Origin of the sequence: Hymenobacter sp. 5516J-16 (assembly GCF_022919335.1) — a bacterium.
GTDB classification, from domain to species: Bacteria; Bacteroidota; Bacteroidia; order Cytophagales; family Hymenobacteraceae; genus Hymenobacter; species Hymenobacter sublimis.
This window is the reverse complement of record NZ_CP095058.1, coordinates 111919-226709: the sequence shown is the minus strand read 5'-3', so window position 1 is coordinate 226709 and position 114791 is coordinate 111919. Positions and strand designations below refer to the sequence as shown.

General features: G+C 60.6%; 103 protein-coding genes, 10 pseudogenes and 1 riboswitch (2 of these 114 only partly in view). Of the genes and pseudogenes, 62 read left to right on the top strand and 51 right to left on the bottom strand.

Annotated elements, in window-relative coordinates:
* From MUN84_RS23375 to MUN84_RS01020, 25 genes and pseudogenes are all read left to right on the top strand, one after another.
* Positions 1 to 632, top strand: partial view of a hypothetical protein gene (locus MUN84_RS23375; protein WP_244696280.1) — the 3' portion only. Its footprint begins 196 nt before the window's first position; 632 of the gene's 828 nt are visible here — the last part of the coding sequence; its start codon lies beyond the left edge, outside the window; its stop codon occupies positions 630 to 632.
* A 39-nt stretch (positions 633 to 671) separates the two neighbouring features.
* Positions 672 to 1484: an SDR family NAD(P)-dependent oxidoreductase gene (locus tag MUN84_RS01135; protein WP_244696279.1), complete on the top strand. Its 813-nt coding sequence runs from the start codon at positions 672 to 674 to the stop codon at positions 1482 to 1484.
* Positions 1485 to 1541: 57 nt separating this feature from the next.
* Positions 1542 to 2264 carry a carboxypeptidase-like regulatory domain-containing protein gene (locus MUN84_RS01130; RefSeq protein ID WP_244696278.1) on the top strand — a complete coding sequence of 241 codons (723 nt, stop codon included), beginning with the start codon at positions 1542 to 1544 and terminating at the stop codon, positions 2262 to 2264.
* Positions 2258 to 4036, top strand: a complete 1779-nt coding sequence (locus MUN84_RS01125; protein WP_317239183.1) for a SusC/RagA family TonB-linked outer membrane protein — start codon at positions 2258 to 2260, stop codon at positions 4034 to 4036. The genes MUN84_RS01130 and MUN84_RS01125 overlap by 7 nt, the downstream gene beginning before the upstream one ends.
* A 35-nt stretch (positions 4037 to 4071) precedes the next feature.
* Positions 4072 to 4668, top strand: a complete 597-nt coding sequence (locus MUN84_RS01120; RefSeq protein WP_244696277.1) for a hypothetical protein — start codon at positions 4072 to 4074, stop codon at positions 4666 to 4668.
* A 39-nt stretch (positions 4669 to 4707) separates the two neighbouring features.
* Entirely contained in the window at positions 4708 to 6351 is a 1644-nt protein-coding gene (locus MUN84_RS01115; RefSeq protein WP_244696276.1) for a RagB/SusD family nutrient uptake outer membrane protein, read from the top strand.
* Between the two features lie 335 nt (positions 6352 to 6686).
* Positions 6687 to 8372 (top strand): glycoside hydrolase family 43 protein, encoded by a 1686-nt coding sequence (locus MUN84_RS01110; RefSeq protein WP_244696275.1) that lies wholly within the window; start codon positions 6687 to 6689, stop codon positions 8370 to 8372.
* Positions 8373 to 8408: 36 nt separating this feature from the next.
* Positions 8409 to 10337: a glycoside hydrolase family 97 protein gene (locus MUN84_RS01105; protein ID WP_244696274.1), complete on the top strand. Its 1929-nt coding sequence runs from the start codon at positions 8409 to 8411 to the stop codon at positions 10335 to 10337.
* Between the two features lie 147 nt (positions 10338 to 10484).
* Entirely contained in the window at positions 10485 to 11735 is a 1251-nt protein-coding gene (locus tag MUN84_RS01100) for a glycosyl hydrolase family 8 (protein WP_244696273.1), read from the top strand.
* A 25-nt stretch (positions 11736 to 11760) separates the two neighbouring features.
* The gene (locus tag MUN84_RS01095) at positions 11761 to 13353 is read left to right on the top strand and encodes a glycoside hydrolase 43 family protein (protein ID WP_244696272.1); all 1593 of its coding nucleotides are present in this window, start codon (positions 11761 to 11763) and stop codon (positions 13351 to 13353) included.
* Positions 13354 to 13365: 12 nt separating this feature from the next.
* On the top strand, positions 13366 to 13770 hold the full coding sequence (locus tag MUN84_RS22680) for a family 43 glycosylhydrolase (RefSeq protein ID WP_262920608.1): 405 nt from the start codon (positions 13366 to 13368) through the stop codon (positions 13768 to 13770).
* Positions 13771 to 13778: 8 nt separating this feature from the next.
* Positions 13779 to 14714 carry a family 43 glycosylhydrolase gene (locus tag MUN84_RS22675; protein ID WP_262920607.1) on the top strand — a complete coding sequence of 312 codons (936 nt, stop codon included), beginning with the start codon at positions 13779 to 13781 and terminating at the stop codon, positions 14712 to 14714.
* A 79-nt stretch (positions 14715 to 14793) separates the two neighbouring features.
* On the top strand, positions 14794 to 16722 hold the full coding sequence (locus tag MUN84_RS01080; RefSeq protein ID WP_244696271.1) for an alpha/beta hydrolase-fold protein: 1929 nt from the start codon (positions 14794 to 14796) through the stop codon (positions 16720 to 16722).
* A 157-nt stretch (positions 16723 to 16879) separates the two neighbouring features.
* Entirely contained in the window at positions 16880 to 17158 is a 279-nt protein-coding gene (locus tag MUN84_RS01075; protein WP_244696270.1) for a hypothetical protein, read from the top strand.
* A complete protein-coding gene (locus tag MUN84_RS01070) occupies positions 17125 to 18213 on the top strand; it encodes a sialate O-acetylesterase (protein WP_244696269.1) in 1089 nt (362 codons plus the stop codon). The genes MUN84_RS01075 and MUN84_RS01070 overlap by 34 nt, the downstream gene beginning before the upstream one ends.
* Entirely contained in the window at positions 18213 to 18476 is a 264-nt protein-coding gene (locus tag MUN84_RS01065; RefSeq protein ID WP_244696268.1) for a sialate O-acetylesterase, read from the top strand. The genes MUN84_RS01070 and MUN84_RS01065 overlap by 1 nt, the downstream gene beginning before the upstream one ends.
* Positions 18440 to 18817 carry a hypothetical protein gene (locus MUN84_RS01060; RefSeq protein ID WP_244696267.1) on the top strand — a complete coding sequence of 126 codons (378 nt, stop codon included), beginning with the start codon at positions 18440 to 18442 and terminating at the stop codon, positions 18815 to 18817. Before MUN84_RS01065 ends, MUN84_RS01060 begins: the two co-directional genes overlap by 37 nt.
* A 439-nt stretch (positions 18818 to 19256) precedes the next feature.
* Positions 19257 to 20378, top strand: a pseudogene (locus MUN84_RS01055) (glycoside hydrolase family 3 protein).
* 112 nt (positions 20379 to 20490) lie between these two features.
* A complete protein-coding gene (locus MUN84_RS01050) occupies positions 20491 to 21306 on the top strand; it encodes a glycoside hydrolase family 3 C-terminal domain-containing protein (RefSeq protein WP_244696266.1) in 816 nt (271 codons plus the stop codon).
* Positions 21297 to 21440: a hypothetical protein gene (locus MUN84_RS01045; RefSeq protein ID WP_244696265.1), complete on the top strand. Its 144-nt coding sequence runs from the start codon at positions 21297 to 21299 to the stop codon at positions 21438 to 21440. The genes MUN84_RS01050 and MUN84_RS01045 overlap by 10 nt, the downstream gene beginning before the upstream one ends.
* A gap of 631 nt (positions 21441 to 22071) precedes the next feature.
* Entirely contained in the window at positions 22072 to 23598 is a 1527-nt protein-coding gene (locus MUN84_RS01040; protein ID WP_244696264.1) for a xylulokinase, read from the top strand.
* Positions 23576 to 24907 (top strand): xylose isomerase, encoded by a 1332-nt coding sequence (gene xylA / locus MUN84_RS01035; RefSeq protein WP_244696263.1) that lies wholly within the window; start codon positions 23576 to 23578, stop codon positions 24905 to 24907. Before MUN84_RS01040 ends, xylA begins: the two co-directional genes overlap by 23 nt.
* A 301-nt stretch (positions 24908 to 25208) precedes the next feature.
* A complete protein-coding gene (locus MUN84_RS01030; protein WP_244696262.1) occupies positions 25209 to 26897 on the top strand; it encodes a sodium/sugar symporter in 1689 nt (562 codons plus the stop codon).
* 278 nt (positions 26898 to 27175) lie between these two features.
* The gene (locus MUN84_RS01025; protein WP_317239060.1) at positions 27176 to 28261 is read left to right on the top strand and encodes an endo-1,4-beta-xylanase; all 1086 of its coding nucleotides are present in this window, start codon (positions 27176 to 27178) and stop codon (positions 28259 to 28261) included.
* Positions 28262 to 28350: 89 nt separating this feature from the next.
* Entirely contained in the window at positions 28351 to 30999 is a 2649-nt protein-coding gene (locus MUN84_RS01020) for a glycosyl hydrolase 115 family protein (protein ID WP_244696261.1), read from the top strand.
* A 301-nt stretch (positions 31000 to 31300) separates the two neighbouring features.
* Here MUN84_RS01020 and MUN84_RS01015 read toward each other — a convergent pair whose 3' ends face one another.
* The 5 genes and pseudogenes from MUN84_RS01015 to pxpB all read right to left on the bottom strand — a co-directional run bounded on the left by MUN84_RS01015 (position 31301) and on the right by pxpB (position 36822).
* Positions 31301 to 32731: an amidohydrolase family protein gene (locus MUN84_RS01015; protein ID WP_244696260.1), complete on the bottom strand. Its 1431-nt coding sequence runs from the start codon at positions 32729 to 32731 to the stop codon at positions 31301 to 31303.
* A 385-nt stretch (positions 32732 to 33116) separates the two neighbouring features.
* Entirely contained in the window at positions 33117 to 34307 is a 1191-nt protein-coding gene (locus tag MUN84_RS01010) for an NRAMP family divalent metal transporter (protein WP_244696259.1), read from the bottom strand.
* Positions 34304 to 35086 carry a LamB/YcsF family protein gene (locus tag MUN84_RS01005; protein WP_244696258.1) on the bottom strand — a complete coding sequence of 261 codons (783 nt, stop codon included), beginning with the start codon at positions 35084 to 35086 and terminating at the stop codon, positions 34304 to 34306. Before MUN84_RS01005 ends, MUN84_RS01010 begins: the two co-directional genes overlap by 4 nt.
* Positions 35083 to 36090, bottom strand: a complete 1008-nt coding sequence (locus MUN84_RS01000; protein ID WP_244696257.1) for a biotin-dependent carboxyltransferase family protein — start codon at positions 36088 to 36090, stop codon at positions 35083 to 35085. Before MUN84_RS01000 ends, MUN84_RS01005 begins: the two co-directional genes overlap by 4 nt.
* Positions 36080 to 36822: pseudogene (pxpB, locus tag MUN84_RS00995) on the bottom strand (5-oxoprolinase subunit PxpB). Before pxpB ends, MUN84_RS01000 begins: the two are co-directional and overlap by 11 nt.
* A 131-nt stretch (positions 36823 to 36953) precedes the next feature.
* Between pxpB and MUN84_RS00990 the strand changes: the two are divergent.
* The gene (locus MUN84_RS00990) at positions 36954 to 39578 is read left to right on the top strand and encodes a M1 family aminopeptidase (protein WP_317239059.1); all 2625 of its coding nucleotides are present in this window, start codon (positions 36954 to 36956) and stop codon (positions 39576 to 39578) included.
* 79 nt (positions 39579 to 39657) lie between these two features.
* On the opposite strand, the gene MUN84_RS00985 is transcribed toward MUN84_RS00990, so the two are convergent.
* The 8 genes from MUN84_RS00985 to MUN84_RS00950 all read right to left on the bottom strand — a co-directional run bounded on the left by MUN84_RS00985 (position 39658) and on the right by MUN84_RS00950 (position 51090).
* Entirely contained in the window at positions 39658 to 41979 is a 2322-nt protein-coding gene (locus MUN84_RS00985; RefSeq protein WP_244696256.1) for a DUF5682 family protein, read from the bottom strand.
* A gap of 2 nt (positions 41980 to 41981) precedes the next feature.
* A complete protein-coding gene (locus MUN84_RS00980) occupies positions 41982 to 42986 on the bottom strand; it encodes a hypothetical protein (protein ID WP_244696255.1) in 1005 nt (334 codons plus the stop codon).
* A gap of 59 nt (positions 42987 to 43045) precedes the next feature.
* Positions 43046 to 44146, bottom strand: coding sequence for an ATP-binding protein (locus MUN84_RS00975; RefSeq protein WP_244696254.1), 1101 nt, complete (start codon positions 44144 to 44146; stop codon positions 43046 to 43048).
* 57 nt (positions 44147 to 44203) lie between these two features.
* Positions 44204 to 45799 carry a DUF5691 domain-containing protein gene (locus MUN84_RS00970; RefSeq protein ID WP_244696253.1) on the bottom strand — a complete coding sequence of 532 codons (1596 nt, stop codon included), beginning with the start codon at positions 45797 to 45799 and terminating at the stop codon, positions 44204 to 44206.
* Entirely contained in the window at positions 45799 to 47262 is a 1464-nt protein-coding gene (locus MUN84_RS00965; RefSeq protein ID WP_244696252.1) for an SWIM zinc finger domain-containing protein, read from the bottom strand. Before MUN84_RS00965 ends, MUN84_RS00970 begins: the two co-directional genes overlap by 1 nt.
* Before the next feature lie 58 nt (positions 47263 to 47320).
* Positions 47321 to 47671, bottom strand: a complete 351-nt coding sequence (locus MUN84_RS00960; RefSeq protein ID WP_244696251.1) for a hypothetical protein — start codon at positions 47669 to 47671, stop codon at positions 47321 to 47323.
* A 403-nt stretch (positions 47672 to 48074) separates the two neighbouring features.
* Entirely contained in the window at positions 48075 to 48662 is a 588-nt protein-coding gene (locus tag MUN84_RS00955; protein WP_244696250.1) for a hypothetical protein, read from the bottom strand.
* 127 nt (positions 48663 to 48789) lie between these two features.
* Positions 48790 to 51090: an efflux RND transporter permease subunit gene (locus MUN84_RS00950; RefSeq protein ID WP_244696249.1), complete on the bottom strand. Its 2301-nt coding sequence runs from the start codon at positions 51088 to 51090 to the stop codon at positions 48790 to 48792.
* Positions 51091 to 51351: 261 nt separating this feature from the next.
* Between MUN84_RS00950 and MUN84_RS00945 the strand changes: the two genes are divergently transcribed.
* The 6 genes from MUN84_RS00945 to MUN84_RS00920 all read left to right on the top strand — a co-directional run bounded on the left by MUN84_RS00945 (position 51352) and on the right by MUN84_RS00920 (position 55098).
* Positions 51352 to 51555 (top strand): hypothetical protein, encoded by a 204-nt coding sequence (locus MUN84_RS00945; protein WP_244696248.1) that lies wholly within the window; start codon positions 51352 to 51354, stop codon positions 51553 to 51555.
* Between the two features lie 81 nt (positions 51556 to 51636).
* Positions 51637 to 52806 (top strand): alpha/beta hydrolase-fold protein, encoded by a 1170-nt coding sequence (locus MUN84_RS00940; protein WP_244696247.1) that lies wholly within the window; start codon positions 51637 to 51639, stop codon positions 52804 to 52806.
* A gap of 86 nt (positions 52807 to 52892) precedes the next feature.
* Complete coding sequence (locus MUN84_RS00935) at positions 52893 to 53261, top strand: hypothetical protein (RefSeq protein ID WP_244696246.1); 369 nt, start codon at positions 52893 to 52895, stop codon at positions 53259 to 53261.
* Between the two features lie 93 nt (positions 53262 to 53354).
* The gene (locus MUN84_RS00930) at positions 53355 to 54149 is read left to right on the top strand and encodes a thymidylate synthase (RefSeq protein WP_244696245.1); all 795 of its coding nucleotides are present in this window, start codon (positions 53355 to 53357) and stop codon (positions 54147 to 54149) included.
* A gap of 427 nt (positions 54150 to 54576) precedes the next feature.
* On the top strand, positions 54577 to 54789 hold the full coding sequence (locus MUN84_RS00925) for a hypothetical protein (protein ID WP_244696244.1): 213 nt from the start codon (positions 54577 to 54579) through the stop codon (positions 54787 to 54789).
* Positions 54790 to 54879: 90 nt separating this feature from the next.
* The gene (locus MUN84_RS00920; protein ID WP_244696243.1) at positions 54880 to 55098 is read left to right on the top strand and encodes a hypothetical protein; all 219 of its coding nucleotides are present in this window, start codon (positions 54880 to 54882) and stop codon (positions 55096 to 55098) included.
* 10 nt (positions 55099 to 55108) lie between these two features.
* On the opposite strand, the gene MUN84_RS00915 is transcribed toward MUN84_RS00920, so the two are convergent.
* The 3 genes from MUN84_RS00915 to MUN84_RS00905 form a co-directional block, all read right to left on the bottom strand.
* The gene (locus tag MUN84_RS00915; RefSeq protein ID WP_244696242.1) at positions 55109 to 55930 is read right to left on the bottom strand and encodes an aminotransferase class IV; all 822 of its coding nucleotides are present in this window, start codon (positions 55928 to 55930) and stop codon (positions 55109 to 55111) included.
* Between the two features lie 41 nt (positions 55931 to 55971).
* A complete protein-coding gene (dprA, locus tag MUN84_RS00910; RefSeq protein WP_244696241.1) occupies positions 55972 to 57114 on the bottom strand; it encodes a DNA-processing protein DprA in 1143 nt (380 codons plus the stop codon).
* A 414-nt stretch (positions 57115 to 57528) separates the two neighbouring features.
* Entirely contained in the window at positions 57529 to 57891 is a 363-nt protein-coding gene (locus tag MUN84_RS00905) for a MerR family transcriptional regulator (protein WP_244696240.1), read from the bottom strand.
* A 224-nt stretch (positions 57892 to 58115) separates the two neighbouring features.
* Here MUN84_RS00905 and alaS point away from each other — a divergent pair.
* The 7 genes and pseudogenes from alaS (at position 58116) to MUN84_RS00870 (ending at position 67078) form a co-directional block, all read left to right on the top strand.
* Positions 58116 to 60799: pseudogene (gene alaS, locus MUN84_RS00900) on the top strand (alanine--tRNA ligase).
* 140 nt (positions 60800 to 60939) lie between these two features.
* A complete protein-coding gene (locus MUN84_RS00895; protein ID WP_244696239.1) occupies positions 60940 to 61698 on the top strand; it encodes an energy transducer TonB in 759 nt (252 codons plus the stop codon).
* Between the two features lie 86 nt (positions 61699 to 61784).
* A complete protein-coding gene (locus MUN84_RS00890) occupies positions 61785 to 62522 on the top strand; it encodes an energy transducer TonB (protein ID WP_244696238.1) in 738 nt (245 codons plus the stop codon).
* Positions 62523 to 62544: 22 nt separating this feature from the next.
* A complete protein-coding gene (locus MUN84_RS00885) occupies positions 62545 to 63513 on the top strand; it encodes a hypothetical protein (protein WP_244696237.1) in 969 nt (322 codons plus the stop codon).
* A gap of 189 nt (positions 63514 to 63702) precedes the next feature.
* Positions 63703 to 65159 (top strand): annotated as a pseudogene (gene gatB / locus MUN84_RS00880) (Asp-tRNA(Asn)/Glu-tRNA(Gln) amidotransferase subunit GatB).
* A gap of 100 nt (positions 65160 to 65259) precedes the next feature.
* Positions 65260 to 65769 carry a peroxiredoxin family protein gene (locus MUN84_RS00875; protein WP_244696236.1) on the top strand — a complete coding sequence of 170 codons (510 nt, stop codon included), beginning with the start codon at positions 65260 to 65262 and terminating at the stop codon, positions 65767 to 65769.
* A 160-nt stretch (positions 65770 to 65929) separates the two neighbouring features.
* Positions 65930 to 67078, top strand: a complete 1149-nt coding sequence (locus MUN84_RS00870; RefSeq protein WP_244696235.1) for a TlpA disulfide reductase family protein — start codon at positions 65930 to 65932, stop codon at positions 67076 to 67078.
* A 94-nt stretch (positions 67079 to 67172) separates the two neighbouring features.
* Here MUN84_RS00870 and MUN84_RS00865 read toward each other — a convergent pair whose 3' ends face one another.
* Entirely contained in the window at positions 67173 to 67604 is a 432-nt protein-coding gene (locus MUN84_RS00865; protein WP_244696234.1) for a hypothetical protein, read from the bottom strand.
* A gap of 84 nt (positions 67605 to 67688) precedes the next feature.
* Between MUN84_RS00865 and MUN84_RS00860 the strand changes: the two genes are divergently transcribed.
* Positions 67689 to 68039 carry a hypothetical protein gene (locus MUN84_RS00860; RefSeq protein WP_244696233.1) on the top strand — a complete coding sequence of 117 codons (351 nt, stop codon included), beginning with the start codon at positions 67689 to 67691 and terminating at the stop codon, positions 68037 to 68039.
* 134 nt (positions 68040 to 68173) lie between these two features.
* Here the strand turns inward: MUN84_RS00860 and MUN84_RS00855 are convergent.
* Both MUN84_RS00855 and MUN84_RS00850 read right to left on the bottom strand, forming a co-directional pair.
* A pseudogene (locus tag MUN84_RS00855) lies at positions 68174 to 68694 on the bottom strand (acyl-CoA thioesterase).
* Positions 68630 to 69460 (bottom strand): protein-L-isoaspartate(D-aspartate) O-methyltransferase, encoded by an 831-nt coding sequence (locus MUN84_RS00850; protein WP_410780064.1) that lies wholly within the window; start codon positions 69458 to 69460, stop codon positions 68630 to 68632. Before MUN84_RS00850 ends, MUN84_RS00855 begins: the two are co-directional and overlap by 65 nt.
* A gap of 249 nt (positions 69461 to 69709) precedes the next feature.
* On the opposite strand from MUN84_RS00850, the gene MUN84_RS00845 reads away from it, so the two are divergent.
* The 3 genes from MUN84_RS00845 to MUN84_RS00835 all read left to right on the top strand — a co-directional run bounded on the left by MUN84_RS00845 (position 69710) and on the right by MUN84_RS00835 (position 72088).
* Entirely contained in the window at positions 69710 to 71125 is a 1416-nt protein-coding gene (locus tag MUN84_RS00845) for a sugar transferase (RefSeq protein ID WP_244696232.1), read from the top strand.
* A 111-nt stretch (positions 71126 to 71236) separates the two neighbouring features.
* Positions 71237 to 71827, top strand: a complete 591-nt coding sequence (locus MUN84_RS00840) for a riboflavin synthase (RefSeq protein WP_244696231.1) — start codon at positions 71237 to 71239, stop codon at positions 71825 to 71827.
* 54 nt (positions 71828 to 71881) lie between these two features.
* Positions 71882 to 72088, top strand: coding sequence for a hypothetical protein (locus MUN84_RS00835; protein WP_244696230.1), 207 nt, complete (start codon positions 71882 to 71884; stop codon positions 72086 to 72088).
* A 60-nt stretch (positions 72089 to 72148) separates the two neighbouring features.
* Here the strand turns inward: MUN84_RS00835 and MUN84_RS00830 are convergent, their stop codons facing one another.
* The 5 genes and pseudogenes from MUN84_RS00830 to MUN84_RS23365 all read right to left on the bottom strand — a co-directional run bounded on the left by MUN84_RS00830 (position 72149) and on the right by MUN84_RS23365 (position 74874).
* On the bottom strand, positions 72149 to 72748 hold the full coding sequence (locus MUN84_RS00830) for a phosphatase PAP2 family protein (RefSeq protein WP_244696229.1): 600 nt from the start codon (positions 72746 to 72748) through the stop codon (positions 72149 to 72151).
* Positions 72745 to 73627 (bottom strand): annotated as a pseudogene (gene hemF, locus MUN84_RS00825) (oxygen-dependent coproporphyrinogen oxidase). The gene MUN84_RS00830 and the pseudogene hemF overlap by 4 nt, the downstream one beginning before the upstream one ends.
* Before the next feature lie 218 nt (positions 73628 to 73845).
* A complete protein-coding gene (locus tag MUN84_RS00820) occupies positions 73846 to 74286 on the bottom strand; it encodes a DUF4279 domain-containing protein (protein ID WP_244696228.1) in 441 nt (146 codons plus the stop codon).
* Between the two features lie 58 nt (positions 74287 to 74344).
* Positions 74345 to 74629: a GNAT family N-acetyltransferase gene (locus MUN84_RS23370; protein ID WP_317239058.1), complete on the bottom strand. Its 285-nt coding sequence runs from the start codon at positions 74627 to 74629 to the stop codon at positions 74345 to 74347.
* A gap of 8 nt (positions 74630 to 74637) precedes the next feature.
* Positions 74638 to 74874, bottom strand: coding sequence for a hypothetical protein (locus MUN84_RS23365; RefSeq protein WP_317239057.1), 237 nt, complete (start codon positions 74872 to 74874; stop codon positions 74638 to 74640).
* A 118-nt stretch (positions 74875 to 74992) separates the two neighbouring features.
* Here MUN84_RS23365 and MUN84_RS22670 point away from each other — a divergent pair, with 118 nt between their 5' ends.
* The 3 genes and pseudogenes from MUN84_RS22670 to MUN84_RS00800 all read left to right on the top strand — a co-directional run bounded on the left by MUN84_RS22670 (position 74993) and on the right by MUN84_RS00800 (position 77117).
* Positions 74993 to 75541 carry a thiamine pyrophosphate-dependent enzyme gene (locus tag MUN84_RS22670; protein ID WP_262920606.1) on the top strand — a complete coding sequence of 183 codons (549 nt, stop codon included), beginning with the start codon at positions 74993 to 74995 and terminating at the stop codon, positions 75539 to 75541.
* Positions 75517 to 76568, top strand: a pseudogene (locus tag MUN84_RS22665) (thiamine pyrophosphate-dependent enzyme); the annotation flags it as partial. The gene MUN84_RS22670 and the pseudogene MUN84_RS22665, both read left to right, overlap by 25 nt.
* The gene (locus MUN84_RS00800) at positions 76557 to 77117 is read left to right on the top strand and encodes a transketolase C-terminal domain-containing protein (protein ID WP_410780088.1); all 561 of its coding nucleotides are present in this window, start codon (positions 76557 to 76559) and stop codon (positions 77115 to 77117) included. The pseudogene MUN84_RS22665 and the gene MUN84_RS00800, both read left to right, overlap by 12 nt.
* Before the next feature lie 120 nt (positions 77118 to 77237).
* On the opposite strand, the gene MUN84_RS00795 is transcribed toward MUN84_RS00800, so the two are convergent.
* Positions 77238 to 79925, bottom strand: a complete 2688-nt coding sequence (locus tag MUN84_RS00795) for a BamA/TamA family outer membrane protein (RefSeq protein WP_244696227.1) — start codon at positions 79923 to 79925, stop codon at positions 77238 to 77240.
* Between MUN84_RS00795 and MUN84_RS00790 the strand changes: the two genes are divergently transcribed.
* The gene (locus tag MUN84_RS00790; RefSeq protein ID WP_244696226.1) at positions 79916 to 80671 is read left to right on the top strand and encodes a TrmH family RNA methyltransferase; all 756 of its coding nucleotides are present in this window, start codon (positions 79916 to 79918) and stop codon (positions 80669 to 80671) included. The genes MUN84_RS00795 and MUN84_RS00790 overlap by 10 nt on opposite strands.
* 185 nt (positions 80672 to 80856) lie before the next feature.
* Here the strand turns inward: MUN84_RS00790 and MUN84_RS00785 are convergent, their stop codons facing one another.
* From MUN84_RS00785 to MUN84_RS00755, 7 genes are all read right to left on the bottom strand, one after another.
* Entirely contained in the window at positions 80857 to 82002 is a 1146-nt protein-coding gene (locus MUN84_RS00785; protein WP_244696225.1) for an outer membrane beta-barrel protein, read from the bottom strand.
* Between the two features lie 26 nt (positions 82003 to 82028).
* Complete coding sequence (locus tag MUN84_RS00780) at positions 82029 to 82835, bottom strand: hypothetical protein (RefSeq protein ID WP_244696224.1); 807 nt, start codon at positions 82833 to 82835, stop codon at positions 82029 to 82031.
* The gene (locus MUN84_RS00775) at positions 82816 to 83403 is read right to left on the bottom strand and encodes an RNA polymerase sigma factor (RefSeq protein WP_244696223.1); all 588 of its coding nucleotides are present in this window, start codon (positions 83401 to 83403) and stop codon (positions 82816 to 82818) included. The genes MUN84_RS00780 and MUN84_RS00775 overlap by 20 nt, the downstream gene beginning before the upstream one ends.
* Positions 83404 to 83670: 267 nt before the next feature.
* The gene (locus MUN84_RS00770) at positions 83671 to 84030 is read right to left on the bottom strand and encodes a CoA-binding protein (protein ID WP_244696222.1); all 360 of its coding nucleotides are present in this window, start codon (positions 84028 to 84030) and stop codon (positions 83671 to 83673) included.
* Between the two features lie 134 nt (positions 84031 to 84164).
* Positions 84165 to 85739 (bottom strand): NAD(P)/FAD-dependent oxidoreductase, encoded by a 1575-nt coding sequence (locus tag MUN84_RS00765; RefSeq protein WP_244696221.1) that lies wholly within the window; start codon positions 85737 to 85739, stop codon positions 84165 to 84167.
* 99 nt (positions 85740 to 85838) lie between these two features.
* A complete protein-coding gene (locus MUN84_RS00760; RefSeq protein ID WP_244696220.1) occupies positions 85839 to 86171 on the bottom strand; it encodes a hypothetical protein in 333 nt (110 codons plus the stop codon).
* Between the two features lie 166 nt (positions 86172 to 86337).
* Positions 86338 to 86742: an acyl-CoA thioesterase gene (locus MUN84_RS00755; protein ID WP_244696219.1), complete on the bottom strand. Its 405-nt coding sequence runs from the start codon at positions 86740 to 86742 to the stop codon at positions 86338 to 86340.
* Positions 86743 to 86925: 183 nt separating this feature from the next.
* Positions 86926 to 87143, bottom strand: a riboswitch (cobalamin riboswitch).
* Positions 87144 to 87243: 100 nt separating this feature from the next.
* Here MUN84_RS00755 and MUN84_RS00750 point away from each other — a divergent pair.
* The 3 genes from MUN84_RS00750 to MUN84_RS00740 all read left to right on the top strand — a co-directional run bounded on the left by MUN84_RS00750 (position 87244) and on the right by MUN84_RS00740 (position 89997).
* Positions 87244 to 88554 carry an MFS transporter gene (locus MUN84_RS00750; protein ID WP_244696218.1) on the top strand — a complete coding sequence of 437 codons (1311 nt, stop codon included), beginning with the start codon at positions 87244 to 87246 and terminating at the stop codon, positions 88552 to 88554.
* 241 nt (positions 88555 to 88795) lie between these two features.
* On the top strand, positions 88796 to 89347 hold the full coding sequence (locus tag MUN84_RS00745) for a DUF2911 domain-containing protein (RefSeq protein ID WP_244696217.1): 552 nt from the start codon (positions 88796 to 88798) through the stop codon (positions 89345 to 89347).
* Between the two features lie 119 nt (positions 89348 to 89466).
* Complete coding sequence (locus MUN84_RS00740) at positions 89467 to 89997, top strand: DUF2911 domain-containing protein (RefSeq protein WP_244696216.1); 531 nt, start codon at positions 89467 to 89469, stop codon at positions 89995 to 89997.
* A 188-nt stretch (positions 89998 to 90185) separates the two neighbouring features.
* Here MUN84_RS00740 and MUN84_RS00735 read toward each other — a convergent pair whose 3' ends face one another.
* Positions 90186 to 91115: a tryptophan 2,3-dioxygenase family protein gene (locus MUN84_RS00735; protein ID WP_317239056.1), complete on the bottom strand. Its 930-nt coding sequence runs from the start codon at positions 91113 to 91115 to the stop codon at positions 90186 to 90188.
* Between the two features lie 286 nt (positions 91116 to 91401).
* Here MUN84_RS00735 and sdaAB point away from each other — a divergent pair, with 286 nt between their 5' ends.
* The 7 genes and pseudogenes from sdaAB to MUN84_RS00700 all read left to right on the top strand — a co-directional run bounded on the left by sdaAB (position 91402) and on the right by MUN84_RS00700 (position 97671).
* The gene (gene sdaAB / locus MUN84_RS00730) at positions 91402 to 92082 is read left to right on the top strand and encodes an L-serine ammonia-lyase, iron-sulfur-dependent subunit beta (RefSeq protein ID WP_244696215.1); all 681 of its coding nucleotides are present in this window, start codon (positions 91402 to 91404) and stop codon (positions 92080 to 92082) included.
* A gap of 155 nt (positions 92083 to 92237) precedes the next feature.
* The gene (locus tag MUN84_RS00725) at positions 92238 to 93746 is read left to right on the top strand and encodes a TolC family protein (RefSeq protein ID WP_244696214.1); all 1509 of its coding nucleotides are present in this window, start codon (positions 92238 to 92240) and stop codon (positions 93744 to 93746) included.
* Positions 93747 to 93842: 96 nt separating this feature from the next.
* Positions 93843 to 94958 (top strand): efflux RND transporter periplasmic adaptor subunit, encoded by a 1116-nt coding sequence (locus MUN84_RS00720; RefSeq protein WP_244696213.1) that lies wholly within the window; start codon positions 93843 to 93845, stop codon positions 94956 to 94958.
* Complete coding sequence (locus tag MUN84_RS00715; RefSeq protein WP_244696212.1) at positions 94949 to 95260, top strand: hypothetical protein; 312 nt, start codon at positions 94949 to 94951, stop codon at positions 95258 to 95260. Before MUN84_RS00720 ends, MUN84_RS00715 begins: the two co-directional genes overlap by 10 nt.
* Positions 95261 to 95522: 262 nt before the next feature.
* Positions 95523 to 96496, top strand: a pseudogene (locus MUN84_RS00710) (NAD(P)H-dependent glycerol-3-phosphate dehydrogenase).
* 348 nt (positions 96497 to 96844) lie between these two features.
* The gene (locus MUN84_RS00705) at positions 96845 to 97240 is read left to right on the top strand and encodes a DUF4259 domain-containing protein (protein ID WP_244696211.1); all 396 of its coding nucleotides are present in this window, start codon (positions 96845 to 96847) and stop codon (positions 97238 to 97240) included.
* Between the two features lie 2 nt (positions 97241 to 97242).
* Positions 97243 to 97671: an EamA family transporter gene (locus tag MUN84_RS00700; protein WP_244696210.1), complete on the top strand. Its 429-nt coding sequence runs from the start codon at positions 97243 to 97245 to the stop codon at positions 97669 to 97671.
* Positions 97672 to 97744: 73 nt separating this feature from the next.
* Here the strand turns inward: MUN84_RS00700 and MUN84_RS00695 are convergent, their stop codons facing one another.
* The 16 genes and pseudogenes from MUN84_RS00695 to MUN84_RS00620 all read right to left on the bottom strand — a co-directional run bounded on the left by MUN84_RS00695 (position 97745) and on the right by MUN84_RS00620 (position 111114).
* Complete coding sequence (locus MUN84_RS00695; RefSeq protein ID WP_244696209.1) at positions 97745 to 98176, bottom strand: Fur family transcriptional regulator; 432 nt, start codon at positions 98174 to 98176, stop codon at positions 97745 to 97747.
* Between the two features lie 434 nt (positions 98177 to 98610).
* The gene (locus MUN84_RS00690) at positions 98611 to 99837 is read right to left on the bottom strand and encodes an ATP-binding protein (RefSeq protein ID WP_244696208.1); all 1227 of its coding nucleotides are present in this window, start codon (positions 99835 to 99837) and stop codon (positions 98611 to 98613) included.
* Positions 99774 to 100400, bottom strand: a complete 627-nt coding sequence (locus MUN84_RS00685) for a hypothetical protein (protein WP_244696207.1) — start codon at positions 100398 to 100400, stop codon at positions 99774 to 99776. The genes MUN84_RS00690 and MUN84_RS00685 overlap by 64 nt, the downstream gene beginning before the upstream one ends.
* A gap of 225 nt (positions 100401 to 100625) precedes the next feature.
* Positions 100626 to 100724 carry a helix-turn-helix domain-containing protein gene (locus MUN84_RS00680; protein WP_244699104.1) on the bottom strand — a complete coding sequence of 33 codons (99 nt, stop codon included), beginning with the start codon at positions 100722 to 100724 and terminating at the stop codon, positions 100626 to 100628.
* Positions 100725 to 101092: 368 nt separating this feature from the next.
* Positions 101093 to 101425, bottom strand: a pseudogene (locus tag MUN84_RS00675) (sigma-54 factor interaction domain-containing protein); the annotation flags it as partial.
* On the bottom strand, positions 101380 to 101982 hold the full coding sequence (locus MUN84_RS00670; RefSeq protein WP_244696206.1) for a sigma-54-dependent transcriptional regulator: 603 nt from the start codon (positions 101980 to 101982) through the stop codon (positions 101380 to 101382). The pseudogene MUN84_RS00675 and the gene MUN84_RS00670, both read right to left, overlap by 46 nt.
* A gap of 148 nt (positions 101983 to 102130) precedes the next feature.
* On the bottom strand, positions 102131 to 102694 hold the full coding sequence (locus tag MUN84_RS00665) for a transposase (protein ID WP_244696205.1): 564 nt from the start codon (positions 102692 to 102694) through the stop codon (positions 102131 to 102133).
* A gap of 139 nt (positions 102695 to 102833) precedes the next feature.
* A complete protein-coding gene (locus tag MUN84_RS00660) occupies positions 102834 to 103685 on the bottom strand; it encodes an ATP-binding cassette domain-containing protein (protein ID WP_244696204.1) in 852 nt (283 codons plus the stop codon).
* A 238-nt stretch (positions 103686 to 103923) separates the two neighbouring features.
* Entirely contained in the window at positions 103924 to 104700 is a 777-nt protein-coding gene (locus tag MUN84_RS00655) for an ABC transporter permease (RefSeq protein ID WP_244696203.1), read from the bottom strand.
* Positions 104701 to 104936: 236 nt separating this feature from the next.
* Complete coding sequence (locus MUN84_RS00650; protein WP_244696202.1) at positions 104937 to 105407, bottom strand: OmpA family protein; 471 nt, start codon at positions 105405 to 105407, stop codon at positions 104937 to 104939.
* Positions 105398 to 106714 carry an ABC transporter substrate-binding protein gene (locus MUN84_RS00645; protein ID WP_244696201.1) on the bottom strand — a complete coding sequence of 439 codons (1317 nt, stop codon included), beginning with the start codon at positions 106712 to 106714 and terminating at the stop codon, positions 105398 to 105400. Before MUN84_RS00645 ends, MUN84_RS00650 begins: the two co-directional genes overlap by 10 nt.
* Positions 106715 to 106890: 176 nt before the next feature.
* Positions 106891 to 107889, bottom strand: a complete 999-nt coding sequence (locus tag MUN84_RS00640; protein WP_244696200.1) for a PspA/IM30 family protein — start codon at positions 107887 to 107889, stop codon at positions 106891 to 106893.
* 228 nt (positions 107890 to 108117) lie between these two features.
* Positions 108118 to 108726, bottom strand: a complete 609-nt coding sequence (locus tag MUN84_RS00635; protein WP_244696199.1) for a hypothetical protein — start codon at positions 108724 to 108726, stop codon at positions 108118 to 108120.
* A gap of 320 nt (positions 108727 to 109046) precedes the next feature.
* Positions 109047 to 109580: an ATP-binding protein gene (locus MUN84_RS00630; protein ID WP_410780112.1), complete on the bottom strand. Its 534-nt coding sequence runs from the start codon at positions 109578 to 109580 to the stop codon at positions 109047 to 109049.
* A 338-nt stretch (positions 109581 to 109918) separates the two neighbouring features.
* Complete coding sequence (locus tag MUN84_RS00625; protein WP_244696198.1) at positions 109919 to 110476, bottom strand: tetratricopeptide repeat protein; 558 nt, start codon at positions 110474 to 110476, stop codon at positions 109919 to 109921.
* Entirely contained in the window at positions 110461 to 111114 is a 654-nt protein-coding gene (locus MUN84_RS00620; RefSeq protein ID WP_244696197.1) for a tetratricopeptide repeat protein, read from the bottom strand. Before MUN84_RS00620 ends, MUN84_RS00625 begins: the two co-directional genes overlap by 16 nt.
* 304 nt (positions 111115 to 111418) lie before the next feature.
* Here MUN84_RS00620 and MUN84_RS00615 point away from each other — a divergent pair.
* The 4 genes and pseudogenes from MUN84_RS00615 to MUN84_RS00600 all read left to right on the top strand — a co-directional run.
* Positions 111419 to 111928, top strand: a pseudogene (locus tag MUN84_RS00615) (DNA/RNA non-specific endonuclease); the annotation flags it as partial.
* Positions 111929 to 112029: 101 nt separating this feature from the next.
* Positions 112030 to 112278 carry a DNA/RNA non-specific endonuclease gene (locus MUN84_RS24325; RefSeq protein ID WP_410780063.1) on the top strand — a complete coding sequence of 83 codons (249 nt, stop codon included), beginning with the start codon at positions 112030 to 112032 and terminating at the stop codon, positions 112276 to 112278.
* Positions 112279 to 112395: 117 nt separating this feature from the next.
* Positions 112396 to 112782 carry a 4-fold beta flower protein gene (locus MUN84_RS00605; RefSeq protein WP_244696196.1) on the top strand — a complete coding sequence of 129 codons (387 nt, stop codon included), beginning with the start codon at positions 112396 to 112398 and terminating at the stop codon, positions 112780 to 112782.
* A 153-nt stretch (positions 112783 to 112935) separates the two neighbouring features.
* Positions 112936 to 113223 carry a hypothetical protein gene (locus MUN84_RS00600; RefSeq protein WP_244696195.1) on the top strand — a complete coding sequence of 96 codons (288 nt, stop codon included), beginning with the start codon at positions 112936 to 112938 and terminating at the stop codon, positions 113221 to 113223.
* A gap of 86 nt (positions 113224 to 113309) precedes the next feature.
* Here the strand turns inward: MUN84_RS00600 and MUN84_RS00595 are convergent, their stop codons facing one another.
* Complete coding sequence (locus MUN84_RS00595) at positions 113310 to 113537, bottom strand: hypothetical protein (RefSeq protein WP_244696194.1); 228 nt, start codon at positions 113535 to 113537, stop codon at positions 113310 to 113312.
* Positions 113538 to 113940: 403 nt separating this feature from the next.
* Positions 113941 to 114162, bottom strand: coding sequence for a hypothetical protein (locus MUN84_RS00590; RefSeq protein WP_244696193.1), 222 nt, complete (start codon positions 114160 to 114162; stop codon positions 113941 to 113943).
* A 460-nt stretch (positions 114163 to 114622) separates the two neighbouring features.
* On the opposite strand from MUN84_RS00590, the gene MUN84_RS00585 reads away from it, so the two are divergent.
* Positions 114623 to 114791, top strand: partial view of a hypothetical protein gene (locus tag MUN84_RS00585; protein ID WP_244696192.1) — the 5' end (the start) only. Its footprint extends 275 nt past the window's final position; the window shows 169 of its 444 coding nt (coding positions 1–169); the start codon lies at positions 114623 to 114625; the stop codon falls past the right edge of the window.

The following is a 114791-nucleotide window of genomic DNA, read 5'->3' as shown; positions in this document are numbered from 1 at the left end:
CGCGGGAGCCCCAGGCTTTGGCCAGCATTCTGCCGGTACTCAATCAGTCGCGCGACGTGTACGTGCGCTACACCACGCCGCTGGGCCTGCACCACATCATGGGCCAGAGCATTCACTACGGCCCCGAGCCCTGGCTGGAAAAAAGCGCCCGCCCCGACTGGACCTCCGTGTACTACCACAAGGCCGACGCCGAAGGCCTGGGCTTCGACCGCACTGCCCGCGGCTCTAACGCCCTGAGCCTGTACGCCCCCGGCGCCCGCCAGGTGTGGAGCAACCCCGCCACCTGCCCGCCCGACTACCTGCTCTGGTTCCACCACGTGGGCTGGGGGCAGCAGCTGAGCACCGGCCGCACCCTCTGGGACGAGCTGACGACCCGCTACTACACCGGCGCCGACTCGGTGCTCTGGATGCAGCGGCAGTGGGAGCAGGCCCGCCCCGCCCTGGACGCTGAGTTGCACGCCGATGTGGCCGCTCGCCTGCGCATTCAGCACCGCGAGGCCCTGTGGTGGCGCGACGCCTGCGTGCTCTACTTCCAGACCTACGCCAAGCGGCCCATTCCGCCCACGCTTACGCCACCCACCCGGCCCCTGGCCGAGGTCAAGGAACTGGTCGACCTCTATCAACTGCGCTAATGCGCTACCTCTTCTTCGCACCGCCTCATCTTCTCTGGCATGGCACACATTGAGTCCTTCGTTTCCCCGCACCCCCAGCCTAATGGGCAGCACCAGTCGAACCCGTTTTCCCTGGAAGGCAAGCTGGCCCTCATAACCGGTGGCGGCACTGGCATTGGGCTGGAAATGGCCCGCTGCATGGCCACGGCCGGCGCCACCGTCATCATCACCGGCCGCCGCGAGGCCGTGCTCCAGGAGGCCGTGGCCGACCTGGGCCCCTCGGTGCACTATCTCACCAACGACGTCTGCGAGCTGGACACCCTGGAAGACTTGGTGGAGCAAATCGAGGCTACCCACGGTCCGCTGGATGTACTCGTGAACAACGCCGGCATCAACATGAAAAAGCCGGCTCTAGACGTCACTGACGAGGAATTCAGCCGCATCATCCACACCAACCTGAACGCCGTGTTTGCCCTGACCCGGGTGTGCGCCCGGCGCATGGTAGAGCGCCAAAGCGGCGTGATTCTGATGATTTCCTCGATGGCCGCCTACTACGGTATTGATCGGGTAGTGGCTTACGCCGCCTCGAAGTCGGCGGTGGAGGGCATGGTTAAGGTGCTGGCCTCGGAGTTTTCCAAGCACAATGTGCGCGTGAATGCCATTGCCCCAGGCTTTATCGAAACCGAAATGAGCCGTACGGCCATGAACTCCGACCCCGACCGCCGCGACCGGGCCATGCGCCGCACGCCCATGGGCAAGTTCGGGCAGCCTTCTGACATCGGCCACGCGGCCGTGTTCCTGGCCTCCGAGGCCGCCCGCTACATCACCGGGGCTTCGCTGCCCGTGGATGGGGGCAATTCCATTGGCTTTTAGCGCCCGCCCTCGGCCGGGTTACCTGCAATATCCCACACTTTAAAGTTCCCACACTCCATGCACTCAACTATACGAAAATCGGCTTTTGGGCTGGGTTGGCCGCTGCTCCTGGCTACTGGTCTGCCCGTGGCGGGCGCGTTGTTGGCCCCCGCACAGGCGCAGGCGCAAGCCGCCCGCACCATCTCGGGTAAGGTAACGGACCAGGCCACCGGCGAAGGCATTCCGGGCGTCACGGTGTTGGTGCGGGGCACCTCCGCCGGCGCTTCAACCGGCACCGATGGGTCCTTTACCCTGCAGGCCCCGGCCGGAGGAACCACGCTAGTTTTCTCGGCCATCGGCTACACCTCCGTCGAGCGGCCCATTGGCAACAATACCACCTTCAACGTGCCTCTGAGCACCGATACCAAAGCCCTGAGCGAGGTAGTGGTGGTGGGCTACGGCGTGCAGAAGAAAAGCCAGGTAACGGGCGCCATTTCTTCCGTGGATGAGCAGTCCCTGCGCGACGTGCCGGTGGCCAACATCGGCCAGGCCCTGCAAGGTCGGGCGGCGGGCGTGAACATCTCCAGCACCAGCACCGCTCCGGGGCAGGCGCCGGTTATCCGTATCCGCGGCAACCGCTCGTTTGCGGGCAGCAACGACCCGCTGCTGGTGGTAGATGGGGTACCGTTTGATGGTAACCTGAATGACCTGAACCCCGACGATATTACTTCCCTGGAAGTACTAAAAGATGCCTCCTCGACGGCCATCTACGGGCCCGCGGCGCTAACGGCGTCATCCTGATTACTACCAAGCGTGGTAAGGCGGGCGCCCCGCGCGCAACCTACAGCGCCTATTACGGCGTGAAAAAACCGTACGGCCTCTATGATTTGCAGAACGGCCAGGAATACTACAACTACCGGGCAGAAGCATTTCGCGCGGCCGGCCAGGACCCGAACAGCGCCGCGGGTTTCCTAACCGATGACGAGAAGGCCAACTTCGCCGCTGGTAGAAGCTTCGACTACCAGGACCTGCTGTTCCAGAACGGTCGGATTCAAAACCACGCCCTGGGCGTGAGTGGTGGCAGTGAACAAACCCAATACTCAGCCTCGTTGGGCTACTACGATGAAACGGGCATTGTACCCGTGCAAGGCATCAAGCGCTACTCCTTGCGGGGCACCCTGGATCAGCAGATTGGCAAGCGGATAAAAGTCGGGTTGAACACGCTCAACTCCTTTACCAGCCAGAATGATCCGGGCCTGAATATCTCGTACAACATTCTCACGAGCAGCCCGCTGGCCTCGCCCTATGATGCCAACGGCCTTCCCATCCTCTTTCCGAACGCCGACAACGCCCAGGCAAACCCGCTCAGTTATTACACGCAGGACGCGCACTTTGAGCAGCGCCGGCGTCTGCGCACGTTCAACAGCCTCTACGGGCAGGTAAACATTCTGAAAGGTCTGGACTACCGGCTGAACCTCGGCCTCGACGGTCGTACGGAAAACAACGAATCGTTTTTTGCGTCGAACACGCCAGCGCGTGCGGGGGGCCAGAATGCGGCCACGCGCAACAACAGCATCGCCTTCAACCTGCTGGTTGAAAACCTGCTGACCTACAACCGCACGTTTGCGGAGAAGCACGACGTGAACTTCACCGGATTGTATAGCTGGCAGCAGTTCCGTACGGATGGGTTTGAAACCGGCGCCCAGAACCTGCCTACCAACTACCAGCAAGCCTTTAACTTAGGTGCCGGTACGCCTTCGTTTTCGCGTAGCAACCAGAGCCAGTGGGATATTATTTCCTACATGGGCCGCCTAAACTACGCCTTCGACAACCGCTACTCCGCCACCCTAACCATGCGGGTGGATGGCTCGTCGCGCCTGGCTCCCGGCAACAAGTACAAGCCTTTTCCCTCGGCTGCCGTGGCCTGGAACATTGCCAATGAGTCGTTTCTGCAGGACAATGCGTGGGTAAACAACCTAAAGCTGCGCGCCAGCTACGGCCGTACCGGTAGCACGGCTGTAAACCCCTACCAGACCCTGGGTTCTCTGCAGTCTAGCTTAGGCAATGGCTATTATAACTTCGGGGGAACCGGGGTAGCTGGTGCTATTCCGGCCACTATTCCGAACCCCAACTTGGGCTGGGAGTACACGGCTACCACCAACTTCGGCCTTGATTTTGGCTTGTTTAACAACCGCCTTACCGGTGCCGTAGAAGTGTATCAGCAGCGCACCAGCGACTTGCTCTTGCCCGATGCCCTGCCCACTACGAGTGGCTACGGCTCCTTTACGCGCAACATCGGCCAAACCCAAAACCGTGGCTTGGAGATTAGCTTAACTACGGTTAACCTACGTTCTGCGAGTGGCTTTGAGTGGAGCACTGACTGGAACTTCACCATCAACCGGGAGAAAGTGCTTGATCTGGGCTTGGGTGATGACGAAAACGGCAACCCCGGAGCGACATCAGCAACCAGCGCTTCATTGGCCAGCCCCTCTTCGTTTTCTACGACTATAAGTACGCCGGCATCTATCAGCAGAACGAAGCAGCGGCGGCGGCCAAAGCGGGTACTCGGGTAGGCCAAGTCAAAATAGAAGACCTGAACGGTAACGGCGTGGTCGATGGGGCTGATCGGCAAATCATCGGTACGCGCCAGCCAAAATTTGAGGCCGGCATGACCCAGCGCTTCCGTTTCAAAGGCTTCGACCTGACGGCGGTGGGCCTTACCCGCGTGGGGGCTACCGTGGTGGATCCGCTGCTGTTTCCCTCCAACTACATCACCACCTTTAGTGGGCGCCGCAATCAGCTCAACTTACCGTACTGGACGCCCGCCACGCCGGAGAACCGCTACCCGCAGCCTAACCAGAACTACTTCAACGATTTCGTGCTTAACTCGCAAACGTTGTCGTACCTGAGTGGCACCTTTATCAAGGTACGTAGCATTGATCTGGGCTACACGTTACCAGCCGGCATCATCCAAAAAGTGAAAATGAGCAACGCGCGCATCTATGTGCAAGTGCAAAACCCACTTATTTGGTCACCGGTGGAGTACTATAAGAAAAACAAGGCTATTGACCCGGACGCCCTGTCCTATTCGACCCGATTCAGCGGCAATACCTCTGTTAACGGCGGGGTTTCTTTTGATGGCTTAGCGGGTACCAACTACCCTACCACCCGTGCCTTCATTGTGGGGCTAAACGTAGGTTTCTAATCGTAAACTTTTCTCGACGCCGCGTGCGTACTCGACTATATGAAAAAGATTCTGCTTACTGGTTCGGCACTGGCGCTCCTGTTAGCCGCCAGCAGCTGCAGCAAAGACACCTTGGACGAAACCCCACGCTCCATTTTGGTGCCGGGCTTCCTCGGTACGCCTGAAGGCATTCAGGCCGGCTTGGCGGGCGTGTACTCCGGCCTGCGGAATGCTACCGCCGACCAAGGTGGCTCCATTTTTATCTCCCAGGGCACCGATGAGTTCATGCGTGGTTTTGCCGCCACGGAAGGATTCGAGGATTACAACGCCGGCCAGCTTAACGGTACCAACGGCAACATAGCCAATACGTGGAGTAGCTACTACCGCTCCATCAATACGGCTAATGGCGTTATCCAATATGCGTCCCAGGCCCAGGGAGTTTCACCGGCTGTTGTTGCGCAGGCGGAAGCCGAAGCCAAAGTGCTCCGCGCCTGGTACTACTTCCGCCTCGTACGCTCCTTCGGTGATGTACCCTTGACGCTCTCTTTCGTGGATCAGCCTACCAAGGACTACACCCGCGCTCCGATAGCCGATGTGTACAGTGCTATTGTGGCGGATCTGAACGACGCATTAACCAAAATTGCGAACACGGCCGCGCAGCCCGGGCGCGTAACGCGGGCTACGGCCCTGCACATGCTGGCGCAGGTGCACCTCACGCGGGCTACTTCCACGGCCAAGCAAGCCGACGATTATGCTAAAGCGGCGCAGTTTGCGGAAGAACTCATCCGGGACGCGGCCACTAAGTATGGAAAAGGATTGGAGGCTGACCCCGCTGATGTATTCAGAGAAGGCAACGAAAACGGCCGGGAGATTCTGCTGAACGTACAGTTCAACTCCGACCCTACTTTTACCGGTATATCTGATAACGGAGCCGGTGGGGCCGGGCAGAACCAAACCAACTACTTGTTTCGCGGCCGCTACGACTTGCTGCCCAACGTGGAGCGGAGTATTATCTACGGTCGCCCCTTCGGGCGTCTTACCTCCACCCCGTACTTGCTAGAGTCGTATATTCTGCCTTCGGAAACTACCCCCCGGCAGTGGCGCACGACCGACACCCGCTACAGTAAGTGGTTCACTACCTTGTGGTTGGTTAATAATACGACTTTCATAAACGGTGGCCGGAACTTCAATCCGAACAGAGTAGTAGGGGATACCGCTGCCTGGTATGCGGGCCGTGAGCTGACGGCCGCCGAGCGTGCGCGCATCGCGGCCCGTCCCAATGGCCCATACGTAGTAGGTACTCCTAGCACCTATACCACCAACTTCTCGCCGTACATCAACAAGTTTGATGACGCCACCCGCCCGGCTACCAACACAAGCTCCGACCGGCCACTGATTCTGATGCGTCTGTCGGAAACCTACCTGATTGCCGCCGAGGCTAACATGTACCTGGGTGATCTGACCAAAGCCCGCGACTTTATCAACGTGGTGCGCCGCCGGGCTGCCGCTCCGGGTAGAGCTGCTCAGATGGAAATCACTGCAAGCCAGCTCAACATTGATTTCATCCTGGATGAGCGCAGCCGGGAGTTGGCCGGTGAGCAGCTGCGGTGGTACGACCTGGTGCGCACGGGCAAGCTAGTGGAGCGCGTGAAGAAATACGTGCCTGCTTTGATCAACTCCAAGCCTTCCCCATCCCCGGGGTAACGGATAACTACGGCTCTAACGCTGCCGCTAACATCCAGCCCTACCACGTATTGCGCCCCATTCCGCGGCAGGAAATTGACCGCACGGGGGTAAAATCACGCAGAACCCTGGCTATCCACAATAGTCTGGTTAGTAGCTAGTACGCTAACGTAATGTATTGCCGGCAGTAGTACCGAATCCGAACTCATGCGGCTCAGGGGTACTGTCGGCAATATGTTTATCCTGCCTAGCAAGGCCCAAGAAAGTAGTAGTTTTACTGCAGCCTGCTTGTAGCCCCAGTACTGTCAAAGTGGCTTAGGCGTCCAACTCGTTGCCCTTACTTCCCACCAGATGTTATGAGACGAACCAACACGAAAGCGCTGCTGGGTATTACTGCTGCCTTACTGCTGCAAAGCTTCGGTCTAGTTGCACAATCGATTGAGTTGGTCAATCCCATCCTAACGGGTTTTTACCCAGACCCGAGCATTACTAAGGTCGGTAAGGATTATTACCTGGTGAACTCCACGTTTTCCTACTTTCCAGGCATCCCGGTCATGCACAGCAGAGACCTGAAAAACTGGAAGCAGGTAGGCAATGTGATTGACCGGCCCTCGCAAATGACCTTTCTGGGCGACCGAATGACCCGGGGGTTATTCGCGCCGGCCATTGAGTTTCACAACGGCACCTACTACGTCACCTGCACGCTCATCGACCACAAGGGCAACTTTGTGGTGACGGCCAAGAACCCCGCTGGGCCGTGGAGCAACCCAATTTTCCTACCCGAGGTCAAGGGCATAGACCCCTCGCTGTACTTTGAGGGCGACAAGGCGTACGTCATCTACAACAGCGACCCGCCCGACAACAAGCCGCTCTACGACGGTCACCGCTCTATCAAGATGATGGAGCTAAACCCGCAAACACTGCAAACGGTGGGCGAGGCCAAAATTGTGGTAAACGGTGGGGTAGACCTGAGCAAGAAGCCCGTCTGGATTGAGGGCCCGCACCTGATGAAGCGCAATGACTGGTACTACCTCTACGCGGCGGAAGGGGGCACGTCGGTCAACCATACGGAGGTGGTATTCCGCAGTAAGGCACCGCTAGGGCCGTTTGTGCCCTACGAGAAAAACCCCATCCTCTCGCAGCGCGAGTTGCCCAAAGACCGCAAAGATCCCATCACCTCGGCGGGGCACGCGCAATTCGTGGAAGGACCGGATGGTAAGACCTACGCCATTTTCCTGGCCGTACGGCCCTACGAGGGGAATTTCTACAATACCGGGCGCGAGACCTTTATTGTGCCCGTGGTGTGGAAAGACGAGTGGCCGGTCATGGACCCGGGGCCTAACGGCGTGCAATACAGCTACAAAGCCAACTTCCCCGAGGTGAAGCAGCCCGGCGCCCGGCCGCAAAGCGGCAACTTTGCCTACACGCTCACCTTCGAGAAGCAGCTAGACCCGGCGCTGCTGTTCCTGCGCACCGTGGATAGCACCAGTTTCTCCCTGAGCAAGGCCAAAGGCCTCACCCTGAAGCTGAAACCCGAAACGTGCGCCGAACTCGGCAACCCGGCTTTCATCGGCAAGCGCCAGCAGCACATGGTGGGCAGCGCCGAAACCGAGCTGACCTTTGCGGCCAAGGTGCCGAATGAAACGGCCGGTCTGGTGGCTTTCCAAGATGAGAAGCACTTCTACTACCTCTGCAAATCGGTAGAGAATGGCAAGCCCGTCGTGCAGCTGTTCAAGAGCACGACCGACGCAAAGAACCCGGAATTGCTGGCGAAAGCGCCCCTAAAGGCGGCGGCCGGCAAGGTGCAACTGCGCATCAATGCCGACGGCGACACGTACAGCTTCCGCTTTTCGGAGGATGGCAAGAACTATACGGTGCTGAAAGACAAGGTGGATGCGCGCTTCCTGAGCACGCAGGTAGCCGGAGGCTTTATCGGCTGCCTGTACGGCATGTACGGCACCTCGGCCGGACAGCCTACCACCAACACCGCCTCCTTTACGTGGCTGAAGTACGAGGGGAATGACCCCGTGTACAAGAAATAATCCCCGGCCCGCTGGCTACGCCTCCATCTTCCTTTTATGCGCTACTACCCACTCATTTGCCTGCTCGTGCTACCCCTCGCCGCGGCTCAGGCCGCCAAGCCCATCCGCATTACTAGTCCCGACGGGGCGGTGCAGGTGACCGTGGACGTAACCCCCCAGGGCCAGCCAACCTACGCCGTGCGCTACCGGCAGGCGGAGCTGCTGCGCCCCTCGGGGCTGGGGCTGCAACTCGCCAGCGCCGACCTCACGCAGGGCCTCAAGCTGAGGAAAGCCGATAAGCAAACTACCGTAACCGACGACTACCAGCTCGCCACCGACAAGCGAGCCAACTGCCGCTACCGCGCCAACCGGCGCGTGGTGCACTTCCAGAGCCCGGCCAAAGGGCCGCAGTTGAGCGTGGTGTTTCAGGTATCCGACGATGGGGTGGCGTTTCAGTACGTGGTGGAAGGCAACAGCCAGGAAGTGCAGCGCATCACAGCGGAAGCCACCTCTTTTCACTTGCCGGCCACTGCCAAAGGCTGGCTGCACCCGCACGCCAAAGCCCAGACTGGTTTTGCCAACACCCAGCCCTCGTATGAGGAGTACTACCAGCGGGGTATTGCGGCCGGCACGCCTTCTACACTAGGGCAGGGGTGGTCATTTCCGGCGCTGTTTGAGGTGGGCGGGCACTGGGTACTGCTCACGGAGGCCGGCATGGGGCGTACCTATAGCGGCACCCACCTAGGCCACTCCGCACCCGATGCGGAGTACAGTGTAGCCTTCCCGCAGGCCCCGGAGCGCACTACCCCCGAGGCCGCGCTGCTGCCCGAAAGCCGGTTGCCGTGGCGCACGCCCTGGCGGGTGCTGGTGGTAGGCAACTCGCTGCGGCCCATCGTGGAATCGACGCTGACTACCGACGTGAGTGCGCCTGCCCAATCGGCGGCTTTGCCCACTGCCCCGGGTAAGTCGTCGTGGTCGTGGGTACTGCTTGGCGACGATAAGACTACCTACGATGTGCAGCGCCGCTTCATCGACTATTCGGCTAGCATGGGCTGGGGGTACTGCCTGGTCGATGCCCTCTGGGACAAGCAAATCGGCTACGATAAAACGCAGGAGCTGGCCCAGTATGCCCGCAGCAAAAACGTCGGCCTGTTGGTGTGGTATAACTCCAATGGCCATTGGAACGAGGCGCCGCAAACGCCCACCAAGGTGCTATTCGAGGCCGAAAGCCGCCGCCAGGAATTTGCCCGCATCAAGCAAATGGGCATTGCAGGTATCAAGGTTGACTTTTTCGGTGGGGATGGGCAGTCGTTTATGAACTACTACCAAGACCTGCTCACCGATGCTGCCCAGGCCGGACTGCTGGTGAACTTCCACGGCACCACCATTCCCAGGGGCTGGAACCGCACCTACCCCAACCTGGTGACGATGGAGGCCGTGCGCGGCTTCGAGTTCCTGACCTTCGACCAGGCCAACACCGACCAGGAGCCCACGCACTGCGCCGTGCTGCCCTTCACCCGCAACGCGGTGGGGCCCATGGACTTCACGCCCATGGCGTTTTCGGAAATCAGAGGCAAGGAGCGCCGCACCTCCAATGCGTTTGAATTGGCCCTGTCGGTGCTGTTTCAGTCGGGCATTCAGCACTACGCGGAGGTGCCCGAGGGCATGGCTGCGCAGCCGGCCTACGTGCGGGAGTTTGTGCAAAAGCTGCCGCCAAGCTGGGCCGATGTCAAGTTTCTGGATGGCTACCCTGGTCAGTACGCCGTGCTGGCCCGCCAAGCACCCGGCGGCGCCTGGTACGTGGCCGGCATCAACGGCACCGACGCCCCCAAAACCATCCAGCTCGACCTCAGCCAACTAGGCCTGCAAAAAGGCACCCTCATCACTGATGGCGATACCAACCGCAGCTTCAGCACCCAGGCCGTGGCGGGCTCCACCCTCAGCGTGACGCTGCCGGCGCGGGGCGGCTTTGTCGTTCAGCCCTAGGCCTGTACCGGCGGCTGGCTCCCTGGCCTACTTGCCGCCAGTAGGTTACTCACGGAACAGCACACGCAGTCACATCCAGAAGCTTGGTCGATGAACCTATATCTCACATTTCTTCAACGGGCTAAGAGTATTTGTCTGCTGCTGTGTGTGCTGTATATAGGCCTAGGCAGCAGCACGGCGCAGCGCCTACCTAAACCGACGAAGCCAACCCGGAAAGGAGCGTTTTACACGGGGCAGTACCCCAACCTGCTGCGGGAAGCGGGCTATAGCCAGGCCGACATCGACCAGAAGGTGACGCAGGCCTACCACGACGTGTTCGAGGGACCCAACCGGGTGTACTTCGAAGTGGGCGACTCCATGGCCTACGTCTCGGATTTGAAGAACCACGACGTCCGGACCGAAGGAGTTTCGTATGGCTTGATGGTGGCGGTGCAGCTGAACAAGAAGGAGGTGTTTGACCGCATCTGGCGCTGGTCGAAGAGATACTTGCAGCACCAGGAGGGACCCTTGAAGGGCTATTTCGCCTGGAGCATCAACCCGGCCACCATGAAGCGCAACTCCGAAGGGCCGGCCTCCGATGGGGAGCTGTACTTCGTGACCAGTTTGTTGTTCGCCGCCAACCGCTGGGGAAATACGACCGGCATCAACTACTACCAAGAGGCGCGCAATATCCTGGATGCCATGTGGCAAAAGGATGGCACCGGCAACGTGTATAACCTCATCAACACCCAGCACAAGCAGATATCCTTTGTGCCGGTGGGCGAGATGTATAATTGGACGGACCCCTCGTACCACTTGCCGGCTTTTCTGGAGGTGTGGGCTGAGTATGCCAAGGATGGGCACGAGCAGTTTTACCGGGCCTGCGCCGATACGTCGCGGGCGTTTCTGCACCGCGCCTGTAATGCCGTAACCAGCCTCAACTACGACTATACTGAGTTTAGCGGCAAGCCTCACGCTACCAAGTGGGCCCCGCCGGCCTTCCGCTACGACTCCTGGCGGGTACCCATGAACATTGCCATGGACTACGTGTGGTTTGGCAAGGATAAGGCCTGGCAGGAGCAGTACGCCCAGCGTTTCCAGGGTTTTCTGCGCAGCAAGGGCCTCACCACCTTCGAAGACCAGTTCAACGTGGATGGCTCCCGGCCCGATTTCATTCTGCAAGCCGGCGACGTCAAGAAACTCCGGCATTCGCTGGGCCTGGTAGCTACCTCCGCCGTGGCCTCCCTGGCCAGTCAGGACAAGCAGAAGCTGGACTTCGTGCACGCGCTCTGGAACGCCAAGCTGGCGCCCTACGAAGACGGCTACTTCGACCCGTACTACGACGGCCTGCTGTACCTGTTCAGCTTGCTGCACCTGAGCGGTAACTACCAGGCTATCAAGCCTGCGCCTCACTACTAAACCACTTGCTCCGGTATCTCCTGCCATGTCTTACTCCATCAAGCGAAGTGCTTTCGTATTCGGGTTAGTCCTTGCCTCAGCTGCGGTTTCGCCGCTCGCGGCACAAGTGCAGCAGGCGCAAAACCCGGTCATCTTCGCCGATGTGCCGGACATGGCCATGATTCGGGTGGGCACGACCTACTACATGAGCAGCACCACCATGCACATGAGTCCGGGCGTGCCCATTATGAAGTCGACGGACTTGGTGAACTGGCACCTGGTCAGCTATGCCTCCGACACGCTGGGTAGCCTGGATGAGCTGACGCTCCGCAATGGCAAGAGCACCTACGGTCGGGGCTCCTGGGCGAGCAGCCTGCGGTTTCACCAGGGCACCTACTACGTCTCGACCTTTGCCCAAACGACCGGCAAAACCTACGTGTATTCCACCAAGAATATCGAGCAAGGTCCCTGGAAAGTCGCGTCGTTTAAACCCAGCTACCACGACCACTCCTTGTTTTTTGACGATGATGGCCGCGTGTACCTGGTATATGGCGCCGGCAAGCTGCGGCTGATTGAGCTGACGGCCGACGCCTCCGGCGTGAAGCCCGGCGCCACGGAGCAGGTGCTTATTGAAAACGCCAGTGCCCCGGCCGGCCCCAACCTAGGCCTGCCCGCCGAAGGCTCCCAGCTGTTCAAAATCAAAGGGAAGTACTACCTCTTCAACATCACCTGGCCCAAAGGCGGCATGCGCACCGTGGTGGTGCACCGGGCCGACAAGCTCACCGGCCCCTACGAAGGGCGGGTGGCGCTGCAAGACCTGGGCGTGGCGCAGGGCGGCCTTATCGACACGCCCGATGGCCGGTGGTTTTCCTACCTGTTCCGGGATTTCGGAGCTGTAGGCCGCATTCCGTACCTGGTGCCCGTTACGTGGACTGAGGGCTGGCCGGTGCTGGGAAGTCCGGCCGGCAAAGTACCCCAGACGCTACCCTTGCCTGCCAGTAAAGGCCTGATTCCGGGCATCGTAGCGCCGGATGAGTTTAACCGGCGCAAGGGTGAGCCCGCTCTGCCGCTGGTGTGGCAGTGGAACCACAATCCCGAAAACTCCCTCTGGTCGCTTACTGACCGGGCGGGCTACCTGCGCCTGAAAACCGGCCGCCTAGACACTACCTTCCTGCTGGCCCGCAACACCCTCACCCAGCGCACGTTCGGGCCGGCCTGCGCCGGCACCACCGCCCTGGATGTGTCGCACCTGAAAGAGGGGGATGTTGCTGGCCTAGCCTTGCTGCAAAAACGGTACGGCTTGGTGGGGGTGGACTACCGTAACGGTGCCAAATCCATCGTCATGATTAGCGCCGAAACGGAGAAACCTGTGGAACTGCAACGCCTGCCGCTCACGCAGAATACCGTCTATTTCAAAGCGGAATGTGACTTCACGGAGCGCAAGGACGTGGCCACTTTTTATTATAGCCTTGATGGGAAAGCCTGGAAAGCCATTGGGGCGCCGCTCAAGATGGCCTACACGCTGCCACATTTTATGGGCTACCGGTTTGGGCTATTTACCTACGCCACCAAGACGGCTGGCGGCTACGCCGACTTCGACTACTTCCGCATTGCGGACACCACTACCGGAATCAAGTAACCCCCTGGCCCCATGCTACCCAGTAAACTGCCGTATCTGTTGAGCGGGCTGGCCCTGCTGCTGCTGGGAGGCGCAGCGCAGGCCCAGAACCCATTTATTACCAACCAGTTTACCGCCGACCCCACGGCGCGGGTGTTCAACGGGCGGGTGTACGTGTATCCCTCCCACGACATTCTGGCCACCCCGGAGCGCGGGAAGGTCGGCTGGTTTTGCATGGAGGACTACCACGTGTTTTCGTCGGCTAACCTTACTGACTGGACCGACCACGGCGTCATCGTAACCCAAAACAAGGTGCCCTGGGTGAAGCCCGACAGCTATAGCATGTGGGCACCCGACTGCATTGCTCGCAACGGCAAGTACTACTTCTACTTTCCCACTACCCCCAGGATACTACTATCAACAAGGGCTTTACGGTAGGGGTGGCCGTGGCCGATAAACCTACCGGCCCCTTCGTACCGGAGCCGCAACCCATCAAGGGGGTGCGCGGCATCGACCCCAACGTGCTGATTGATAAGGACGGGCAGGCCTACCTCTACTGGTCGCAGGGCAACATTTACGCCGCCAAGCTCAAGCCCAACATGCTGGAGCTGGCCTCGGAGCCCGTTACGCTGGGCGAGCTACCCACCAAAGGCCTGAAAGAAGGACCGTTTGTATTTGAGCGCAAGGGCATTTACTACCTCACGTACCCGCACGTGGAGAATAAGACGGAGCGCCTCGAATACGCCACCAGCACCAGCCCGCTGGGCCCGTTCACGGTGAAGGGCGTCATCATGGACGAGTCGCCGACCGGCTGCTGGACCAATCACCACTCCCTACTGCCGTTCAACAACCAGTGGTACCTGTTCTACCACCACAACGACTTGTCGCCGGCCTTCGACAAGAGCCGGTCGGTTCGGCTGGATAGCCTGTTTTTCGAGCCTAACGGAGCCATCCGCAAAGTGGTGCCCACCCTGCGCGGCGTGGGCCTGACGGATGCCCGCCAGAAAATTCAGCTGGACCGCTACAGCCGCCTGAGCAGCCGCGGCGCTTCCATTGCCTTTCTGGACCCGGCCGACACCTTCCAAGGCTGGAAAACCGTGTTGGCTGATAACCAGGGCTGGGTGCAGTACAACGGCGTGGCTTTCGGCAAACAGGCCCTTAAAACGGTGACGCTGCGCGTGCAGGCCGCTGCCGGCGCCACGGTGCAGCTGCGTACCGACGGGGCCACCGGCCCGCTGCTAGCCCAGGTAACTGTGCCCAAGGGCAGCCAGTGGCAGGAGGTAAAAGCCTCGGTAGCAGCCTTAAAGCCCGGCACGCATACGCTAATCGTTTCCGCCAAAACCAACACGCCCGTTGAAATTGACTGGGTAAAATTCGAGTAGGAAGCGAAAAGCTCCCACTGGCCATCCGTCTGACATTCCACCCGCTCGCTACCTACGCCTGCAGGTCCTTTTTCAAGCCATGAGAAACGTATTGCTTATCATGTTGGGCGTGGTTCTGCTGAGCGGAAGCAGCACGTTTGCCCAACCGACAGTAAAGGAAGCGCCCAAGGGCTTCGACCAACCTACCGCGGGCATTGCGACTGGTAAGCTGGATAGCATCAGCTACCCCTCGAAAACGGTGGGGACGGTGCGTAAGGCCCTGGTGTACACGCCGCCGGGGTATTCCAAACGGAAGAAGTACCCCGTGCTTTACCTGCTGCACGGCATCGGGGGCGACGAAAAGGAGTGGCTCCGGGGCGGGCGCCCGCAGGTGATTCTGGATAACCTGTACGCGGCGGGCAAGCTCAAGCCCATGCTGGTGGTGATGCCCAACGGCCGGGCCATGCAAGACGACCGGCCCGTTGGCAATATCTACGGGCCGGACAAGGTAGCCGCGTTTGCCCACTTCGAGAAAGACCTGCTAACCGACCTTATTCCCTATATCGAAAAGACGTATCCTGCGCTTAAGAACCGTGAGAACCGGGCCGTGGCGGGCCTGTCGATGGGAGGGGGGCAGTCGCTGAATTTCGGGCTGGGCAACCTGGATACGTTTGCCTGGGTAGGCGGCTTTTCGTCGGCTCCCAACACCAAACTTCCTGAGCAACTGGTGCCCGACCCTGCCAAAGCCACCAAGCAGCTCAAGCTCCTCTGGATTTCCTGCGGCGACCAGGATGGCCTGCTCCCCATCAGCCAGCGCACCCACGACTACCTCTACGAGCACCAGGTGCCGCACGTGTACTATCTGGAGGCTGGCGGGCACGACTTTAAGGTTTGGAAAAACGGGCTGTACATGTTCTCTCAGTTCCTGTTCAAGCCCGTCGAGGTGGCGGCGCTGCCCACCTACACGGTGCTGGGCGCACCTGCCGCCACCAACGTGCGCAACGCCAAATATCCCCAGATTCTGCCCGATAACCGCGCCGTGTTTCGCCTGAAAGCGCCCGGCGTGCAGCAGGCCCAACTGGACCTGGGCCGCAAGTACGACATGGTGAAGGACAGCAGCGGCACCTGGACCGTGACCACCGATACGCTGAGCCGGGGCCTACACTACTACTCCCTGGTGCTCGACGGCCTGCCCGTAGCCGACCCCGCCAGCGCCACCTTCTACGGCATGGGCCGCATGGCCAGCGGCATCGAAATTCCGGGCCGCGGCACCAGCTTCTACGCCCTGCGCGACGTGCCTCACGGCGAGGTGCGGATGAGGCGGTATTATTCGAAAGTCACCAATTCGTGGCGGCAGTTCTACGTGTACACGCCCGCGGGCTACGACGCCAATACGGCCACCAAGTACCCGGTGCTGTACCTGCTGCACGGCGGAGGCGAGGACGAAACCGGTTGGGCCCGCCAAGGCAAAGCCGATTTGATTCTGGACAACCTGCTTGCCGAGAAAAAAGCCAAACCCATGCTCGTGGTGATGCTGGACGGCAACTTGGGCGGCCCCGGTGGCCTGGCGGGTTTCAACGAAAGTACCCTAAAGCGGTTTGAAGACGAGCTGAAGCAAACCGTGCTGCCGGTGGTGGAAAGCAACTATCGGGTGGCGGCGGGGGCCACTAACCGGGCGCTGGCAGGCCTATCGATGGGTGGCCTGCAAACGCTCTACGCCGGCATCAGGAATACGGAGTTGTTTGCGCACCTGGGCGTGTTCAGCTCGGGCTTCTTTGCTAATAATACGGCCTTGTCGGACCCGCAGTACGCGTTTATGAAAGCCAATGTCGGCACCATCAATACCAACCTGAAGCAGCTCTGGCTCTCGATGGGCGGGCCGGCCGATATCGCCTACACCAACAACAAGCTGATGCGGGCCAAAATGGATGAGCTAGGCATCCGGTATGTGTACAGCGAGTACCCCGGCGGCCACACCTGGCCCGTGTGGCGCCACGATCTATACCTGTTTGCCCAGGGGCTGTTTTAGGCCGGTAAAGGAGCAAGGGTCGCCCAAGGGCTGAGCACGCAAGCCCCACGCGCGGCAAATCGAACGGTACATGTAGTAATAAACCACTCATATGATGCATTTCCTCTTTTCTAGCCCGTTGCTTTCTAGGCCAGTTACCTTGGGCCGGCAAGGCCTGGTGCTTGCCGTACTCGGTAGCTACTTGCTGGCACCCACCGACACCAAGGCGCAGGTGCGCCTGCCGAAGCTGGTCAGCGACGGGATGGTGCTGCAGCGCGACACCAACGTGAACATCTGGGGCTGGGCCGCGCCCGGTGAGAAGGTGGCCCTGAAGTTCAACGGCCAGACCTACCAAACCGCCACGGGCAAGGATGGCAAATGGCAGATCAGTCTGCCGGCCCTGAAAGCCGGGGGCCTTACCAGTTGGATATTACCGCCAGCAACCGCATTACGCTGAAGGATGTGCTAGTGGGCGACGTGTGGCTGCTGTCGGGGCAGTCGAACATGGAGACGCCCATGTCGCGCCTGCGCGACAAGTTTCCGGAAGTTATTGCCCAGGCTGCCAACCCGCGCATCCGGCAGTACGAGGTGCCGATGGCTTATACCCTGCAAAAGCCGCACACCGACGTAGCCGGGGGCAAATGGATAGCGGCCGACCCGCAAACCGTGCTGCAGTTTTCGGCGGTCGGCTATTTCTTCGCCAAGGAAATCAACGCCAAATACCAGGTTCCGGTGGGCCTGATTAAGGACGCCGTGGGCGGTTCGCCGGCCGAAGCCTGGCTGAGCGCCGACGCGCTACGCCAGTTTCCGAAGTATGTGCAGCAGGCCGATAAGTACCGGGACAGCGCCCAGGTGGCCGGGCTGCGGCAGCGGGAAGGCGCGGCCGTAACCAGCTGGTACCAGCGCCTCTACCAGGCCGATCAGGGCGAGGCCCGCGGCCAGCAAAAGTGGTCGGCTGCGGAGTATGATGCTAGCGGCTGGGCCACGATGAACGTGCCCGGCTACTGGGCCGACCAAACCCCGTTGGGCCCGGTAAATGGGGTAGTGTGGTATCGGAAAGAGGTAGAAGTGCCCGCCGCCATGGTGGGTCAGCCGGCCCGCCTGGAACTGGGTACCCTGGTCGATGCCGATTCTACCTACATCAATGGCCAACTGGTGGGCACCACGGGCTACCAGTACCCACCCCGCAAGTACGAGGTGAAGCCCGGCGTGCTGAAGGCCGGTAAAAACGTAGTGGTCGTGCGCCTGATCAGCAACGGCGGGCGCGGGGGCTTCACCCTCGACAAGAACTACCAGCTGCGGGCGGGCGGCCAGACGCTGGATCTGCGCGGGCCGTGGCAGTACAAGCTGGGCGCTACCCTGCCGCCCACACCCGGTACCACGCCGTTTCAGTTTCAGCCTGGGGCCCTGTTTAACGGCATGATTGCGCCCGTGCTGCCCTACGCCCTCAAGGGCGTGCTCTGGTACCAGGGCGAGTCGAACGCCGGCCGCCCCAGGATTACCAGGCCCTGATGACCAGCCTGATCAATGACTGGCGTACCCACTTCCAGCGGCCCGATTTGCCGTTTCTCTACGTGCAGCTGGCGAATTTTATGGCCGTGAAGTCGGAGCCCAGCGAGAGTGGCTGGGCCGAAGTGCGCGAGGCCCAGCGCCGGACGCTGGCCGTGCCGCGCACCGGTATGGCCGTGGCCCTGGACGCGGGCGAGTGGAACGACATTCACCCCTGGACAAGCAAACCGTGGGGCATCGGCTGGCGCTGGCAGCCCAGCAGGTAGCCTACGGCGAGAAAAAGGTAGTGGCCTCCGGGCCGCTCTACCAGTCCATGCAGGTCAGTGGTAACAAGGTCACGCTGCGCTTTTCTAACGCGGGTAGCGGCCTGCAGGTCAAAGGGGGCGGACCGCTCAAGCAGTTTGCCGTGGCCGGCCCCGACAAGAAATTCGTCTGGGCCCAAGCCCGGATTGACGGCAACACCGTGGTGGTTTGGAGTGATGCCGTGCCGTCGCCCGTGGCCGTGCGCTACGCCTGGGCCGACAATCCGGAAGGGGCGAATCTTTACAACAAAGAAGGGCTACCCGCTTCCTCCTTTCAAGCCAATGTGCCGGCGACCTTGCCTTAAGGTAGGTGGATAGAAAGTAAAAAGAACGTCATGCAGAGCCGGAGGCGATGCATCTCGCGTGCTGATGTTAGGTAGTAACTCAACGATTCGAGCGAGATGCTTCGGCTCCGGCTCGGCATGACGGGCTTAATTTGAATAGAAACCCAAACCTGCTCCACAGTAAAGTATAGCAGACCAGCTGTAGAGACGCGACACTTCGCGTCTCGGCGCCAGAACGACTAGCCGGGAACAACCACTACCACCTGTCCTTCCGACGCAGGAGGAATCTGGGTTTACCATCCAACGGCTTGACCCAGATTCCTCCTGCGTCGGAAGGACAAAACAAACAACGTCAACAACGATTGAGACGCGAAGTGTCGCGTCTCTACAGCCTAGCGGCCTACCCGTGTTCAGGCGGCTTCCAGGCCTATCCCTTCATATTTTCTACCCTTCCTACTGTATGAAGAAACATCTGATCTTTTCCGGGCTGCTCGCCTGCCTCAGCCTGCCCCAGGCGCAAGCCCAGCAAGCCCCGGTCGCCTACCTCGACCCTAGCAAGCCCGTCAACGTGCGGGTGCGGGACCTGATTTCGCGCCTTACCCTGGAGGAAAAGGCCGACCAGATGATGTACAACAGCAAGGCCATCGAGCGGCTGAACATTCCGGCCTATAACTGGTGGAACGAAGCCCTGCACGGCGTGGGTCGGGCGGGCGCGGCCACGGTGTTTCCCCAGGCTATTGGGCTGGGCGCTACCTTCGACGACGACCTGGCCCTGCGCGTGTCCACCGCCATTTCCGACGAGGCCCGGGCCATGTACAACGCGGCCGTGGCCAAGGGCTACCGCCAGCAGTACAGCGGCCTCACGTTCTGGACGCCCAACATCAACATCTTCCGCGACCCGCGCTGGGGTAGGGGCCAGGAAACCTACGGCGAGGATCCTACCCTCACGGGTCGCCTGGGGTGGCCTTCGTGAAGGGCTTGCAAGGCCCTGACCCCAGCACCTGAAAGTGGCCGCCTGCGCCAAGCACTTCGCCGTGCACAGCGGCCCGAGAAGCTGCGCCACGAGTTCAACGCCGTGGCCTCGCCCCAGGATTTGCAGGAAACCTACCTGCCCGCCTTCAAGCAGCTGGTAGATGCCAACGTGGAGGCCGTGATGTGCGCCTACAACGCCACCAACGGCGAGCCGTGCTGCGGCAACCAGTACCTGCTGCAAGACGTGCTGCGCAAGCAGTGGGGCTTCAAGGGCCATATTGTGTCGGACTGCTGGGCGCTGGTGGATTTCTACAAGGGCCACAACGTGGTGAAAACGCCTGCCGAGGCTGCCGCCCTGGCTTTGCAGCGCGGCGTGAACCTGAACTGCGGCAGCGTGTACCCGTCCTTGCCCGAAGCCGTGCGCAAAGGCCTGACTACCGAAGCCCAGATGGACAGCTCCCTGGCCATTCTGCTGCGCACCAAGTTCAAGCTGGGCTTGTTTGATGCGCCCGGCAGCAGCCCTTACGATAAGCTTTCCGCTAGCGTCATCAACAGCCCCAGCACCGCGCCCTGGCCCGGGAGGCGGCCCAGAAGTCCATTGTGCTGCTGAAAAACAACGGCGTACTACCCCTACGTAACGACTTGGCTAAGTACTTCGTGACCGGCCCAACGCGGCCAACCTCGATGCCCTGCTCGGCAACTACTACGGCGTGAACCCGGAGATGAAAACCATTCTGGAAGGCCTGGTGGCCGGGGTGAGTCCGGCCAGCCAGATGCAGTACCGCCCCGGCGCCCTGCTCGATCGGCCCAATCAGAACGGCGTGGACTGGGTGAGCGGCACGGCCCGCACCTCCGACGCGACGTTTGTAGTGCTGGGCATCAACGGGCTGCTGGAAGGGGAGGAGGGCGAGTCCATTGCCTCGCCTTCGTTCGGCGACCGGCTCGACTACAACCTGCCCCAAAACCAGCTTGATTTCCTGCGCGGCCTGCGCAAAAATAACACCCAGCCCCTGGTGGCCATCATTACCGGCGGCTCGCCCATGAACCTGGCCGAGGTGCACGAGCTGGCCGATGCCGTGGTGCTGGCCTGGTACCCCGGCGAGGAAGGCGGCAACGCCATTGCCGACGTGGTGTTCGGCAAGGTGTCGCCCTCGGGCAAGCTGCCCATCACCTTTCCCAAGAGCCTCGACCAGCTGCCTGCCTACGAAAGCTACGGCATGCTGGGCCGCACCTACCGCTACATGACCCAGGAGCCGATGTACCCCTTCGGCTACGGGCTGAGCTACGCTAAATTCGAGTATTCGGGGCTGAAGCTGCCGAAGCGGGCGGCCAAAAACAAGCCGGTAGAAGTAGAGGCCACCGTGCGCAACACCGGCAAAATGGCCGGGGAGGAAGTGGTGCAACTCTACCTGACCCACACCCCGCGCCAGGGCCAGCAGGTACCGCGCTACGCCCTCAAGAACTTCCGCCGGGTGCAACTGCAGCCCGGCGCCAGCACTACCGTGCGCTTCACGCTTACCCCGAGCAGTTGGCCCTAATTGACGCTCAGGGCAAGTCGGTGGCCCCGACCGGCCCCGTGACCGTGGCGGTGGGTGGCTCCTTACCCTCGGCCCGCAGCGTGGCTTTGGGGCCAGCCAACCCGCCACGGCTACCCTGGCGGTGCGGTAGGTAGCTCTAGTTTGCCTCACCCCTAGCCCCTCTCCGAGGGAGAGGGGACTAGCTCTAAAAACTGTTCTAAACTGTTTTAACAGCTGCCCTCTACTTCCTTCTAGCTCCTAACTCCCAGCTTCTTTCTTCTAGAAACTAGTTCCCCTCTTCCCCGGAGAGGGGCCAGGGGTGAGGCAAGCTAGAGCTACCTACGTCAGAACCATACAATTTCTGAAGCCTACTACGTACTAGTAAACCTCCCGACACGCTAGCTGCATGTAGATGAATAGAATTTTTCAGCTAAAGCACCTATCTGCACTGTAATGACAGGGGTAGTGGCTATTTGACTATTCAGATAATTAGTAAGAAAATAAAATTAAGCGCTGCGGACTATCGAAACCGTTTTCGGAAACGGTTTCGATAGGTTTATTTGAAAAACAATGAATAGGAGCCGATTTGACGGTAGTAGGTGTGTAGACACTCACTGTATATTCGGAAAATAGTGGCTTAAAATGGATGCTTGCGTATCGTTGGGCATGAGTAGTTTCGGCACCATAGCCAGTAAGCATAAATAGAACTATTCCTCTTCAGACTGCCCGTCGTTCAACTTAACATACACCCTGGCATTCTTCCCGAACTTTCCCATCATTCCCACCATGAATTACCTCCTCGGGTACGATATTGGCAGCTCCTCCATCAAAGTGGCGCTGCTGGCTGCGGATACTGGCCGCTGCCTGGCCAGCGTCACTTCGCCTAAAAAGGAAATGGAAATTTCGGCGCCGCTGGCCAGTTGGGCCGAGCAGCGCCCGGAGCGGTGGTGGCAGGAAGTCGTCAACGCTACCCACGAGCTGAAGCAGAACTACGGCTTCGATGCGTCGCTGGTAGCCGGCATCGGCATCACCTACCAGATGCACGGCCTGGTGCTGGTGGATAAAAACGGCCACGTGCTGCGCCCCGCCATTATCTGGTGCGACAGCCGGGCCGTGGACTACGGCAACCAGGCCTTTGAGGCGCTGGGGGAGGAGTACTGCCTGCAGAATCTGCTCAACTCGCCCGGCAACTTCACGGCCTCCAAGCTTAAGTGGGTCAAGGAAAACGAGCCCGCCATTTTCGAGCAAATCCACAAAATTCAGCTGCCCGGCGACTTTATTGCCTTCCAGATGACGGGCCGCCTGTGCACCACGGTGTCGGGCTTGTCGGAAGGCGTGTTCTGGAACTTCCGGAAGCAGGCCGTGGCCCAGGAGCTGCTGGACTACTACGGCATCAGCCGCGACTTACTGCCCGAGGTAGTGGACACCTTCGCCGAGCAGGGCCGCCTGACGCCCGCCGCCGCCCAGGAACTGGGCTTGCACGCCGGCACGCCCATTGCCTACCGCGCCGGTGACCAGCCCAATAACGCCTTTTCCCTCAACGTGCTGCAGCCCGGCGAAATTGCTGCTACGGCCGGCACCTCGGGGGTCGTCTACGGCATCAGCGACCAGCCGGTGGTGGATGCCCGCTCCCGCGTGAATGCCTTTGCGCACGTGAACAGCACCCCGGCCCAGCCCCGCAACGGTATGCTGCTGTGCGTAAACGGCACCGGCATTTTGAACAGCTGGCTGCGCAAAGTGGTAGGCGAAATCCCCTACGATGAGATGAACCAGCTGGCGGCGCAGGCCCCGGTAGGAGCGGAGGGGCTGCAGTTCCTGCCCTTCGGCAACGGCGCCGAGCGGGTGCTGGAAAACCGCCCAACCACCGCCGAGCTGCGCGGCCTCAGCTTCAACATTCACGGCCGGAGCCATGTGCTGCGCGCCGCCCAGGAGGGCATTGTTTTCGCCCTGAACTACGGCATGGACATCATGCGCGAGTCGGGGGTGCAGGTGCGCAAGGTGCGCGCCGGCAACGCCAACATGTTCCTGAGTCCGGTATTCCGCGAGGCCTTCGTGAACAGCGGCAACGTAGAACTGGAGCTCTACAACACCGATGCGGCCCAGGGTGCGGCCCGCGGCGCCGGGGTAGGGGTTGGCCTCTACGCCAGCCCCGCGGAAGCCTTTGTTGGCCTGGAGCGCATCCTTACCCTGGAGCCTACCCCGGCGCTGCAGGAGCAGTACCACTCGGCCTATGCCCGCTGGCACCAGGCCCTTACCCAACAGATTCTTTCACCCACTAGCACTACCCACCATGTCACTCAACACGCTTTCTAAAACGGAATTCTTCACGGGCATCAGCCCCATTAAGTACGAAGGGCGCGAATCAGATAACCCGCTGGCCTTCAAATGGTACGACGAGAACCGCGTGGTGGCCGGCAAAACCATGAAGGAGCACCTGCGCTTTGCCGTGTCCTACTGGCACACCTTCACCGGCACCGGCGGCGACCCATTCGGCCCCGGCACCAAGCAGTTTGCCTGGGATACCCACCACGAGGCCATCGGCCGGGCCCAGGACAAGATGGACGCCGCCTTCGAGTTTTTCACCAAGCTCGGCACGCCTTACTACTGCTTCCACGACATTGACCTGGTGGACGAGGGCTCGTCCCTGAGCGAGTACGAGCGCAACCTGCAGGCTATCGTCGACTACGCCAAGCAGCACCAGCAGGAAAGCGGCGTGAAGCTGCTCTGGGGCACGGCCAACGTGTTTTCCAACCCGCGCTACATGAACGGGGCCAGCACCAACCCCGACTTTCAGGTAGTTGCCCACGCCGGCACCCAAGTCCTGAATGCCCTCGACGCGACCATTGCCCTGAACGGCGAAAACTACGTGTTCTGGGGTGGCCGCGAAGGCTACATGACCCTGCTCAACACCAACATGAAGCGGGAGTTGGAGCACATGGGCCGCTTCCTGACCATGGCCCGCGACTACGCTCGCAAGCAGGGCTTCACGGGCAAGTTCTTCATTGAGCCCAAGCCCGCTGAGCCCACTAAGCACCAGTACGATTTCGACGCCGCCACCGTCATCGGCTTCCTCAAGGAGTACGGCTTGGAGAAAGATTTCATGCTGAACCTGGAAGTAAACCACGCCACGTTGGCCGGCCATACCTTCCAGCACGAACTGCAGGTAGCCGCCGACGCGAACATGCTGGGCTCCATGGATGCCAACCGCGGCGACTACCAGAACGGCTGGGATACCGACCAGTTCCCCAACAACCTCAACGAGCTGACCGAGAGCATGCTCATTATTCTGGAGCACGGCGGCATCCAGCCCGGCGGCATCAACTTCGACGCCAAAACCCGCCGCAACTCCACCGACCTGGAGGACATCTTCATTGCCCACATCAGCGGCATGGACACCTTCGCCCGGGCCCTGGTGGTAGCCAACGACATCCTGGAAAAGTCGCCCTACCGCAAGTTCCGCCAGGAGCGCTACGCCTCCTTCGACGCGGGCCACGGCGCCGCCTTCGAGAAAGGCCAGCTCACGCTGGAAGACCTGCGCCGCATTGCCCACGAAACCGGCGAGCCGGTACTGCGCAGCGGCAAGCAGGAGTGGCTGGAGGCCATCATCAACCAGTACATCTAAGGTAGCTCGTAGAACGTCAGGCCGAGCGTAGCGCACGTAGCATCTTGCTCGGTGTCGTTGTGCTTCTCATGCAGCCGTCAGCGCGCAAGGTGCTGCGTTGCGCTCCTGCCTGACGTTCCGTAATTAACTACCCAAACAAACCCGGCTGGTCTACTGAAGGGTGTGGGAACCCGAGGGGAGGGGCCGGCCGGGAATGTTTGCCGGTCTGTTGCCAGAAGCCGCCCTAGGTGGTAGCTTGGAGGCGGTATTTCACTTGTTTCTCGCTTAACCACTCCGCCGGAGGGGTTTGCTTATCTCCCACATGCAACATCAACTTGCTACCCTCGACTACGTCGTCTTTTTCATTTACTTCCTGATAGTTTCCGGCTACGGCATCTGGATCTACCGGCGCAAAACCGGCCACGACGGCACCGCCGAGGGTGATTCCAAGGACTACTTCCTGGCCGAAGGCTCCCTGACCTGGTGGGCCATCGGCTCCTCGCTCATTGCCTCCAACATCTCGGCCGAACAGTTCGTGGGCATGTCGGGCTCGGGCTTCAAGATGGGCCTGGCCATTGCTACCTACGAGTGGATGGCAGCCCTGACGCTCATCATCGTGGCCGTGTTCTTCATTCCGGTGTACCTGAAGAATAAAATCTTCACGATGCCGCAGTTTCTGCACCAGCGCTACAACGGCACCGTGGCCATGATTATGGCCATTTTCTGGCTAGCTCTGTACGTGGTGGTGAACCTGACCTCGATTCTCTACCTCGGGGCCATTGCCATCAGCAGCATTGCCGGCCTCAACCTGGAGTTCTGTCTTTATGCCCTGGCGTTCTTTGCCGTCATCATCACTCTAGGTGGCATGAAGGTAATCGGCTTTACCGACGTAATTCAGGTGTTCTTCCTGATTCTGGGCGGCTTGGCGACTACCTACCTGGCCCTGAACATGGTGGCCGACCACTACGGCCAATCGGGTGTGCTGGCGGGCTTTAACCTGATGACCGAGCAGGCCGGGGACCATTTCCAGATGATTTTCAAGCGCGACAACGAAAACTACATGGACCTGCCTGGCCTCACGGTGCTGCTCGGGGGCATGTGGATTGTGAACCTGAACTACTGGGGTTGCAACCAGTACATCACCCAGCGCGCCCTGGGCGCCGACCTGCCCACGGCCCGCGGCGGTTTGCTGTTCGCCGCTTTCCTGAAGCTGCTCATGCCCGTGATTGTGGTGCTGCCCGGCATTGCCGCCTACGTGCTGTACAAGCAGGACGTGTTTGGCGCAGCCGAGTTTGGCCAGGGCGCTGATCTGAACCCCGACCGGGCTTACCCCGTGCTGCTCAACATTCTGCCGGTGGGGTTGAAGGGTCTGTCCTTCGCCGCCCTCACGGCCGCCGTGGTGGCCTCGCTGGCCGGTAAGGCCAACTCCATTGCCACCATCTTCACCCTCGACATCTACCAGAAAGTGCTCAACCCCCAGGCTTCGGAAAAGAAGCTGGTGAACGTGGGCAAGATTGCCGTCATCGTGGCCATGATCCTGGGCGTGCTGATTGCTCCCCACCTGGGCATCGACAAAAAGGGCGGTTTCCAGTACATTCAGGAGTACACGGGCTTTGTGTCGCCGGGGATTTTCGCCATGTTCATTCTGGGTTTCTTCTGGAAGAAAACGACCTCCACGGCGGCCCTGTTCGCCACCATTGGCGGCTTCCTGCTCTCGGTGCTGTTCAAGTTCCTACCCACCTTCGCCGACCTGTCCTTCCTGGCGCCCTTCGGCTTTGCCGTGCCCAACGCGGCTGGCGTCTACGAAATCCCCTTCCTCGATCGGATGGGCTTCGTGTTCCTGATCTGCATCATTATGATGGTGATTATCAGCTTGGTACAAACCAGCCGCGGAGCCGTTACCAACGGCCTCGAGGTAGACCGTAGCATGTTTAAAACCAACCGCAGCTTTGCCATCGGGTCCATGGTTATCATGGTGCTGCTCACGGTGCTGTACACCATTTACTGGTAAGCCGCGGATAGAGCGGCAGGCCTGCCGGTAGCACTACCGGTAGGCAACAAGGGCCGCGCAGCAGGGAGGCGCAACGAGGGGCGCTTCTCTGCTGCGCGCCTGTTTTCCGGGAGCAGCTGCAAGCGCAGCACGAACCGCCCGGCCTACGTTTTTCCACTGCGTGTTGCCCCGCAGCCGGCGGAGTAAACCGCCCCATTTTCCTTGCCGCATTGGCACGAGGACGGCCATTGTGCGTCCTGCCGCCGCATTTTTCATCTGTTCCGCTTCTTTCTGAGTTCATGAAAACGTCTTCCTTCTCCTTCCGAAAACTTACTCTCGCGGCTTTGCTAGTGGGTAGCGCCGGGCTGGTCAGCAGCCAGCGCCCGGCGGCCGATAAAGGCCTGAAAGACTACTACAAAAACTATTTCCCCGTGGGCGTGGCGGTAGGCCGGCAGTCCATACAAGGGGCGGAGGGCGAGCTGATCAAACAGCACTTCAACAGCATCACGCCCGAAAATGCCATGAAGATGGGCCCCATTCATCCGGAGGAAAACCGCTACTTCTGGACCGATGCTGACGCCTTGGTAGACTTCGCTCAGAAAAACAAACTGCGCGTGCGGGGTCACAACTTGCTTTGGCACGAGCAGACGCCCAAGTGGCTGTTCAAGGATGCCCAGGGCAAGCAGGTCAGCAAGGAAGTGCTGCTCCAGCGCCTGCACGACCACATTTTCACGGTAGTGAAGCGGTACAAGGGCAAGATTTACGCCTGGGACGTGGTCAATGAAGCCATTGCCGACAACCCCCAGGAGTTTCTGCGCAACTCCGAGTGGTACCAGATCTGCGGAGAGGATTTCATTGCCAAAGCCTTCGAGTACGCCCACGAAGCCGACCCCCAGGCCCAGCTGTTTTACAACGACTACAACACCGAGCGGCCCGAAAAGCGGGAGCGAATTTTTAAGCTGCTTAAGAAGCTCAAGGATGCCAAGGTGCCGATTGACGCCGTGGGTCTGCAGGGGCACTGGTCCTTGCAGGAGCCGACTGAGGCCGAGCTGCGCCAAGCCCTTGACCAGTATGCTTCCCTGGGCCTGAAAGTGCAGATTACCGAGCTGGACGTGTCTATTTACCCTTGGGAAAAGGAGCGCCGCGCCAAGCGCCCCGGCGAGTCGGACGCCTACACGCCCGAGCTGGAGCAGAAGCAGGCCGCCCAGTACAAGATGTTCTTCAAGGTGTTCCGCGACTACAAGAACGTATTGACCGGCGTTACTTTCTGGAACGTGTCGGACAAGTACAGCTGGCTGGATACCTACCCCGTGGCGGGCCGCAAAAACTACCCCTGCTCTTCGACCAGAACCAACAGCCCAAGAAAGCCTACTGGGAAGTCGTGAAGTTCTAGCGTTAGCTCCCCTCCTCAGCTGAGGAAGAGAGCTAGAGGTAACCGCAGTTGCCCCATCAGTCAACCCCTTTCCTACCCGTCATGTCCATTTGTTCTTTCCGCCGCCCGTTTTCTGCCCGCCGGTTTAAGGGGGTGCTGGTGGCATTGCTATTGCTGACTTGCCCGGCCGTCTGGGCTCAAACCACCCTACCCGGGACGGAGGCTTACGTATCTGGCAAAAAAAGCAAGGGCAGCTTTCCGTTGGTAGCGGGCCGCCGTGCGGCGGCCCTGTACGCCAGCCCCGCCGACTGGCCGGGCGTGTTGCGGGCCGCCCGGGATTTGCAGGCCGACATCAACCGCGTTACCACTTTAACGCCCACGCTAACCACCGACAAAGCGCCCAGCGGCCAGCAGGTAGTGCTAATTGGTACCCTCGGCAAAAGCCCGTTGATTGACGGGCTGGTGCAGGCCGGCAAGCTGAACGTGGCGGGCGTGGCCGGCAAGTGGGAAACCTTTGTGGTGGAAGTCGTCGACAAGCCCTTGCCGGGTGTGGAGCAGGCCCTAGTCATTGCCGGCAGCGACAAGCGCGGCACCATCTTCGGCATCTACGACCTGTCCCAGCAGATGGGAGTTTCGCCCTGGTACTGGTGGGCCGATGTGCCGACCAAGCCCCAATCGGCCCTGTACGTGGGGGCCGGCCGCCACACCCAGGGCACGCCCCAGGTAAAGTACCGCGGCATCTTCATCAACGATGAAGCGCCGGCCCTGCAGAATTGGGCCAAGGAGAAGTTCGGGGGCGTCAATTCCAAGATGTACAGCCACATGTTCGAGCTGATTTTGCGGCTCAAGGGCAACTACCTCTGGCCGGCCATGTGGGGCAACATGTTTAACGTGGACGACCCCCAAAACCCCGTACTGGCCGACGAGTACGGCATTGTAATGGGCACTTCCCACCACGAGCCCCTCACGCGGGCCCACGAGGAGTGGAAGCACGCCGGCAAGGGCCCCTGGAACTACCAAACCAACGCCGCTACCCTGCAGGAGTTCTGGCGCGGCGGCATGCAGCGCATGGGCACCCGCGAAAACATCGTCAGCATTGGCATGCGCGGCGACGGCGACGAGCCCATGAGCCAGGAAAGCAACATTGCCCTGCTGGAGCGCATCGTGGCCGATCAGCGCCGCATTATTGCTGAAACCACTGGCAAGCCCGCCGAGCAAACGCCCCAGATCTGGGCCCTCTACAAGGAAGTGCAGGACTACTACGACAAGGGCATGCGCGTGCCCGACGACGTGACCCTGCTGCTCTGCGACGACAACTGGGGCAACCTGCGCAAGCTGCCCAAGCCCGCGGAAAAGCCCCGTGCTGGCGGCTACGGTATCTACTACCACTTCGACTACGTAGGCGGCCCACGCAACTACAAGTGGTTGAATACGAACCCACTGCCGCGCATCTGGGAGCAGATGCACCTGGCCCACGCGTACGGCGCCAACCAAATCTGGATTGTCAACGTGGGCGACCTGAAGCCCATGGAACTGCCCATCAGCTTTTTCCTGGACTACGCCTGGAACCCCGCCCGCTTAGCTGCCGACCAAGTAGATGACTACACCCGGCAGTGGGCCGCCCAGCAGTTCGGGGAGAAACACGCGGCCGGCATTGCTGATATTCTGGCCAAGTACGCCAAGTACAACGCCCGCCGCAAGCCGGAACTGCTCAGCCCCACGACCTACAGCCTCACGAATTACAACGAGTTCCAGACGGTAGTAGCCGACTACCAGACCCTGCTAACCCAGGCCGAACAAATTGGTCGGCAGCTGCCCGCCCAGCACCAGGACGCGTATTTCCAGCTGGTGCTGCACCCGGTAGCCGCCTGCGCCAACCTCAACGAGCTGTACTACACCGTGGCCCTGAACCGCGAGGCAGCCAAGAACGGGCAGGCCAACACCAATGCCCTGGCCGAAAAAGCCAAGGCCTTATTCGCCAAAGACGCCGACATCTCGCGCCGCTACCACGCGCTGGCTGGCAGCAAGTGGAACCACATGATGGACCAGACCCACATCGGCTACACCATCTGGCAGCAGCCGGAAAAGAACGTAATGCCGGCCGTGCAAACCCTTGCCCAGCCCACCACGGCAGCTTCCGCGGCGGCCCCGGCCCAGCCGGCGCCCGTGAAAAAATCACCAACAACATCGGCTGCCGGGGCCGTATTTATGGAAGTGGATGGCTACGTGTCCATGGAAGCGGAACACTACAGCAAGGCCGTGAACGGGAGCGGGGTAAGCTGGCAGACGATACCGGACCTAGGCCGCACGCTCTCGGGCGTCACGACGTTTCCGGCCACCGCGCCGGCCCAGAACCCCACCGCCAGCAGCCCCTGCCTGGAGTACCGGGTCCGGCTGAACAGCCCCGGGCCCGTAACCGTGCACGCCTACCTGGCCCCAACCCTGGACTTCACCAACAGCCAAGGCCTGCGCTACGCCGTGTCCTTCGACGACGAAGCTCCCCAGATTATCAACCTACACACCGGCCTGGTAGCTGACAACGGCAACCGGCCCTGGGAGCAGGCTGTAGCCGAAAACATCATCATCAAAACCTCCGCGCACACGCTGGCTGCCCCCGGCGAGCATGTGCTCCGGTTCTGGCGCGTAGACCCCGGCGTGGTGCTGGAAAAGCTAGTGGTAGACCTGGGTGGGCTAAAACCCAGCTACCTCGGCCCTCCAGAGTGCCCCCGCGGCCCGGTTGCTACCCCGTAGCGGAATTCAGAACTACAAACCGGTTTCACGCAGCAGCTAGGCAGCGTGTGGAACTCGTACAAGCGGTTGTCATTCCGAGCAGAGCGAGAAACCTGAGTTAGCTTCTTACGCTTAACTCAGATTCCTCGCTCTGCTCGGAATGACAACCGCTTTTCTGGTTTTCAAGCCCAATTGAAAGTGCCAACCAAAAGCGCTACTAGAGTCGGCCTTCAACCCAGCCATTGCCCATGGGGTAGGCCCAAGGCGAGGATGACTTATGCCAGGTAAGAAAAGAGGAGCACATAGCTCACAGTTGCCGCTACTAGTGCTTTACGGCCCGCATCATCTGGCGCAGCTCCGGGGCGGTGTACACCCGGCCGCGCGTGACTACCGCATTGATCTGGCGCAGGTTGCGGATGTCGGCCAGCGGATTCTGGTCCAGCAGCACCAGGTCGGCGTCCTTGCCCGCCCGGATGGTGCCAGCGCGGTGGTCGGCTTTGAGGAAACGCGCCCCGTTGATGGTGGCGGCTTGCAGGGCCTGAGCCGGCGTGAGGCCAGCCTGCACCAACAGCTCCAGCTCTCCGAGCAGAGAGGCGCCGGGGTACACATACGAGTTGGAAGCCCCGCTGTCAGAGCCAGCTAGGAGCGTAACGCCGGCCTGCTGCAGGGCCGGAACCAGGCTCATAAACTTGGCGCTCAGTTGCTTATTGAACGCGCGGGTAGCCGCCGATTGGGCCCGGGCTCCGGCCAGGCGGCGGGCGTAGGTAGCTTGAATCTTGGGGTCGATGTAGGTCAGGAGCGAGTCGCGGGAATGGTCGGTTTCGGGCAGCTCCGCTAGCAGCTTCTGAATGTAGAGGGTAGGCACAACGGCCGTGTGGTTTTTCGCCAGCGTCCGGTACATGCGGGCGGCAGTGGCAGGGTCGTAGGTGCGGTAAATGGCGGGTAGCACCGCAAACAGACCCAGGGGCTTGGGCGTGCTCAGGCTGCGCTGCACGGCCTGGGTAATGCTGTCTTCCTTGCTGGAGCAGGCCTTGAACACGTAATACAGATGCTCCGTGGCATCCAGGCCGCGCTCCGAGGCCTCGCGTAGGGTGGCCGTGTAGGGCATGTGGCCCGTGGTAATCATCCCGCGTTTTTCGGCGGCGGTAATGGTGCTAAGAAAGGCCTCCCGCGAGATGGTGCTTTCGTAGATTTTGACATAATCAGTCTTCAGCCGCTGCAAGGAATCTAGGGCCTTGTCAATCTGCGCCTGAGTTTCCACTTCCAGGGAGCCCGCCCAAAAAGCCTTCGGGCCGTCAATTTTCGGCCCCGACGTGTAGATAGTAGGCCCAGCCAACTGGCCGGCCCGGATTTGCTGGCGCCACGCGAAGATGCTCGGCGTCAAGTCACCGCCCGCGTCGCGCACGGTGGTAATACCGTGCGCCAGGTAGAGGGGTAGCAAGTTGCGGTTGGCCGCGGCCAGCGAGTCGCCGCCCCGAAAGTGCACGTGCATGTCCCAGAGGCCCGGAATGAGGTATTTTCCGGTAGCATCGAGCGTGCGCCGGGCCGCTGGCGCTGGGCCGCTGGCGGTAACCTGCCGAATCTGCCCCTCGGAAATGGCCACCGTTTGATTGGGCCGCACCCGGCCGGTTTCCACGTCCACCACGTTGGCGTGGGTAAGCACCAGGTCAAAAGTTGGGGCAGTGTGGCGGCCGGCGCAGCCCGCGGCGAGCAGGGGAAGAGTTGCCGTTAGCAGGCGGGGTAGCAGTTTCATCAGGCTAGTATACTAGAAGGTTCGAGAGCTAGGTTGGAGTGGTTGACCGGAGCGTTGAGCGGTAGGATAGCTTACAAGTTTTCTAGCGGTAATTCGCCTCAGCCCTAGCCCCTGCCCGAAAAAGGAGAAGGAGAGGGGAACTAGTTTTAGTACCGTTCTTCGAGGGTCAACTATTGCAAGTTTCCCATTTCTGAAGAGAGTAGGAATTGTAAACAGGTAATCGAAACTTGTCATGCAGAGTTGGAGGCGAAGCATCTCGCGTGCTAATGTCTGATTACCAATCCTGAGTCAGCACGCGAGATACTTCGGCTACGCCCCTGCATGACGGCTTTGTGGAATGCATAAGCCCTAAGACTATTCACTCTACTAGCTTGCTAGCTTTGGTTTATTTCCACAAACTGGCCACCTGGTCTACCAGCACTGAGCCGCTCATCCACGTCATAATTCCCACCACCAATACCCCAAACAAGGTTAGCCACAACGGATGGCGGTAGCTGCCGATGATGTTGCGGCGGTAGGCGGCCACGAGCAAGGTACCGAGGGTAATGGGCAGGATGAACCCGTTCAGGGCGCCCGCCCAGAGCAGCAGGCTCACGGGCTTGCCAATGGTGACAAACAGAAGCGTCGACAGGACGATAAAGCCGATGATCCAGCGGTTTTCGTGGGTAGCTACGCTGGGCAGCATCGATTTGAGAAAGGAAATAGAGGTGTAGGCCGAGCCGATAATGGACGTAATGGCCGCCGCAAACATCACCACTCCGAATAGCTTGTAGCCCACGGTGCCCGCCGCCAGCTCAAATACCGAGGCTGTGGGGTTGCTGGCGTCCAGGGCCAGGCCCCGGCTTACTACCCCCAGCGTGGCCAGAAACAGAAACACCCGGATCAGGGAAGCCACCGACACGCCCATAACGGCACTGCGCGACACCTCCGGCAGGGCGGCCGTGCCCTTTACGCCCGCATCAAGCAGGCGGTGGCCGCCGGAAAAGGTGATGTAGCCGCCCACCGTGCCGCCTACCAGCGTGATAATGGCTTGGTAGTTAATGGTAGTAGGCACTAGAGTGCGCAGCGCCGCTTCCGCCACGGGCGGCTGGGTGGTGAAGGCCACGTAGATGATAACCAGAATCATCACCAGCCCCATGAACTGGGCAAATCGGTCCATGAGCGGGCCGGCCTCGCGCACCAGAAAGATGGCCAGGGCCAGGGCCGCCGCCAGCACGGCGCAGAGGGTGACGGGTAGGCCCGTGAGTACCTGCAGGCCCAGGCCGGCTCCGCCCACGTTGCCAATGCTGAAGGCCAGCCCGCCCAGCAGAATCAGGAGGGAAATAAAGCCGCCCAGCCCCGGCAGCACCCGGTTGGCAATGTCCGGGGCCCGCAGCTCCGACACGGCAATTACCCGCCAGATGTTCAGCTGCACCCCAATATCCATCAGAATGGAGGTCAGAATAACAAAGCCGAAGCTAGCGCCCAAGGACTGCGTAAACACGGTAGTTTGGGTTAGGAAGCCCGGTCCTACCGCCGAGGTAGCCATCAGGAAGGCGGCGCCCAGCAGCACGCCCCAGTTGCGAGCCGGCCTCATGCGGTAGTAGGTTGAGAGTACGGGCGCACCGCAATGCCTTCTTGCTCGAGCCTGACCCGAATCTGCTGGGCAAATTCCAGGGCGTGGGGCCCGTCGCCGTGCAGGCAGATAGTATCCGCTTGCATGATAACGTCCTCGCCGGAGAGGGCGCGCACCCGGCCTTCTTTTACCATGCGCACTACCTGGGCTATGGCCGTGGCCGAATCCGTGATGAGGGCGTCGGGTTGCCGGCGGGGCGTGAGCGTGCCGTTGGGCTGGTAGGTGCGGTCGGCGAAAACCTCCTGCGCCGTGGCCAGGCCCAGCTTCCGGCCGGCGCTGATTAGGGCGCTGCCGGCCAAGCCGTAGAAGCAGGCTTCGGGCTGCACCCGGTACACAGCTTCGGCAATGGCTTCGGCCAGGGCCGGGTTCAGGGCGGCCATGTTGTAGAGGGCCCCGTGGGGCTTGACGTGGTGTAGGGTTCCGCCTTCGGCCCGCACGAAAGCGGCCAGGGCGCCCAGCTGGTACACCGTCATATCGTAGGCTTCTTCCGCCGAAATGGCCATGTCGCGGCGGCCGAAACCCACTAGGTCGGGCAGGCCAGGGTGGGCCCCGATGGCTACCTGGTGTTGCAGGGCCAGGCGCACGGTGCGCTTCATCACGGCCGGGTCGCCGGCGTGGTAGCCGCAGGCAATGTTAGCGGAGGTAACAAAGGGTAGGATGGCTTCGTCGTGGCCCAGGGAGTAGGCGCCGAAGCTTTCTCCCAGGTCGCAATTCAGGTCGACGGCGTACGGGTGGGTCATAGATGGTGAAAAAGGGCGAGGCCTCGTTGGAAGTGCTGGATGATTTTTTCCTGGCACAGGTACCAGTAATGAGCCTGGGAGAGGCTAATTTCCTGAAAGCGCAGACGGCCGCCCGGCGGCACCTGGGCCAGCTGGGAAAAATCGGCCGTAATAACCTGCGCAATGCGTGGGTAGCCCCCGGTGGTCTGGTGGTCGGCCAGCAGCACAATGGGGCCACCCGCCGCCGGTACCTGCACCGTGCCGAAGGTAACGGCCGTGGAGAGAATTTCCGGCCCCGCCAGCCGCGGTAGTTCCGGCCCCGCCAGGCGGTAGCCCATGCGGTCGGAGCTGGGCGTTACGGTAAACGCGGCTTCCCAGAAAGCCCGCTGACTTTCCTCCGAAAACAGCCCGTATTCCGGCCCCCGCACGGCCCTGATAAGTGGGGTGGCGGAGAGCGGCGGCGTGAGCGGCGGCGCGGGAAACCAGGTGGCGGCGGCCCAGCTTCGGCCGGGCCGGTGGGCGAGCAGTTGCCGGTGCAGGCGCTGCCCAGCCAAGGTGAGGCCGGCAGCTGGCACCACGTCGCCGGCCCGCAACGCCCGGCCCTGAAAGCCCCCAATACCAGCCCGCAAATACGTGGACTGGCTGCCCAGCACCGCGGGCACGGCCAGCCCGCCCGACAGCGCCAGGTAGGCCCGGCACCCGCTGCGGGCGGGGCCAAAAGCCAGCTCACAACCGCGCCGGACGGCCACAGGCCGGTTCAGGGGTAGAGGTTCCCCATCAAGAGTAGCCGATAAGTTGGCGCCAGTTAGGGCAAGCAAGTGGTCGGCTTCAAACCGGATTGTCGGCCCAAGCAAGGTGATTTCCAGCCCCGCCGCGCCTGGCCGGTTGCCCACCAGCAGGTTGGCTACGCGCAGGGCCAGCGCATCCATCGGCCCGCTCACGATAACGCCCGCCTGCCGGTAGCCCCGGCGGCCCCCATCCTGGATGGTGGTCAGCAAACCCGCCCGCAGAATGCTACAGCTCATGTTCTTGCAGGTGCGCGTACTCGTCCTGGGAAATGGGCACAAACCGCAGCCGTTGGCCCGCCCACAGCAGGCTGGGCGAGGCCGCTTCCGGCGTAAACAAGCGCCGCGGAGTGCGCCCAATCAGTTGCCAGCCGCCGGGCGTGGGCAGGGAGTAAATGCCCGTCTGCGCGCCGGCAATACCCACCGAGCCGGCCGGTACTAAGGTCCGCGGCTGGGTTTTACGCGGCGCCGTGAGCGTTGCATTCATCCCGCCCAAGTACGGAAAACCGGGGCAAAGCCCAGCATGTACACCAGGTAGTCCGGCTCGGTGTGCAGCCGAATTACCTCTTCGGGCGTGAGGCCGGTGTGGCGGGCCAGAAACTCCATATCCGGCCCAAACGGCCCGCCGTAGCACACCGGAATTTCCACCACCGCGCTGGTGGCCTCGGCATCGATGGCGGGCACTTGCTCCAGCAACTGGTGCAGCAGCTTCGCAACGCGCTTATACGGGTTTTGGCGGCCGGCCTGACTCGCCAGCCACGGGTCGTAGTACACGGTGAGGGTAGTAAAGGCGGGCACGTACTCCAGAAAACCAGGAAAGGGGTGCTGGTTGAGGTAGGCGCCCACGGCCTGAATCGTGCGGTGCGTGGCTTCGTTGATGACCTCGCCAAACTGCAGCACAACGGCCGCGTCGCCCAGGGGGTAGAGCTGGGCCAGGGGCTGCTCTGAGTTTCGGCGCAAAGGCTGGTCCATCGGCTGGTTTGCTTTACCTTGGGTGTTCGACCTGATGGAATACCTCCGGAATGAAGTTTCAATATACTACTGGTGCGTGTGCCACTGCACTGCTGCTAAGTTTGGGCCTGGCCTCCTGCGCTAAAAAACTGATGGTTTCTGCGGCAGCAACCTCGCAAGCCGGGCCGGGAACTGCGGCGGCTGCCGGCCCGGCCGTGGTGCCCGGCGTGAGCCTGGAGCTGGCCCAGGACCGCGCCCGCCGCATTTCCCGCCTGGGCTACGACCTGCACCTGACCATCCCGGCGGGCAAAGCAGCCCCCATTGCCGCCACCGAAACAGTCCGCTTCCAGCTCGCGGATGCCCGCCAGCCCGTGCAGTTCGATTTCAAGGAGCAGACCGCCAATTTGAAAAGCGTAACGGTGAATGGTCAGCCCGTAGCCATTAATCATCACAACGAGCACCTGGTGCTGCCCGCCGCTAGCCTGCAAACCGGCCTGAATGAAGTGAATATTCAGTTTGTGGCCGGCAACCAAAGTCTCAACCGTAGCGAGGATTTCTTGTACACCCTGCTCGTGCCCGACCGCGCCCGCACGGTGTTTCCGGTTTTCGACCAGCCCAACCTGAAGGCTTCCTTCACGCTCACGCTAGATGTTCCTGCCGATTGGGAGGCCCTAGCCAACGGCCCCCTGCTGGATTCCACGGTAGCGGCCGGAAATAAAACCTACCGGTTTGCGCCTTCGGATACCATTAGCACTTACCTGTTCTCGTTTGCGGCGGGCAAGTTCACGCGCCTTTCCCGCAGGCTAGGGGGTAGGGAAATGCAGTTTTTGCACCGGGAAACCGACCAGAGTAAGCTGCGCCTGAGCCTGGACCCCATCTTCCAGATTCACGCCGATGCGCTGACGTTTCTGCAGGACTACACGGGCATTCCGTACCCGTTCCGCAAGTTCGATTTCGTGGCCCTGCCCGATTTCCAGTACGGGGGCATGGAGCACGTGGGCGCCATCGATTACAAAGCCAGCACCCTGTTTCTGGACGAGGGCGCCACCCAGGACCAGAAAATAGCTCGCTCCAACCTCATTGCCCACGAAACGGCCCACATGTGGTTCGGTGATTTGGTGACCATGCAGTGGTTTAACGACGTGTGGATGAAGGAGGTGTTTGCCAACTTCATGGCCGATAAAATCACCCAGGTGGCCGTCACGGGTTCCAACTACGACCTCAAGTTCGTCATTGACCACTACCCCGCGGCCTACGGCGTCGACCGCACCAGCGGGGCCAACCCCATTCGCCAGGAGCTGGATAATTTGAAAGATGCCGGCTCACTTTACGGCAACATCATCTACCACAAAGCGCCCATTATGATGCGCCAGCTGGAGCGCCTGATGGGGGAGGAGCCCTTCCGCCAGGGCCTGCAGGAGTACCTGCGCACGTACAGCTTCGGCAACGCCACCTGGCCCGACCTCATCCAACTGCTCGACGCCCGCACCCCCGCCGACCTGCAGGCCTGGAACCAGGTGTGGGTAAACCAGCCCGGTCGCCCCCTCTTCGACTACGACCTGCAAACCAGCAACGACAAGATTACCAGCCTGCAGCTCACCCAACAGGCCGAGGACAAGTCGGCGCGGCTCTGGCCCCAGCTGTTTGAGGTGCTACTGGTGTACCCTGGCGGCCGTACGAAAGAGCTGACCGTGAACATGAACCAGCGCCAGGTGAGCGTGCCCCAGGCCGCAGGAGAACCCGCGCCCGCCTACATCCTGTTCAACTCCACAGGCCTGGGCTACGGCGTCTTTCCGGTGGATAAGCAGCTGACCGCGGGCCTGACCGCCCTGCAAAACCCGGTGGCGCGGGCCGCGGCCTACGTGAATCTCTACGAGAACATGCTCAACGGCCGCAGCATCGCGCCGCAGCAACTGTTGGCGGTGTGCCGGCAAGCCCTACCCAAGGAGAAGGAGGAATTAAACGTGAAGCTGCTCACCGGTCAGCTTACCGACATCTTCTGGAAGCTGTTGAAGCCCGCCGAGCGGGTTGCCCTGGCCCCGGCGCTGGAAAAGGAGCTGTGGCAGGTCCTGCAGCAAAACCCAGCTCCGAATGCCAAGAAGCTGCTGTTCAAGGCGTATCAGTCGGTGGCTCTCACCCAGGAAGCCCAAACGCGCCTTTATCACATCTGGGATAAGCAGCAAGCTCCGGCCGGCGTCAAGCTAACGGAAGATGACTACACGGCCCTGGCCCTGGCCTTAGCCGTGCGCGACTACCCCGCCGCTACCCCCATTCTGCCCCGGCAACTGACCCGCATCCAAAACCCCGACCGCCGCAAGCGCATGGAGTTCCTACTACCCGCCCTTTCCCCCGACGTGCCAACGCGCGACGCCTTCTTTGCCTCGCTCGCCGACGAAAAGAACCGTGAAAAGGAAGCCTGGGTAACCTCGGCCCTGGCTTACCTGCACCACCCGCTGCGAGCCGCTACCTCCGAGAAGTATCTGCCCAAAGCCTGGCCCTACTGGAAGAAATTCAGCAAACCGGCGACATTTTCTTCCCCTACTCCTGGCTCCAGGCCACGCTCGGCTCCTACCAAACCCCCAGCGCCGCCCGCACCGTCCGCGACTTTCTGGCCGCCCACCCGACCTATAATCCTAAGCTCCGCGCCAAGCTGCTCCAGACCGCCGATGACGTATTTCGGGCCGAAAAGCTGGTGCTCTAGAAACGTTTCTCAAGGCAAACACCACTGGAACGTCCTGCTGAGCTTGCCGAAGCATCTCTCCCGCTTCGTTGAATAGGTATTAAGAGGTAGTCAGAGGAGAGATGCTTCGGCAAGCTCAGCAGGACGATCTGGGAGTGTTGTTCCTACCGAGTACCCTACACCCCCAGTAACTCCCGCAGCACCGGCAGCACCCGCAGTCCGCGTTCCAGATCAACGTCAGCAGCTTGGGCTGCTGGCACGGCCGGGCCACCTACGGCTAAGGCCAGCACCTGCTGGCGTTCGGGCTGACTGAAATCGGCGAAGGAGCGGCGCAGCAGGGGTACGGTTTCCTGGAAAACGGCTTCATCGAGGCCGGAAAGCCACGCGTCGAGCAGGTCAAACAGCGTGCGATTATGAATTAGGAGCAGGCCGCTACCCCGCAGGAAGCCTTCAATCCAGGCGGTAGCGTAGTCGGTGGGTTGGGCGGGAGCCAGGGCCAGGCCAAGCAGGGTGGCCGTGTCGTCGGGGGTGAGCTGCTGGGTATCGAAGAGCAGGCGGGTAGCTGCACCGGCCAGCAGGCCACTACTGGCCGGTTGCCGGGCAATGGCGTGCAGGGCCGCCTGCCAATCGGTTTGCTCGGCGGGGTCGGGGAGCAGGCGAATAGCTTGGTGGGCCGCCTCGATACGCTCCAGAAGCTGACTGGCCGCGTCCCGGTCGAGGCCGGTACAGGCTAGGGGCAGGGAGATGCACAGGCGCGGCACCAGATGATGGACGACTTGGGCTACCTGGGTGGTTTCGGTGCGCCGCACATTGCCGTAGCGCAGCACATTTACCAGCGGGGGCAGGGCCGTGAGCAGATGGGCCACGTCGCGGGTGCCGGCGCTGATGGTTTCGAGGCGGGAGACTAGGGTAGGCAGCGCCGGGCCCAGGTCGGCGCGCAGAGCTTCTTCTAGCAGCTGACTCACCTGGCCGAGGTCGGTGGCCTGCTGGGCGCGGTGGTGGGCGGCGCCGCTGGCGGCGGCCAGAACGGTGTTTCCCCAGCGCCCGGCTTCCAGCACGCCCAGCACCATTTCGGGGCGCCATTGCAGTTCCCATACCTCGTGGAAGGTGCCGCTTTTGCCCTGTACGCGCTGCGGCTTACCCCAGCGGATGCCCAGCAACTGCAGGCGGTGCAGCAGGTGGCTGCGGCCCAGGTCGAGGTCCTTGCGCAGGTCCAGGGCCAGGGTTTTCGACAGGGCTTCGGGCTTTAGGCGGAGCGCTTTTTGCTGGAGCGCGAGGTCCTGCTGCAGGGGCGAGGCCGGTAGCTCCGCGGGTACTTCGCCTAGCTTCTCGCCAATGACTAGCTGCTGGTGCACCAGCTCCAGGGCCTCGGCGTAGCCGCCCCCGAAGATGCTCACGGCCGCTTCTTCCAGCTCCTCGATACCGGGCAAGGCCAGGCCCCGCACGGCCGCCAGGGCCTCCGCCAGCCGCACGCCCTCAATGGCATGGGCCGAAGACGCATCGATTTGCTGAGCCCGCAGCAAGTGCGCCGCCCGCACCATCCAGTGCGTTACTACCCGCTCGTGGGGCTCCTGAAACAACAGCTCGTACCAGGCCGGCGACAACACGCCCGCCCCGTAGCCCGACTGCCGGGCCAGGCGCTCGTAGGTCCAGGGCACCCAGGTGGCCTCGGTGGGCACTTTCTTCAGCCCCTTGAGGCGGACCTTGTCGGCTTTGGCGTAGTCGGGCAACTGCTCCGCGCGCAGCACCGGGGCGTGCCAGGCCCCGCACACCACGGCCACCCGCTGGTAGCCTTGCTTGAGGGTGGTGCGGAGGGTTTCGCGCATGTAGGCCTCGCGCAGCAGGGTTTCCTCCGATTCAGGCTGGGCCAGCTCCTCGCGCAGGGCCGTCATCATCTGGAGTACTACCCCAAATGTATCGGCGTGGCCGGCCGAGTGCTCCATGCGGGCTTCCCACCACCGCTCCCCGTCGGTATAGCCATCGAGGCGGGCCAGGTGGGCAATGGGGTCGAAGCGGAGCGAGGTTTCTTCGATAACCAGCGTTTCAGTTGCCTCGCCGCTCGTAGCGGGTGCTACTACTTCTGCCGCTGTGGCTTCGGTAGCGGCTGGTGAAGCAGCTGGTGCTTTGGCTGGGGCTTCTGCTGCTGGGGCCAGTTCGTGCTCCACGGTATCCGGCAGGGCAAACCGTAGGGTCATCGGTAGGTCAAAGCAGCGCAGGTGGGCGCCGTGTTGCTGGCACCAAAGGGCAGCCTGCCACTCCGGCGAGAAGTAGGCAAAGGGCAGGAAGGTAGCCTGGGCGTGCTGCTTGGGGTTGTACACGAGCAGGGCCACCGGTGGCTTCAGCGCCGGGTTAGCCGCCAGCGCCAGGGTCTTTTCCCCATCGGCTGGGCACTCCAGCAACACCATATCAGGCCGGAACTCGTCCAGGGCCTTCAGCAGGGAGGCCGTGCTGCCGGGCCCGTGGTGGCGGATGCCGTAAAGGCGCAGTTCGGTGGGCATACTTAGGGTATAAGAGTTAAAATCCGACCGTCCCAAATACCCAAAGCATTATTCTCAACCAGTAGTACCAGCTTGTTATCTGAGGTGAAGACCATTTTACTCACATGTTGGCGACGATCCGTTGGCCACGATGACATGGGTGCACACACAAGCTGCCAGGCATCTTGCTGATGCAACTCCATATTAATCGGCGCTCTGTAAATGCCGTTCTGTGAATTATAATACAGGCGGTTTTCTGTTGGGCTGTAAGCAATGGTACTGATGTATTCCCCACCTGGGTCGCCAAATACCATGGTTCTATAATTCTCACGCCAGCTGCTGTTGAAAACACGTTTCGCTTGAAGTTTGTCAAAACGGGTTATGCAACTGGAATTTGAACCATGTGCCACTGCGCCAGATAGATACATTTGGGTTTTTGCTTCACAGAAAGAATTCACGGGGCATAAACGGCCCAGCGTATCAGCAAAATCAACCGGAACGAAACGCTGCAAATTCGTATCAAATACCTGGAGGTTGCCGCCCCATTCTCCCATGTCAAAGCCAATCCATAGAATATTATAAGAGTCAAGTAACGCGGCTGATGGTTGGGGGCGCCATTTGTAATAGTGATTCAGGGTAGAGTCAGGCACGAAAGACTGATTGGTGGCCACATTCAGCAAACCGGTTTCCGTGGCTGCCCAAATCTGCTTCCGGTTGTCGCGGGCGATAAAAACAGTTTTAGGCGGCAGTTTCGCTTCATACGTGCAGGCCTGGGTTTTGGAATTGAGAAGATAGATGTCCTGGCCGCAAACAACTAGCAGCTCATCTTTACCGGTAGCATGAATACTGGTGATAGGGACTTTTAGAGTGGTGCTCAAAGGGCGTTCTTCTCCCGCAGAAGTAAAGGACGCTAAGTGCCCACTTGCGTCCACGGCCCATAAGGTACTGTCCAGTGCAACTACGTCTTTATAACCGCCATTGAGTGTTGCTGTAGGCTGCTTTGGCTTTTTTCTGCTAGTCTGTCCCACGGTACTCAGGTTCAGAATGAGCAGACTTAGCGTTAGAAGTAGTCTCATACACCAATAATCTACTCCACTACCTCCCGGCAGGCTCTATACAAATCCTTCCAGCCGTCGCGCTCCTTTACAACGGTTTCCAGGTACTCCAGCCACACTACGCGGTCCTGAACGGGGTCTTTGATGACGGCGCCGGTGAGGCCGGCGGCCAGGTCGGCGGCTTGCAGGGTGCCGTCGCCGAAGTAGGCGGCCAGGGCCAGGCCACTGTTGAGCACGGAAATGGCCTCGCCGGTGCTAAGGGTGCCGCTGGGGCTTTTGAGCTTGGTTTTGCCGTTTTCCGTCACGCCCGAGCGCAGCTCCCGGAAGATGGTCACGAGGCGGCTGATTTGCTCCAGGGCCGTGGTCGTGGGCGGTAGTTGCAGGGCCCGGCCGGTTTTCTCCACCCGCGAGTGCACAATCTGTACTTCCTCCGCTACGGAAGTGGGTAGGGGCAACACTACGGTGTTGAAGCGGCGGCGCAGGGCGCTACTCAGCTCGTTCACGCCCTTGTCCCGGTCGTTGGCGGTGGCAATAACGTTGAAGCCGCGGGTGGCCTGCACCTCGGTGGCCAGCTCGGGCACGGGCAGCACCTTTTCGGAAAGCACCGTGATGAGCGTGTCCTGCACGTCGGAGGGAATGCGGGTAAGCTCCTCCACACGCACCAGAGCCCCTTCCTGCATGCCTTTGAGCAGGGGCGAAGGTACCAGCGCCGCCGTGGAAGGCCCTTCGGCAATGAGACGGGCGTAGTTCCAGGAGTAGCGAATGGCGTCCTCTGAAGTGCCCGCCGTGCCCTGAATCAGCAGGTTGGAGTGCCCACTAATGGCCGCCGTCAGGTGCTCCGACACCCAACTTTTGGCCGTGCCGGGCACGCCGAGCAGCAGCAGGGCGCGGTCGGTGGCTAGGGTGGCTACGGCAATTTCCATCAGCCGCCGCTGTCCAATGTATTTGGGCTCGATTTCGAATCCGTTGTCCAGGGTGCCGCCCAGCAGGTAGGTCACCACAGCCCAGGGCGAGAGTTTCCAGTTCGGCGGCTTGGGCCGGTCGTCGATGTCGATCAGAGCAGCGAGTTCTTCGGCGTATTGCACCTCGGCGTGGGGGCGCAGGATGTCGGCGGCGGGGTTGTTCAGGGCCATAATCGAGGGGTTAGCGAAGGAAGAAGGGGTAGGGAATTCGGCAGAAGTGATGCGCTCTTAACCGGGCGGCTCGTTCAGGGCGGCTTCTAACTGCTGGCGAAAGTGCAGGGCGTTGAGCAGGCGGGCGAGGCTGTTGTGGAGGTAGGGCACGTTTTGCAGCAGGGGCTGCAGGGGCTGGGCGCAGAGGTCGTGCTGCGCGGCAGGCACCACCAGGGTCATATGCTCCAGCAGCTGGCTGGCGGCGTAGTGAATCCGGTGGAGTTGTTCTGGCTGGCTTAGGGCGTCACGCAGCAGTTCTACCACTCGGCGCGTCAGGCGCTCGGGCCAGGGCGCGGGCACCAGCAGTAACAGGGGCAGCCAGCGAACATCCGGGGTAAGATGAGGGGTAGCATTAAGCAGGGGCAGCACCAAATCCGTTAGCTGAGTTGCTGAGAGAAGCTTAACCAACCCAGCGGCGGGTAGGGTGATTGTCAGCTTGCGGGGCTGCTCAAAAAACCATTCCAACAGGGCAACGGCCCAGCCTGCATCGTGATGAAGAATAGCGGCTTCGGCCCAGGCGCTGAGCAATAGAGCCGCCCATTCAGTACCCGCGGCCAAGTCGAGGAGCTTGGTTGGTGCGATATTCCAGTGCCCTGACCACCGGTGGGGCGGAAGTAGAGCCACCATCTGGCCGAGCAGGGCCGCCTTGTCGCCGGAAAACCGGGTGTCGCGCTGCTCAACGCCATCGGTCAGCCAGGTTTTGTCCCAGGCTTGGGCGGGCAGTTCCAGCAGTAGCTTCTTGCTGAGCAGGCCCCGCTTGAGCTGCAGCAGGGGCTCGACGCGCTGCCACAGCCGCTCCACCAACTGGCTACCCGGCGCGCGGGCCAGGAGCAACCGGGCGGCCTGCCGGACTTCCTTGCTTTTCGACGTTAGGTACGGTTCCAGCAGGGCTTCGTCCGCTGGGCTAAGCCCCGTGCCGAGGGCTTCCAGCAGCGCCGTTTGGTTTTTAGCCGGCTCCTGGGGTAGGGTGGCGGCCAGCAATTCGCGGGCCTGAGCCGGGTTGGTGCCGCGAAGGTGGGTAAGGAAATTCACCCGCTCCCGGATCGTACCGGTTTCCCAAACCGCTTCCTCAACCGCCCGACTACCCGCTACAATAGGCTGCCAAGCTGGGTTCTGAGCGGCCAGCCACACGCCCCGTTGGCCCAGCACGGCGGCCGTTGCCGCGTGCAAGTCGGGCCGTGAGCGGGTATACTCCAGCAGCGACACCAGCAATTGGTGGGGCACCCGGCGGCCGTGGCGGGGCAGGTCTTCCAGGAAACCGCGCAGCAGGGCGGCGTGCGTGCCTTCCAGTAGTTGCGCAAGCAGCTGGGCGCCAGCCGGGCCCAAGGGCGGCGCCGTATCCGGGAGGGCGACTACGGGAATGTCAGAAGCGAAGGCCGGCGCGGGCGCGGGCCGGAAGCCGGCTTTGCGGATCAAGGATAAAGTGCCGGCGATTAGCAAAACCTGCTTTTCGCGGTAATCAGGGTGAGTGTCTGACTCTGGGAGGTTGAGGCCCGCATCCGGCAGCGCATCAGGTGCCTGGCGGCTACCGAGCAGGGCCACGCGCAGAATTCGCTGCCAGTCGGTGACCGGTTGTAGCGCGGGCGCGGGGGTAGTGGTTGGCGTCTCTGACATTAGCAGGCGGGATTGGAAACGGGCGAAGGTGCCGGCCAGGAGGCAAGCGGGCGCAGTGCCGCGCCGGTCCACTCGCCGAACACCGTGAGCGGGTACCCGCCGCTGAGGGCCCGCAACTCCCAGCCGGTCAACTCGTCGCAGCGCAGCGGAAGCGCCACCTCACGGTCCGGCTGATGCTCGATTGGGGTAGCAGGGTTACCGGGTAAGGTAGTAGAGGCGTCGGCGGTTACGCAGCCATGAGTTGGGAAGTGCAGCACCCAGTCTCCGCTAGCCGTCTGATGCGGCACGCCCCCGGCGAGCAGCACCGGCAGCTCCCGCAGCCAGGGCTGCTGGGCCAGAGCCGTAGCGTAGTCGTTGAGCAGTTGGGCGGGGCCTGTGCTACCCAGCGGGGCTAGCGAGTAAGTACCGGTAAAGGTTAGCTCGCCCGGCACGGCTCGGAGCGGCAACAGCCCCGGGTAAAACGAAAGGCTACCGGTGTAGCACCCAGCCGGCATCAGGGGCGTAGTGAAGGCCTGGCCCCCGAAGGAAAACTCCACGACCAGCGCAAAACGACCCGTTTCCTGCCCTTGCAGCCAGCTGCGGCGCACCGTCAGGCGGTCTTCTTCCGTGGTGGTTTGGCTGAGTGCCCACCACGTGTCTGCTACCCCCGGCTGGGTGGCCACCACCTCTTCTTTCTTGACGGAAACGCCCAACTGCTGCAGTATTTCCTGGCGGGTAGCAGCAGGCAGCTGCTCCAGCCGCGGCACCGTGCGCACCAGCAAGTACAACTCGCCGAGGCGGGCCAGCATGCGCTCGGGCCAGTCGGTGCCCTGGTGGCGCAGGGCCGCCAGCTCCCGAATATTAGCGGCCAGCCCCGGCAGTTGATTATCGACGAGGCGGGCGGCCTGGTTTTCCCAGAAGCTCGGGGACTGGCTTTCCGTCGCCGCCAACCCCGCCCGAATCAGGTCCAGCAGCCAGATTTCCAACTCCTCGGCCCCGCGCTGCATGCGGACTAGGCGCTGGGCTTCCCGTTTCTGCCGGGCCAGTTCCGCCTCGGAGGCCGCCCCAGAATCGTTGTTTTCAACCGGTGCCGGTAAGCCAGAGAGGTGGGCGTCCTGCTGGATGGTGCGCTGGGCTGGTTGTTTGCCGGCCGTTTGCTGACGCTTGGCTAGCCATTCCTGTAGCCAGGGCGGCGGGGTAGGGCTGCTCAGCAGTTGAGGCTGGCGGGCCAGCAGTAACAGCAGGCCCGCGCCGTGCTTGCAAGGAAACACCCGGCTGGGGCACGAGCACTTAAAAGCAGGCTCCCGTAAGTCGATGCCGGTTTGGTAGGGCGTGCTGCCGCTGCCCTTGCACTCGCCCCAGGCGGCGGTGTCGGTCTGGCCCAGGTTGCTCCACTTGGCGGGGGCGGCTAGCTCCTGGCCCCGCTTGAGGGTGCCGGGGTCGGTGATGAGGGCGCGGGCCTGTGCTTCGGTCCAGGAGGTCAATTCTTCGCAGGGTTAGGCCGGCGGGGTAGCGGGCAGGATACCGTGGCAAAGTAGCAGGTCAGAGGGGAAATTCCGCGCCGCAGTGGGGGCATTTGTGCAAGGTAGTACCGGCGTAGAAAAGGCGTTTCCACCACGGCAGGCCCGGAACGGGAAGCGGGTTGCGCGTGGCGCACATGGGGCACCGAGGGCCTGTGGTGGTAGTGCGCTGCAACTCAAACGCCTCCACTGCTTCTTGGGCCCTCTCCGCGTCAACCTCTTCAATCAGCAGTTGGTAGTACATCCCGTCACCAAAAGGAAAGGTAGGCGGCCCGCAGGTTTTAACCAGGGCCTGAACCTCTGCTGCTCGTAGCTGGTGGTACAGCTCCACCGCCTCCGCGTAGGATAGATAGTAGGCCGCGGAAATAAGCATGCAGTTACAGCAGGAAGGGGCACAACGGAATCAAAAAAGCGCAGGTTTCTGCAAAGAAAAAAGCCCTGAGTTATAGCTACTGTAGAGCCGTAAGTCGGGAAATGTTTTCCAGGAGCCCTGCTGAAAGGCCACGCTTCCCCAGCACTAGCAAGTCATAACGAAACGATGGTTTTCCTTAGCAGGGCAGCGAAAAAGTATCCTGTCACTCTAAGTTGATTGAATAACCGCCGTTTTGCCGCGGAGTTAGAGCTAAAAGCCCGTCCGGCAGAGCCGGAGGCAAAGCATTTCACGCGCAGTTCTTTGGTTCTTTGAGGGTAAGCCTCGCCGCTGCAACGGGAAGGTTTTGCTGGTGAGCGGCCTTAGTTTGGCAGGTCGACTAACGGGGTAGCTCTGCTGCTCTATCTTACTTGCGCCGGCGCACCGGGGTAGCTAGGCGGCTGCGCAGCCGCAGTACATACCAAAGCAAGCCGGCGCAGAGCACGGCCAGCCCGGCGGCCAGCAGTTCGCGGGTGGTGCGGGCCTGGGTAGCGTCGTCGGCGGTGGCTTGCAGATCCAGGAGCTTTTTTTCGCGCTGTTTGTCGCGGAGCTGTAGGTTCTGAATCTGGTTTTCTAGATCGTAAAAGCGCTGGCGGGTGCTGCTCTGGTCTGTTTGGGCCACGGTAATCTGCTGGCGGGCCTGCTGGTTTTCAGCCACTACGGCGGCAGTACGGCGCAGGGTCGCGGCCTGCACGGCCCGCACAATTTCCGTGTCTTTGCGGATAATGCCTTTCAGGGCCTCGGCCACTTCCTCCAGGTCCTTTTTGCTGCGCTTGTTGCCAAACAGGCTGTTGCGCTGAGCGTTAGCCTCCTCGTACTGGCGCACCAGTGTTTCGCGCTCCTGAATGAGGCGGGGTAGCGGGTCGTTGGCCGGGGCGGAAGTAGCTGGGGGCGTTTGGGCCAGGGCGCCAGCGCAGGAAAAGGCAAACAACAAGGGGAGGAGGCGTTTCATCATAGGGCAAAGTAACGGGGAAGGTGGTCCCGTAGTTTGCCCCAAAGCGCTTTTCGCCTCGGCTAGCACGAGTGGGCCAGCTGAACTGCCCAGCGGTAACGCCCGGTGCTAGCAGCGGCTTTTAAGGGCTTCAGCCACCCAGCGCCGGCACCGGCTGACGGATTTCTTTGGGCCGGTGCCGGTAGAAAGCCAGAATCAGGATGGGCAGCAAGGTCAGCTCGGCTACTACCCCAAACAGCAGGGTCAAGCCAATGAGCAGGCCCACGTAAAACGTACCGTCGAAGGAGGAAAAGATTAGCGTTGAGAAACCGCCCACCAGAATTAGGGAGGTGACGATAACGGCTTTGCCGGCCATCAGGTAGGTTTTGCGCACGGCCTTAAACAAGCTGGCCTCCTCCAGCAGCACCAGCTTAAGCTTGCTGATAAAGTGGATGGTATCATCGACGGCAATACCGAAAGCAATGGTGAAGATGATGCTGGTGCTCACCTTCATGCTCACGCCGGCCGCGCCCATCACGCCCGCCACAATCAGAATAGGTACCAGGTTGGGCACCAGCACCACCAGGGTCATGCGCAGGGAGCGAAACAGGAGTAGAACAATGAGCGTGACCATCACAATGTCGATGCTCATGCCCGTAATCATGTTCAGGGTGAGGGTAGAGTTGTTTTTGTCGATGAGGTTGGCTGAGCCGGTCAGGCGCGTCTGCAGCACGGTGCTGTCCACGGAAGCGCGGAGGTAGCGGCGCAAATCGGCATTCAGCGCGTCGGCCCGGATGCTGCCCACGTCGGGCATGCGGCCGGTGAGGCGGCCCTCGGAGCCATCGGGCAGGGCCAGGGCCCGGAACTCCGGCTTCTTGCGAAACAGCTTTACCTTGCGCGTCAGGCGCTGCAGTTCAGCCTCGGAATCGGGGAGGCGGTATTCTTCCAGCAACCCGCCGTTCAGGGCCTTGCGCACCGATTTGATGATGGTAACCGGCGAGGCCACGAAGTTCAGCCCGTAGGTTGTTTGCAGGTAGCCCTCAATCTTTTCGGTCTGGCGCAGCACGTCCAGGTCGTAGATCGTGCGACCCGGGGCAGGCTTCAAGTCCAGCTCAAAGGGCCGCACGCCAGCAAACTGCCGCTCGAAAAAGCGGAAATCTAGCTTCACCGGGTCGTTTTTCGACAAATCATCGAGCAGGGCGGAATTGATGCGGATGCGCGAGGCCGAAGCTACCGATAGCACCAGCACCAGCCCACTAATAGCTACCACCCAGTGCCGCCGGGCCAGCACCACTCGGAACAGGCGGCCCAGCACCCCGTCCCAGCTGTGGCCGTCTTGGCGGGGCACCCGCAGCTGGGGCTTGCCCAGGAGCACCAGCATGGCCGGGAGCAAAGTAAAGCTCAGGGCAAAGGTGAGCAGCACGGCAATGCCCGTAAACAGCCCGAAGTTATAAATCGGCCGGATGGTGCTGGTCATCAGGGTAAAGAAGCCGATGCTGGTCGTCAGGGCCGAGAGTCCTGAGCCGAAGCCCGATTCCTTCAGGGCAATGCGTAAGGAATCCTTCTTGCTGGCCCCGTAGCCTAGCTCCGTAACGTAGCGCGTGATGATGTGAATGGTATCGGACATGCCCACCACAAACAGCATTACCGGCAGCAGGGCCGTCATTAGGTCAATGCTTATCCCGCAGGCCGACATCAGCCCCAGGCCCCACACAATGGCGCCCAGCACCACCACCAGGGGCAGCACCACGCCCCACCAAGTCCGAAACGTGAGCCACAAGAGCCCCGTCACGAGCACCACCGAGAGGCTCATAAACACCATCAGCTCCACCTGCAGCCGGTCCACGAACACCGACTGCGCCACCATTTTGCCGGCCAGGTGGTACTCGTTTTCCGCGAAGCCCTGGCGCTGCAGCTCCGCACGCACAGCCGCCAGCAGGGAGTCGCCGGGGGGCTTGCTCAGGTTGGGTGAAGTTTGGAAGAGAATGGTAGCGGCCCGCGCATCCCGGGAAATCAGGTTGCCCACTAGGCCCGGCGTGCGGTACACCAGCACGGAGTCCTGGGCGCGGCGACTGGGGTCCTGGGGGTGGAGGTAGGGCACGTTGAACACGCCCAGTCCTTCCACCACCGGGTTCACGGCGTTGGTGGGCGAGGACACCTGCGTAACGTGGCGGCGGCCCTGAATAAAGCGCGTCAAGGAATCGACTTTCACCAGAAAACGGGGCTCGAATACGGTCTGGCCGGCCGGTGCTTCCAGGCCCAGCAGCACGTAGTCGTTGTCGTTGCCGAAGCGGTCGGAGTACTGCAGGTAGTAGTCCAGGTCCGGGTCGCCGGCGGGGTAGAAGTCGTTGAAATTATAATTGAAGCGCAGCTGAGCCGCGAAAAACACGGCCAACGCCGTAAGCAGTCCGAGGGCCAGCAGGGTAAGATGAGCGAGTTTGCGAAGCGGCATAAGGGGTAGCGCAACAGTGAAAACCGGCCGGGGCCGGGCTCCGCCACTGCGCCGTATGGGCGGCGAAAGGTAAAGTAGCTACGCGGGGTAGTTCCGGTAAGGCAACCCGAAACTAAGGCCGGCTGCGGGAAAGGTGTTGATTCGAGCTGCTGTATGTACTTATTTGTGTACTTTAGAAGCGGCCGTAGCCCGTCTGGCAGATGTGTGAAGCCAACCGCTATTTTCCCGCTTTTGTTTCTCCACTCATCATCTTCCCCTGACATGAAAAACGCCCTGCTCGCCCTGGCCCTGTTTGCTTTCGTTGGTACCGCTTCCGCTCATGAGGGCAAAGACGGTAAGAAAGGCAAGAAAGAAACCTGCGCCAAAGCCACCGCCGCCGGCTCATCCTGCTGCATGAAGAAAGGCGCCAAAACTGCTTCGGTAACGCCCGCTCCGGCTGCTGCACCAGCCGTGAAGTCGCTGTAAGAAGTAAGCTCCTCCGCCAAAAAGCCACTTTATTCAAGCGGCTTTTTTGTGGCCCTCTATTTATGCTACTACTATCTCTCTATGCGTCGAATAAGCATCCTAGTAGGCCTGTGCTGCGGACTTTGGGCCGTTAAAGGTCAGGCCCAGAACTACGACCAGCAGCTGCAGCGGGCATCTGCCAAAATGGGCCAACAAGACTACTGCGGGGCCGTGCGGGAATTTCAGGTCGCCTTCGCTGACAGTACGAAGGCTGGTCCGTTTGATGTATTTGCCGGCACCATAGCGGCGGCCAACTGCCCGGCTTACCGCACCCAAGCCTTGCAGTGGCTGCTTCGAATTCCTCGTTTTGCCGAACTGTCCGTTACCGCTCAAGACGTCCGTAATATTGCCCAGGAGGCTGGCTTGCGCAGCCTATATGATGCGCCGCAGTGGCACTATTTTCTGGCGCAGATGCAGGCCCATTCCCAACGGCGTGAAAAAGCAGCTCAACAGGCGGCTCAGCAGTGGCTAACTAGTGCCCAACAAAACGCCCTGCCATCCCCCGCCCGCCGGAAGCAGTACGGGTCCGCTGTCCCCGGTTTTGCCCGCTACACGGTGTCGGCTGACACCGTACGGGCCCCCTACCTGGTATACGTGCCGCAGAGTTACGACCCCACCACGCCGGCGCCTCTGTTGGTTTACTTGCACGGCGGCGTAGCCAGTGCCACGCAGTTTCGCATCAATGACCCAGGAGTAGCTCAGGAACCAATCTTCCGGGCGGCCGAGGAACAGCGGGCCCTCGTGCTCTACCCGTATGGACGTAAGTCGTTTGGATGGGTGGAGCACAAGGTGGCGCTGGCGGCGGTGCGCCAAATGGTGGCTGAGGTGCAGGCGCGCTACCACGTGAATGCCCGGCGTATCTATCTGGGCGGAATGTCGAACGGTGGAACAGCGGCTTTCTGGTACGCTTGCCAGCAGCCCCGGGGCTTTGCTGGTTTTTACGCCTTATCAGCTATGCCCGTGAGCAGCCTAGGGCCTCTACGCTTCCAAACGCTGGCTAGCGGTCCGCCGCTGTATTCTCTAAATGCCGAAGATGATGATGTCTTCCCCTATCAAGAGGTAGCGGCTATTTATCAACAGCACAGCGCGCAAGCGCCGCAGTGGCATTTTGAGTCGCGCTCCACGGGCGGCCACGGTTTTCTCTATGGTTCCGATGGCCTAACTGCTTTGCAGGCATTATTGGTCCAACTCATGGGTAGCCCAACGAAGTGAGGTAAGAGGGCGGCCCCACCTGATGCAACCTTTTCAGCGGGTACATCTTCTACAGTTTTAGAATATACCTCAGCCACTTAGACCACATGAAACAGATCCTACCTTACCTACTTGCCGGAACAATATGCCTGGGTGGAGGCAGCTGCAAAAAGGAGGACGAAACGGCCCAGGCCGCTTGTAAGGCAAAGTCTGATGTGCTGATGCGGGCCGATAAATGGAAGGGGCGTGTTGTGTTTGATTCGGTACTTCAGGCGTACGTAGTGAGCTACTTTGTGCCGGGCTCCATTGACTCAGTATATGATGGCATCGTGTGTGCCTTGCCGGCTGAGTTGCGGCAGGTAGGCCAGCTGGTAACGTTCAGCGGCCAGTACCGCGCCTACACGGGGCCGGCCAACCCGCAGTTTGGTGGGCAACAGTATTTCTACTTGGAGCTAACCAGTATTACGGCTCGCTAGCCGCCCGCGGCCACCGAAATTCGTCCGGTGGATGCAGGGTGCAAGGCGGGTTTCTGTACTTTTGACGAGTCACGTTGCCTCGCTTTTCTACCTATGCGCCAGTACCACACCCTGCTCCAACACATCCTCGACCACGGCACCCGCAAAACCGACCGCACTGGCACCGGTACGCTCTCCGTGTTTGGCTACCAGATGCGCTTTAATTTGCAGGAAGGCTTTCCGCTGGTCACCACCAAAAAAGTGCATCTGAAAAGCATCATCTACGAGCTGCTCTGGTTTCTGCGCGGCGACACGAATATTGCCTACCTCAAGGAGCACGGCGTCAGTATTTGGGATGAGTGGGCCGATGAGAACGGGGAGCTAGGCCCCGTATACGGCAAGCAGTGGCGCGCCTGGACCGGCCCCGACGGCCAAACCATCGACCAGATCAGCGACATCGTGCGCCAGCTGCGCCAAACGCCCGACTCGCGCCGCATCGTGCTATCCGCCTGGAACGTGGCCGATTTGCCCCAGATGAAGCTGCAGCCCTGCCACGCCCTGGTGCAATTCTACGTGGCTGATAACCGCCTCAGCTGCCAGCTCTACCAACGCTCCGCCGATGTGTTTCTGGGCGTACCCTTCAATATTGCTTCCTACGCCCTGCTTACCCTCATGATGGCGCAGGTAGTAGGCCTGGAGCCCGGCGAGTTCATCTGGACCGGCGGCGACACCCACCTCTACAGCAACCACTTGGAGCAGGCCCGCCTGCAGTTAACCCGCGAACCGCGCCCCCTGCCTCAAATGCACCTGAACCCCGCCGTGCAGGACATCTTCGGCTTCCAGTTTGAGGACTTCCAGCTGGAAAACTACAACCCCTGGCCCGCCATCAAGGCCCCGGTTGCGGTATAGTGCTATCCGCACAATAGACAATTTTTTGGCCGACATCTGCGCCGGATTAATAGGGGGTAGTCTGTTCCGATTGATCGGAACGATATTGAAACACCTGTTCTTATATGTCCTGTCGCCTTACCTAGTGCTACGGGGCTGGCTGCGTATGAGGCCTCGCTCTGCTGGCGTGTGGGAACTGTACCAACAAGGAAAATAGGCTGCAGCGCATGATATGCAATACGTGCTATGCATGGTAGCCGCACACCTGCCCAGCACCACTAGAGGTAAGCTTAATAATCAAGTAATGCGCCTTAGCTTGCAGATAATAATAATTGGATATAATTGATTATGAGTAAGCTATAACGGAGAATGTGAAATATCTTGATAAAAATAAGCCAAAAAGGAACTAAAAAAATCCAGCTACATAAGCCTTACCGTATGTTGCGGCATGACCTCAACTTCTACCCCGCTTATCCTACCAGCCACTTCAACCCTAACCCGCCAGCAGCGGGCGTGGATAGCTTTATACTCTCTGGAAGCTGGCCGCCATGACCGGACCGCGGTCCTCCAACAGAACAGCGTCACGGAAGCCGATTTGGCGGAGTTCGTCGATAGTTGGCTGCGCCTGCGGCGACGGGCGACCCTGCGGCAGTTGCTCTAGTCAGAATATAGTCGGTTGACAGACAAGCGGTAGTGAATTTATAGCTCCCCGATAAAATCCAACTTGTAGGGCAGCGTCGTAGGCTGAAGTATGACTACCACTAGTTTACTCTATCCTGCTGCTATACCTACGTGTGCCACTACGTTAACCCGCCGTCAGCGGGCCTGGATAGCCTTGTACTCCCTGGATGCCAGCCACCGCGACCGGGCCGAGGTACTGGCTCAAAATGATATTACGGAAGCCGACTTACTGGAGTACGAAGAAAGCTGGCTGCAGATGCGCTGCCAACTGCCTGGCAGCCGGGGGTAGGAGCTTCTGGCTACTCTGCTGCGCGTAAGCGCTGAAGCAACGGATGCTCCGCCGCCCCAAACGACACTGTCTCCAACCGCCGAATCAGCCGGATTCCGGCCACGTTAGCTGTAAACACTGCCTCCGCCGCCAGCACCTCGGCGGGCAGAAAGCGGCCGGTCTGCCACACAACTCCCAAGCGGTGCGCCACGGTGCGCAAGTAAGCCAGGCGAGTACCGGCCACGGCGCCCGTAGCTTCGGTGGGCGTATAGACCGTGCCTTCTTTGATCCAACCAATACCCGCCGCTACGGTTTCGGCCACGTAGCCATCGGCGGAACGTAACACTAACTCGCCCAAGCCCCGCTGGTCCCGCTCGCGGGCGGCTTGCACGTAGGTTAGGGCGTTGGGCCCCTTGCAGAAGGAAAAAGGGGAGTACGAGGAGAAAATGCGGGCGGAAAAACCGGCTTGGTCTACGGGCGCATCCTGCGGGGCGAAATCCTGGGTAGTAGCCAGCCACTGGCAGGCGGTGGTGGTAGGGGTATAGAGTCCTGCCCCGGCCCGCCATACCTGCAGCCGGATACGCTGCGGCCCGGCCGTTGCATGCTCGGCGTTGGCTGCCACCAACTGCCCGAGGGTCACGGCGAGGTGGTCAGGCTGCAATTCGGGTGGTAGCGCGAGGCCCAGTGCTTGCGCGGCCCGCTGCATACGCGCAAGGTGGTGAGGCAGGTAGCGGATGCCCGCCTGGTCTCGTACCATCGTCTCAAAGAACCCGTCATTATAGTACAGCCCCCGATTGGGTAGCGACAGTGCCACATCGGATTCCGTAACGAGCTGACCATTATATAGCAGCATGTAAGAGGCAGAAGTAAGGGGTAGGGCTTAGTTGCTGACTGTTACAGAAGGGCAAAGCGCTTGCCAGGTAAGGCCTTTACAACGCTTCTGAACTCCAGCCCCAGCAGTAAAGAGGCCACCTGGTGCACCGGAAATTGCGCTTTCCAGGCCAGAGTGTCGAGGTGTTCTTCGCCATTAGGTGCCGCTTGTAGCACGGTCAACACTCCAAACTCGGCGGGAGTAAAATCGTTAGCGTTGTAGGTAGCGGGGCCTTTAAACTTGCCCTGCAGGTGCAAGGCCGCATCCCAGTTGAGCAGTTGCTCCAGGTCTTCCGGCTCGGAATAAAGCGCGGCTTTGTTGGCTTTAATCAGCTCATGGCAGCCTTCGGAGGCGGCTGAGCCCAGGGGGCCCGGTACGGCCAGCACGTCTCGGTCGTAGCTCTGGGCCAGCTCGGCGGTTATCAGGGCGCCGCCTTTGCGGGCAGCCTCCACTACTACGGTGCCATCGGCGAGGCCGGCAATGATTCGGTTTCTCGCGGGGAAGTTATACTTGTCGGGTGGGGTGCCGAAGGGAAACTCCGTGAGTAGCCCGCCCTGGGTAAGCATTTTCTCGGCCGTTTTGCGGTGAGCCGGCGGGTAGAGCTTATCCAGGCCCGTCGCCATCACGCCTACCGTTTCTAGGCCTTCCTGCAGGGCCGCGCGGTGAGCTGCAATGTCGATGCCGTACGCCAGTCCGCTTACTACCAAGGGCCTGTGCGAAACGAGGCCCTTAACCAGCCGCTCCGTCTGCTCCCGGCCGTAGTCGGTGGCCTTGCGGGTGCCCACTATGGCCACGGTTTTGGGTTGATTGAGGTCCGCGGTACCCTGGTAGTAGAGCAGGGTAGGTGCGTCGGGTAGGTGCTTTAGGCGGCTCGGAAACTGCTTGCTGGTGTAGAACAGCAGCTGCACTCCCTCTTGCTCGGCTTTGCGCAGGGTAGCTTCGGCCTGGTTTAGGGCGGCCGTGCGCCCGGCCCCGGTCAGGATGGCCACGGTGGCCGGGCCTACCCCCGGAATCTTGCGCAGCTTGCCCGGCGGCAGGTGCAGCACGTTCCGGGCCGAGCCCCCGTAGCTCATCAGCTGCCGCGTCAGCTGCGGCCCAATGTTGGGAAAAAGCGTGAGGGCGACTTCGTGGAGGAGGGTATCGTCGAGGGTAGTAATAGCAGACATGATGCAAGTAGAATAGTTAAATAATAGCTGGTTATTTAACGCCTTTACGTCGATTAATTAAGTTTTTTATTTTCTTGATTAGAGCTACAGTATTTACGCCGAATAATATTACTGTTACCCCAATTGCACATATGCCTAATGGGCGTAAAGGTGAATCCTTATCCTCTGTAAGTAAGACTGAATAGAGTGTGCTTAAACTAGCAGTGACTAGAAATAAAATAAAGAATAGTAGTACATCCTCCGTTTTTTTATAAAGCAATGTAAAAGCTATTTGTATAGCAATGAGCACAATACATGGCGCCAAGGCAATTGCGGTAATGATGCCACTATAATCAGTGTCAAGAAGCAGAATATGAAACATTGCGTAATTATTCTTCGGGAGCAACTATTGTTAATTAATATGTTCTGTATATCCTACCCCTGCTGCGCCTTGCCAATGGCGTCTAGCTCTTTTTTCATCGTCACCATGAACTTGCGGATTTTCTCCAAGCTCTGAATCACGTCAATTTTTTCCTTGAGTTGGGGGCCCTTCTGCTTGAGCATGTCGCGGGCGCCGGGAATGGTGTAGCCGCGCTCCTTGACCAGGTGATAAATGGTGCGGAAAATATCGATGTCCTGGGGTGTGTAGAGGCGGTTGCCCTTCTTGCTTTTGCGCGGGCGCAACTCCTCAAACTCGGTTTCCCAGAAACGAATCAGCGAGGGGGCTACGTTGAACTGGGCCGCTACTTCCCCGATGGTGAAGTACTGCTTTTCGATGTCGCGCTCTTTGTATGGCATGGGAAGGGGAACTCAGCGGTGAGGACGAGGAGGGTGAGAAAAGGAGCGGAAAAACGGTGCTGGAAAGCTCAGCTTTCATTTCGGGTTTCTCACTTCTGTAAAGAGGGCTAACTTTGCCCGCTCCGGCTTGTCATTCGAAGCCGAAAAGTAGCCAAAATACCGGCCGCTGCCAATTTCAACGAACCTTACGAGTGCCAACGCGCCGTTGGCGTACTATCTGCCTTATGTCACTCCCCACCGCCAGCCACGTCCGCCAGCAGTTTCTGGATTTTTTTGCTTCCAAAGGCCACCACATCGTGCCCTCGGCGCCCATTGTGGTGAAGGACGACCCCACGCTGCTGTTCATCAACTCGGGCATGGCCCCGTTCAAGGATTACTTCCTGGGCAACAAGCCCGCGCCCTTTAAGCGCATTGCCGACACCCAAAAGTGCCTGCGCGTGTCGGGCAAGCACAACGACCTGGAAGAGGTAGGCTACGACACCTACCACCACACCATGTTCGAGATGCTGGGCAACTGGTCGTTCGGGGACTACTTCAAGAAAGACGCCATTGCCTGGGCCTGGGAACTGCTCACGCAGGTATACAAGCTGCCCGAAGACCGCCTTTACGTGACGTATTTCGAGGGTGACCAGGGCGACGGCCTGGGCGCCGACACCGAGACCCAGGAGCTGTGGCGCCAGTACACCACCGACGACCGGATTTTGCCCGGCAATAAGAAGGACAACTTCTGGGAGATGGGCGACACGGGCCCCTGCGGCCCCTGCACCGAAATCCACATCGACCTGCGCGACGAGGCCGAAGTAGCCGCCAAATCGGGCCGGGAGCTAGTTAACGCCGACCATCCGCAGGTAGTGGAGGTGTGGAACAACGTGTTCATGGAATTTCAGCGCCTGGCCGACAAAAGCCTGGTGAAGCTGCCCGCCCAGCACGTGGATACCGGCATGGGCTTCGAGCGCCTAATGATGGCCGTGTCGGGCGTGAAGTCGAACTACGACACCGACGTGTTTCAGCCTCTGATTCAGTTCATTGCCCAGGAGGTAGGCCTGCAGTACCACGGCACCGCCCCGGCCACCGTGAACGACCAGCCGGCCACGGAAAACGAGAAAACGGACATTGCCATCCGCGTCATTGCCGACCATATCCGTACCATCAGCTTCACCATTGCCGACGGTCAGCTGCCCTCGAACGTGAAGGCCGGCTACGTAATCCGCCGCATCCTGCGCCGGGCTGTCCGTTACGCCTTCTCGTCGCTAAACCAAAAGCAGCCCTTCCTCTACAAGCTGGTGCCCGTGCTGGCCGAGCAGATGGCGGGCATCTTCCCCGAGCTTAAGCAGCAGCAACAGTTTGTGCAGCGCGTAATCGAGGAGGAAGAAATTGCCTTCCTCAAAACCTTGGAAAACGGCCTGCGTCGCCTCGAAACCCTGGAGGAGGGCTTCCGGGCCGGCGGCAACCGCATTGATGGCAAAACCGCCTTCGAGCTGTCCGATACCTTCGGTTTTCCCCTGGATCTAACCGCCCTCATTGCCCGCGAAAAGGGTCTGACGGTGGATGAAGAGGGCTTCAAAAAAGAGCTGGAGGCCCAGAAAAACCGCTCCCGCAACGCCCAGGAGGCCGAGCAGAGCGACTGGACCATCGTGACGAAATCCGAAGAGCAGCCGGCTTTCGTGGGCTACGACCAGGAGCAGGCTCCGGCCCGCATTCTGCGCTACCGCCGCACCGACCGCAAAGGCAAAACCGAGTACCAAGTAGTGCTGGATCAGACCCCGTTCTACGCCGAGTCGGGTGGGCAGATCGGTGACACCGGCTACCTCGAGTCGGCCCTGAGCAAGGTGCGCGTGCTGGACACGAAAAAGGAAAACGACCTCATCGTGCACACCGTGCTGGACCTGCCCCAGGACCTGGACGCCGAGTTCATGGCCCGCTACGACCATGCCCGCCGCGCCCAAATTCAGCGCAACCACACAGCTACCCACTTGCTGCAAGCCGCGTTGCGCGAAGTAGTGGGCGCGCACGTGGCTCAGAAAGGCTCCCTGGTAAACGAGAAGCTGTTGCGCTTCGACTTCTCGCACTTTACCAAAGTAACCGACGACCAGCTGCGCCAGGTAGAAACCCTGGTCAACGCCCGCATCCGTCAGCAGATTCCGTTGGATGAGCGCCGCAACGTGCCCATCGACGAGGCCAAGAGCCTGGGCGCTACCGCTTTGTTCGGCGAAAAGTACGGGGAATTTGTGCGCGTCATCACCTTCGACCGGGACTTCTCGGTGGAGCTCTGCGGCGGTACCCACGTGCGCACCACCGGCGACATCGGCTTCTTCAAAATCACCTCGGAAAGTGCCGTGGGCGCTGGCGTGCGCCGCATTGAGGCCGTAACGGCCGAGGCTGCCGAAGCCTTCGTGAACCAGCAGCTCGACTTGCTGGCGCAGGTGCGCGAGGCCCTGGGCAACCCCCAGCACCTCATCCCCAGCATCGAAAAGCAAACCGAGGAAATTGCCGGCTTGCGCAAGCAAATCGAGCAGTTTGCCCAGCAGAGCATCAACCAGCAGAAAGACCAGCTGGTGGGCCAGGTGAAACCGCTCAACGGCGTCAGCTTCCTGGCCGCTCAGGTGCAGGCTACCTCCGCCGATGGCCTCAAGACGCTGGCTTTCAACCTGCGCCAGTCGGTGCCGAACCTGGTGGCCGTGCTCGGCGCTGAAATAGAAGGCAAGCCCCAGCTAGCTGTCATGCTCGACGACGAGCTGGCCAAAGGGGTAAGCTCAACGCCAGCATGCTGGTGCGGGAGCTAGCCAAAGAAATTCAGGGTGGGGGTGGCGGTCAGCCCTTTTTCGCCACGGCCGGCGGCAAAAACGTGGCCGGCTTAGCGGCGGCTATTGGTAAAGCCGAGGAGCTGGTAACTAAGGCGCTGGGGTAAGCTAGCAGATGGTTGCAGGAAAGCCGTTTTTAGTCGGATATTCGGGCTGATATTGTTCAGACAGAATATCCGACTAAAAACGGCTTTCCTGCTTTTATTATAATCTGATAAGTACAGGTATTCTGTTATACCTCTGCCGCATGCGTCTTTCTACCTTCAGCCTCTCAACCGTACTGGCGTTAACCCTTGCTACCGCCGCTCAAGCCCAGCAGCCCGGCCAGACCCTCAATGACTTCTATCATCAGCAGCCCTTTCTAAGTACGTTGGGCTTTGGCCCGGGCGTACAGTTCCGCGCCGATACCGTGCGTGCAGAAACCGGACCAGGCGCCGTAGTGAAAAAGTATTTTCCCTCGGGCCAGCTATACGAGCAGTTCGTGTATGCCAACCTGAAGAAAGGTATCATGAACGGCCAGCATACCCGCTGGTATGAGAATGGGCAGGTGCAGCTTAATGAACACTATTCCGCCGACGAGCTGAACGGAGAGCTTACTACGTATTACCCGACTGGGAGCTTAAAGCGACGCAGTACGTATACGTCGGGCAAGCAGTTAACCTCCAGTAGTTTGACGCCCGATGGAGCCGCTCTGCCCGCTCCTGAGTTGCTGGTGTTTCCAGAGTACCCTGGCGGACTTATGGCTTTGTTGACTACTATTCAGCATCGCACGAACTACCCCCGGCCACTTATTCGGCAAGGGGTAGCAGGCAAAGTGCAGGTGGAGTTTAAAGTGGATACGCAAGGGCGCGTGCAACTGGCCCATGTGCGGAAAAGTCTCCACCCTGACCTCGACGCAGAAGCTTTGCGCGTGGTCAATAGCCTGCACGGCTGGACGCCAGGCCGCCTAGACGGCGAGCTGGCTGATGTCTGGTTTACGCTGCCCGTCACGTTTGCCATTCGCTAAGGGGGATTATAGTGAAAATAGCATTTTATAAGTTCAGAGCTTCCCGAGGGGGGTACCCGGTAGGCAGCCAGTTATACTCGATGTGGATGAAGTGCCTTTTTGCGCTGGCACTACTGACACTATCTGGAACGGTGGCCGCTCAGCAGCCTACCAAGACCTTCTACCTCGACTACGCGTTCCAAGAAATCTTCGTCAATAACGACGTGGCCTACATCGTGGATCGGTACGCAACGGCCCCCGTGAACTGGACCGATAGTGTCTTTACCGTCGCCGGCGGCGACTTACGCCAGGTCGTCCAAACCAGTCGTCAATCGCAGGGTGATACTCTTGTGCGCACAACCCAGTGGCAGGCTAACGGCCGCTTGCAGTGGCAGGAAGAAAAGCGAGGAAAGCACCTGCACGGCCCCCAACTCTATTACAATGAAGCGGGGCAGCTCCGCCACCGGCATCTGTACGTTGCCGGCGCCCTCAGAAGCACCGAGTGCGTGCCGGTCGCTGGTACCTCCCGGACATGTCAGGAGGTGGAAATCACGCTGCCGCAGTACCCGGGTGGGCAGGAGGGAATATTGCGCTACATAGCGGAGCGCCTCCACTATCCTGCTGATGCCCTGTCCGGGCGTAAGCAGGGAAAAGTGCTGGTATACTTCGTGATTGACGAAACCGGGCAAGTGCGTAATGTACACGTCAAGGACTCGATATTTCCTAGTTTAAGCGCGGAAAGCATTCGGGTAGTAAAGGGCTTGCCCCGCTTTGGGCCCGGCCGCAAAGCCGGCCTGCCCGTACCGGTTCGCTGTGCCGTTCCTGTCACGTTCAACATAAATTAATAAACTCACCTTACCCATCTTTATGCGCTTTTCTACCCTCTTACTTACGGCCGGTCTACTCGTTGGCCTGCCTACCCTCACGCGCGCCCAGACCTTTACGGACCCGGGCGCCTACAACAACTTTATTGTGAGCGAGCAGCGGGCCATGCTCAAGAAAAACTTGCGCTACATCAGCAAATCAGCCCACTCCGACAATGAGAAAAAGGTGGACGCCAAGCGCCAGGACCTAATTAAGCAGACGGAACTGTCGTTAAATAAGATTGGCCGCCTGCCCGCTTTTCAGGACGACAAAGGCTTCAAGGACCAAACTACGGACGCCATTCTGGCCCTGCTCAAAATCTACTCCGAAGACTACAAGGCCGTAGATATGCTGGCTGCTACCCGCACGGCCACCGTGGAGAATATGGAGCAGTACTTCCGGCTGCAGGAAATTGCCGAAGCCAAGCTGCAGGTAGTCAACGACTCGGTGGATGCGGCCCAGCACCGCTTTGCCCAGCGCCACGGCATGACTCTGTCGGAAGATCCGGAGGGCAAGCGCCTGGCCGAGTATATGCGGCAGGTGTCGGAGGTGAACAGCTACCAGCATAAAGTGTATTTGGCTCAGTTTCGGATTGAAAAGGCCACGGCCCGCCTCACGGATGCCCTGAGTGCCCAAGATCCGGCCGCTTTCGAGGTGGCGCGCCTGCAGCTAATGGAAGATTCGAAAACGGCTACTACGGAACTGGCGACCATTACCCCCTTCCGCGGCAAAGACGCCCGCTACCGCGACGCGGCCCGCAACCTAGTGAAGTTCTACGGTTCATTTGCCGCCACCCAGGCCGCCCAGATGAAACCGCTGATGGAGCGCAAAAACCAGCTGACCAAGGCCGAGGCCGACCAGATGAACGCCCACATCAACCTGTATAACACGCAAAACCAGAAGCTGGCGGCTGCTTACAACCAAGCCGGCAACGCCTTCCAGGCTACCTACATCCCGGTATTTAACGATTAGTTTGTGACTTGGCGCTCTTGGTAAACGTATCATTGCGCGCAGGAGCAAGAAATCTAAGTTACTCATCAGAGGCTAACTTAGATTCCTTGCTCCCGCGCCGAATGACAACTTCATGGCTCCGCCGGAATAGTGCTTACTTTGCAAAAAAAACAAGCGCAATCAGCCTAATCAGCGCGAATTAGCGGTTCTATGGACGAAAGCATCAAAGCCAAATACCAGCCCGTCATTGGTTTGGAAGTACACGCCCAGCTGCTCACCCGCAGCAAAATGTACTCCTCCGACGAAAACGAGTACGGCGCCCTGCCCAATAACAACCTGAGTGTCATTACCCTAGGCCACCCCGGCACGCTGCCGCGCGTGAATTACACGGCCGTGGAGTACGCCATGAAAATGGGGTTGGCCACCAACTGCCACATCCGGCGCGACAACCTGTTTGCTCGCAAAAACTACTTCTACCCCGACCTACCCAAGGGCTACCAGATTACCCAAGACAAAACCCCGATTTGCACCGGCGGCCACGTAGAAATCCGCCTTTCCGACGGCTCCACCAAGAAAATCGGCATTACCCGCATCCATATGGAGGAGGACGCGGGTAAATCCATGCACTTGGCCGGGGAGGTAGAAACCCTGGTGGATTTGAACCGCGCCGGCGTACCCCTGATTGAAATCGTGTCGGAGCCCGACATACGGACCGCCGAGGAAGCCTACGCCTACCTCTCGGAAATCAAGAAGCTGGTGCAGTACCTGGACATCTGCGACGGCAACATGGAGGAAGGCTCCCTGCGGTGCGACGCCAACATTTCGGTGATGCTGCGCGGGGCCGACCAGTTCGGGACCAAGGTGGAGGTGAAAAACATGAACTCCTTCCGCAACGTGCAGCGGGCCATTGAGTACGAAATTGAGCGGCAGATTGCCTTGGTGGAAACCGGCGAGGAAATCGACAGCGAAACCCGCGGTTTCGATGCCGCTTCGGGCACTACTAACGGGCAACGCAGCAAGGAAACCATGAACGACTACCGGTACTTCCCGGAGCCCGATCTGCCCCGGTAATTATCGATGATGAGTGGCTGCACCGCGTGCAGGCGGCCCTGCCAGCCCTGCCCCAGCAGCTGTACGCCCGCTTTACCGGCGAGCTGGGCCTTTCCGATTACGATGCCAACGTACTGACCGCCGAGAAGGAGGTAGCCCTGTACTTCGACGAGCTAACCCGCCTGACCAGCAACGCCAAGGCCGCCGCCAACTGGGTGACTGGTCCGGTGAAAGCCTACCTCAATGAGCGGGCGCTTACCCTGGCTCAGTTCCCGCTCACGTCCCAGCACCTGGCCGACATCATCGGGCTCATCGATGAAAACAAGGTCGGGCACTCAGTGGCCAGCAAGCAGCTGTTTCCCTACCTGCTCGAGAACCCCGCGCAAACCGCCGCCGCCGCCGCGGAAGCCCAGGGCCTGCTCCAGCAGTCCGATGCCGGAGCCCTGGAAACCATGATTCAGCAGGTGCTGGACGCCAATCCGGCCAAGGTTGCCGAGTACCGGGCCGGCAAAAAGTCGTTGACTGGCATGTTTATGGGCGAGCTAATGAAGCTGACCGGCGGCAAAGCGGACCCCAAGCTAGCCAACCAGCTGCTGCGCCAGAAGCTAGAGGCGTAAACGACATTACCAAGACAAAAACCACTGGCCCGGCAGCCGGTGGTTTTTTGTTTCAACGCAGTCCGGTCCGACAAATCACCTGCCTTCTGATAGCTTTCCTATGCTGTTGCGTTACGCCATAAGTGGACTGACCACGCTGCTATTGCTGGCCGGTTGTCAGCGGCCGGCTACCTCCATTACGAGTGCCCCGACTACGGCCGTTGCCCCGGACATCAACCTACCCCGACTTGATGGCAGCAAACTGGCCCTGAGCAGCCTGCGCGGCAAGTATGTGCTGGTCGACTTCTGGGCCTCCTGGTGCGGCCCCTGCCGCCAGGAAAGTCCCAACCTGCGCAAAATCTACGCCCAGTTCCACGGCCGCGGCCTGGAAATATACAGCGTATCGCTGGACGTGAACCAGGCGCGGTGGCACCAAGCCATTGCCGCCGACGCCTTAACCTGGCACCACGTCTCGGATTTGCGGGGCTGGCAAAGCGTGGCGGCCCGGGCCTACGGGGTGCGCTCCATTCCGTACTCGGTACTGCTTGACCCTGAGGGCTGGGTGCTGGCGCGCAACCTGCGGGGGCGGGCCCTAGGGCAGAAAATAGCCCAGTACTTGCCCCTGGATTAAGCTAGGGCCGCAAGTCTGGCCGGAGCCCGGAACCAAAGCGGCACCCGTGCGTGTAGGAAGGCGGGCAAGCACGGCCGCAATTCCGGGCAAAATCGGCAACTTGCGGCCCGTTTCTACGTCCATTGCCACACGGTGCTACCACCGGTCTGTTTCCCGAAAGATGTCCAAGATGAAAAGCCTGCTTTACCTGGGTGCCCTGCTAGGCATGACCAACGCCTGCAATAAAAACACACCGCCCACGGCCAGCGCCACCAGCCCCGATGCCAGCGGCTACCAACTTAGCGGCCAGCTGCAAAACGCCCCGGCGGGCACGAAAGTGTACTTGGCGGAGTTAGGCGAAACGCAGTTTGTGTCGCGGGATACGGCTACGGTGGACGAGAAAGGTCAGTTTCGCTTTACCGGGTCCCTGACCGAGGCGGGTATTTACCAAGTCAAGCTCAATGAGCAGAACCAAGCTTTGCTCGCCCTGGAAAACGGCCGGCCAGTAACGCTGACCGGCGACGCCCAGCAATTGGGCCAAAGCTACACGGTGAAAGGCTCCCCCGACTCGGAAATGCTCCAGCAGATTAGCCGCAGCATGCAGGCCTCGCGCCAGCAGATGCAACGCCTGGAACAGCGCTACACCCAAGCTGCCCAGCAGGGTCGCACCGACTCGCTGGCGGTATTGCAGCAGCGCGCCATGACCTTGCAAACGCAGGGCTCGGCCGATTTAGGCCGTTTGGTGCGCCGCAACCCGAATTCGGTAGTGTCAGCCTTCGTGGTAACCAGCGTCCTTAACCCCGACGATAATTTCGCCTTGGCCGATTCAGTAGCCAACGTGCTCAAGAAAAACCGGCCCGACTCCCGCTACACCAAGGCCCTGGTAGCCCGGCTGGAGCCCCTGCGCACGACGGCCGTGGGCGTGCAGGCGCCCGAAATCAGCCTACCCAGCCCCGATGGCAACGCCGTAACCCTGAGCAGCTTGCGCGGCAAGTACGTGCTGATCGACTTCTGGGCTTCCTGGTGCGGCCCCTGCCGCCAGGAAAACCCGAATGTGGTAAGGGCTTACAACAAATTCAAAGGCAAGGGCTTCGAAATTTACAGCGTGTCCTTCGACCAGGATCGGGGCAAGTGGCTCAAGGCCATTCAGAATGACAAGCTGACCTGGACGCACGTGTCGGATTTGAAAGGTTGGGAAAGCGCCGCCGGCCAGACCTACGGCATCAAGTCCATTCCGCAGTCCTACCTGCTCGACCCGCAGGGCCGCATCATCGCCAAAAACCTCCGCGGTGATGCCCTGGACGCTACCCTAGCTTCGGTGCTGAAATAGGGTCTTGGATGCATACATTAAAAAGCCTCGCCATGTATTGGCGAGGCTTTTTTGTAACCAGGCATCAGCCAGAACATACATTTTAAGACCCTAACTACGCCATAAACATGCGTTGCACGGCCTGCCAGAGCTGTTTTTTGCGGCCGGCATCGTATTCCAGCATGCTGATTTCACTGGCGCCTAGAAAAGCCGTGTCGCCAAACAGCAGCACGGGCTCGTAGGGTTGGGTAGTGTACACGGCTACGTCGAGCAGGTTTTTGCCGAAAGCCAGAAACTGCTTGGCCGCTAGGTGCTGGCGCAGGCTGCACAACGCCACCGGGTAGCTAGGATGCTCCACGTTCACCAACACCACGTCCTCCACAATCAGGCGCAGCGCTTTGAGCAGGTTGTTCAGAAACACGTTACGCGGCACCTTGCGGAATTCTTCCGGGGAGAGGCGCACCAGTACCACCAAGCCGTTGGCGTTGCTGCCCAGGGTAGAAAACGGAATGTGCGCCACCGGCGACTGGGTAGGCGTGGGTTGCACGCGGCCAGCGGGGCAGCCGTTGCGGCCGGCAATTGCGCCAGGGTCAAGGTAGTTGGCTGGCGGCCAGCCTCGGCGGCGGCAGGCTTGGGAGCCACTACCGGCGCCGGAGCTGGCGTGGGTGGTAGTGGGGGCGTAATCGGCGTAGGTGGTACTGTCGGGTTAGCTGGGGTAGCAGCCCTGCTGGTGGGCACCGGCGCAGTAAGCGTTGCCAAGGATGGTAGCTTGGCTGGGCTAGCTGGCCCGAGTACGGGCGCCGCTACCGGAGCGGCCGTTACGGCTGCTGGCACTGCTGGTGCTGCTACTGCTACGGGAGCCGGCACGGGCCTGTCAGCAGCAACGGAACCTGGGGCCGCATCGCTGGCATCGGCCGCAGAACCTGCGATGCTAGCTGCCGCGGGTAGTGCTGCGCTGGGGCTAGGCTCCGTTACCACGTAGAGCGGAGCATCTGTGTAGAAGTTCTGGAAGAAAGCGAGGGTAGCGGCAGTGTCCATCGGCAGACGAAAAAGGAAGGCGGGCAACGGGAGGCCTGCTCAGGGCTAAGATTCTGGTGCGCGGCCTGAGTGGCAGGTCTACTGCAGGTCAAAAAGGGCTTTCAACTCTGTCGCCTCGTGTGGGCTCATGCGCCCTCCGAGTACCAGCCGGAGCTGACGGCGGCGCAGGGCCCCATCGTAGAGCGCAATTTCCTCGCTTGTTTCAGCTACTGCCTCCGGCACGTCAATCGGCCGGCCCGACTGGTCTACTGCCACAAAAGTGAAAAAGGCTTCGTTGGACTTAATTTTGGTGCCGCTGGGAATGTCCTCAGCCCACACGTTAATGTGCACTTCCATGCTGGAGCTGAAGGAACGGGTCACCTGGGCCTCCAGGGTTACCACGTTGCCCAGCTTGATACTTTCCCGGAAGGAAACGTTGTCGACAGAAGCCGTTACGACGATGCGGTTAGAGTGACGCTGGGCCGAAATAGCGGCGGCAACGTCCATCAGGTGCATCATGCGGCCCCCATCAGGTTGTGAAGCGTGTTGGTATCGTTAGGAAGCACAAGTTCGGTCATCCGAACGAACGAGTCTTTGACGGGCTTTTGTTTGCGCAGCATGCAGAAGAAACTTCAGAAATAAACTGCCGCAAAGATACACGCCCTGCTTAATGCCGGCACCTCGGAGGGGCAGCTTTCCTGCTTCGGTAAGGGGTAGCACACGGGAAGAGGAGCCGCATAACCTCCGGCCTGCTTGTAGGCGCTTACTTGCCCCACCCAGCCTGCCCAGCAAAGGCACAAATCGGAACTCCTCCAGTACCTGCCGGGAAAACTCTTCCTCACTTTCGCGCACCACACGCATCATGCGCTGGGTTTGCTCGTCGCCGACGGGAATGACCAGGGCCCCGCCCACACGCAGCTGCCGCAGCAGGGGGCGCGGCAAGGTAGGCGAGCCGGCCGTCACCAGAATTTTATCGAAGGGGGCGTGCTGAGGTAAGCCCAGGGAACCGTCGCCGCAGAACAGGTGGGCCGGCCGGTGCAAAGCAGCCAGGCGACGGGCCGTGCGCTCAAACAGCACCTGGTTGTACTCAATGCTGAACACGTGCGGAGTCAGCTCCAGCAGCACGCAGCACTGGTAGCCCGAGCCCGTCCCGATTTCCAGCACCCGCTCGCCGGGCCGCACCTGCAGCAGCTCCGTCTGGTAGGCTACCGTGTAGGGCTGGGAAATCGTCTGGCCCTCGCCAATGGGAAAGGCCTTATCCTGGTAGGCGTGGGGCTCGAAGGCCGTTTCGAAAAACAAGTGGCGCGGCACCGTGCCCAGGGCCAGCAGCACCTGCTCGTCGCGGATACCTTTGCGGCGCAGTTCCTCCACCAGAGCGCGGCGCATTCCACGGTGGCGGTAGGTATCAGCGGGCATAGGAGCAGAACAAAAACGAACCGGAAGGCGGGAGCAGGAGAGACTGGCGGGGGTGGAGTTGCCGGGCTACCCGCGCAGATTGCGGGTAATTCCTACCTTTGCGCGCCTCCGGAAAACTGGGCAGCCCGGGCTGGCTGCGTGGTAGTGGAACGCGAAATTACGGCTTTAGACCCATAAAATTACCCCGTTTGCCGGTTCGCCCGGTTAGTTTCCGTACTCTTGATTCGTACTCTCCAAAAACTGAAGCTGATAGCCGCCGACTTTGGGGCCGCCCTGCTGGCGTGGATGTGCTTTTTCCTGCTGCGCAAGTACCTGCTTCAGGAAATCAGCGTCGACTACCGCTTCGCCGCCGATGCGCCCTTCCTGGCGGGCTCGGCCCTGATGATAGCTGCTTTCTGGACCGGGCTGTACGCGCTGATGGGGGAGTACAACGATATTTTTCGCAAGTCCCGCCTGGCCGAGCTGATCCGGTTGGGGCAGGTGTCGGTGCTGGGAGCCATCCTGATTTTCTTCGTGCTGCTGCTCGACGACCAGGGCGTGCAGAACTACCGCAGCTACTACAAAACCATTTCGGCCTACTTCCTGCTGCACTTTACCCTGACGGCCGTGCTGCGCCTGTGGGCCATCAGCAGCGTGCAGCGCTTGGTGCGCGGGGGCGTTATTACGTTTAACACCCTGCTGGTGGGTTCGGGCGCCCTGGCCCGCGACACGTTTCATGAGCTGCAGCGCACGGGCCGGCACCTGGGCCTGCGGCTGGTCGGCTTCACGCCCCTGGGTGAGGTAGTAGACCCCACACTGGCCGCGGAGCTCACGGCCTATAACTCGTACCGCCGTCTGCCCGCTCTGGTCCGGACTCTGCAGGTAGAGCAGGTTATTATTGCCATTGAGCCCTCGGAGCACCGCGTGATTGAGGAGATTCTGACCTTGCTGGAGGGCCTGCCCACCCGCATCAGCATCCTGCCCGACCTCTACCAGATGCTGCTGGGCTCAGTGAAAGTCAGCCACGTGTTCGGCACCCCGCTCATCGAAATCAAGCAGGATTTGCTGCCGCCCTGGCAGCGCGTGGTCAAGCGCCTGCTCGATGTGGTAATGTCGGTGTTGTTTCTGCTGCTGGCCTGGCCGGGTTACGCCTTCACGGCCGTGATGGTGAAGTTGTCCTCGCCGGGGCCGGTATTTTACTCCCAGGAGCGCATAGGTCGGCATGGGCAGCCGTTTCGCATCTATAAATTCCGCTCCATGTACGTGGATGCCGAGAAAGCCGGCCCGGCCCTGAGCTCCGACCACGACCCGCGCATCACGCCCTGGGGACGCTTTATGCGCAAGATGCGGGTAGATGAGCTGCCTCAGTTTTGGAACGTTATCCGGGGCGACATGAGCATTGTGGGGCCCCGTCCGGAGCGGCAGTTTTTCATTGACCAGATTATGCAGGTAGCGCCCCACTACCGCCATTTGCACCGGGTGCGGCCCGGCCTTACCAGCTTGGGACAAGTAAAATATGGCTACGCCGAAACGGTAGCGCAAATGGTAGAGCGGCTGAAATTTGACATTCTCTACATCGAGAACATGAGCCTAGCCATGGATTTCCGCGTCCTGCTCTACACCCTCAAAATCATCATTGAAGGACGAGGGAAATAAGTAATAAATAATAATGAAGAATGAGGAATGAAGAATTAGGCTAAAGGTTGTTGATGCTCCATCATCTCGCTGATTCTTCATTCCTCATTCTTAATTCTTCATTCCAGTCATATGTTCACCGGCATCATCGAAACCCTGGGCACCATCCAGGCTGTGCGGCGCGAAGGCACTAATATTCATTTCACCGTGGCCTCGGGCTTTGCTGGCGAGCTGAAAATCGATCAGAGCGTGGCCCACGACGGCGTCTGCCTGACGGTGGTAGCCGTGGACGGCATGGCAGGCACCCACGTGGTAACGGCCATTGATGAAACCCTGCAGAAAACCAACCTCAGCCAGTGGGCGCCCGGCAAGCGCGTCAACCTGGAGCGCTGCCTCCCGGCCAATGGTCGCTTCGACGGCCACATTGTACAGGGCCACGTGGACCTTACAGCCGAGTGCGAAAGGGTAGAAGACCAAAATGGCTCCTGGCTGTTCCGGTTCCGGCATGAGCCAGGTCCGGGCCGCGTAACCGTCGAGAAGGGCTCCATTTGCATCAACGGTACCAGCCTAACCTGCTTTAACAGCACCGACGACGGCTTTAGCGTGGCCATCATTCCCTACACCTACGAGCACACCACCTTCCAGGACCTGCGCCCCGGTCACCGGGTAAACCTGGAGTTTGATATTGTGGGCAAGTACGTGGCCAAATTGCTGGGCAAATAAGAGAACCGCGGGCCGTAGGCTACGTACCTGAAAAGGTACTATCCGCTGAAAACCATGTCGAAACGCGAGTTAATCGAGCCCACCCCGGGCGATAAGCGCTACGTGCGCCGTAACGAGAAAGGCGAGTTCACCAGCACCGTTGATTTGAACCGCTCCCTGTCCCAGGACGATCGGCACAACTCCAAAGTGACCAGCAAGCCCGGCCAGGGCGACCAAGGCGACGGCCACACGGGCAACCGCAAGCCTGCTGGCAAAAAGTAGTAGTTGAGGTAATAATACAAAGGCGTCTGTACCAGCCGGTACAGACGCCTTTGTGCTGAATTAATATACCCGCACCCGGTCGGCGGGGTGGGCCGCTGGCCACCAGCGCGGAGCCAGGTGTTGGTAGGCACGGGCGCAGGCCCAGGCAGTAAGGGAGCCCAGCAGGGCCCCCGCGGCCACATCGGAGGGGTAGTGGGCACCCAGGTACATGCGGCTGTAGCTCACGATGGCGGCCCAAAGCACCAGCATCACCTTAACGGCCCGGTAGCGAGTAGGCAGCAACAGGCCCAGAAAAACGGCCAGGGCAAAGGCGTTGGCCGCGTGCGAAGAAAGGAAGCCAAACTGTCCTCCGCAGCCGTTCACCAGGTTCAGCGTGGCCGAAAGAGCCGAGTCGTGGCAGGGCCGCAGGCGGGCAAAATAGGGCTTGAACAGGCGGCTGGAAATTAGGTCGGCCAGGGCCACACTCAAACCCAACAGGGGCAGTAGCAACAAGGCGCGGCGCTGGTAGAGGTAGCTCAGCACCACTAGCAGCACGAAGTAGGCCGGAAACCACACTAGTCGCTCCGAGAAGAAAATCATCCACGCATCCAGCTTGGGCGTGTGGTGGGAGTTGGCACCTAGTAGCAGCCAACGGTCCAGGGCTTGCAGGCGTTCGATCAAGCGGCAGGGGGCGGCTGAGGTAGCCAGTCAACGCCTTGGCGCAGCCACTGTTGGGTAGCGGCCTCGGGCGAGCCGGGCTCGGGTTGGAGGTTGTAGTGCCACTCACATTGGGGCGGCAAGCTCATCAGGATGCTTTCGGTGCGGCCCCCGGTTTCCAGCCCAAAGCGCGTGCCCCGGTCAATGGCCAGGTTAAACTCGGCGTAGCGGCCCCGGCGCACCAGCTGCCACTGCTTCTGCTGCTCGGTGAAGGGTAGTGCCGCGTTGCGGCGCAGCAGCTCCACGTAGGTGCGACCGTACACTTCGCCCACAGCCCGCACGAAGGCAAACAGGGCCTCGGCCTCCGCTTCCTTACCCACAACAAGCCGGTCGAAGAAAATGCCCCGATACCGCGGGTTTCCTGGCGATGCGGGATAAAGAAGTATTCATCGGCCCACTGCTTGAAGCGGGGGTAATAGGTGGGGTGGTGCTGGGCACAGACCGCAGCAATTTGCTGGTGAAACCAACGGGCCTGCTCCTCATCCACGTAAATCGGGGTCAAATCCAGCCCACCGCCAAACCAGGCTTCGCCAGTGGCCGACTCGAAGTAGCGCACGTTCATGTGCGAAATGGGCACTCGGGGCTGCGCGGGTGCTGCACTACTGAAACGCCGGTGGCAAAGTAGCTGGGGTCGGGCATGAGCAGCACGCGGGCGGCCTGCTCGCTCATGGTGCCCTCCACGGCCGAAAAATTCACCCCGCCTTTCTCAATGATGTGGCCCCCGGTGAGCACCCGGGAGCGGCCGCCCCCGCCGCTGTGATGCTGCCAGGCATCTTCCCGGAACCGGCCCAGGCCATCGGCGGCTTCGAGTTGGTGGCAAAGCCAGTCCTGAAACTGACGCATCCACTGCTCCACCGTGTCGCGGAAGCGCGGCTGGGACGTGGGGTAGGAAAGGCTAATGGGGAGCTGTGCATGCTTAGGAAACTGGCGCGGACCATTACGGCCAACCAACCTAAAATAGGAGGTAGGACCGTTGCAATTTTTAGGCCGCAAAGGTAGGAGTTATGCCGCGTTTGGAAAGCTCGCGTTTTAGAAGGATACTGGGAATGAGAGAAGACAAGCTATCCTCTCAGCCTAGGTTGATGCTTCGAAAAGCAATATATGTCTACATCAAATTCAGCCCGCAGCAAATGCAGCAGGTCGCGGTGGCGACTTTCCAAATGGACGCTGGGAATACTTTCTCCATTGCGGAAATAAATATTCACTGCGCATTTAATTTCACAGGTATATCGGTGGCAGAGTGCAATGAAAGCTTCTTGCCGGGCTGTTACTATTGCTAGTAACGTATCCATCTGTTCTTCAAAGTCAGGCAATGGTTTTTGGTCCGTGTAGGCGTGGACTAGCCATCGATTTATAGGAGACTTGATAGCGCTTGAACCTGTTTTTTCTCCTTTTCGATAAAACTTGCTCGGTTGTATACCCAAAATAGCGCTAAGTTCTTCAAGTGAAATATCATCGAAGTCACGAATCTCCAAGCTTACTTCTACATGATTATTTCTCACATGCATCAAAGGGAACACAGTTGATAGAACAACGTGTAATAGTGCAGCAAAACGGCCCTTACTCCTCACTCAGCGGCTTGCGCAGCAACAGCAGATCCAGCTGCTGGCGCGGAATGCCAAAACGGGTATCGGTGGGGAAAGCCGCGGTTTCGCCGGTGCGCCGGAAGCCGTGGCGCTCGTACCAGGCCAGCAGCTCGTCGCGCACGGAAATCACCGAAATCAGGATACTGGTGCAGCCCAGTTGCCGGGCGTGGCTCTCGGCGGCCCTGAGCAAGAATTTGCCTAGGCCACGGGCTTGCTGGGCCGGCTCCACGGAGAGCATACCCAGGTAGAGGTCGGGCATTTGGGCCTTCAGGTATACGCTGCCCAGCAATTGGCCTTCGGGCTGCGGGCCAGCAGAAAGGTAGCGCCCGGCGCCTGCAGCAGCTCCCGCACATCCTCGGCGTCGGTGCGCTGCCCATCCAGCAAGTGGGCCTCCGTGGTCCAGCCCTGGTGGGAGGCGTCACCGCGGTAGGCGCGGTTCACCAGCAGGAGCAGGTCGGGCAGATCGGTTTCCGTAGCGGCCGAGAGGGTAAGAGAAGCAAGCATGCAGCGAAGGTAGAAGGCCAAGAGGGAAAATGCCTGCGCCCACGTGGTGAAACCCCGCCGGGAATTCTTCCTGCCACTTATTCATTGCGTAATTTCGCCGGTAAACCCACCCCCATCCATGTTCTCGCAACCCGCCCCGACCCTGGAATCCGACTTCACGACTGCCCGCCCGGGCCGCGACACCCTGCGCCGGGCCTACCGCCTGATGCGCACGGCCGATGAGCTGGCCCGCCTCTACGAAGAAAACAAGGCCATTACGGCCCGCTACGTGCACGCCACGGCCCGCGGCCACGAGGCCATTCAGCTGGCCGCCGCCTTCCACCTCACGCCCCACGACTACGCCGCGCCCTACTACCGCGACGACGCCTTGCTGTTGGGCCTGGGCCTGGAGCCTTACGAGCTGATGCTCCAGCTCATGGCCAAGCGCGACGACCCTTTCTCGGGTGGCCGCACCTACTATAGTCACCCCTCCCTGCGCCGGGCGGGCGTGGCTACCATCCCGCACCAAAGCTCTGCCACCGGCATGCAGGCCATTCCGGCTACCGGTATGGCGCACGGCATCAAGTACTTGGAAGGGCAGGGGCTGCCGCCAGTGGGCTCAGGCTCGGCCGTGGCTACCCCCGCTATGCCGCCCGTGGTGCTATGTTCCATCGGCGACGGGCCATGACGGAGGGCGAGGTAGCCGAGGCCCTGCAAATGGCCGTGCTGCACCAGTTACCCATTATCTATCTGGTGCAGGACAACGACTGGGGCATTTCGGCCACTAGCCGGGAAATGCGCGCCATGGATGCCTACGAATTTGCCGCCGGCTTTAAAGGGCTGCACCGCTTGCAGTTCGATGGGGCCGATTTTCTGGCTAGCTACGCCGGTATGCAGCAGGCCACTGACTACGTGCGCCAGCGGCGCGGGCCGGTGCTGGTGCACGCCAAGTGCCCGCTACTGGGCCACCACACCAGCGGCGTGCGTCGGGAGTGGTACCGCGGCGACAACCTCGCCCAGCATACCCTCCAGGATCCGCTGCCCCGCTTTCATCAGCAACTCCTGGAACTGGGTTTCGAGGAAGCCGACTTGCAGGAGCTGGGGGCCGAAGCCCGCGCTACCGTGCAGGCCGACTACGAGCGGGCCTTGGCCGCACCCAATCCCGACCCGGCTACCTTCGCCGACCACGAGTTTGCTCCGCCGGCCGTGACAAAGGAAACCGGGCAGCGCAGTCCCGCCGGCGCCGACAAAGCCCTGATGGTGGATGCGGCCCTGCACGCGGTAGATGACATTCTGCGCGAATTTCCGGAGGCCTTGTTCTATGGCCAAGATGTGGGCGGCGAGCTGGGCGGCGTGTTCCGGGAGGCGGCCCTGCTGGCCAAAAAGTACGGCGACGCCCGCGTGTTTAACACGCCCATTCAGGAGGCCTACATTGTGGGTAGCACCGCCGGCATGAGCGCCGTGGGGGCCAAAGCCATTGTCGAAATTCAGTTTGCCGACTACATCTGGCCCGGCCTGAACCAGCTGGTGGAGGAATTAAGCAAATCCTGCTACCTCTCCAACGGCAAGTTTCCGGTGCAAAGCCTGATTCGGGTGCCGGTGGGCGCCTACGGTGGGGGGGGCCCTACCACTCGGGCTCCGTAGAAAGCACCCTGCTCACCATCCGGGGCATTAAGGTGGTATACCCCAGCAACGCCGCCGACATGAAGGGCCTGCTGCGCGCCGCCTTCCTCGACCCCAACCCCGTGGTGCTGCTGGAGCACAAAGGCCTGTACTGGAGCAAAGTTCCTGGCACCGAAGACGCCAAAACCGTGGAGCCCGAAGCGGGCTACGTCATTCCCCTGGGCAAAGCCGCCGTGGCCCAGGAAGCAGACGCCACCAAGCTGCGCCAGGGCGAAACCTGCGTGGTCATTACCTACGGCATGGGCGTGCACTGGGCCAAAACGGCCAGCAAGCAGTTCCCGGGCCAAGTTGAAATCCTGGACCTGCGCACCCTCAACCCTCTGGATTGGGAGGCCGTGCAGGCCGCCGTGCGCCGCCACGGCAAAGCCCTGGTGCTCACTGAGGAGCCCTTGCTGAACTCCTTTGCCGAGAGCCTGGCCGGCCGCATTCAGCGCCACTGCTTCCAGCAGCTCGATGCCCCCGTGTTCACCCTCGGTGCCGCCAACCTGCCCGCCATTGCCCTCAACGTGGAGCTGGAAAAGCAAATGCTGCCCAACCCCGACAAAGTAGCCGCCACTCTAGGTGAGCTACTAGGGTATTAGGTAAAATGGTAAACTAGTGAGTTAAAAAGCCCGTCATCCTGCGCAACGCGCAGGATGACGGGCTTTTTATGTGGGTGCTCAGTTTTTAACTCACTTAGTCACTCCTTTACCCATTCACGATTAGAAGGGGTAGCCGATGCCAAGGTTAAAGGCGGTTTGGTCCTCCGCCAAGCTGAACTTGCGGATGGCCCACTTGCTGCCGGGCGCGGTCGGGTCGTACACTTTCGTAGCCACGTCCAGACGTAAGATTAGGAAGGTAAAATCAAAGCGGAAGCCGATGCCAGAACCCACCGCAAACTGCCGGTAGAAGTTGTTGAAACGAAAAGTGGATTGCTGCTGACGTTTACGCTGCTCTTCTTGTTGTGCCGGCGTCTGGTTCGGGTTAATAGGCTGGCTGCGCAGGGTCCAAACGTTGCCAAAGTCCGTAAACACCGCCCCTTTAATAAAGCTGTAGAGAGGAAAGCGAAACTCTACGTTGCCCTCCAGCAGCAGCTCGCCCGGTTGCTCTAGATTATAGTCTCGTACGGGCCGCCCGTTGACTTTCAGAAGCGAATCTGGCTGTGCAGGATCGTATTTGTATTGCGTAGCGGAGCCCGGACCCAGGCGGCGCGGTTTCCAGGCCCGCACGCTGGAGCTACCGCCCGCAAACAGGTACTTGTCGTAGGGAATCAGGTAAGCAGTTTCATCGCCTACCGTCGCCCCAGTTTCGTCTCTAGTTACGATGCGGGTGGAGGTGAGGGCCGTAGCGGCGCCCGCCGCCAGCCGGTACACAAAGTAGGAGTTGGGGCCCAGCTTATAATAGCGGCGGTAATCAGCCGTGAACTTGGCGAAGTCGTAGGTTTTCAGCCGGTTGGCCTTGGGGTTATCCTGGTTATTAATCAGCGGCTCCTTTTGGTAGAGGCTGCGCGTGAGGCCGCCTAGCTCCCCGAACAGGCGTAGGTAATATCCGTCGCGAGTTTGGTTGAAATCGTTGGAATTATAAAGGGAGGTAGCGTTGAAGCTGGGAATAAACAGGTTATCGAAGCTGCGGTACAACGGGGAGCCCTGCTGAATCAGCAGGTTCTGCAGAATGGTAGCAAACTGCTCGTTCACATCAGCGGTGCGGATGATGCTCACGTCCACGGGCGTCAGCACAAACTGGTGAAACGCGGAGCGCTGCCAGATGTAGTCAAAGGTGCCCTCGGCGTTGGTGCGGGTGTATTCCGGGCGGTATACGTACGTGTAGGTGGCGTTGAAACGGGTGCGCGGGTTGTACTGGCTGAGGAAGCGGTTGGCCCGCCACGGCACCAGAAACTGCGGCAGCACCAGGTTCACGTTGGCTCCCAGCTGGGTAGTGAGCACGCTCTGCCGGTCGGTTACGTCCTCAATTGGGCCGGTTAGGCTATACTGGCCTTCGAAGCCCGCCCGCAGGCCAAACTCCAGAATTTCGGCTCCACCGAACACGTTGCGCACCTTGAGGCGCACGTTGCCAAAAGGCCCAATCCGCTCGGCCACGGAGGTAGCCCCGAACTCGGAGGTTTCCTGAAATTTCTTGGCCGGCGAGGCATTGACGGTGGCATCGAGCAGGCCCCGGGCCGAGTCAGCTGGGGCCTCCGGACCGCGCACCCGCCGGTAGGTTACGGTGCTGAAGCGGAACATATCCAGGCCCGAGAGCTGGCGCTGGGTCAGCTGGGTGTTGCTCAGGCTGTAGGCGTCGCCGGGGCGCACGGCCAGTTTCAGGTCCAGGGCCTTGGTGCTGAACTTGTGCTGGTAGGCCAGGTAGTACACCGAGTCGCGAATGATGGTATCGCGCTGCTGGCCGAAGCGCACCAGGCCCGCATCGGCTATAAAGTTTACCCGCCGCACCGTGTACAGGCGGTGCTGCTCCCCACGGGTAGGTTTGGCTACCATTGTGCGCAGACGCACGGTGGTGGGGGCAAAGCTGGTATCGGCCTCCAGGGTAATATACTGGGAGCGGAAATCGTAGAAGCCCTGGTTTTTTAGCAGGTTTTCTAACCGGCTGCGCTCAGCCCCGATTTGCTCCTCATCGTACTGGTCACCCACCCGCAGCAGGCTCTGGGGCTGACTCAGCAGCACGCGCCGGGAAATGGCCGTGTCGGCAATGTCGTAATCGAGTTGGGAGTAACGAAACGCCGGCCCCTCCTGAATGCGGTAAGTCACCGTCACGCGCTGGGAGTCAGCGTGGAAGGGGGAGCGGAGAGTAAAAATGCGCAGGGGCGAGAACATCCGGGTCGGCACGGTATCCGTGGCCGAAACCGAGCTGCGGAAGAAGCCCTTGGACTTCAGAAAAATCCCGAGCTGGTCTACGGAAGTAGCCGTCAGCGACGAATCGTAGATAACCGGGGGCTCGCCCAGGCGCATCACGGCGTTGCCCTTGTCCAGGGCCAGCTGATGGCGGCGGGTGTGCCGCTCGCGCTTGGTGAGCAGCTTGCCTACTTCCGCCGAGTCGGTGCCGGCGGCCTTGATCAGCTGGTCGTAGTGGGTGCGGTCTTCCTGGAGCTTGCGCTGGATGCGCTCGGCGTTATAAAACGAGCGGCCTAGCTGGTAGATGGCTACCTTTGGCAGCGGAAACGTACTGTTGGGCTTCTGCTGCACCAAAGTTTGCAAGCGCTCGGCATCGGCCTTTTCCGTGCCTTCCACCTTCACGCGGCTCAGCAGGCGCTGGCCGGGCTTAAGCAGGCGCAGGGGCGAGCAGCCGCTCACCCCGCCCGCTACCAGCAAGCTGCTCAGCGCCAGACGAGTGAAGTTTTTTCCTGACCAGAGCCCCCACCTGGAGGGCCTACCGTTAATCTGCGAATATGATTTCAAAAGCAGTAGCGAAATACGTGCACGCGCTGCACCTGAAGAAGTACCGACTCCGGCACGGCGCCTTCCTGGTGGAAGGGGGCAAAAGCGTACGGGAGCTGCTAAGTTCCGGGATTCTAACGGAACGGCTCGTGGTTACGTCTGAATTCGCTGAGAAAATCCGGCCAGATATTCCGGCGGGCCTACCCGTCGATGTAGTGTCGGAGGAGGAGCTCACCCGCTTGGGCACACTCAGCACCAACAACACGGCCCTGGCCGTGGCCCAGCTACCCCAGGAAAAGCCCCTGCAACCCACCGCCGGACAGCTTTTTCTGGCCCTGGACGAAGTGCGCGACCCGGGCAACGTGGGCACCCTCATCCGGCTGGCCGACTGGTACGGGCTGGCCGGGGTCATCTGCTCCGAAACCTGCGCCGACCCCTGGGCACCTAAAACCGTGTCGGCCACCATGGGCTCGTTTACCCGCGTACCCGTCTGGCAGCGCGAGCTGCCTGCTTGGCTCAGCAGCCTACCCTCCGAGCTGCCCGTTTACGGCGCCGACCTGCACGGCGACAACGTGCACCGCCTGACCTTGCAGCCCACCGGCGTGCTGGTCATGGGTAGCGAAAGTCACGGCCTCACGCCCCCCGTAGAAGCCTGCCTGACCCAGCGCCTGCACATCCCTGGCCGCGGCCAGGCCGAAAGCCTCAACGTAGCCGTGTCCGCCGCCATCCTGCTCGATAATTTTTACCGGCATACGGTGAGTAAGTGAGTGAAGTGGTGTCATGGCGAGGGTACCGAAGCCATCCTTCCTGACCAAAATGCTTCCCCTAGAAATGTGAAAGCCCTTACTGTCCGTGCTGGCAGTAGGGGCTTTCACATTCTTAGAGGTTGAGCAAATGAGAGGAAGGATGGCTTCGTACCCTCACCATGACACCTCACTTATTCATCACCTCACTATTGCAGCAGCGATACGCCGAAGCTGAGGGTTTGGGCTTGGGGGCCGCGGTTATTCTTGAACGTTTCGTTGAGGTTGTACTTGGCGAAGAGGTCGAGGCCGCGGATGCCGATGGTGCCTTGCAAGCCATATTGGAAGTCGGCTAGGTTGTAGGAGCCGCGGTCCTTGTCCTTTTTGGTGTTGCCGTTGTCTTCGTACTTGATTTTGGTATGGGAACCCAGACGGTAGCCCACGAACCCGCCGGCCCCAATGCGGAAGGCGTCGCGGCCCTTTTTGTTCTTAAAGTCCAGCACGGCCACCAGCGGCAGATTGATGGTGGAAACGGCCAACTTGCTTTTCTGCAGTTCCCGGTCGGGGTTGGTGGCATCTAGGGCCACAACAGTGCGGTTGCCGGACTCTATAAACTGCAAGTTCTTGTCGAGCATGTAGTTGTTAAAAGCCAGCTCCGGACCGGTGAGCAGGTGCAGGGGCGAGCCTTTCTTACCCACGCGGATGTCGTAATGCCAATTCAGGCTCAGGTAGCGCGAGCCAATGGGGCGCAGGTCGAAATCCTGGCCGCCTACTGGGGTTTCGCGGTTTACCAGCGTGTTCAGACCCAGGTCAATGTTGAAGTTGCTGTGTACGGCGCGGTTGTTCCGCTCCTCCTGCCGGGCCTTGCGCTGGGCTTCCTTCACCGAATCTGGTGTGGAGCTGATGCGAACGGACACGCCTTCCTTATCATCAGGCTTGTCGTAAACCGTCACCCCAAAGGCGCGCCCCAGCACCACATCCACCCGGTCGGCCGACTTATTTTGATTGCCGGGCCCTTGGTTGCGTACCGTAATCCGGATTTGTTCGGGTACCTGCTTGCCGGGCTGCTCCTTAGCCGGGTAAAACTCCAGGGTTACCTGCTCCGATTTGGAGTTCTTGCCCGCCGCTTCGGCCTGGGTGATGTAGGCGTCAAGCAGCACAATCAGGGAGTCGAGCTTGTACTGGCGCATCTGCCGAAGCTGGGCCTTGTCCTTGACGTAGAGCGTCATGGTGGCTTGGTTGGGCAGCTTAACGAGGATGGTGTCGTCGTTGCCGGGGTGGCCTGCGGCCCGGGCGGTGCTGGCCGTAGTCAGCGTCAGCAGCAAGAAGGCGAGGAGAGCAAAAAATCGTTTCATAAGAAAAGGCGCGAAAAGCGGGAGAGTTAGAGTTGGATGGTCTTGGTAAGCGTGTGGCCGGCTACCCGGGCTTGCACCGTCACCGTTTCAGGCAGCCCAGCATCGGTTAGGCTGACCCGCTCGCCCTTCACGGCATTGCGGGCCTGCCGGAGCAGGGAAGTCAGGCGGGGGCGGTGGGTGGGCGCAGCGGCAACGGCTGAAGCAGGTGCCGCGGGCCGCACTTCTACTTCAATGGGGCCGGTAAGGGCCACTGTGGCCGCGGGTAAGGTAGTAGGCCGGTCCAGCTCCGGGTCGGGCGTTGGCTCAGGGAGCGTCGGGCGGCTCGGGGTGGGAGCCGGAGCATTAGCCAGGGCTAGCTGGCGCGCTGCGGCCGGGGTAGAAGCGCGGGGCCGGGCGGGCCGGCGGCTCGCAGCAGCGGGGTCTGGTTGTACACCCCGAGACCGGGCTTGCTGGGAGGGAGTTGCAGTGGCCACTACAACGGCTGGCTTATTGGCCGGGGCTTCTGAGGGGCTAGATGGGAAAACCAGGGGAGCGGTTGCCTGAGAGGAGGAATTATTTTCTGCTTGTTTAGAGGTAGCAGGTGCCGCCGGACGGGGCGTGGCAGCAGCCATCTGCGGGGTGCCGGGGCGACTGGGATTACTGCCCGTCAGTACCCACCAGGCCCCGCCCAGCAGGGTAAGCAGGGCCACGGCCGCGGCGGCCAGCCACAACACGGGGCGCTTGCGGCGGGGCTGCATCTCGGCCTCAATTTCGGCCCAGACAAAAGCGGGTGGGGTAGGAGCGTGATCCGCAAGCCGGTCGCGGAACAGCTTATCAATATCTTCCGACTGCATACAATTCTTTCGGTGAGGAGGTGGAGGCGGCCGGTTGGGCTTGCGCGTTGGCTACCGCGAGGCGGCGCTGGAGCATGGCCCGGGCCTTACTGAGCTGCGATTTACTGGTGCCCTCCGAAATACCGAGCAGCTCGCCGATTTCGGGGTGAGTGTAGCCCTCCAGGGCGTACAAGTTGAAAACCGTGCGGTAGCCGGCGGGCAGCTCGGCTAGCAGGGCCAGCATATCGTCGGCGTTGAGGCGACTTTCCGCTTCGGCGGGGGTAGTCGGCGTGTCGTAGGTCAGGTCGTCGATGGCTAGGTGCAGGGGCTCTTTGCGCCGCAACATCCCGAGGGCCTCATTCACGACGATGCGCCGAATCCAGCCTTCAAACGACCCCTCGTGCCGGTACTGATCCAGGGCCCGGAACACCTTGGTAAACCCCACAATCAGGGCCTCCTCGGCATCTTCGCGCCGCCGCAGGTAGCGCAGGCACACGCCCAGCATCAGTCCCGCAAACCGCTCATAGAGCTGCTTTTGGGCCCGACTGCTACCTTGGCGGCAGGCGGCAATGAGGTCGGCGTCAGTCACGGAAGGAGGCGTAAAGTTCAGATCAGAGCGAGGCGTTTGAGGGCTAGATGGAGACGGGAAGGTAGGGGTTGCCTGGGTAAGCAAGAATTTTTTATGGGGAAGATGGAGAGGATTCTTAGCGAGAAGCTATAACACCCTCAACCGTCTTTCCCGCAGTGCTACCGCCTGAAACAGAACAAGCCCCTACCTCCGGGCTGGAAGTAAGGGCTCGTGGATGTAGGGTATAAAGCAGGAGACTAAATGGTCATTATGCCACCCAGAACGCGCCTAATAATTGCCTACGCTCAGCATCACCAAGGTGCAGGCTTCTTCCGTGCGGATACCGCGCTGCTGGGCCAGCTCTTCCAGCTCCGGGTTTTCAGTGCCGGGGTTGAAAATGATGCGTTTGGGGTTGAGGTCCAGGATATAGTCGTACCAGCCGGGCTGGTTTTGCGGGCCTACGTAAAGCGTCACCGTGTCCACGTCGGTAGCAGCGGGGCGGTCAGTCTGAATGTTGAGGCCGGCTACCTGGCCCTTACGAATCCCCACGGGTACTACCTCGTGCCCATGGTTTTTAAGTTGGTGAACGGCGCGATAAGCGTAGCGGGAGGGGTTATCCGTAGCCCCAAGAACGAGGGTCTTTTTCATAAGCAGTACGCCATCAGCTAGTGGCTGTTAGCTAGCGTGTGAAGTGAAAACAATACAATAAAAGCGTGTACGCAAAACCTTGTGCGTAAGCTGCCGTCGGCAACGGCTAACGGCTAACGGCTAACGGCTAACGGCTAACGGCTAACGGCCGCAAACGCTGCTTCCGCGCACCGTTCCCCATCCATGGCTGCCGACACGATGCCGCCGGCGTAGCCCGCGCCCTCGCCGCAGGGAAAGAGGCCGCGCACCTCGGGGTGTTCCAGCGTGTCCCGGTCGCGGGGGATGCGCACGGGCGAGGAGGTGCGGCTTTCCACCCCCACAATCTGGGCCAGGTTGGTAGCGTAGCCCGGAATCTTGCGGCCGAAGTTCTGAAAACCCTGGCGCAGGCGTTCGGCCAAAGCTGGCCCCACCACCTGATCCATGGGCACCGACACGAGGCCAGGCTGGTAGCTGGTTTCCAGCAGCTCTGGCGACACCTTGCTTTTCAGGAAGTCGCCGAGGCGCTGGGCGGGGGCCAGTTGGGTGTTGCCGGCTAGGCGGCAGGCGCGTTGCTCAATTTCCTGCTGAAACCGCAAGCCGGCCAGGGCCCCGTGCTGGCGCACGTCCATGTCCTCCAACTCCACGGCCGCCACAATGCCCGAGTTGGCAAAGCGCGAGTCGCGGCGGCTGGGGCTCATGCCGTTTACTACCACCTCGCCGGGCGAGGTAGCGGCCGGCACAATAAAGCCGCCGGGGCACATGCAAAACGAGAATACGCCCCGCTGCTGGTTTTTCCACTGGGTTTGGTGCACCAGCGCGTAGGAGGCGGCGGGCAGCACACCCCGGTCTTGGCGGCGGTACTGAGCTTGGTCGATGAGGGCCTGGGGGTGCTCCACGCGCACGCCCAGGGCAAAGGGCTTGGCTTCGATCAGCACGCCCCGGCGGTGCAGCAGCTCGTAGATGTCGCGGGCCGAGTGGCCGGTGGCCAGAATTACGGCGTCGGCTTCCAGAGCCTGGCCAGTAGCCGTTACTACCCCGCGCAGGCGGTTGTTTTCCAGGATGAGGTCATCGACCCGCGTATCAAAGTGAACCTCCCCGCCGGCCTGACGCACACTCTCGCGTAGGGCCGCCACCACGTAGGGCAGCTTGTTGGTGCCAATGTGCGGGTGGGCATCCACCAGAATATCGGGGGTAGCGCCGTGCTGCACCAGCAGGCGCAGGATGCGCTGGATGTCGCCGCGCTTGGTGGAGCGGGTGTAGAGCTTGCCGTCGGAGTAGGTGCCGGCCCCGCCTTCGCCGAAGCAGTAGTTGGAATCAGGGTTGACTACGTGCTCCTTGTTCAGGGCGGCCAGGTCGCGGCGGCGGGTGCGCACATCTTTGCCCCGCTCCACCACAATCGGCCGGATACCCAGCTCAATGGCCCGCAAAGCGGCAAATAGCCCGGCTGGCCCGGCCCCCACGATGATGACAGAGCGGCGGGCCCGGCTTACGTCCGGGTACTGAAACCAGGGGCCGAACAGGTCCGTGGGCGGGGGCGTTTGGTAGATGTCGGCGCGTAGGCGCACCAGGGGCTGGCGGCCGCGCGCATCAATGGAGCGCTTGCGCAGATGCACAAAATCGGCTTGGCCGGGTATTAGGCCCGCGGCATCGAGGAGGGCGCGGTAGCGGGCCAGCTCGTCGTAGGCTACCTCCGGCGGGAGCAGTAGCTCAATTTCTTGTTTCTCACTCATAAAAAGGGTGAAAGGGAGTTAGCCTTTGAACCGGTAACAGGGGTAACGAAGCGCAAAGATACGCAGCTAAAAACAGCCTCAGGCCTTGCGGAATCCATTTTAGGTTCCGCAAGGCCTGAGGCTGCTCGGGGGCGGGGTGCGCCTAGTGCCCGCCGCCGGGGGCGGGGTAGTATTCTGCAGGCGGGGCCAGAATTTTTCCATGGCCTCATTAAACAGCGTCAAGGCCTGGGTGCGGACTTCGCCGGAGGGGTGGCGTAGGAGCTGGCCGAGTAGGTGACGGTACATTTCCGTCGTGACTTCCAATCCTTTGGCGCTTACCAGGCCGTGGTGGAGTAGGTCGCAGTTCGCGGCCACAGAGTTTGCCATAGAGTCAGTTAGTTCTTCGCGGGCCAGGTCCGCTTCCCGAAACGACTGTTCCAGGCGAGAATTCATTTCAGGAGTGTAGTGGGGTCGGGTGCCATATCAACGTGATAGGGAGGAGAGGCCTGTTAAACCTTGAAAGCGCGCAGAAAGGTTCGGACGGCTCTGGGAAAAATCCAGCCATAGAGTGTAACCGTCATATAGTTAGTTTGTTGAAGCTCTAAAAATAGCTATTCATCTATACGACAGCAGCGGGCCCCAGAATACGTACGGGTCGTTTATGCTCATCGATGGCCACAAACGTGAACAGCCCCGACACGGCCCGGTGGCGCTCCTCGGAGTACATCTGCTCCACGAACAGCTCCACGCGCACCTTCAGGCTGGTGTTGCCCACGTGCTCCACGCGCCCGATCAGCTCCACCAGCGTGCCGCCGGGAATGGGGTGGGTAAAGTCGACTTTGTCAGACGACACGGTCACCATTTTGAGGCGACTGAACCGGGTGGCCGTAATAAAGGCTACTTCGTCCATGAGGTGCAGGGTAGTGCCTCCGAACAGGGTGTCGTAGTGGTTGGTGGTGTTGGGAAATACGGCCTTGAAAATGCGCGTTTCGGCGCGGCTGATTTTTTCTTCGAGCGGTAGCATGGCAAGCAAGGGTAGGTGAAAAAACGGGTGTAGCAGCGTTCTGGCCGCTTTTCCTGGCCCTTGTTTCACCATACTACCTTCATCGAATTACTACGCCCCGCGCCCAGGTAGAAAGCCCACGCCTTCTGCCCACTGGCCCCACGCCGCAGCACCCGACAAGGGTCCTCAAGTCGCGAAGGAGCCTTATCAACAAAAGCGGCGGGCAGGTCTCCTGACTTGTGCCATGCTTCCCGCCCTTCTCACCCGCCGCGTAGGCGTGGGCAATGGGTTACGTGGGAAGCATCTGCCGCCAGGCGTGGCGGCGGGCACTTACAGTAGCGCGTCTTTCCGGGAGTTGCACCCGGTTCCCTTTTCATGCCTACCCCCACCGGGGACGGGCAACCTGCCGCTCGTCTGACTGGAAAATACCGCCAAAGAACGAAGCGCCAAAGGTAGCAGAACCGCCGGCTTCCGGGCACTTCCGCTATTTTGCGCGCCTTCCTGGTTTTCTGCCCCGCTTCTATGCCTCAGCTTCCGCCCGCTGCTCCGCGCACCATGGCTTCCCGCATCCGCTCCATTTTCAGCGGCTCGGTGGGCAACCTGGTGGAGTGGTACGATTGGTACGTGTACTCCGCGTTTGCTCTGTATTTCGCCCCGGCCTTTTTCCCCAAAGGCAACCTGACGGCCCAGCTGCTCAACTCGGCGGCCATTTTCGCGGTGGGGTTTCTAATGCGTCCGCTCGGGGGCTGGCTGATGGGGGTGTATGCTGACCGCGCCGGCCGCAAAGCCGCCCTGCTGGCCTCGGTGCTGCTCATGTGCGGCGGCTCGTTGCTGATTGCTCTTACGCCCTCCTATAGCCAGATTGGGGTAGCTGCGCCCGTGCTGCTGGTGGTAGCGCGGCTGCTGCAAGGCCTGAGCGTGGGCGGGGAGTACGGTACCTCGGCTACCTACCTAAGCGAAATGGCCGACCAGCGCAACCGGGGCTTTTTCTCCAGCTTTCAGTACGTAACCCTGATTGCCGGGCAACTGCTGGCCTTGCTGGTGCAGCTAGGATTGCAGCAGTGGCTTACCCCGGCGGAAATGTACGCCTGGGGCTGGCGGGTGCCGTTTGCCCTGGGGGCCATAGCCGCCCTGGTGGCCCTGTACCTGCGCCGCAGCATGGAAGAAACCGATGCTTTCACCCGGCAAACCGCCCCGGCTACCGGCCAGCCCCAGCGGCCCAGCCAGCTGCGGGTATTACTTCAGCACCCCCGCGAAATTCTGACCGTAGTGGGCCTAACCCTGGGCGGAACGGTGGTTTTCTACACCTTTACCACCTATGTGCAGAAGTTTCTGGTGAATACTACCGGCTTTACCAAGGGCCAGGCCACGCTGGTTTCCTTCGGGGCCCTGGGGGTAGCCATGCTGCTGCAGCCCCTGCTGGGCGCCATTTCCGACCGGGTGGGGCGGCGGCCGGTACTGTTGTTTTTTGGGGTAGGAGCCACGCTGCTAACTGTGCCGCTGCTTACGGCCCTAGGCCGCGCCAACGGGCCCGGCGCCGCCTTTGGGCTGCTGCTCGTGGCGCTGGTCATCGTGAGCGGCTACACTTCCATTAACTCAGTGGTGAAAGCTGAGCTGTTTCCCACCGAAATTCGGGCCCTGGGTGTGGGGCTGCCCTACGCCCTGACCGTGGCCATCTTCGGTGGTTCGGCCGAATACGTGGCCTTGCTGGCCAAAGACCACGGCGTGGAAAACTGGTTTTACTGGTACGTGACCGGCTGCGCCGCCTTTTCGCTGGTAGTGTACCTGCGCATGCCCGACACCCGCGCTACCTCCCGCATGCGGGAGGAATAACTTACCAGCCCCGGGGTGTATCAGTCAGCTCCCCGCCGTCTGTCTGGGGCATGAGCTGGCAAAATACCCTTTTAACTCACGGCAGGCGGCCCGCTCCGGCCCGGTGCTAGCCATTTGGCATACCCGAGTAACCCGGTAGTACAAGTTGAGGTATAATTATTGCTCTGTGCCGCTCTGCCTGGCCTTTCTCTGTTCCACCGCAGGGGGCAGCGCTGGTTTTCCTACTCTGTTCCGCTTTTCCATGTCCCACGCTTATCCGCCCGTGCGGTTGTATTCCCGGCTGACGCTGCTACTGCTGGTAGGAGCTGCGGCTTGTTCCCCCAAAAAAAATCCGGAAGAAAAACCCCGGCGGCCTAGCCCTCCGGCCACTGTAACGGCCACTGCCGGTACGGCCACGTTTGTAATTAGCTACAGCCGCCCCTCCGCTAAGGAGCGCAAAGTGTTTGGCGGATTGGTTCCCTACGGGCAGGTTTGGCGCACGGGTGCCAATGAGGCTACTACATTTAGCGTAAACCAACCGGTATTGGTGCAGGGCCAACCCCTGCCAGCGGGCAAGTATGCCCTGTTCACCATTCCCGGCGAAAAGGAGTGGACCATCATCTTCAACCAGGATGCTACGCAGTGGGGGGCCTATGAGTACGCCGCCGCTCAGGACGTGCTCCGGGTGAAGGCCCGGCCCGAGCCCGCAGCCCAGTCCGTGGAGCAATTCCTCATTACGGCCGACAAGGCCGGACAGGTAACCTTAGCCTGGGAAAGCACGCAGGTGCGCTTCACGGTCCGCGGCGGGCAGTAAGTGAAATTGGGTTTGATAAGTACTTGATTTTCAAAGGGGATATTAATAATAAATTGCTGGCTGCTGCTATTTTAGCCGGCTGATTGTTCTTGTATCTCTGCCACTTTTATTTCCTGCCCATGAAAAACCTGCATGCTCGTTTGCTACTAGCCCTGAGCTGGCTGTGTCTGCTGCTACTCGCGGCTCCCGCCTTTGCCCAAAAGCCCGCCGAGGACAAATCCAAGCGCCCGAGCCCGCCGGCTACCGTTACCGGCCCCACCTTTACCATCGATTACAGCCGCCCCTCGCTGAAGGGACGGAAAGCCTTTGGGGGGCAATTGGTGCCCTACGGGCAGGTCTGGCGCACGGGCGCCAACGAGGCCACCACCTTCGAAGCCAAGCAAGCCGTAACCATTAACGGCCAAACCTTGCCCGCCGGCAAATACGCCTTGTTCACCATTCCCGGGGAGCAGGAGTGGACTATCATCTTCAATAAAACTGCCAACCAGTGGGGCGCCTTTAAGTATGATGCCGCCCAGGATGCACTGCGGGTGAAGGTAACGCCCACCAAAACGGCCGCCCCAGTTGAGCAGTTCACCATTTCCTCCAGCAACGCCGGAGTAGTAACTATGGCGTGGGAAAACGCCCAGGCCAGCTTCACGGTGAAGTAAGCGCCTGACGACGGCAACACCAAAAAAAAGAGGCGCCACACGTTGTGGCGCCTCTTTTTTTTGGTGTTGCTACTTGGTTGAAATCTGCGAAAAACTTAGCCGAATAGTCCTCCTGTAAGAAAAACTGAGTAGCGGTTTTCGTTACTCGCTGCCTAGCACGCTTTCCACCCAGCCTTTGCCCCAGTCGGCTAGCTCTTGCTCGGTCCAGAGCTGGGGTAGAAGATGCGGCGCTGAAACTTGGGAGGCAGATACTGCTTCCAGTTGGTGCCGCCGGTAGCAGCAATGGCCTCGGGGCGGCGCTCCAGGTAGCGCACCGCCGATTTATAGTGCATCAGGGGCCAGTTCACGTTTACGCACACATCCAGCTGCTTGAGCTGGCGCAGCAGGCGCGGGTGCTGCTGGCCGGTGGGGCCGGGGGGGAGGCGCTGCACCACGGCCCACACGTTGCGGCCCTCAAAGTGGCGGGAGTGTTCCAGCAGCTTGTCGGCGTACTTTTTCTCGAACTCAATGAGCGTAAGCGCCTTGGCTCCGGTTTCTACCACCGTAGCCCCCGATTTCCAGTAGATGCAGCCCATCAGTTCGTCGTGGGCCGCGGCGGAGCCCAGCAGGCGGCGGCGCTCCTCCGGTACCAGGTTGCTGAGGGAAGTGCTGGCCAGCTCAATCATGCGGTACTGCACGCTCTGAAAGCCCGAGGCCGGCATCAGGGCCATCCGGAACTCCAGGAACTGCTGCTTGTCCATGCCATCGACCATCACATCAAACGAGTCGATCAGGTTTTCGAAGTAGCGGTTGATGCGGCCCACGCGCAGCACGATTTCCTCTACGGTGGGCTGCTGCAGGTCGCCTAGCTGCTCATATTCGCAGAGACAGAGCTGAAAGTACAGCTCCGTAATCTGGTGGTAGATGATGAAAATTCGCTCGTCGGGAATGTTAGTGAGCGGGCGCTGCAAACTCAGCAGGGCATCCAGCTGGATATAGTCCCAGTAACCGAGGTAGCGGGTATGGTAGAGGCCTTCGAGGTAGGCGGCCAGATCCTGGTCGTCGGCGGCGTAGCGCGCCTGCAGGCGGCGTAGCTGGGCCAGCACGGCCGGCGAAAATTCTGATTCCGGAGAGGTCATGAGCAAGGGCGGAAGGAAGGGGTAGTAGTGGGGGCTACGCTGCAAAGATGGGAAAAGGCGCTGAGGTGAGTGAAGTAGTAAGCCGCGTCCTGGCGAGCGGAGCGCGGCCATCCTTCCTTCGCGCAGTGCTACCCCTTGAAACGTGACAGGACTTTGATGCTACCATGCACCAAGGTCTTGTCCTACTTGGGGGTGTGTCACAGAAGAGAGGGCGGATAGTTTTGATACCGCCCCCCATGACGCAACTCGCCCACTTACTATTCCCTTCATCTTCTACCTTTACGCAATGGCAGAGAAATCCAGTATTTTCGACATGATTGGGCCCGTGATGATTGGGCCCAGCTCCTCGCACACGGCCGGGGTAGTGCGCATAGCGCGGGCGGCCATCCGCATCCTGGGCAGCAGCCCCACCCACGCCACCATTACGTTCTACAATTCCTTTGCCCGCACCTACGAGGGCCATGGCTCCGACCGCGCCATTGTGGCTGGCCTGCTGGGCATGCCCACCGATGACGTGCGCATCCGGGAGGCTTTCGACCACGCCAAGGAAGCGGGGCTCCAGTACACCTTTCAGGGTGTAGGCAATGCCTCCACCATGCACCCCAACACCATTCGGCTGCAGCTGCGCGATGAGCGCACGGGCCACGCCGTCGAGGTTATTGGTCAGAGCCGGGGCGGGGGCGTTATCCGCATTGTGGAGGTAGATGGCTTCCCGGCCGACTTCTCGGCCTCTCTGCACACGCTCATCATTGATGCCGACGACGTGCCGGGCTCCATTGCTTTTATTGCCTCCGTCATTGCCCACGATGAGTGCAATATTGCCACCATGTTCGTCTCGCGTAAGGGCAAAAACGACGCGGCCCGGCAGTTCATTGAAGTAGACTCCGGCCTGCGCCCCATTACCCTAGACTACCTGCGGCAATTGCGCTGGGTGCACCGTGTCACGTATATTCCCACCATCGACTAACGGCCCAAACTGCCCGGTTAACCGCCTATGGTGCCCGGTTGGTTGATTTCCCCGCGCACTGCTGCGGGCAGATCAATACCTTTAGTGGCCCCGGCCACTGGGGCGGCCGGCTTCGGTGCCGATCAGCCGGCCATCAGCTCTACACTCCTGATTTTATGAAGCGTTTTTACTGGCTGTTGATGAGTATGTCGGCGGGTATGCTGACGAGCCCGGTACTGGCCCAGACGCCGCCGACCCAACCCCCGGCCGGCACGCTTTCGCCCGCCGTGCCTACCGGCCCCTGGACCCTGCAACGGTCCATCGACTACGCCCTGCAAAACAACCTTACGGTGCGCCAGCAGCAGCTTACCTCTACGCTGCAGAATGCTACCCTGCGCCAGAGCCAGGCGGCTCTGCTGCCCACGGCCAACCTTTCCGGTACCCAGGCCTGGAACTACGGCACCAGCCTTGACCCGCTGACCAACGACTTCGTTAGCCAAACGATTCGCTCCAACAACTTCTCGGCCAACTCTCAGGTAACGCTATTTGCGGGCTTTCAGCTGCGCAACACCGTGAAGCGCAACGCCCTGGACGCTGAGGCTAGCCTGCTCGATATTGACAAGTCGCGCAATGACCTAGCCCTGAACGTGGCCTCGGCATTTCTGCAGTTGGTGCTGGCCGAGGAGCTGGTGCGCACAAACGAGGTGCGCGTTAGCAGCACTCAGGCCCAGGTGGAGCGCACCCAGAAGCTGCTCAAAGCCGGCGCCATTCCGGAAAGCAATCTGCTTGATATTCAGGCCCAACTAGCCTCCGACGAGCTGAACGTTATTACGGCCCAAAACCAGCGCGACCTGGCCCGCCTCTCGCTGACGCAGCTGCTGAACCTACCCTCGCCGACGGGCTTCCAGATTGAAGTGCCGCCCCTGGCCGACCCCGACGATGAGCCTCTGCTCAGCGCCGACCCGGACGGCACCTACCAGACGGCCCAGAGCCTGCTACCCGAAATTAAGGCCGCTGACTTGCGCGTGCGCTCCGCCCAACGCAGCCTCGACATTGCCCGCGGCGCCTACTACCCCCGCCTGGCCTTCGGGGCCGGAATTTTCACTGGTTTCTCTTCTTCGCGGCTGGCGCGGGTGTTTAACGGCGACTCTACGGAGGCCGTAGCCGTGCCGGTATTCCAGCCGGGCGTGGGCGGGCAGCCGGTGCCGTCGCAGTACTTTCTGCTCCAGCCCAAGCAGGCTATTCCGGAGCTGTTGCCCTCGGGCTTTACCAGTCAGCTGAAGGACAACCTGGGTAAGAGCCTGCAGTTCTCGCTGCAAATCCCCATTCTGAACGGGCTGCAAACTCGTACGGGCGTGCAGCGGGCCCAAATCAATATTCAGCAGCAGGAGCTGCGCGCCGAGCAAACGCGCCTGCAGCTGCGCCAGAGCATTCAGCAATCCTACGCCGATGCCATTGCGGCCCAGCGTCGTTACCTCTCTGCCCGCCGCCAGGTGGAGGCGCTGACCACCGCCTACCGCAACGCCGAAATTCGCTTTAACAACGGCCTGCTCAACGGCACCGAGTTTAACATCGCCAAAAACAACCTGACGGCCGCCGAGTCCACGATGATTCAGGCCAAGTACGAGTTTATCTTCCGCCGGAAAGTACTCGACTTCTATCAGGGCCGCCCCATTAGCCTGTAGCCGCGCCGTGGTGGGCTGCTTCCCGCCCGCCGCTTGCAACAGCCGAGCTTTCAACCAACCACTGACTCCTAGTTCCTACGACCCTACGTCCTTAACATGAAAAAAAACCGCACCCTGTTCATCCTACTCGCCGTGCTGGCCGTGCTGGTGGTGGGCTTGCTGGTAGCAAAAAAGCAGGGCCTGATTGGCAAGCCTGCTGGTACGGAGGTGCTGGCGGCCAAGGCGGCGCCGGCTACCATTGTGGAGAAGGTAAGTGCCTCGGGCAAGGTACAGCCCGAAACTGAGGTGAAGATTTCGCCCGACGTATCCGGGGAAATCACCGAACTCTACGTGGCCGAAGGCGACTCCGTGAAGAAAGGTCAGCTGCTGCTGCGCATCCGTCCGGATAACTACGAGGCCATGGTAAACCAGCAAAACGCCGTGGTGGGTAGCCAGCGCGCCAACGTGGGCCAGACCCAAGCCCGGCTGCAGCAGCTGATGGCCAGCGCCCGCCAAACGGAGCTGACATTTCGCCGCAACGCTTCCCTGTACAAGCAAAAGGTGATTTCCCAGGCCGATTACGAGGCCAGCAAGGCCGCCTACGAAGCGTCGCAGGAGGAAATCAACTCGGCCCGCCAGAGCATCCGGGCGGCCCAGAGCAACGTACGCAGCGCCCAGGCCAGCCTGGAGGAAGCCCGCAAAAACCTGAATAAAACCACCATTTACGCCCCCGTGAGCGGGACCATCAGCAAGCTCAACGTGAAGAAGGGCGAGCGGGTAGTAGGTACTACCCAGATGGCGGGCACCGAAATCATGCGCATCGCCAACCTCAATAACATGGAGGTGCGGGTGAGCGTGAACGAAAACGACATCATCAACGTGGACCTGGGCGACTCCGTGGACGTGGAAGTAGACAGCTACGCCAATCAGGACCAGAAATTCCGCGGGCTGGTGACGGCCATTGCCAACACGGCCAAGGACGCCCTCACGGCCGAGGCCGTTACGGAGTTTGAAGTGCGCATCCGGTTGCTGCCGGAGTCGTACCGCCAGCTGCAGCGCACAGTGAAGGGCCGAACCATCGTCCCGTTCCGGCCCGGCATGACGGCCTCCGTCGACATTATTACCAACCGCAAAGCCAACGTGCTGAGCGTGCCGCTGGCCGCCGTGACTACCCGCTCGGACAGCACCCAGGCGGAGGGGCCCAAGAAGGGGGAACCCCGGTTGTGCGCGTAGGTCGAGGTGGTTCGGGCGGGGGCGCAACCCCGGCGCCGGCCGCAGGCGCCAAGCCAGAAGTGCAGGAGGTAGTGTTCCTGATTCGGAACGGCAAAGTGGTAATGACGCCCGTCAAAACTGGCATTAGCGACTTTCAGAACATGGAAATCGTGAGCGGTATTCAGGCCGGCGACCAGGTCGTAAGTGGGCCTTTCCGGGCCGTTTCCAAAACCCTGAAGGATGGGGCCGCCGTGGTTATCAAGGATGCCAAGTCCTTGGATAAAGCGGCCTTAAAAGAAGAACCAGCCGACGAAGAGGAATAAATAACGCCGAACCGGTTAAGCGTTCAGCTTGAGCCCGTAACGCCTCCAGAGAGGACTTTGCCGCTACACCCGGCGGGGTCCTCTCAGTTTTTTTGGCTAAGATTGACGTATCGGTGAACGGGTGAGCTGGTGAACGGGTGCGTTTGCCGTTTGCCAGGCGCGGTTTAGTGCAGAGAAAACAAGCAACGCACCCGTTCACCAGCTTACCCGTTCACCACTGCCCCACCACCTCACCACTTTCCCACCCTTGGAAAAAATAGCCATGCTTGGCGGCGGCTCTTGGGCCACCGCGCTGACCAAAATTCTCGCTGAAAATGGCAGCCGCGTCCACTGGTGGATGCGCAGCAAGGACGACGTGCAGCACCTGCTGCGCACCCGCCACAACCCCCGCTACCTCTCCTCCGTGGCGCATGATCTGGACCGGGTATTTCCCACCAACGACCTAGAAGCGGCCGTGCGCGAAGCTGATTGGCTGGTGCTAGCCGTGCCCGCCGCCTTCGTGCAAAGCACCCTGGATAAGCTCGACCGGGATGCGCTGAAAAATAAGCGCATCATCTCCGCCATTAAGGGTATGATTCCGGGCAAAAACGTGCTGGTAACCGACTACGTGGCCGAGCGTTTTCGGCTACCCCACACCCGCCTGGGGTAGTGGCCGGCCCCTGCCACGCCGAGGAGGTGGCCCTGGAAAAGCAAAGCTACCTGACCATCGGCTCGCCGGATGCCGAACTGGGCGAGGACTTCAGCCGCCTGCTGCGCAACCGCTACGTGAAGGCCAACCCCGCCCAGGACCTCGACGGCATTGAGTACTGCGCCGTGATGAAAAACATCATTGCCCTGACCTGCGGCATTGCCCACGGCCTGGGCTACGGCGACAACTTTCAGGCCGTGCTGGTCAGCAACGCGGTGCAAGAAATCCGCCGATTTGTGCACGCGCTGAACCCCCAACCCCGCGACCTGTCGGCCTCCGCCTACCTCGGCGACCTGCTGGTAACGGCTTACTCGCAGTTTTCGCGCAACCGCACCTTTGGCAACATGGTGGGCCGGGGCTACTCCGTCAAATCGGCCCAGATGGAAATGAACATGGTGGCCGAGGGCTACTACGCCGTGAAAAGCATCTACGAAATGAACCGCAAGCTTCAGGTGAATATGCCCATCACCGCAGCCGCGTATCATGTGCTCTACGAAAAAATTTCGCCCGCCATTGAGGTGGAACTGCTCAAAGAGAAGTTTAAGTAAGATGCAGCTAATAGCAAGGGCCGTTTTGTTGGTGCTGGCGTAGCTGATAGGGGCGTAAGGCTCGTACGTCAGTCTACTTTCCGGGCTAACTCCGGTTCTAGCCTCACTCTCTATACTGCTCCGGACCAGGCTTATTCTGGGGCATTCAGGTTGTCGATGATCCCCAAGGAGCTGTGGCGCCAATTACTACCCGCGGGTTTCCTGCCCTGGGTGTAACTACGTGCCAGTATACCTTCCGGCAGATGAAAACGCACTGCCTGGGCACGCATGAGGCACCCCGCCGCTAGCACTTGCCGTAAGTAAATAGATTGGCAGTCATTGTACTGTCAGAACTTTTATATAATAGACATGGCCACTTGGGACTACCACAATTTTGATAACGATGCCGCGGCTGACTTAGCCGAGGAATTCCGCAGCAACCCCAACGAAGCCCTGCTCTACGAGGTGCTGGCCACAGCCGCCGAAGCGGAAGAAGAACTGGATGAGGAAGAAGCCAGCCAGGCCCTAGCCGCCGCCGAAATTGTGGCGGCTATTCACGGCCACCCCGGCGCCGATTTCCTGCCGGGCCTGACCTTGGCCGTGAATGGCATGGATGCCGACGAGGAACTGGCCGAACTGGCTCAGGAAGCCGTGGAAGCGGTACTCAAAAGCTCCGCGCTACAGGCCCGCTGGGCCGCATCAGCCGATGCGGCCAACTGGCAGCAACTACAGCAGGATTTGCTGGCCCGGCTAACCGTGCAGTAGGCATGCCCTGGCTTGTTCTGGCCCTGCTGACGGCTCTGTGTCTAGCCTGCTACAACTTCTTCATCAAGCTGGCCGCTGACCACGTATCGGCTGCGGCGGGCGCCGTTATTCTGCAGCTGGTAGCGGCCAGCCTGGGTGGACTGTGGCTGGTATGGCTACACCTGAAAGGCCAGCCTCTGCAGGTAACGACCACGGGCGCGGGGCTGGCGGTACTGGCCGGGCTAGGGGTAGGGCTGGCCGAAATCCTGACGTTTGTAGTCTTCAGCCGCGGGGTGCCTTCGTCCGTGGGTACACCCGTAATTGTGGGCGGCTCGGTGTTGCTGACAGCGGTGCTAGGCCTGGTAGTGCTGCGTGAAGCCCTCTCCTGGTCGCAGGCACTGGGATTAGCCAGCATTGTAATAGGCATTGCGCTGCTAGCCCGCGGCCACTAAGGGTACACTACCGCCAAACAGCAGCAGGCCCGCCAGACTATTCCGGCGGGCCTGCTGTTTAGCGGTGGCGTAGCTAGCGGGGCTGGCACTGCTGGCACACGCCCGCCAGCAGGTAGTCGCGCGACTCAACCCGAAAGCCAGCGGGGAGCAGCACCGGCGGAATGGTAATGTGGTCGAGGCAGTAGGTGTGCTGGCACTGGGTGCATTTGAAGTGCACGTGGTCATCGGAGTGGGAATGCTCACTGCAGTGGTCGGAGCAGGCCGCGTACCGGATAACGTCCGTATTATCAATAACACGGTGAATTAGCCCCTTTTCTTCGAACGTTTTGAGGGTGCGGTAAAGCGTGATGCGGTCCGTGTCGTCGCCGAGGGCACTTTCCAGCTCGTGGCTGGTCAGGGCAAAAGGCGACGAAACCAACAGGCGCAGTACGCCCCGCCGAACCGGCGTTTGGCGCAGGCCATGTTGGGTCAACAAGGACGCAAAAGAGTCGGCAGGAGCTTTCATGATACTGCAAAGATACGGCACAATCCGCCGCGTTCAGTTTGCTCAATTCCTAGTAAGGGCAGCGGCTACCCAGCACACACGCGGGTGAGCAGGCCAAAGCTTTCATACCGTAAACTCAGCATCCAGATAAAGGGAAAACACAAAGGCCAGAGCGGGAAGCTCTGGCCTTCGAGTAGCTGGTTGTGGAAAGGGGACGGGGATACTAGTGACAACTGGAGCAAGGACAGCCAGCCGCCGGAGGGATGCTCAAAGGTGGTGTACTCTTGCGTGTCTGCCAAGGCCTGAATTTAGCATCTTGTGACAACGCTTATGCAGGTCTTTTCTGGGGTGATATTGGCCCTGTGCAGACACATAAGAGGTTAATGAACGAAGAGGCTAATCTAACTCAGCTAAAAACAAGCTATTTGTGACATAGCCAGACTGCCAAAATCTGTCTATACTTTCTCCGGTGTTGCCAGGGGTAGGGTAAATCGGAATTGGCTGCCTTGCCCCGGCTGACTTTCCACCCAGAGCCGTCCGCCCTGGGCGGCAATAAATTCCCGCGAGATACTGAGGCCCAGGCCTGAGCTGCCCTTATGACCCGTGGTGTTAGGTATCTGGGCAAATCGTTGAAAAATACGCTCATGGTACTGCGCCGGAATGCCCGGTCCGCAATCCTGCACGCTGATTTCGAGCTGTTCCTGGTGGTGGTACGCCCGCACCGTAAGGGCCGCGCCGCGCGGGGAGTACCGGATGCCGTTAGCCAGCAGATTGATAAGAACCCAAGTTGTTTTTTCTACGTCGGCGCGGGCAGCGGGCAAGTCGGCGGGCAGCTCAACTTGTAACTGCAACTCCTTGTCGTCGAGTTGGGGCTGCACCGTGTCGGTGGCGTAGGCGACCACCTCGGCCAGGGTAATCGGTTGAAGGTCAAGTTGAATGCCAGCACCAGCATCTAGCCGCGACACGGCCAGCAGTTGGCCCACCATGCCCAGTAGGCGCTGGGTTTCGTCGCGGATACCGTCGGCAATGCGCTGACGCTCTTCGGGTTCCGTGCGTTCATCCTGGAGTAGCATCAGGCTAAGCTTGATGCTGGCGAGTGGCGTTTTCAGCTCGTGCGAAATAGTGGCGAGGTAGCTCGATTTTACCTCATCCAGCTTCTTGAAGTCCGACACATTACGCAGGGACAAGATATGCCCCACGAACTCCGTGCGCTCCGTTTCACGGTTGCGGCTCACGATATGGTTGAGCGTGAGTTGGTAATAGGTCGGGTCGCCATCGGGGCCGTGAATCGTGAGCATTTCGGGGGCGGGCGTTTCACCGGCCCGGACGAATTCCTGTTCTAGCAGCGGCCGGAATAAATCGTGTAACAGCGTCGATTCCCGACTCAGCTCCTCGGCCCGTTGGCCTACCAGGTCGGCGGCGGTGCGGCCCAGTAGTTCCCGGGCCACGGGGTTGGCCAGCAGCACGCAGCGCTCGGGGTCGAGTAGGAGCAGGCCTTCGTCGAGGTGCTCAATTAGGCTTTCCAGGCGGCTGCGCTCGGTGGCCAGGGCTGCCCGCGTCACGCTGCGCTGGTCCTGCATGTAGCCAAAGGCGCGGTTTAGGGCCAGGGCCACGGCGCCTACCTCGTCGTTTTTGGCAATGGAAACGCGGGTGGCGGGGCCGGGGCTGGCCACGTCTTCCACATCGGCCCGCAGACGGCGTAGGGCCGCAGCACCACCCGCGGCAGCCGCACAATTAGGCCCAGCCCCACGGCCGTACTCAGCAACAGGAGTAGGAGCACGGTATGGCGGGCGCGGCCGGCAGCTAGGGCGGTTCGGGCGGTCTGGGCGTTGAAGGAAGCCGCATTCAGCCGCATCATGCGGTGGGTTTCGGCCCGAAGCTGGCGCAACTTGGCGAGCTGCTGGGGGGTAGGCGCCCGGTCATCCACGAGGCGCTGGTACTCGGCTACCTGCTGGGTGAGGGTGTCTACCAGCTCCAGTTCGCCAGCTTCCGTAATGTTGGCCGCCTCGCGGGTGAGGGCCCGGCGGAGCTGGGCAAGCGGCGCCGTTGCCGCGGGCTGATCCTGTAACTGCTCCAGGGCCCGCAGCATCTGCTCCCCGTACTCCACCGACCGGAAGTTGGCCCGCTGAATGCTGCGCGTCCCCACGTTCAACTGCTGAATAGTAAGGATAGTGTACCCGCCCAAGCCCAGCAGTAAAGTCAGCATTACCAGGATGCTGAGGCGGATTTTCAGTTTCAGGGACATGGTGAGGGTAGGAGGGTAGGCGGGTAGGAGTTGGGAAGGTAAAATGGCACTGTCAACCTGAGCTTGCAAAGGACCTTACCGCGCCGGGGGCGTTGGGGCGTTGGTTATCGCAGAGGTTCGCAGAGGGATGCGCAGAGTCGTTCGGATGCAAGTCGTTGAGACGCGGGCTCCGGACGCCAATACCCTCCTAAACCCTTACCCGCCTATCCTCACACCCTAAAAAGCTCACAGCCCGTACTCCTGCACCTTGCGGTAGAGGGTAGTGAGGCCGATGGCGAGGCGGCGGGCGGCTTCGGTTTTGTTGCCCTGGCACTGGTGGAGCACTTGCCGGATGTGGCGGGCTTCCACCGCGCGCAGGCTCTGGTCGGCGGGGTCGGCGTCGGGGCTGAAGGGGCGGGCAACACCTGGAACTCGTCGGGGAGGTAGCCGGCGGACAGGGGCTGGTCGGCGGGGGCCAGGATGGCGGCCCGCTCCAGCACATTCTTTAGCTCCCGCACGTTGCCCGGCCACTCATAGCGGCTCAGCAACTCCACGCATTCGGGCTCCAAGCCGGGCAGGCGCTTGCGTAATTGGGCCGCAAAGTGCTGCAGGAAATACTCGGCCAGGGCGGGCACATCGGCGGCGCGCTCCTGCAGGCTGGGCACGTTGATGGTAAAGACGGAGAGGCGGTAGTACAGGTCGGGGCGGAAGTTACCGGCGGCCGCTTCCTGCTTGAGGTTGCGGTTGGTGGCAGCCACTAGGCGCACGTTCACGCTGGTAGGCTTGGTGTCGCCGAGCTTGGTAAACTGGCGCGTTTCGAGCACCCGCAGAAACTTGGCCTGCACGTTCAGCTCCAGCTCCCCAATTTCATCCAGAAACAAGGTGCCGCCGTGGGCTTCTTCCAGTAGGCCCTTCTTGTCGGCCAGGGCCCCCGTAAACGCGCCCTTCTTGTAGCCAAACAGCTCCGATTCCAGCAAATCCTTCGGGAAAGCCGAGCAGTTCACAGCCACGAAGGACTTGTGTTTTCGCTCACTGGCCTCGTGGATGGCCTGGGCAAACAGTTCCTTGCCCGCGCCCGTGGGCCTTCCAGCAGCACGGTGCTGTCGGTGGGAGCTACCTGGCGGGCCAAGTCTTGGGCGCGGCGCAAGGTGGGGGCCGCGCCAATCATACTCTCGAAGCTGTAGCGCTGGCCCATGCGCCGCTCCAGCTCGGCCACGCGGCGGCGCAGGCGGGCTTTTTCGGCAGCCCGCTCCACTACTACCACCAATTGCTGCTCAAAATCGCCCTTGGTGAGGTAATCAAAAGCGCCTTGCTTCATGGCTCGCACCCCATCCGGAATGGTACCGAAAGCAGTGAGCAGCACAATCTCCATATCGGGCGCCTTGGCCTTGAGGCGCGGAATCAGGTCCACGCCGTGGGCGTCGGGCAGCTTCACGTCGGACACCACCACTAGCACCTCGTTGGCGTGTTGCTGCAGTAGCTCCAGGCCGCGGCTGGCATCGGGGGCCTGCAGCACGGAGTAGCCTTCCAGCTCCAGCACCCGCGCCAACAGCTGGCGCAGGCGGGCTTCGTCGTCAATTAGGAGCAGGGTACCGGTGGGCATGGAGGGAATTAAGAATGAAAAATTAGGCAAAAGTAGCACGATGTAGAGACGCGACACTTCGCGTCTCAATCGTTGCTGACGTTGTTTAGAATGCGCAATTCCTGGTCGTTCTGACGCTGAGACGCGAAGTGTCGCGTCTCTACATCGTTCAGCGGTAAAGGCCTTGGCCGTTGTCGAGTTCTTTTTCCCAGCGGCCTGGGTTGGTGATAATGTAGTTTCGAATCTTGTCCAACTCCACGCTGCTGCGAATCACCCGGTCATGGAAGCGAGTTTGCCACTGAAATTCCAGATTGTGATACCGGGCATACGTTGTCACCGCCGATTTAAAGCCGCGCAAGACGGACGCCAAGTTTTGCGACTGTGGGCCAAAACGATTGCCGGATGGTTGCAGAGACGTGCCGGGTCCTACCGGTTCATCCTTATCGAGCAGTAGTATGCCGTGCATATGATCTGGCATCAAGATAAACGCATCCAGGTGCACGAACGGCGCAAACTGCGGAATAGCTGCCCAGCATTTCCGCACCTTCTCTCCGAGCACCGACGGCCGTAGAAAAGCAGCATCCCAATTACCGCCGGGAGCTTCAATATTACCGAAATACGGTTGCCAGTCCTTAGTGCAGATTGTCACGAAATAGGCCCCGCTTTGTCCGTAGTCATAGCCTGGCAAACGGGTAGAGGGGATTTGGTATTTGTCTTGATAAAGATCCGCCATACTGTATTCTAATTTTTAGCACGATGTAGAGACGCGACACTTCGCGTCTCCTCGTTGAACGGTAAGTTAGAGAGTCGTTAAAAGCAAGGTATCCGTTCTGGAATGGTCGTTCAACGAGGAGACGCGAAGTGTCGCGTCTCTACAGCCGTTCAATTTTATCCTCACGCACTCCCCGAATTTCATCCTTCAGGTGCTCCACGAAGCGGTTAAACTCTGGCTCGGCTTCCACGTTTTCGTGCCAGGCCAGGCCCATTTCGGCAAGGTTGTACTGGTGCTGGGGGCTGATGGTGGCGCCGGGGAGGAGCTGGCCGCTAGCGTCCCGCTCGTAGCCTAGCAGCCAGAGCCGGTCGGCAAGGGCAGTGGTGGTCTGGATGTCGTGGGAGACGATGACGACGGTGTTCAGCTCGTCCATGGTGGTGACTTCGAGGATGATTTTCTTGACCTCATCTATCATGGCCACGTCGAGGCCGGAGAAGGGCTCGTCGAGCAGGATGAGGTGGTCGGAGCAAAGCAGCTGCTGGGCAATGGCGGCGCGCTGGCGCTGCCCGCCGGAGAGGTGGGCCGGGTACTTGCGGCGGTGGGCGGTTAGCTGAAACCGCTCCAGGTAGGCGTCGGCTTGGCGCCGGGCTTCGACGGTATCAAAGTATTTGCGGGCGGCGGCTACTAGGAGGTTGTCGTGCAGGGTGCGGTGGTTGAACAGCGGATACTGCTGCTGCACGAAGCCCACCGCGCCCGGCGCTACTTCCTGCTGCTCTTGGCCCACCAGTATCGTGCCCTGGCTCGGGGCCATCAGTCCGGCCATAATGCGGCAGAGCACCGATTTGCCCATGCCCGAGCGGCCGTAAAAACCCACCACCTGCCCCTGGTTCATACCCGGCCGGCACACGTCCAGCACCTGGGCCGAAATGTCGCGCAGAATGGTTTCGCCCTCGAACTGCATCGACACATTGTCGAGCGTCAGGACGGGGGCTTTGTAGAAATATGGGGTCATGGGTGGTGAGATGGTGAAATAGTTAGATGGTGAGTTTGACGTTTTGACTGCTCCAAGCCGTCCTGCAGCGGCGCAGCCGAAGCATCTCGCATGCTGACGTTGAAGTGGTAATCAAAAGAAGCAGTGTAGATGCTTCGCGGGGATCAGCAGGGCAGATAGTGTGGCAACGTCAGCCCGCGAGATTCCTCGGCAAGCTTGGAATGACGAGCTAGCGTTACTTGGGGGCATTCCTGCTTCATCACCGCACGGCTGCCAGCTCTGAATAAGGGAAAAACACCCGGCGCAGCAGGCCGAAAAGGTAGTCCTGGGCGGCGCCGGCGGCGAGGATAACGAGCTGAATGGCGACTACCCCGTCGAGGTGGAGGTAGCGGTTTTGCTTGTAAAGCAGCAGGCCAATGCCGCCTTCCGATTGGTAAAGGGTTTCCACCAGGGTAATCATCGTCCAGATGATAGCGAAGTTCTGGCGCACTACCTCCAGCATCTCCGCCAGCTTGCCCAGCACGACTACCTCCCAGAAGCTACGCCACTCGCCCAGCCCCAGGGTGCGGGCGTGGTCCATTTCCTGCTGGGTGGTGGTCAGAATCACGCGGGTCATGCCCGTCACGAGGTACACGGTGGTAGCGAAAATCAGCACCGAGAGCTTCACCTCGTGGCCCGAGCTAACCATCAGGGCCATGAAGAAGGTGAGGCCCGTAAGCGTGAGGTAGCGCATCTTGGAGGCCGCGTAGGCCAGGGGCCGGAAGAAGGGTAGGGCCGTGAGGTAGGAAATTAGCAGGGCCAGCACCGTGGCCACGCCCAGGGCCTGCAGGGCCGTGCTCATGCTGGCCCACAGCTCCTGAATAAGTCCCTGGGTAGTAACCATATCGGCCAAAGCGCGCAGCACATCACCCAGCGAAGGAAACAGGCGCAGCGGATACAACAGCCACAGCAGCAGCAGCAGAGCACCTTGGGCCGCCGCCATCAGGGCGAACGTGGTGCGGGGCAAGCGGCCGTTGGGTAGGAAGAGGGATTTCATATTGGTGAGGGTGTGGGGTAGGAGGGTGTGAGGGTAGGCGGGTAGGAGTTTAGCAGGGACTGTCACATCCTGAGCCCTGCGAAGGACCTTTTCACAGCTGCGCAATGCAGCTCGAACGCTCTTAGCCCGCAGAGGACGCAGTGTTTGATGCAGAGGGCGCAGAGCTGTTCTATAGTGAGAAGGTCCTTCGCAGGGCTCAGGATGACACAACTCCTACCCGCCTACCCTCACACCCTCTAATTCCCCAGCACGATTTCCACGCGGCGGTTCTTGGCCTTGCCCTCGGGGGTAGCGTTGGGGGCTACGGGCTCCTGGGCACCGTGGGCGTACACCTGCACGCGGCCTTCCGGGAAAGCGCTGGAGCTGCGCTGCTCCAGCCAGTGCTCCACGGCCAGGGCCCGGTCCTCGGAAAGCTGCTGGTTGCGCTGTGGGTCGCCCGTGTTGTCGGTGTGGCCGTGCACGGCTACTTTCAGGCGGCCGGCTACTACCAGGTCGTTGAAGAGCTGCTGAAGCTGGCGCTCGGCGGCCGGCGTAAAGGAGCTTTGCCCGGTGTTGAACTCGATGTTCCAGGCCCGCTTGCTCACGCTCTGGCGGATTTCATCATCGGCGGCGAAGCGTTGCTGCTCGGCCGGAGCCAGGGTTTTGCCGCGGTACTTGGCCTGCAGCTTTTTCAGGGGCGTGAGGTCCAGCATCTGGGTCAGGGGCACGTAGCTGGGCAGCTCGCGGGGTAGAGGCGGCTCTGCACGTCGCCGAAAGTTTTGTACACGGCCGCGTAGATGTTGGTGCCGCCCTCGTTGAGACCGAATAAAGCCAGATTATCAGCGAAGTTGAAGGCCTTGCTGCCGCCCAGCTCCACTACCTCCCCGTTGCGGTCGGCCTCGCTCACGCCCTTGTAGTAGCGCAGCCAGTAGGCGCCGGGCTTGTCCTTGTCGCCGTACACCTGGGCCGAAATATCGGCGGCGCGGCTCAGGGCTTCGGGGTGGCTTTTTACCTGGTCGCCGGCCACGGCGAAGGCAGTCATCAGGGCTTCTACCTCTTTCGGGTGGGCATCGTACCAACGCTTGGTCGTCACCATGATGTTGGGCATCTGGTTGCTGTAGTCCTTGGTCGAGACGATGTTCACCAGGCCCCCTTTCTGGCGGGCAATGTTCACGTCGCCGGGCGTCCAGGTGGCTACGGCGTCGGCCACTACATCTACCTTCACGCCGGTATTCTTGCCGTTTACCACCTTCACGCGCTGCTCCGGCTTGCCGATGATGTACTTCTCGGCGGCCACCAGGAAGTCGGAAGCGGCCAGGAAGTTCACGGCCTCGGGGTCGTAGGTGGTTTCGTCGGGGTTGACTTTCAGGCCATTATCGGCGCACCACTTCAGGGCAATGTTCTGGTCTCCGTCGCGTAGGTAGCAGGCAATGGTTTTGCCCAGGGCGGCTTTCGGGTTGTCGAGCCACTCTTTGGGGCCCATGAGCTTGTCCTCGCCAAACGACTTTCCTACCGAGTAGGGAATGATTTGAAGGCTAGTGCCGGCTTTTTCCAGTTGGGTTTGCACCGCCGAGAAGGCCGGTAGCCCGTCGCCCATGATGCTCACTAGCAGGCCCGGCGTTTCGGGGTTCTGCTGCAAGTCCAGGGCGTTTTTCACCAAGTCGGCCTGCATTTTGGCTACGTCGTCCTGGCGCACAATCTGCATGTCCAGGCCGGCGGCGGCCATGCTGGAGCCTTGGGTGGTGCGGGGGCCGCCGTTGGCCAGCATCCCGGCCATTTGCGAGTTCCAGGCCATTACCTCCCACACCACGGGCGTGCCCTTCTCGGCAGGCGTGGTGGAGGGCAGCGGAGCCAAGGGCACCACCACGTTGCTGCGCGAGCCGCCGTTGGCCGCGGGCAGCTCAATGGAGTTCAGCAGCACCGATTCGGTAGCCGCTTTCTTGAAGATGAGTCCACTTGACACCACCTTGTTAATACCGAAGTAGAGCAGCGCCACAAGCAGGGCGCCCAGTACAATTTTACCGCGAGTTGTCATAGTTGTAAGAAGCTAGAAGAGAGGAGTTTGAAGCTAGAATAGGGGTAGGCGGAGCAAAGCGCCGAGGTTGAAATACTAAGCCGAAAGGACAGTGGAAGGAAACTTGAGAGAAGAAAGGAGCCAGGAATAAGTAGCTGTAATTCTGTCTTCTAGCTCCTGTCTCCTAGCCGCTGGCGTTACTCCAGCAGGCTGCGGTAGGCGTCGGTGGTGGCCGTGCGGGTTTGGGCGGAGGTCATGGGGGCGGGCTTCTCGTCGAGGAGGGCGTTGAACTCGCCTTTTTGGTACTTTTCGAGCAGGCGCTGGCCTTTCTCGCTCATGACGCCGTTCTGGATGTCCATTTCCTTCACGAACTCCTGGCTGTAGCGCATGGCCTGCTTGATCTGGCCGAGCTGCTGGGCCATGTCCTGGGCCACGCGGTCGGTGGCCAGGTCGAAGAAGTACTTCTTGTCCGGGTCGCCGCGCAGGATGTTCATGGCGGCCCGCATGCCGGAGCTGGTGCGCTTCACCAGCTCGTACTCGTCCTTGAGCAGGTTTACTTTGAATTTACTGTTGTCGATTTGGCGCAGGGCAGCCTTCAGGATCTGGCGCATCACCAGGCTCACGTTTTGGGTGGTGGTGAGCATGGGCTGCAGGCGCTGGCTGTATTCCTGAAGCTGGGCGGCGCGGGAAGCGTACTGCTCGGCGGCGTCGGGCTCGCGCTGGCGGGTAGCCGAGTCGGCTAGGGCCAGGTACTCGCGCATCTGCAGGGTGTTGGCTTCCAGCTTGCGCTTCACCAACTCATGAGCGCCTTCCACATGGCCCACTTCCTCCTCCATCTTGCGCGCTTCCTGCCCAGTAGAGCGGATGTAGTCCTCCATGATGCCGATGGGGTCGGTGTTGACGAAGATGCCCGCCGCGGTGCGGAAAATCCGTTGCCCGGCGTACCAGAAACCCGCTTTGATACGGGGGTTGGTCAGCAGCAGAAAGGCCCCAAACAGCACGCCCAGGCCAATGCCCAGCTTCACGGTGTCGAACACCATGTCGACCAGAAAGGGGACGATGGTGCCCCAGCCGTACACGCCGGCGGCCACCACCCCGCCCAGAAACACCCAGCCGGCTACCTTCTCGGGCTGCTGCCACTTAGGCAAGGTGCCGCTCAGGCTAGGTTTGAGTTCGGAAGGAAAAGAGGTGTTCATGGTTTTTAGGTAATGAAGTGATGAAGTGAGAGGTGATGAAGTGAGAGGTGATGAAGAGAGGAAGTGAAGAAGTGAAGAAGTGAAGAGTGTATAAGGGAGGTGGTAGGGGGCAGGAGGTAAGAAGATTAGGATGCTACTAGCCGCCAGAAAAGCGTGTGGCATGTCACCCATGACCTGTTACTTGTCACCTCCTCACCTCCTCACCCCATCACCTCATTACCTCCTCCCTCACCTCAGCAAAAAGGATTGGGTGGCCTGCCGGTGGGCCTGCAGCTCCGTGGCGGCGGCAGCGTGGGCCAACTCGTAAGAAGCCAGGGCCGCGGCGGCTTTTTGCTGCTGCTCCTGCAACTGCTGGCGCGTGGCCTGGAGTTGCTGCTGCTTTTCCTCCAGTTGGCGGGCCAGCTCCGTCAGAGCCACTTGCAGTTGCTGCTCCTGCTGCTGGAGCTGCACCAAAGCGCTGGGGGCCACGCCTGCAATGCGGATTTCGCCCAGCTTCTCGCGGTGGCGCTCCAGAATCTGGTTGCGGTCGGCCGTCAGTTTTAGCTCAAACTCCTCGGCCGATTTCAGCAGCGCCGGCAAGTCCAGGCTGGTCACGGCGGTAAAGGCGTTAAAGGCCGTTTGGTAAAGAATTGGACCCGATAGGCCGCTGGCTTGCAGACTCCTGACCATTTTGGTGTAGGCCACGAAGTCCTTGCCGTTGCCGGCGAGCAGGCCCTGAATGTGGTCGAGGTGGCGCTGCTCGGGCTGGGCCAGGGACGGCGGGGTAGGTGAAGCCGGACTGCTAGCAGCCGTGGCAAACAGCGCGGCGGAGCCTGGCAGGGGCCGCCCGCCGCTCACTGCGGCTACCGAGGGCCTTCGGGCGAAGTTTCTTCAATGAAGAAGTCCTTGGCGGCTTTGGCGATGTTGTCGAAAAGAGGCATAGCAGGTAGTGCTTGGGTGATGAAGCCCTATTGCCAATACCAATGCCGATGATGCTGTACTAATAATTAATTATCGATAAATGATTGATAATCAAAATATTAATAAATAAATTATAGTAGTTTTTTTAGGACGCAGTTTTGCATTCCCTACCAAAACGGTAGGGTAGCATTATCAGAAAGGAAGGGTAGGAAAGAAGCGAGCGAGTGGACAAGTGCTGACCCTGCGACTAATTGCTACTAAGCCGTGTAGGCGGGCAGAGGTAGTATAATGCGGTACTCGGTGCCCTGGTGCAGGGTGCTGCTTACACTAAGCTGCCCGCCCAGGCCTTTGGTAATCAGATCATAGCTGAGGGGTAGCCCCAGGTCGGCGGAGGCGTTGTCGGGGCCGGGGAAGCGCTGAAACAGGGTTGCCAGGGCCTCCTCCGAAAATCCCAGGCCATTATCGCGCACCAGAATCTCCACGCTGTCGGCTGTGCGGTGGGTGCGGAGTTCCACCTGCGGCACGTATCCTTCCTCGGGCTCAGCCCCGGCCTGGCGCTGGAGCACGGCCAGCAGGGTAGCGCTGAAAATGCCCACCAGGGCCCGACCCACATCCTGCCGAACGATTTGCACCGGGCCCACGGCCGGATCAAGGCGCAGGGTTAAGGCCGCGTTGAAATAGCGGTTTTTAGCGCGCAAATCGTGGTAGGCCAGCCGCAGGTATTCCTCGGCCAGGGTATTGAGTTCGGTAAGCTGGCGCGGGCTGGTTCCGTTTTGGGAGTATTCCAGCATGCCGCGCACAATGGAGTCGGCCCGCTGGGCATACTGCAGGATGCGGGTTTGATTTTGCAAGAGATTTTGCAGCATCTCGTCCACAACTTCTTGGTCGTGGGAGGGAGGTAGGGCGTTGCTGATTTCCTGACGCAACTCCGTGCACAGTTCGGCGCTGCTGGCGGCAAACTTGCGCACGGAACTAACCGGCGTCTGAATTTCATGGGCTACTCCGGCCATCAGCTCGCCCAACGAGGCCATTTTTTCGCGGAGCACCAGTTGGCTCTGGGCAATTTTGAGCTCCTGCAGGGTGCGCGCCAGATGGTCGCGCTGGGCTGTGAGCTCCTTGGCTTGGTGGGTCACCTGCTCGTTGAGGCCTTGCAAGCGGCGGTTGGCGTGCTGCTGCTGGCGGTTGCTACGGCCCAGCAGCACGGAAACCAGTAGCAGCACGCCCACGCCCGCCAGCAGGGCGGCGGTGTGCACGTGCCCTCAAACTGCTTGCGCTCCGCTTCCAGCTCCCTGAGCCGCTGCTGCTCGGCAAATCCAATGGCATCGAGCTGCTTAATGCGCCGCGGATTATGCAGGCTGTCCTGGGCCGTGAGGAGCAGGCGCATGTACTTCAGGGTGCTGTCGGGCTGCCGTTGGCTTTCAAAAATGGCCGTCAGTAGCTTGCTATTGCGCACAATACCTACCACAAACGGCAATTGCTGTCCGAGCCGAAGGGCTTTGCGAGCGTAGTAAATGCTGGAATCTGGTTGGTGGCGGGCCCGGTACAGCTCGGCCATGTATTGGTAGGAGCGGCAGGCGCTGCGGTGGTCATTTTCGGGTAGGGCCGCCCGTACGCTGCGCCGGTAGAAGGCCAGGGCCTCAGTGGGGCGCCCCTGGGCCACCTGTAGCAGTCCTAGCTCACGCAGCACGTAGGGGCAGGGTTACCCCAAGAACTCTGGTGCACGCTGGGTGCGTGCTGGGTAAGTTGCCAGGCCTGGTTCAGGAAAAAGGCGGCGGAATCGTAGCGGCGCAGGCCCTCGTAGCTGGCGCCCAGGTTGGTGAGCACGCTAATAAGCTGGGAAGTATCCTGGGTGCGGGCCAGCAGGTAAAGCTCACGGGCCCGAAAGAAGTACTGCAGCGAGGGGCGGTAGTCGTCCAGGGCAAAGTAAAGCAGGCCGGTTTGGTTGAGCGTGCGGGCCGTGCCCTCCAGGTCGTGGCTGGCTTCGTTCAGGCGCAGGGCCTGCAAATCAACCCGCAAGGCCTGGGGCAGGTTGCCCCGTTCGCCCAGCAGCAGGGCAATGCGCGAGAGGCAGCGCCCTTCGCCTTTGGGGTAATGGATGCGGCGCGCCAGGTCCAGGCCCTGACGGGCATACCACTGCACGGAGTCAAAGCGGGAGTAGCGGTACGTAGCGGCCAGATCGGCCAGCAGCAGCACCCGGGCCGTATCGGTGGAAGCGCGCCGTAGGGCCTGGTGCACGGCGCGGGTCTGCGGACTTTGGGCCCAGGCGGCGGAACCAGTTACAAGTAGCAGCAGCCCCAGCAGTACCCCCAATACGCGTTGAATCATAGGGAAAGGTACGCACGGGAAGCGGCCACGAAAAATTTCTTGCGCCGGCCTGTTTTCGGGCAGCGGGGCGGAGTGGTAAAGCAGGAAGCTCCTCCGCAGTCAGGCAGGCTCTTGGGCCCCGGTTGTTGAGCGGGGCACCCTGCAGAACACGCCCGTGGCCTCGGGCAGACCTCCCGTCGAACCCAGGGCGGCTCCGGCCGTATCTGAAAAAGCGGTTGTAGCCTCCTAAAACAGCCGTTTTTAGGGGCTGCTCTAGGGTCGTAGCTCCGGGTTGAATGATTCTCTAACGCCTACCTTTGCAGCTATGGTTTTCTCTTTCCTTCCACTTCGGCGCGGCTGTAGCCTGCTGGGGCTGGCTCTGCTTGCCGGGCTGTGGTCCTGTTCTTCTGACGACGAACCCACTCCAGCCCTTCCCGAGCACCTAACCCTGGGCAATCCGAGCGGCGCGGCTGCGGATGTACGACTGTCGACCAACTACCTGCTGCTCAAACCCCAGTACGCCTTGTCCTATCACCGCGACCAGGGCAAGCCCAACTGGGTAAGCTGGCATCTTACAACCGGCTGGCTGGGCAGTGCCGCCCGCCAAGATGATTTTCGGCCCGATGAGGCTCTGCCCACCGGCTGGTACCGGGTTAGCAGCGGCAGCTACTCGGGTTCAGGCTTCGACCGGGGCCACAACTGCCCCTCAGCGGACCGCACCCGCACAACGGCCGACAATTCGGCTACCTTTCTGATGAGCAATATGATGCCCCAGGCCCCGCGCAACAACCAGCAAACCTGGGCTACGCTGGAAGAGTACTGCCGGCGGCAATTGCAGAGCGGCGCTCAGGAGCTCTACATCATCTGCGGAAGCTACGGCCGGGAGGAACGGGCTCGGAGGGCTACAAAACCACCCTCGACCAGGGGCGCGTCACGGTGCCCGCCCGGGTGTGGAAGGTTATCGTTATTCTGCCGACCGGCGAGGCTGATGCTACCCGCGTGCGGCCAGACACCCGCGTTATTGCCGTGGACATGCCCAACAACAATTCCGTATCCGGCGGCTGGGAAACTTATCGCACGAGCGTAGATGCCATTGAAGCCGCCACGGGCTATGACCTGCTCTCGGCCGTGGACCCCGCCGTGCAGCAGCAACTGGAAAGTCAGCCGGATACCGGACCCTTGTAACTTCAGGCAAAGTAGTCAGCCGGCCCATGGCTCTATGGCCGAAGGCAATTCGACCATAGAGCCATGGGCCGGCCTAAATCCGATTAGCTTGCCGGCTTCGTTTATAGGTGGAATTTCATGCAGTACCACATGATTCCGCTTTACAACACAACCGGCGCGCCAGTAGCTTACGCCGACGAGGCATGCCGAGGCATTTACGACGGGCAGGGTAGCCTAATAGCTTGGTTTGAAGGAGAGTTTCTGTACACGGCCGCGGGGCGGTACCTGGGCTGGGTCGAGCAGGGCTGGTTGTACGACCGGCACGGGCGCCCCGCCTTGTTTGCTGAAACTGCCATTGGGGGGCCGGCCCGGCCCGTCATATCCCGGCGGGCTACGGCGCTGCCCACCCGCATTAGCTGGGCCGCGCTGCCGCGCCCCTTGCCCCGGCGGCACCCCCGTCCGGCGCGTCGGCGCCGAGCTGCAGAATGGTCTCCTGTGTCGGCTCTCACGTATTTTGGGCAGTAGGCAGGCGGCAAAAGCGGTGGACGGTAAGCTCGGCTGGTAGTAAGCTCAACCAGAACGAGGTAAGTACGTATGATCAGCACGTTTGACCACCTGCTTCATGTCCTTACCGGCTACTCCCCCGCGTACCCACCCCGGCCCGGCGAACTGACCGCCTTGTTACGCACAATCCGCCTGCACTTGCTTGCCTTGCACCCTACAAGTCCCTACCGGGTTGCTCGGCTAGTTCGCATCGCAGACCAGTTTGAATACATTCTGGTGGGGTGGCCCCGGGACAACTGGCCCCAGGCAAGCCGGCAGGCCGCTACTATGCCCACCCAGGCAGCCCTGCTCACCAGCATTGCAACCGCCAAGGCTTTGTTGGCAACTCCGGCGGCGCAGCAGGAATTGCAGTGGCGAGCCGTGCACAAGTTGCTACTGGAAAGCGCTTTGCACTTTTTGTAGAGTAGGCCCAGAAAAAGCATCTTTATGTGCTTGTAGGTAGCAAGGAGTAGCCCGTACTACCGCCAGCTGTGCTACGGGGAAATAATTTACAGGGGTGACCACTGCGCAGCAGCCTGCAGCAAGGCATCTGCCCCTGAAACGGAACGCTGCGTAACCAAATCCAGGCAATGGCGCTGCAAGCGCATATCTTGCACGAAACTAAACGTCCCGCGTTGTGTGTGGCGGGCGGCCATCAGTTGAGCTAGTAATACGGCCGCAGTAGCAAACTGCTCGTCGTGCAAGGCGGCCCGGAAAGATACTTCAGTATCAGACATTGCGCGGAAAAATTGTACTCATTTCGCCTGCGCAACAAGCATACCAAAATATTACAAATACCGTTTCCCACCCTTGCTTTAGCAAGCCTAATAGGAGGCTCATAACCGCTACCCCACACTCAGTTTTCCTTCTGCTTAGTGAAAGAAATCCTACTAAACCACCCCAATAGCAGCTTTAAACTGATTCACATCAGCATGAGGCAGCTCCTGCGCCTAGTGCTAGCATAACTAGCGAGCTACATTGCCCTAACTGGCCCCAAACGTGGGCGGCGCTTCCGCAGGGGCCTAGCGGCCTCCTGAGCAGAATCGGGGTAGCAAGGTTCACTCTGGCCTAGGCCTAGATCAGATCCAGATAACTCCGTATCGGCCGCTTCCGGCTCCTCCTGGTATAGCCGCCCCTCCATCAGGTGGGCCAGCTTATCGGAGCCAGCCGCGGTAGCGCGGGCGGGGTAGTGCCCCGGGCCGGGCGTTCTTGTTTGGCGCGCCAGCGTAATAGCGTGTCGGCTACTTCCTCAATGGCTTTCTGCATTCCCTTGGGCAAACCCGTGGCCGGCACCGGAGAGGGAAATAGGGGCGCGAGTAGGGCCGTGATGTCAGCGGCCAGGGCTTTCTTCGGCGTTTTCACTTGAGAGACAGGCTAGATGCAGACACGACCCCAAAGGTGGGGCGGCTGCAAGGTAGGAAAAAGCAAGTCGAACCCGCGGCGCTGTTTTGCACTGCTGCCAACAATGGCAATTTAGGTGCTTTGTTATGCAGTCAAGTTGCTTGAACTAATGGACTGAAACTCCTCGGGCCGGGCGAGCACGCCGGGAGGCTATTCTCCTCGTCGGTTGATCAGCCCCTGCGGATAGTTCAGGGTCTTGGCCGTGTGGCGAGCCCGCTAGGCCTGCATCCACTCCGCGTATACGTCGGCAGGGTGCGCATGGCGATAACTGGGGTAATTAGCAGGAAATTGGTTTCTGCCAGCGGCAGAAACAGTGCGTGTTTTCCGCATTACAATATCAGTAAAACTGCGTAGATGGGAGTTTAGGCCGATACCGACCTTTGACCTCCCCTGAGTAGCAACATCTCCCCTATACCTTTCTATGCTGATTAACTCCTTGCCGGATTCAGATGGCAGCCGGTGCACGCTCACGTTTGATGCCGAAAACAACTGGTTGCGCGCCACGTGGCGCGGTTACGTAGACCCATTGGAAGCCATGCGGGGGGCGCAGAACTACCTGGACCAGGCCCAGGGCATGTCCTGCCCACTGT

Bases quoted from the DNA above. Each gene is read 5' to 3' on its own strand.
- MUN84_RS00950 (WP_244696249.1), bottom strand. From the start codon at position 51,090: ATGCCGCTTCGCAAACTCGCTCATCTTACCCTGCTGGCCCTCGGACTG.
- MUN84_RS01110 (WP_244696275.1), top strand. From the start codon at position 6,687: ATGAGACGAACCAACACGAAAGCGCTGCTGGGTATTACTGCTGCCTTA.
- MUN84_RS23365 (WP_317239057.1), bottom strand. From the start codon at position 74,874: ATGCTTGCTTCTCTTACCCTCTCGGCCGCTACGGAAACCGATCTGCCC.
- MUN84_RS00970 (WP_244696253.1), bottom strand. From the start codon at position 45,799: ATGTCAGAGACGCCAACCACTACCCCCGCGCCCGCGCTACAACCGGTC.
- MUN84_RS00725 (WP_244696214.1), top strand. From the start codon at position 92,238: ATGAAGCGTTTTTACTGGCTGTTGATGAGTATGTCGGCGGGTATGCTG.
- MUN84_RS01005 (WP_244696258.1), bottom strand. From the start codon at position 35,086: ATGACCCACCCGTACGCCGTCGACCTGAATTGCGACCTGGGAGAAAGC.
- MUN84_RS00780 (WP_244696224.1), bottom strand. From the start codon at position 82,835: ATGCAGTCGGAAGATATTGATAAGCTGTTCCGCGACCGGCTTGCGGAT.
- MUN84_RS00800 (WP_410780088.1), top strand. From the start codon at position 76,557: ATGAAGGGCCTGCTGCGCGCCGCCTTCCTCGACCCCAACCCCGTGGTG.
- MUN84_RS00935 (WP_244696246.1), top strand. From the start codon at position 52,893: ATGAAACAGATCCTACCTTACCTACTTGCCGGAACAATATGCCTGGGT.
- MUN84_RS00750 (WP_244696218.1), top strand. From the start codon at position 87,244: ATGCCTCAGCTTCCGCCCGCTGCTCCGCGCACCATGGCTTCCCGCATC.
- MUN84_RS00620 (WP_244696197.1), bottom strand. From the start codon at position 111,114: ATGATTCAACGCGTATTGGGGGTACTGCTGGGGCTGCTGCTACTTGTA.
- MUN84_RS00630 (WP_410780112.1), bottom strand. From the start codon at position 109,580: ATGCTGGAATACTCCCAAAACGGAACCAGCCCGCGCCAGCTTACCGAA.
- MUN84_RS01010 (WP_244696259.1), bottom strand. From the start codon at position 34,307: ATGAGGCCGGCTCGCAACTGGGGCGTGCTGCTGGGCGCCGCCTTCCTG.
- MUN84_RS01015 (WP_244696260.1), bottom strand. From the start codon at position 32,731: ATGAAACTGCTACCCCGCCTGCTAACGGCAACTCTTCCCCTGCTCGCC.
- MUN84_RS00835 (WP_244696230.1), top strand. From the start codon at position 71,882: ATGTCGAAACGCGAGTTAATCGAGCCCACCCCGGGCGATAAGCGCTAC.
- MUN84_RS01105 (WP_244696274.1), top strand. From the start codon at position 8,409: ATGCGCTACTACCCACTCATTTGCCTGCTCGTGCTACCCCTCGCCGCG.
- MUN84_RS00955 (WP_244696250.1), bottom strand. From the start codon at position 48,662: ATGATGAAACGCCTCCTCCCCTTGTTGTTTGCCTTTTCCTGCGCTGGC.
- MUN84_RS00670 (WP_244696206.1), bottom strand. From the start codon at position 101,982: ATGCCCACCGGTACCCTGCTCCTAATTGACGACGAAGCCCGCCTGCGC.
- MUN84_RS00790 (WP_244696226.1), top strand. From the start codon at position 79,916: ATGATTTCAAAAGCAGTAGCGAAATACGTGCACGCGCTGCACCTGAAG.
- MUN84_RS00640 (WP_244696200.1), bottom strand. From the start codon at position 107,889: ATGAACACCTCTTTTCCTTCCGAACTCAAACCTAGCCTGAGCGGCACC.
- MUN84_RS00700 (WP_244696210.1), top strand. From the start codon at position 97,243: ATGCCCTGGCTTGTTCTGGCCCTGCTGACGGCTCTGTGTCTAGCCTGC.
- MUN84_RS01020 (WP_244696261.1), top strand. From the start codon at position 28,351: ATGTCCATTTGTTCTTTCCGCCGCCCGTTTTCTGCCCGCCGGTTTAAG.
- MUN84_RS01115 (WP_244696276.1), top strand. From the start codon at position 4,708: ATGAAAAAGATTCTGCTTACTGGTTCGGCACTGGCGCTCCTGTTAGCC.
- MUN84_RS00890 (WP_244696238.1), top strand. From the start codon at position 61,785: ATGAAGTGCCTTTTTGCGCTGGCACTACTGACACTATCTGGAACGGTG.
- MUN84_RS00870 (WP_244696235.1), top strand. From the start codon at position 65,930: ATGTCCAAGATGAAAAGCCTGCTTTACCTGGGTGCCCTGCTAGGCATG.
- MUN84_RS00875 (WP_244696236.1), top strand. From the start codon at position 65,260: ATGCTGTTGCGTTACGCCATAAGTGGACTGACCACGCTGCTATTGCTG.
- MUN84_RS00945 (WP_244696248.1), top strand. From the start codon at position 51,352: ATGAAAAACGCCCTGCTCGCCCTGGCCCTGTTTGCTTTCGTTGGTACC.
- MUN84_RS00915 (WP_244696242.1), bottom strand. From the start codon at position 55,930: ATGCTGCTATATAATGGTCAGCTCGTTACGGAATCCGATGTGGCACTG.
- MUN84_RS00905 (WP_244696240.1), bottom strand. From the start codon at position 57,891: ATGCCATACAAAGAGCGCGACATCGAAAAGCAGTACTTCACCATCGGG.
- MUN84_RS00975 (WP_244696254.1), bottom strand. From the start codon at position 44,146: ATGGCCCTGAACAACCCCGCCGCCGACATCCTGCGCCCCCACGCCGAG.
- MUN84_RS00705 (WP_244696211.1), top strand. From the start codon at position 96,845: ATGGCCACTTGGGACTACCACAATTTTGATAACGATGCCGCGGCTGAC.
- MUN84_RS00850 (WP_410780064.1), bottom strand. From the start codon at position 69,460: ATGCGCCGCGCTCTGGTGGAGGAACTGCGCCGCAAAGGTATCCGCGAC.
- MUN84_RS00770 (WP_244696222.1), bottom strand. From the start codon at position 84,030: ATGAAAAAGACCCTCGTTCTTGGGGCTACGGATAACCCCTCCCGCTAC.
- MUN84_RS01080 (WP_244696271.1), top strand. From the start codon at position 14,794: ATGAGAAACGTATTGCTTATCATGTTGGGCGTGGTTCTGCTGAGCGGA.
- MUN84_RS01030 (WP_244696262.1), top strand. From the start codon at position 25,209: ATGCAACATCAACTTGCTACCCTCGACTACGTCGTCTTTTTCATTTAC.
- MUN84_RS01130 (WP_244696278.1), top strand. From the start codon at position 1,542: ATGCACTCAACTATACGAAAATCGGCTTTTGGGCTGGGTTGGCCGCTG.
- MUN84_RS00595 (WP_244696194.1), bottom strand. From the start codon at position 113,537: ATGTCTGATACTGAAGTATCTTTCCGGGCCGCCTTGCACGACGAGCAG.
- MUN84_RS00735 (WP_317239056.1), bottom strand. From the start codon at position 91,115: ATGACCTCTCCGGAATCAGAATTTTCGCCGGCCGTGCTGGCCCAGCTA.
- xylA (WP_244696263.1), top strand. From the start codon at position 23,576: ATGTCACTCAACACGCTTTCTAAAACGGAATTCTTCACGGGCATCAGC.
- MUN84_RS00925 (WP_244696244.1), top strand. From the start codon at position 54,577: ATGACCTCAACTTCTACCCCGCTTATCCTACCAGCCACTTCAACCCTA.
- MUN84_RS01095 (WP_244696272.1), top strand. From the start codon at position 11,761: ATGTCTTACTCCATCAAGCGAAGTGCTTTCGTATTCGGGTTAGTCCTT.
- MUN84_RS00885 (WP_244696237.1), top strand. From the start codon at position 62,545: ATGCGCTTTTCTACCCTCTTACTTACGGCCGGTCTACTCGTTGGCCTG.
- MUN84_RS00685 (WP_244696207.1), bottom strand. From the start codon at position 100,400: ATGTCCCTGAAACTGAAAATCCGCCTCAGCATCCTGGTAATGCTGACT.
- MUN84_RS22680 (WP_262920608.1), top strand. From the start codon at position 13,366: ATGCTACCCAGTAAACTGCCGTATCTGTTGAGCGGGCTGGCCCTGCTG.
- MUN84_RS00740 (WP_244696216.1), top strand. From the start codon at position 89,467: ATGAAAAACCTGCATGCTCGTTTGCTACTAGCCCTGAGCTGGCTGTGT.
- MUN84_RS00760 (WP_244696220.1), bottom strand. From the start codon at position 86,171: ATGAATTCTCGCCTGGAACAGTCGTTTCGGGAAGCGGACCTGGCCCGC.
- MUN84_RS00720 (WP_244696213.1), top strand. From the start codon at position 93,843: ATGAAAAAAAACCGCACCCTGTTCATCCTACTCGCCGTGCTGGCCGTG.
- MUN84_RS00960 (WP_244696251.1), bottom strand. From the start codon at position 47,671: ATGCTTATTTCCGCGGCCTACTATCTATCCTACGCGGAGGCGGTGGAG.
- MUN84_RS01050 (WP_244696266.1), top strand. From the start codon at position 20,491: ATGAAAACCATTCTGGAAGGCCTGGTGGCCGGGGTGAGTCCGGCCAGC.
- MUN84_RS01135 (WP_244696279.1), top strand. From the start codon at position 672: ATGGCACACATTGAGTCCTTCGTTTCCCCGCACCCCCAGCCTAATGGG.
- MUN84_RS01065 (WP_244696268.1), top strand. From the start codon at position 18,213: ATGACCAGCCTGATCAATGACTGGCGTACCCACTTCCAGCGGCCCGAT.
- dprA (WP_244696241.1), bottom strand. From the start codon at position 57,114: ATGTCTGCTATTACTACCCTCGACGATACCCTCCTCCACGAAGTCGCC.
- MUN84_RS00990 (WP_317239059.1), top strand. From the start codon at position 36,954: ATGGTTTCTGCGGCAGCAACCTCGCAAGCCGGGCCGGGAACTGCGGCG.
- MUN84_RS00655 (WP_244696203.1), bottom strand. From the start codon at position 104,700: ATGAAATCCCTCTTCCTACCCAACGGCCGCTTGCCCCGCACCACGTTC.
- MUN84_RS00605 (WP_244696196.1), top strand. From the start codon at position 112,396: ATGCAGTACCACATGATTCCGCTTTACAACACAACCGGCGCGCCAGTA.
- MUN84_RS00695 (WP_244696209.1), bottom strand. From the start codon at position 98,176: ATGAAAGCTCCTGCCGACTCTTTTGCGTCCTTGTTGACCCAACATGGC.
- MUN84_RS01040 (WP_244696264.1), top strand. From the start codon at position 22,072: ATGAATTACCTCCTCGGGTACGATATTGGCAGCTCCTCCATCAAAGTG.
- MUN84_RS00665 (WP_244696205.1), bottom strand. From the start codon at position 102,694: ATGGCGGATCTTTATCAAGACAAATACCAAATCCCCTCTACCCGTTTG.
- MUN84_RS00660 (WP_244696204.1), bottom strand. From the start codon at position 103,685: ATGACCCCATATTTCTACAAAGCCCCCGTCCTGACGCTCGACAATGTG.
- MUN84_RS00785 (WP_244696225.1), bottom strand. From the start codon at position 82,002: ATGAAACGATTTTTTGCTCTCCTCGCCTTCTTGCTGCTGACGCTGACT.
- sdaAB (WP_244696215.1), top strand. From the start codon at position 91,402: ATGGCAGAGAAATCCAGTATTTTCGACATGATTGGGCCCGTGATGATT.
- MUN84_RS00930 (WP_244696245.1), top strand. From the start codon at position 53,355: ATGCGCCAGTACCACACCCTGCTCCAACACATCCTCGACCACGGCACC.
- MUN84_RS22670 (WP_262920606.1), top strand. From the start codon at position 74,993: ATGTTCTCGCAACCCGCCCCGACCCTGGAATCCGACTTCACGACTGCC.
- MUN84_RS00940 (WP_244696247.1), top strand. From the start codon at position 51,637: ATGCGTCGAATAAGCATCCTAGTAGGCCTGTGCTGCGGACTTTGGGCC.
- MUN84_RS00765 (WP_244696221.1), bottom strand. From the start codon at position 85,739: ATGAGTGAGAAACAAGAAATTGAGCTACTGCTCCCGCCGGAGGTAGCC.
- MUN84_RS00985 (WP_244696256.1), bottom strand. From the start codon at position 41,979: ATGCCCACCGAACTGCGCCTTTACGGCATCCGCCACCACGGGCCCGGC.
- MUN84_RS01025 (WP_317239060.1), top strand. From the start codon at position 27,176: ATGAAAACGTCTTCCTTCTCCTTCCGAAAACTTACTCTCGCGGCTTTG.
- MUN84_RS23370 (WP_317239058.1), bottom strand. From the start codon at position 74,629: ATGCCCGACCTCTACCTGGGTATGCTCTCCGTGGAGCCGGCCCAGCAA.
- MUN84_RS00920 (WP_244696243.1), top strand. From the start codon at position 54,880: ATGACTACCACTAGTTTACTCTATCCTGCTGCTATACCTACGTGTGCC.
- MUN84_RS00645 (WP_244696201.1), bottom strand. From the start codon at position 106,714: ATGACAACTCGCGGTAAAATTGTACTGGGCGCCCTGCTTGTGGCGCTG.
- MUN84_RS00840 (WP_244696231.1), top strand. From the start codon at position 71,237: ATGTTCACCGGCATCATCGAAACCCTGGGCACCATCCAGGCTGTGCGG.
- MUN84_RS00895 (WP_244696239.1), top strand. From the start codon at position 60,940: ATGCGTCTTTCTACCTTCAGCCTCTCAACCGTACTGGCGTTAACCCTT.
- MUN84_RS00745 (WP_244696217.1), top strand. From the start codon at position 88,796: ATGTCCCACGCTTATCCGCCCGTGCGGTTGTATTCCCGGCTGACGCTG.
- MUN84_RS00755 (WP_244696219.1), bottom strand. From the start codon at position 86,742: ATGCTACCGCTCGAAGAAAAAATCAGCCGCGCCGAAACGCGCATTTTC.
- MUN84_RS01000 (WP_244696257.1), bottom strand. From the start codon at position 36,090: ATGAGCTGTAGCATTCTGCGGGCGGGTTTGCTGACCACCATCCAGGAT.